Origin of the sequence: Streptomyces sp. NPDC057136, from assembly GCF_042670885.1 — a bacterium.
GTDB lineage: Bacteria > Actinomycetota > Actinomycetes > Streptomycetales > Streptomycetaceae > Streptomyces.
Map to the genome: position 1 here is coordinate 1 of NZ_JBHUUV010000015.1, position 114493 is coordinate 114493.

The 114493-nt window shown below is 69.8% G+C and carries 98 protein-coding genes and 9 pseudogenes; 59 read left to right on the top strand and 48 right to left on the bottom strand.

Annotated features, from left to right (window positions below):
• The first annotated feature begins 237 nt into the window (after positions 1-237).
• Both ACFT7S_RS19260 and ACFT7S_RS19265 read left to right on the top strand, forming a co-directional pair.
• On the top strand, positions 238-606 hold the full coding sequence (locus ACFT7S_RS19260) for a BlaI/MecI/CopY family transcriptional regulator (protein WP_382733255.1): 369 nt from the start codon (positions 238-240) through the stop codon (positions 604-606).
• Positions 603-1514, top strand: coding sequence for a M56 family metallopeptidase (locus ACFT7S_RS19265; RefSeq protein ID WP_382733258.1), 912 nt, complete (start codon positions 603-605; stop codon positions 1512-1514). Before ACFT7S_RS19260 ends, ACFT7S_RS19265 begins: the two co-directional genes overlap by 4 nt.
• On the opposite strand, the gene ACFT7S_RS19270 is transcribed toward ACFT7S_RS19265, so the two are convergent.
• Positions 1446-2984 (bottom strand): MFS transporter, encoded by a 1539-nt coding sequence (locus ACFT7S_RS19270; RefSeq protein WP_382733261.1) that lies wholly within the window; start codon positions 2982-2984, stop codon positions 1446-1448. The genes ACFT7S_RS19265 and ACFT7S_RS19270 overlap by 69 nt on opposite strands.
• Before the next feature lie 158 nt (positions 2985-3142).
• Between ACFT7S_RS19270 and ACFT7S_RS19275 the strand changes: the two are divergent.
• The 10 genes and pseudogenes from ACFT7S_RS19275 to ACFT7S_RS19320 all read left to right on the top strand — a co-directional run.
• A pseudogene (locus tag ACFT7S_RS19275) lies at positions 3143-3900 on the top strand (AraC family transcriptional regulator); the annotation flags it as partial.
• Positions 3901-4658: 758 nt separating this feature from the next.
• The gene (locus ACFT7S_RS19280) at positions 4659-5429 is read left to right on the top strand and encodes a hypothetical protein (RefSeq protein WP_382733263.1); all 771 of its coding nucleotides are present in this window, start codon (positions 4659-4661) and stop codon (positions 5427-5429) included.
• Positions 5430-5649: 220 nt separating this feature from the next.
• Positions 5650-6006, top strand: coding sequence for an NADH-quinone oxidoreductase subunit A (locus tag ACFT7S_RS19285; RefSeq protein WP_382733264.1), 357 nt, complete (start codon positions 5650-5652; stop codon positions 6004-6006).
• Between the two features lie 47 nt (positions 6007-6053).
• Positions 6054-7262 carry a hypothetical protein gene (locus tag ACFT7S_RS19290; protein ID WP_382733267.1) on the top strand — a complete coding sequence of 403 codons (1209 nt, stop codon included), beginning with the start codon at positions 6054-6056 and terminating at the stop codon, positions 7260-7262.
• Positions 7255-8142 carry an NADH-quinone oxidoreductase subunit H gene (locus ACFT7S_RS19295; protein ID WP_382733270.1) on the top strand — a complete coding sequence of 296 codons (888 nt, stop codon included), beginning with the start codon at positions 7255-7257 and terminating at the stop codon, positions 8140-8142. The genes ACFT7S_RS19290 and ACFT7S_RS19295 overlap by 8 nt, the downstream gene beginning before the upstream one ends.
• A 7-nt stretch (positions 8143-8149) precedes the next feature.
• Entirely contained in the window at positions 8150-8710 is a 561-nt protein-coding gene (locus tag ACFT7S_RS19300) for an NADH-quinone oxidoreductase subunit J (RefSeq protein ID WP_382733272.1), read from the top strand.
• On the top strand, positions 8707-9012 hold the full coding sequence (locus tag ACFT7S_RS19305; protein ID WP_382733275.1) for an NADH-quinone oxidoreductase subunit NuoK: 306 nt from the start codon (positions 8707-8709) through the stop codon (positions 9010-9012). The genes ACFT7S_RS19300 and ACFT7S_RS19305 overlap by 4 nt, the downstream gene beginning before the upstream one ends.
• Positions 9009-10856 (top strand): NADH-quinone oxidoreductase subunit L, encoded by a 1848-nt coding sequence (locus ACFT7S_RS19310; RefSeq protein ID WP_382733277.1) that lies wholly within the window; start codon positions 9009-9011, stop codon positions 10854-10856. The genes ACFT7S_RS19305 and ACFT7S_RS19310 overlap by 4 nt, the downstream gene beginning before the upstream one ends.
• A gap of 3 nt (positions 10857-10859) precedes the next feature.
• Complete coding sequence (locus ACFT7S_RS19315) at positions 10860-12365, top strand: NuoM family protein (RefSeq protein ID WP_382733279.1); 1506 nt, start codon at positions 10860-10862, stop codon at positions 12363-12365.
• Between the two features lie 5 nt (positions 12366-12370).
• Positions 12371-13789, top strand: a complete 1419-nt coding sequence (locus ACFT7S_RS19320) for an NADH-quinone oxidoreductase subunit N (protein ID WP_382733572.1) — start codon at positions 12371-12373, stop codon at positions 13787-13789.
• A gap of 547 nt (positions 13790-14336) precedes the next feature.
• Here ACFT7S_RS19320 and ACFT7S_RS19325 read toward each other — a convergent pair.
• The 4 genes from ACFT7S_RS19325 to ACFT7S_RS19340 form a co-directional block, all read right to left on the bottom strand.
• Positions 14337-15611 carry an MFS transporter gene (locus ACFT7S_RS19325; protein WP_382733282.1) on the bottom strand — a complete coding sequence of 425 codons (1275 nt, stop codon included), beginning with the start codon at positions 15609-15611 and terminating at the stop codon, positions 14337-14339.
• Between the two features lie 81 nt (positions 15612-15692).
• Positions 15693-16223, bottom strand: a complete 531-nt coding sequence (locus ACFT7S_RS19330) for a carboxymuconolactone decarboxylase family protein (protein WP_382733285.1) — start codon at positions 16221-16223, stop codon at positions 15693-15695.
• 108 nt (positions 16224-16331) lie between these two features.
• Positions 16332-17192 carry a hypothetical protein gene (locus tag ACFT7S_RS19335; RefSeq protein ID WP_382733288.1) on the bottom strand — a complete coding sequence of 287 codons (861 nt, stop codon included), beginning with the start codon at positions 17190-17192 and terminating at the stop codon, positions 16332-16334.
• A 984-nt stretch (positions 17193-18176) separates the two neighbouring features.
• Complete coding sequence (locus ACFT7S_RS19340; protein WP_382733290.1) at positions 18177-18842, bottom strand: TetR/AcrR family transcriptional regulator; 666 nt, start codon at positions 18840-18842, stop codon at positions 18177-18179.
• Positions 18843-18954: 112 nt separating this feature from the next.
• Here ACFT7S_RS19340 and ACFT7S_RS19345 point away from each other — a divergent pair, with 112 nt between their 5' ends.
• The 3 genes and pseudogenes from ACFT7S_RS19345 to ACFT7S_RS19355 form a co-directional block, all read left to right on the top strand.
• Positions 18955-19107, top strand: coding sequence for a hypothetical protein (locus ACFT7S_RS19345; RefSeq protein WP_267080643.1), 153 nt, complete (start codon positions 18955-18957; stop codon positions 19105-19107).
• Positions 19107-19649 carry a hypothetical protein gene (locus ACFT7S_RS19350; RefSeq protein WP_382733293.1) on the top strand — a complete coding sequence of 181 codons (543 nt, stop codon included), beginning with the start codon at positions 19107-19109 and terminating at the stop codon, positions 19647-19649. Before ACFT7S_RS19345 ends, ACFT7S_RS19350 begins: the two co-directional genes overlap by 1 nt.
• A 66-nt stretch (positions 19650-19715) precedes the next feature.
• Positions 19716-19829, top strand: a pseudogene (locus ACFT7S_RS19355) (MerR family DNA-binding protein); the annotation flags it as partial.
• Between the two features lie 167 nt (positions 19830-19996).
• On the opposite strand, the gene ACFT7S_RS19360 reads toward ACFT7S_RS19355, so the two are convergent.
• The 7 genes from ACFT7S_RS19360 to ACFT7S_RS19390 all read right to left on the bottom strand — a co-directional run bounded on the left by ACFT7S_RS19360 (position 19997) and on the right by ACFT7S_RS19390 (position 29722).
• Positions 19997-20662, bottom strand: a complete 666-nt coding sequence (locus tag ACFT7S_RS19360) for a TVP38/TMEM64 family protein (RefSeq protein WP_382733295.1) — start codon at positions 20660-20662, stop codon at positions 19997-19999.
• 112 nt (positions 20663-20774) lie between these two features.
• Positions 20775-21722, bottom strand: coding sequence for an IS110 family transposase (locus tag ACFT7S_RS19365; protein ID WP_382733297.1), 948 nt, complete (start codon positions 21720-21722; stop codon positions 20775-20777).
• A 1947-nt stretch (positions 21723-23669) separates the two neighbouring features.
• Positions 23670-24944, bottom strand: a complete 1275-nt coding sequence (locus ACFT7S_RS19370) for a glycerophosphodiester phosphodiesterase family protein (protein ID WP_382733299.1) — start codon at positions 24942-24944, stop codon at positions 23670-23672.
• A 417-nt stretch (positions 24945-25361) separates the two neighbouring features.
• Positions 25362-26198: a carbohydrate ABC transporter permease gene (locus ACFT7S_RS19375; RefSeq protein ID WP_382733302.1), complete on the bottom strand. Its 837-nt coding sequence runs from the start codon at positions 26196-26198 to the stop codon at positions 25362-25364.
• Positions 26195-27169 (bottom strand): carbohydrate ABC transporter permease, encoded by a 975-nt coding sequence (locus ACFT7S_RS19380; protein ID WP_382733304.1) that lies wholly within the window; start codon positions 27167-27169, stop codon positions 26195-26197. The genes ACFT7S_RS19375 and ACFT7S_RS19380 overlap by 4 nt, the downstream gene beginning before the upstream one ends.
• A gap of 13 nt (positions 27170-27182) precedes the next feature.
• Positions 27183-28487, bottom strand: coding sequence for an ABC transporter substrate-binding protein (locus ACFT7S_RS19385; protein WP_382733306.1), 1305 nt, complete (start codon positions 28485-28487; stop codon positions 27183-27185).
• Entirely contained in the window at positions 28484-29722 is a 1239-nt protein-coding gene (locus ACFT7S_RS19390) for an aminotransferase class V-fold PLP-dependent enzyme (RefSeq protein ID WP_382733308.1), read from the bottom strand. The genes ACFT7S_RS19385 and ACFT7S_RS19390 overlap by 4 nt, the downstream gene beginning before the upstream one ends.
• A 204-nt stretch (positions 29723-29926) precedes the next feature.
• Between ACFT7S_RS19390 and ACFT7S_RS19395 the strand changes: the two genes are divergently transcribed.
• The 6 genes and pseudogenes from ACFT7S_RS19395 (at position 29927) to ACFT7S_RS19420 (ending at position 34132) form a co-directional block, all read left to right on the top strand.
• Entirely contained in the window at positions 29927-30646 is a 720-nt protein-coding gene (locus ACFT7S_RS19395; RefSeq protein WP_382733310.1) for a FadR/GntR family transcriptional regulator, read from the top strand.
• Between the two features lie 146 nt (positions 30647-30792).
• Positions 30793-31251 (top strand): annotated as a pseudogene (locus ACFT7S_RS19400) (ATP-binding cassette domain-containing protein); the annotation flags it as partial.
• Positions 31252-31308: 57 nt separating this feature from the next.
• Positions 31309-31605, top strand: coding sequence for an FAD-dependent oxidoreductase (locus ACFT7S_RS19405; RefSeq protein WP_382733312.1), 297 nt, complete (start codon positions 31309-31311; stop codon positions 31603-31605).
• Positions 31581-32981: a glycerophosphodiester phosphodiesterase family protein gene (locus ACFT7S_RS19410; RefSeq protein ID WP_382733315.1), complete on the top strand. Its 1401-nt coding sequence runs from the start codon at positions 31581-31583 to the stop codon at positions 32979-32981. Before ACFT7S_RS19405 ends, ACFT7S_RS19410 begins: the two co-directional genes overlap by 25 nt.
• Positions 32982-33070: 89 nt before the next feature.
• A complete protein-coding gene (locus ACFT7S_RS19415) occupies positions 33071-33316 on the top strand; it encodes a hypothetical protein (protein ID WP_382733318.1) in 246 nt (81 codons plus the stop codon).
• 396 nt (positions 33317-33712) lie between these two features.
• On the top strand, positions 33713-34132 hold the full coding sequence (locus ACFT7S_RS19420; RefSeq protein ID WP_382733321.1) for a hypothetical protein: 420 nt from the start codon (positions 33713-33715) through the stop codon (positions 34130-34132).
• A gap of 105 nt (positions 34133-34237) precedes the next feature.
• Here ACFT7S_RS19420 and ACFT7S_RS19425 read toward each other — a convergent pair whose 3' ends face one another.
• The 4 genes and pseudogenes from ACFT7S_RS19425 to ACFT7S_RS19440 form a co-directional block, all read right to left on the bottom strand.
• Positions 34238-34498, bottom strand: coding sequence for a hypothetical protein (locus ACFT7S_RS19425; protein ID WP_382733324.1), 261 nt, complete (start codon positions 34496-34498; stop codon positions 34238-34240).
• A gap of 131 nt (positions 34499-34629) precedes the next feature.
• A complete protein-coding gene (locus ACFT7S_RS19430; RefSeq protein ID WP_382733327.1) occupies positions 34630-36246 on the bottom strand; it encodes a phosphodiester glycosidase family protein in 1617 nt (538 codons plus the stop codon).
• A 261-nt stretch (positions 36247-36507) separates the two neighbouring features.
• Complete coding sequence (locus ACFT7S_RS19435) at positions 36508-37134, bottom strand: class I SAM-dependent methyltransferase (RefSeq protein WP_382733329.1); 627 nt, start codon at positions 37132-37134, stop codon at positions 36508-36510.
• A gap of 2 nt (positions 37135-37136) precedes the next feature.
• Positions 37137-37456: pseudogene (locus tag ACFT7S_RS19440) on the bottom strand (beta-galactosidase).
• Between the two features lie 43 nt (positions 37457-37499).
• On the opposite strand from ACFT7S_RS19440, the gene ACFT7S_RS19445 reads away from it, so the two are divergent.
• Positions 37500-37859, top strand: a complete 360-nt coding sequence (locus ACFT7S_RS19445; protein WP_382733332.1) for an HAD family hydrolase — start codon at positions 37500-37502, stop codon at positions 37857-37859.
• Positions 37860-39102: 1243 nt separating this feature from the next.
• On the opposite strand, the gene ACFT7S_RS19450 is transcribed toward ACFT7S_RS19445, so the two are convergent.
• Both ACFT7S_RS19450 and ACFT7S_RS19455 read right to left on the bottom strand, forming a co-directional pair.
• A complete protein-coding gene (locus ACFT7S_RS19450; protein WP_079403197.1) occupies positions 39103-39492 on the bottom strand; it encodes a hypothetical protein in 390 nt (129 codons plus the stop codon).
• Between the two features lie 181 nt (positions 39493-39673).
• On the bottom strand, positions 39674-39895 hold the full coding sequence (locus ACFT7S_RS19455; RefSeq protein ID WP_283454507.1) for a hypothetical protein: 222 nt from the start codon (positions 39893-39895) through the stop codon (positions 39674-39676).
• Between the two features lie 208 nt (positions 39896-40103).
• Here ACFT7S_RS19455 and ACFT7S_RS19460 point away from each other — a divergent pair.
• Both ACFT7S_RS19460 and ACFT7S_RS19465 read left to right on the top strand, forming a co-directional pair.
• Positions 40104-40307, top strand: a pseudogene (locus ACFT7S_RS19460) (transposase); the annotation flags it as partial.
• Between the two features lie 49 nt (positions 40308-40356).
• A complete protein-coding gene (locus ACFT7S_RS19465) occupies positions 40357-41016 on the top strand; it encodes a hypothetical protein (RefSeq protein ID WP_382733336.1) in 660 nt (219 codons plus the stop codon).
• Between the two features lie 9 nt (positions 41017-41025).
• On the opposite strand, the gene ACFT7S_RS19470 is transcribed toward ACFT7S_RS19465, so the two are convergent.
• Positions 41026-42600 (bottom strand): hypothetical protein, encoded by a 1575-nt coding sequence (locus ACFT7S_RS19470; RefSeq protein ID WP_382733339.1) that lies wholly within the window; start codon positions 42598-42600, stop codon positions 41026-41028.
• A gap of 467 nt (positions 42601-43067) precedes the next feature.
• Positions 43068-43334, bottom strand: a complete 267-nt coding sequence (locus ACFT7S_RS19475; RefSeq protein WP_382733342.1) for a helix-turn-helix domain-containing protein — start codon at positions 43332-43334, stop codon at positions 43068-43070.
• Positions 43335-43434: 100 nt separating this feature from the next.
• On the opposite strand from ACFT7S_RS19475, the pseudogene ACFT7S_RS19480 reads away from it, so the two are divergent.
• Positions 43435-44331, top strand: a pseudogene (locus tag ACFT7S_RS19480) (penicillin acylase family protein); the annotation flags it as partial.
• A gap of 118 nt (positions 44332-44449) precedes the next feature.
• Positions 44450-45667 carry a GDSL-type esterase/lipase family protein gene (locus ACFT7S_RS19485; RefSeq protein WP_382733344.1) on the top strand — a complete coding sequence of 406 codons (1218 nt, stop codon included), beginning with the start codon at positions 44450-44452 and terminating at the stop codon, positions 45665-45667.
• Between the two features lie 26 nt (positions 45668-45693).
• On the opposite strand, the gene ACFT7S_RS19490 is transcribed toward ACFT7S_RS19485, so the two are convergent.
• Both ACFT7S_RS19490 and ACFT7S_RS19495 read right to left on the bottom strand, forming a co-directional pair.
• Complete coding sequence (locus ACFT7S_RS19490) at positions 45694-47244, bottom strand: acyl-CoA synthetase (RefSeq protein ID WP_382733347.1); 1551 nt, start codon at positions 47242-47244, stop codon at positions 45694-45696.
• Positions 47241-48350 carry a nitronate monooxygenase gene (locus ACFT7S_RS19495; RefSeq protein WP_382733350.1) on the bottom strand — a complete coding sequence of 370 codons (1110 nt, stop codon included), beginning with the start codon at positions 48348-48350 and terminating at the stop codon, positions 47241-47243. Before ACFT7S_RS19495 ends, ACFT7S_RS19490 begins: the two co-directional genes overlap by 4 nt.
• A gap of 197 nt (positions 48351-48547) precedes the next feature.
• Between ACFT7S_RS19495 and ACFT7S_RS19500 the strand changes: the two genes are divergently transcribed.
• The gene (locus ACFT7S_RS19500; RefSeq protein ID WP_382733352.1) at positions 48548-50440 is read left to right on the top strand and encodes a serine hydrolase; all 1893 of its coding nucleotides are present in this window, start codon (positions 48548-48550) and stop codon (positions 50438-50440) included.
• Between the two features lie 227 nt (positions 50441-50667).
• On the opposite strand, the gene ACFT7S_RS19505 is transcribed toward ACFT7S_RS19500, so the two are convergent.
• Entirely contained in the window at positions 50668-51735 is a 1068-nt protein-coding gene (locus tag ACFT7S_RS19505) for a LacI family DNA-binding transcriptional regulator (protein ID WP_382733355.1), read from the bottom strand.
• 223 nt (positions 51736-51958) lie between these two features.
• Between ACFT7S_RS19505 and ACFT7S_RS19510 the strand changes: the two genes are divergently transcribed.
• From ACFT7S_RS19510 to ACFT7S_RS19565, 12 genes are all read left to right on the top strand, one after another.
• A complete protein-coding gene (locus tag ACFT7S_RS19510) occupies positions 51959-53224 on the top strand; it encodes an ABC transporter substrate-binding protein (protein WP_382733358.1) in 1266 nt (421 codons plus the stop codon).
• Positions 53225-53365: 141 nt separating this feature from the next.
• Positions 53366-54202 carry a carbohydrate ABC transporter permease gene (locus ACFT7S_RS19515; protein WP_382733360.1) on the top strand — a complete coding sequence of 279 codons (837 nt, stop codon included), beginning with the start codon at positions 53366-53368 and terminating at the stop codon, positions 54200-54202.
• Positions 54189-55106 carry a carbohydrate ABC transporter permease gene (locus ACFT7S_RS19520; protein WP_382733362.1) on the top strand — a complete coding sequence of 306 codons (918 nt, stop codon included), beginning with the start codon at positions 54189-54191 and terminating at the stop codon, positions 55104-55106. Before ACFT7S_RS19515 ends, ACFT7S_RS19520 begins: the two co-directional genes overlap by 14 nt.
• A 53-nt stretch (positions 55107-55159) precedes the next feature.
• On the top strand, positions 55160-55924 hold the full coding sequence (locus ACFT7S_RS19525) for an SDR family NAD(P)-dependent oxidoreductase (RefSeq protein WP_382733364.1): 765 nt from the start codon (positions 55160-55162) through the stop codon (positions 55922-55924).
• On the top strand, positions 55912-57699 hold the full coding sequence (locus ACFT7S_RS19530; RefSeq protein WP_382733367.1) for a heparinase II/III family protein: 1788 nt from the start codon (positions 55912-55914) through the stop codon (positions 57697-57699). The genes ACFT7S_RS19525 and ACFT7S_RS19530 overlap by 13 nt, the downstream gene beginning before the upstream one ends.
• 3 nt (positions 57700-57702) lie before the next feature.
• Positions 57703-59688 (top strand): hypothetical protein, encoded by a 1986-nt coding sequence (locus ACFT7S_RS19535; RefSeq protein WP_382733369.1) that lies wholly within the window; start codon positions 57703-57705, stop codon positions 59686-59688.
• Positions 59689-59692: 4 nt separating this feature from the next.
• Positions 59693-60295: a DUF624 domain-containing protein gene (locus ACFT7S_RS19540; protein ID WP_382733372.1), complete on the top strand. Its 603-nt coding sequence runs from the start codon at positions 59693-59695 to the stop codon at positions 60293-60295.
• Positions 60292-61374, top strand: coding sequence for a DUF1565 domain-containing protein (locus ACFT7S_RS19545; RefSeq protein WP_382733374.1), 1083 nt, complete (start codon positions 60292-60294; stop codon positions 61372-61374). The genes ACFT7S_RS19540 and ACFT7S_RS19545 overlap by 4 nt, the downstream gene beginning before the upstream one ends.
• 47 nt (positions 61375-61421) lie before the next feature.
• A complete protein-coding gene (locus ACFT7S_RS19550) occupies positions 61422-62525 on the top strand; it encodes an SGNH/GDSL hydrolase family protein (protein WP_382733376.1) in 1104 nt (367 codons plus the stop codon).
• An 11-nt stretch (positions 62526-62536) separates the two neighbouring features.
• A complete protein-coding gene (locus ACFT7S_RS19555) occupies positions 62537-64933 on the top strand; it encodes a polysaccharide lyase 8 family protein (protein ID WP_382733378.1) in 2397 nt (798 codons plus the stop codon).
• A 4-nt stretch (positions 64934-64937) separates the two neighbouring features.
• Positions 64938-65912, top strand: coding sequence for an acetylxylan esterase (locus ACFT7S_RS19560; protein WP_382733380.1), 975 nt, complete (start codon positions 64938-64940; stop codon positions 65910-65912).
• 96 nt (positions 65913-66008) lie between these two features.
• On the top strand, positions 66009-66452 hold the full coding sequence (locus ACFT7S_RS19565; RefSeq protein WP_382733381.1) for a hypothetical protein: 444 nt from the start codon (positions 66009-66011) through the stop codon (positions 66450-66452).
• Positions 66453-66478: 26 nt separating this feature from the next.
• On the opposite strand, the gene ACFT7S_RS19570 is transcribed toward ACFT7S_RS19565, so the two are convergent.
• From ACFT7S_RS19570 to ACFT7S_RS19580, 3 genes are all read right to left on the bottom strand, one after another.
• Positions 66479-68038: a phytoene desaturase family protein gene (locus tag ACFT7S_RS19570; protein ID WP_382733384.1), complete on the bottom strand. Its 1560-nt coding sequence runs from the start codon at positions 68036-68038 to the stop codon at positions 66479-66481.
• 117 nt (positions 68039-68155) lie between these two features.
• The gene (locus tag ACFT7S_RS19575; protein ID WP_382733387.1) at positions 68156-70408 is read right to left on the bottom strand and encodes a tetratricopeptide repeat protein; all 2253 of its coding nucleotides are present in this window, start codon (positions 70406-70408) and stop codon (positions 68156-68158) included.
• A gap of 27 nt (positions 70409-70435) precedes the next feature.
• The gene (locus ACFT7S_RS19580; RefSeq protein ID WP_382733388.1) at positions 70436-71323 is read right to left on the bottom strand and encodes an oxygenase MpaB family protein; all 888 of its coding nucleotides are present in this window, start codon (positions 71321-71323) and stop codon (positions 70436-70438) included.
• A gap of 1303 nt (positions 71324-72626) precedes the next feature.
• Between ACFT7S_RS19580 and ACFT7S_RS19585 the strand changes: the two genes are divergently transcribed.
• From ACFT7S_RS19585 to ACFT7S_RS19605, 5 genes are all read left to right on the top strand, one after another.
• Positions 72627-73148, top strand: a complete 522-nt coding sequence (locus tag ACFT7S_RS19585; protein WP_382733391.1) for a hypothetical protein — start codon at positions 72627-72629, stop codon at positions 73146-73148.
• Positions 73149-73169: 21 nt separating this feature from the next.
• Entirely contained in the window at positions 73170-74150 is a 981-nt protein-coding gene (locus ACFT7S_RS19590; RefSeq protein ID WP_382733394.1) for a hypothetical protein, read from the top strand.
• Between the two features lie 533 nt (positions 74151-74683).
• Entirely contained in the window at positions 74684-75193 is a 510-nt protein-coding gene (locus ACFT7S_RS19595) for a flavodoxin domain-containing protein (RefSeq protein ID WP_382733396.1), read from the top strand.
• Positions 75194-75199: 6 nt separating this feature from the next.
• The gene (locus ACFT7S_RS19600; RefSeq protein ID WP_382733399.1) at positions 75200-75787 is read left to right on the top strand and encodes a hypothetical protein; all 588 of its coding nucleotides are present in this window, start codon (positions 75200-75202) and stop codon (positions 75785-75787) included.
• A gap of 713 nt (positions 75788-76500) precedes the next feature.
• Positions 76501-76770: a hypothetical protein gene (locus ACFT7S_RS19605; RefSeq protein ID WP_382733403.1), complete on the top strand. Its 270-nt coding sequence runs from the start codon at positions 76501-76503 to the stop codon at positions 76768-76770.
• Positions 76771-77150: 380 nt separating this feature from the next.
• Here ACFT7S_RS19605 and ACFT7S_RS19610 read toward each other — a convergent pair whose 3' ends face one another.
• The 3 genes from ACFT7S_RS19610 to ACFT7S_RS19620 form a co-directional block, all read right to left on the bottom strand.
• The gene (locus ACFT7S_RS19610) at positions 77151-78329 is read right to left on the bottom strand and encodes an acyl-CoA dehydrogenase family protein (protein ID WP_382733405.1); all 1179 of its coding nucleotides are present in this window, start codon (positions 78327-78329) and stop codon (positions 77151-77153) included.
• A 100-nt stretch (positions 78330-78429) separates the two neighbouring features.
• Entirely contained in the window at positions 78430-79587 is a 1158-nt protein-coding gene (locus ACFT7S_RS19615; RefSeq protein ID WP_382733408.1) for a methyltransferase, read from the bottom strand.
• Positions 79588-79706: 119 nt separating this feature from the next.
• A complete protein-coding gene (locus ACFT7S_RS19620) occupies positions 79707-79919 on the bottom strand; it encodes a hypothetical protein (protein ID WP_382733411.1) in 213 nt (70 codons plus the stop codon).
• 292 nt (positions 79920-80211) lie between these two features.
• Between ACFT7S_RS19620 and ACFT7S_RS19625 the strand changes: the two genes are divergently transcribed.
• Positions 80212-81018 carry an endonuclease I family protein gene (locus ACFT7S_RS19625; protein WP_382733413.1) on the top strand — a complete coding sequence of 269 codons (807 nt, stop codon included), beginning with the start codon at positions 80212-80214 and terminating at the stop codon, positions 81016-81018.
• A 51-nt stretch (positions 81019-81069) separates the two neighbouring features.
• Here ACFT7S_RS19625 and glsA read toward each other — a convergent pair whose 3' ends face one another.
• From glsA to ACFT7S_RS19640, 3 genes are read right to left on the bottom strand one after another with little or no spacing between them, the layout of a single operon-like run.
• The gene (gene glsA, locus ACFT7S_RS19630) at positions 81070-82422 is read right to left on the bottom strand and encodes a glutaminase A (RefSeq protein WP_382733416.1); all 1353 of its coding nucleotides are present in this window, start codon (positions 82420-82422) and stop codon (positions 81070-81072) included.
• 12 nt (positions 82423-82434) lie between these two features.
• Positions 82435-82977 carry a hypothetical protein gene (locus ACFT7S_RS19635; protein ID WP_382733419.1) on the bottom strand — a complete coding sequence of 181 codons (543 nt, stop codon included), beginning with the start codon at positions 82975-82977 and terminating at the stop codon, positions 82435-82437.
• Positions 82978-83018: 41 nt separating this feature from the next.
• Complete coding sequence (locus ACFT7S_RS19640; RefSeq protein ID WP_382733421.1) at positions 83019-83513, bottom strand: DUF1269 domain-containing protein; 495 nt, start codon at positions 83511-83513, stop codon at positions 83019-83021.
• Positions 83514-83617: 104 nt separating this feature from the next.
• On the opposite strand from ACFT7S_RS19640, the gene ACFT7S_RS19645 reads away from it, so the two are divergent.
• Positions 83618-84733, top strand: coding sequence for a chemotaxis protein (locus tag ACFT7S_RS19645; RefSeq protein WP_382733424.1), 1116 nt, complete (start codon positions 83618-83620; stop codon positions 84731-84733).
• A 133-nt stretch (positions 84734-84866) separates the two neighbouring features.
• Here ACFT7S_RS19645 and ACFT7S_RS19650 read toward each other — a convergent pair.
• The 7 genes and pseudogenes from ACFT7S_RS19650 to ACFT7S_RS19680 form a co-directional block, all read right to left on the bottom strand.
• Positions 84867-87234, bottom strand: a pseudogene (locus tag ACFT7S_RS19650) (phosphoketolase).
• A gap of 46 nt (positions 87235-87280) precedes the next feature.
• Positions 87281-88684 carry an NADP-dependent succinic semialdehyde dehydrogenase gene (locus ACFT7S_RS19655; RefSeq protein ID WP_382733427.1) on the bottom strand — a complete coding sequence of 468 codons (1404 nt, stop codon included), beginning with the start codon at positions 88682-88684 and terminating at the stop codon, positions 87281-87283.
• Between the two features lie 152 nt (positions 88685-88836).
• On the bottom strand, positions 88837-89298 hold the full coding sequence (locus ACFT7S_RS19660; RefSeq protein WP_382733430.1) for an ATP-binding protein: 462 nt from the start codon (positions 89296-89298) through the stop codon (positions 88837-88839).
• A 195-nt stretch (positions 89299-89493) separates the two neighbouring features.
• Complete coding sequence (locus ACFT7S_RS19665; protein ID WP_382733432.1) at positions 89494-91590, bottom strand: xanthine dehydrogenase family protein molybdopterin-binding subunit; 2097 nt, start codon at positions 91588-91590, stop codon at positions 89494-89496.
• An 18-nt stretch (positions 91591-91608) separates the two neighbouring features.
• Positions 91609-92619, bottom strand: coding sequence for an FAD binding domain-containing protein (locus ACFT7S_RS19670; protein ID WP_382733435.1), 1011 nt, complete (start codon positions 92617-92619; stop codon positions 91609-91611).
• Positions 92616-93206 (bottom strand): 2Fe-2S iron-sulfur cluster-binding protein, encoded by a 591-nt coding sequence (locus ACFT7S_RS19675; RefSeq protein WP_382733437.1) that lies wholly within the window; start codon positions 93204-93206, stop codon positions 92616-92618. Before ACFT7S_RS19675 ends, ACFT7S_RS19670 begins: the two co-directional genes overlap by 4 nt.
• Positions 93207-93311: 105 nt before the next feature.
• Positions 93312-93698 (bottom strand): hypothetical protein, encoded by a 387-nt coding sequence (locus ACFT7S_RS19680; protein ID WP_382733439.1) that lies wholly within the window; start codon positions 93696-93698, stop codon positions 93312-93314.
• A 174-nt stretch (positions 93699-93872) separates the two neighbouring features.
• Between ACFT7S_RS19680 and ACFT7S_RS19685 the strand changes: the two genes are divergently transcribed.
• Complete coding sequence (locus ACFT7S_RS19685) at positions 93873-94211, top strand: DUF6479 family protein (protein ID WP_382733441.1); 339 nt, start codon at positions 93873-93875, stop codon at positions 94209-94211.
• A 147-nt stretch (positions 94212-94358) separates the two neighbouring features.
• On the top strand, positions 94359-95183 hold the full coding sequence (locus ACFT7S_RS19690) for a VOC family protein (protein ID WP_382733444.1): 825 nt from the start codon (positions 94359-94361) through the stop codon (positions 95181-95183).
• Between the two features lie 2 nt (positions 95184-95185).
• Here the strand turns inward: ACFT7S_RS19690 and ACFT7S_RS19695 are convergent, their stop codons facing one another.
• Positions 95186-95758: a DUF6328 family protein gene (locus ACFT7S_RS19695; protein ID WP_382733446.1), complete on the bottom strand. Its 573-nt coding sequence runs from the start codon at positions 95756-95758 to the stop codon at positions 95186-95188.
• A 195-nt stretch (positions 95759-95953) separates the two neighbouring features.
• Here ACFT7S_RS19695 and ACFT7S_RS19700 point away from each other — a divergent pair, with 195 nt between their 5' ends.
• On the top strand, positions 95954-96340 hold the full coding sequence (locus tag ACFT7S_RS19700) for a VOC family protein (protein ID WP_382733449.1): 387 nt from the start codon (positions 95954-95956) through the stop codon (positions 96338-96340).
• 72 nt (positions 96341-96412) lie between these two features.
• Here ACFT7S_RS19700 and ACFT7S_RS19705 read toward each other — a convergent pair whose 3' ends face one another.
• From ACFT7S_RS19705 to ACFT7S_RS19715, 3 genes and pseudogenes are all read right to left on the bottom strand, one after another.
• Complete coding sequence (locus ACFT7S_RS19705; protein WP_382733452.1) at positions 96413-96889, bottom strand: GNAT family N-acetyltransferase; 477 nt, start codon at positions 96887-96889, stop codon at positions 96413-96415.
• A gap of 56 nt (positions 96890-96945) precedes the next feature.
• Positions 96946-97766: pseudogene (locus ACFT7S_RS19710) on the bottom strand (hypothetical protein).
• A 105-nt stretch (positions 97767-97871) separates the two neighbouring features.
• A complete protein-coding gene (locus ACFT7S_RS19715) occupies positions 97872-98669 on the bottom strand; it encodes a tyrosine-protein phosphatase (protein ID WP_382733455.1) in 798 nt (265 codons plus the stop codon).
• A gap of 310 nt (positions 98670-98979) precedes the next feature.
• On the opposite strand from ACFT7S_RS19715, the gene mutA reads away from it, so the two are divergent.
• From mutA to rho, 6 genes are all read left to right on the top strand, one after another.
• Complete coding sequence (gene mutA, locus ACFT7S_RS19720) at positions 98980-100833, top strand: methylmalonyl-CoA mutase small subunit (RefSeq protein ID WP_382733458.1); 1854 nt, start codon at positions 98980-98982, stop codon at positions 100831-100833.
• Entirely contained in the window at positions 100833-103073 is a 2241-nt protein-coding gene (gene scpA, locus ACFT7S_RS19725; protein ID WP_382733460.1) for a methylmalonyl-CoA mutase, read from the top strand. The genes mutA and scpA overlap by 1 nt, the downstream gene beginning before the upstream one ends.
• A gap of 12 nt (positions 103074-103085) precedes the next feature.
• A complete protein-coding gene (meaB, locus tag ACFT7S_RS19730) occupies positions 103086-104108 on the top strand; it encodes a methylmalonyl Co-A mutase-associated GTPase MeaB (protein ID WP_382733463.1) in 1023 nt (340 codons plus the stop codon).
• Positions 104109-104471: 363 nt separating this feature from the next.
• Entirely contained in the window at positions 104472-106133 is a 1662-nt protein-coding gene (locus ACFT7S_RS19735) for an ABC-F family ATP-binding cassette domain-containing protein (RefSeq protein ID WP_382733465.1), read from the top strand.
• Positions 106134-106253: 120 nt separating this feature from the next.
• Positions 106254-106385, top strand: coding sequence for a hypothetical protein (locus ACFT7S_RS19740; protein ID WP_382733469.1), 132 nt, complete (start codon positions 106254-106256; stop codon positions 106383-106385).
• Between the two features lie 255 nt (positions 106386-106640).
• Positions 106641-107780, top strand: a complete 1140-nt coding sequence (rho, locus tag ACFT7S_RS19745) for a transcription termination factor Rho (protein WP_382733472.1) — start codon at positions 106641-106643, stop codon at positions 107778-107780.
• Positions 107781-107835: 55 nt separating this feature from the next.
• On the opposite strand, the gene pgm is transcribed toward rho, so the two are convergent.
• A complete protein-coding gene (pgm, locus tag ACFT7S_RS19750) occupies positions 107836-109482 on the bottom strand; it encodes a phosphoglucomutase (alpha-D-glucose-1,6-bisphosphate-dependent) (RefSeq protein ID WP_382733475.1) in 1647 nt (548 codons plus the stop codon).
• 214 nt (positions 109483-109696) lie between these two features.
• Between pgm and ACFT7S_RS19755 the strand changes: the two genes are divergently transcribed.
• Complete coding sequence (locus tag ACFT7S_RS19755) at positions 109697-110401, top strand: hypothetical protein (RefSeq protein WP_382733478.1); 705 nt, start codon at positions 109697-109699, stop codon at positions 110399-110401.
• Positions 110402-110653: 252 nt separating this feature from the next.
• Here ACFT7S_RS19755 and ACFT7S_RS19760 read toward each other — a convergent pair whose 3' ends face one another.
• Positions 110654-110977, bottom strand: coding sequence for a hypothetical protein (locus ACFT7S_RS19760; protein ID WP_382733480.1), 324 nt, complete (start codon positions 110975-110977; stop codon positions 110654-110656).
• Between the two features lie 341 nt (positions 110978-111318).
• Here ACFT7S_RS19760 and ACFT7S_RS19765 point away from each other — a divergent pair, with 341 nt between their 5' ends.
• Positions 111319-111645 (top strand): plasmid stabilization protein, encoded by a 327-nt coding sequence (locus ACFT7S_RS19765; protein ID WP_382733483.1) that lies wholly within the window; start codon positions 111319-111321, stop codon positions 111643-111645.
• Positions 111646-111783: 138 nt separating this feature from the next.
• Here ACFT7S_RS19765 and ACFT7S_RS19770 read toward each other — a convergent pair whose 3' ends face one another.
• Positions 111784-112062 carry a hypothetical protein gene (locus ACFT7S_RS19770; protein WP_382733485.1) on the bottom strand — a complete coding sequence of 93 codons (279 nt, stop codon included), beginning with the start codon at positions 112060-112062 and terminating at the stop codon, positions 111784-111786.
• A gap of 264 nt (positions 112063-112326) precedes the next feature.
• Here ACFT7S_RS19770 and ACFT7S_RS19775 point away from each other — a divergent pair, with 264 nt between their 5' ends.
• Together ACFT7S_RS19775 and ACFT7S_RS19780 are read left to right on the top strand one after the other, a co-directional pair.
• Positions 112327-112530, top strand: a complete 204-nt coding sequence (locus ACFT7S_RS19775; protein WP_382733488.1) for a DUF6766 family protein — start codon at positions 112327-112329, stop codon at positions 112528-112530.
• A 793-nt stretch (positions 112531-113323) separates the two neighbouring features.
• Positions 113324-113479, top strand: coding sequence for a DUF6131 family protein (locus ACFT7S_RS19780; RefSeq protein ID WP_382733490.1), 156 nt, complete (start codon positions 113324-113326; stop codon positions 113477-113479).
• A 92-nt stretch (positions 113480-113571) separates the two neighbouring features.
• Here ACFT7S_RS19780 and ACFT7S_RS19785 read toward each other — a convergent pair whose 3' ends face one another.
• Positions 113572-113988, bottom strand: a complete 417-nt coding sequence (locus ACFT7S_RS19785) for a CBS domain-containing protein (protein WP_382733491.1) — start codon at positions 113986-113988, stop codon at positions 113572-113574.
• Between the two features lie 152 nt (positions 113989-114140).
• Positions 114141-114303, bottom strand: a pseudogene (gene fecE / locus ACFT7S_RS19790) (Fe(3+) dicitrate ABC transporter ATP-binding protein FecE); the annotation flags it as partial.
• Between the last annotated feature and the right edge of the window lie 190 nt (positions 114304-114493).

A 114493-nucleotide genomic window follows, 5' to 3' on the forward strand; every position in this document is an offset into this window, starting at 1 on the left:
GTTGGTTTTTTTTTTTTTTACACCCCCCCCCCTTGGGGTTGTCTCCCCCGCCCCCCAACACCCCGCCAAAAAAAATCTCGGGGTGGTTCCCCCGGCGCGGGGGGCGAACCCAGGGACTTCTTGACGACGGTCATGAGCCCATCCTAGGCACAGCGCCACAGCCCAGTACTGAGGCGGGTGCGAGCTGCGCGTCTACTATGAAACCGATCAAGCGATCAGCGGAGAGGACACGGGCCCATGCGGCGGCTGGGGGAGCTCGAGGCGGAGATCATGGACCGCTTCTGGAGATGGAACCGGCCCGCCACCGTGCGTGAGGTCGTCGACGACATCAACCTGCACCGGGATCTCGCCTACACGACCGTGACCACCGTCACCAGCATCCTCTTTCAAAAGGGCTACCTCACACGCACCAGGGATCGCCGGATCTGGACGTACAAGGCGGCCTCGACCCGCGAGGCTTACTCGGCTGCCCTGATGGAGGACGGACTGGAAGCCAGCGCCGACCGGCCCGCCGCCCTCATCCAGTTCGTGGAGAACCTGGACGACGACGAGCTCGCGGCCCTCCGCAGAGCCTTGCGCACCGTCGGGCGACGGGCGAAACAGTGAACGCGGCCCCGTCCCTCCTGGGGTACGCGGCCATGATGGGGGTCGCCGCGCCACCCCTGATCCTCCGCAGCGCCTGGCCGCACCGGGCGCCCGGTCTCGCCGCAGCCGTGTGGCTCGCCCTCACGGTCTCGTTCACGCTCGCGGTGGCGCTCGCCGCCTCCCAGCTGGCCGCACCCACCGAGCACCTGCACGCCGGTCTCATAGGACTGCTGCACGCCTGCGGCATCGGCGGCACCGGGACACCCGCGCCCAACCCCACAACTGCCGACCGGCTGGCCCTGGCCATGCCCCTCGCCGTCTTCGGCGCCGTCGTCGGCGCCTTCCTCTGGCAGCTCGCCCGCGCCGCGCTGGTGCGGGCCCGACACCGTGACCGCCTCGACAAGGTGGCGGTGCGCTGCGACCGGCTTCGCGCCACCGTGCTGACGCACGAAACTCCCGCGGCGTACTGCCTGCCGGGCTTCCGCTCCCGCGTCGTCGTCAGCGACGCGGCGGTGCGCCTGCTCACGGAAGAGCAGCTCGGCGCCGTCCTGGAGCACGAGCGGGCCCATGTCGTCGGTCGGCACCATCTGCTGATCGCAGCCGTCGAAGCCTTCGCCACCGTCTTCCCCTGGCTACCGCTCGCGCGTCGCGCACGAGAGCAGATGGCAGTCCTCATGGAGATGGTCGCGGACGACCGCGCGCTTCGGAGGCACTCGCGCAAGGTCCTTGCGACGGCGATGTACGAGATGGCCGCGGGCCGGGCGCCGAAAGGCGCATTCGGTGCGGGTGGGTCGACTGCTCTCATCCGCATGAAGCGCATTTTGGGTCCCCGCCGGGACCCACACCCCGCTCTTCGGGGGTCAGTGGCGTCCGTCGCCCTCGTCGTTCCGCTGTTGCCGCTGCTCGTCGCCTGCCCTCCCGGCGTCTGAACGGCTCGCCTCGTACTGTTCTGCTGGTGCTTCGTAAGTGTCGGCCGCGGCCCCCGAGCGGCGTCCTGTGAGCAACGTGGCGATGAGGGCGGCCCCGAGCGCGAGGAGGGTGGCGGCGACGGTGAGCGCGAGCGAGAAGCCTTCCGTCGCGACGTGCAGCGGGCCGGTGGAGTCGGCCAGGGCGTCGCTGCGGCGTGCGGCCAGGGTGACCAGTACCGCTACGCCGACGGCTCCACCCACTTGTTGAACGGTGCTGAGGACGGCTGAGCCGAGACCGGCGTCCTCTTCTGTGGTGCCCGTGAGCGCGGCGACTGTCAGGGCGGGCAGGCTCAGGCCGCATCCGAGGCTCGTGACGAGCATGCCCGGCAGCACGCCGGATGCGTAACTGTCGCTCGGCGCCACGCCGGCCAGCAGAAGCAGTCCGGCTGAGCTGATCAGGAAGGACAGGACGAGGGTCCGGCGCATCCCGAGCCTGATCACCGCGCGGGAGGACAGCCACATGCCTGCGAGCATTCCGGCGCAGTAGGGCAGGTAGGAGACACCGGCCTTGAGCGGGCCGTAACCGAGCACGGTTTGCACGTGGATCATCAGCAGGAAGGCCATCGCGTACATGGCGGCGGAGAACAGCAGGGTCGCGCCGTTGGCGACGGCTCGGATCCGGAAGGCCAGGAACGCGGGCGGCACCAGTGGCCACGCTGTGCGTGACTCGGCCACGAGGAATGAGATGGCCAGGACGCCGGCAAGGAGCAGTGGCCCGACAACGGACGCGTCCCCCCACCCCGACTCCCCGGCCTGGAGCAGGCCGTAGACCAGGGACACGACGGCGCCGGTGCCCAATACCGCACCGGGTACGTCCAGCCGTGCCCGGCGGGTGGCCCGGCTCTCGGCGACGAGACGCGGGAGCAGCGCAAGGGCCAGAACGACCACAGGCAGGTTGATCAGAAAGATCCAGCGCCACGAGGTGAACCCGGTCAGCGCACCGGAGATCACCAGGCCCATCGTGCCGCCCAGCCCGGCGATGCCGCCCCACACACCGAGTGCCTTGGCACGCTCCTGCGTACCGGGGAACAGGAGTGTGATCAGTGACAACGAGGCCGGGCCTGCCATGGCCGCGCCCGCTCCCTGGACGAACCGCCCGGTCACGAGTTGCCAGGGCTCCTGGGCAAGGCCGCAGGCGAGGCTCGCCGCACCGAAAAGTGCCACGCCGCTGAGGAAGACCCGTCGGCGGCCCAGCAGGTCGGCCACGCGGCCGAACAGCAACAACAGCCCGCCGAATGCGAGGAAGTACGCGTTGACGACCCAGGCGAGGGTTGCGGTACTGAAGCCGAGATCGTCCCGGATGCTGGGGAGAGCGACGCTCACCACGTTGTCGTCCAGGACGAGCATGAACTGCACGAAGCACAGCACGATCAGCGCCGACCGGTGGCGGCCGGTGCTTGCGGCAGGGGTCGATGCCGATGCTGAGGTCATGATGGGCGTCCCGTCAGCGTGGTCGGCATGTCCGTGCTGCGGCAGCGCACTTGGAGCGAGTGACTGATCGGCATGCCACGACGCTATGCATCGGCCGAGTTGGCCACAATCCGCTATGAGGCCATGTCATATCGCGTTGAGGACATAGGTTGGGACGCATGACCGAGGCCGTGGAAAGCGCCGTCCCATCCGGGGTGGGGGCGATCGTCGTGGGGAACTTCCCCCTGTCGTCGGGGCAGTGGATACCCGCGCACAGCCACCCGCAGCACCAGCTGGCCTGGACGCCACGGGTGTGCTCGGCGTCGCCGTCGACGACACCTACTGGGTCCTGCCGCCCACCCGGGCGCTGTGGCTGCCAGCGGGGGTTGTGCACCGGACGGGTGCGACCCGCGACGCGGTGCTGCGCAGCCTCTACCTCGAACCGGACCGGTGCTCTCTGGCCTGGACAGCACCCACGCCGGTACGCGTCGACGGGCTGCTGGCCCACCTGATCCACCACCTCAACCGGCAGGACCTCACCGACGACGTACGACTGCGGGCAGAGGCGGTCGTCCTGGATCTGCTGCACCCTTTGCCGACCATGCCCATCGATGTGCCACGCCCCGTCGACGAACGCGTATGCGCCGTGGCCGACACGCTGCTTACCAATCCCGCGGACCCGCGAAGCCTTGAAGCCCACGCCCGGGCCATCGGAGTGAGCCGACGCACCCTCACACGGCTGTTCGTCCACGACACGGGCATGAGTTTCGATCGCTGGCGCACCCATGTGCGGCTGCGGGCCGCCCTGCCGCTCCTCGCCGAGGGCCGACCCGTGTCCCAGGTCGCACACGCCGTGGGCTACGCGACACCAAGCGCGTTTCTCGCGGCGTTCCGCCGAACCGTAGGCACCTCCCCGAAGCGCTACCTCAACGGCGACGTCGGCTTCGACGCGTCCGATACGAGCACGTCGGCTCCGTCGAGGACTGAGCCCGCGCCCCTCCTGCCGGTCCTGAGCCCCGCACCGTCCAACGCGTCACACAGCCTGGCTATGATCGCGCCGTGGTGACGGAACGGATGGCAGTGAGCAAGCGGCGCACGCGTGCCTTGTCTCCGTCGTGGGCGCGTCTGTTGTGGCTGGGGGCGCTGCTCTTCGCTCTGCTGTACGCGCACGCGCTTCACGCCGACAGCAGTGCGGGGCATCTCTCGCCGGGCAGCGTCCTGACCGGTACGACCGCCGACCACCTTCACGAGCGGCTCCCCTCCTCCGTCGAAGAGCACGACGAAGACCGAGAGTCGAGCCACCTCGGGCCGGACTGCGCAACCGGGCAGCCCACCGGGGGGTTCGACGTCGCTCCCCCCGCCGTGTCACCACTCAACCCTGAACCCGGGCTCCCTGAGGCCGGCCGAGCGGGTTTCCCCGCCGCTGCGTCGCAGCCTTCCCTTCCTCCCTGCTCCGCCTCGGTCGTGCTGCGCATCTAGCAGGCGAGTGCGACGCACGGCACCGCGGTTCTCTCGATCCGCGGGCCATGGTCGCACCCGCGGCAGCCGCTCAGCGGCCTGCCATCACCTCACGTCCGAACGCGGTCCGGCCACCGGCCACGCCTCGGGCGCTCCCTCGTGCGGTCCGACCGCCCCCACCGCCACGCCGGCCGCGGGGCCATTGGCTCATGCCCCGCTCGTCCCTGGAAGGCTGCCTTGTCCCTTCTCACCGACCGACCCGCACCCCACCACTCCGCACCGGAGTCCGTCGTCCCCGGAGGGCGTGCCGCCGCCCGCCGCTCCGCACGATCACGTCGTCGCAAGCGCACGGCACCGCTGGCCGGCCGCTACATCGGTTACGTGCTGTACTTCGTGGGCGCGGGTCTGATCAGCGGTGCCGTCGTCCACCATCCCCTCGACCCCGACCGTTACACCGTGGTCGCGATCATCGGCGTCCTCGTCTTCCTCGTCGCCACGCTGATCAACGAGTTTCTGCTGGCCCATGACCGGCCGCCACTGGCCCGCGCCCTGGTGGTGATCGGTGCCTCGCTCTTGCTGTCTTTCGGCATCGGCATGCTCAGCGGTGGCCTCCAGCACTTCGAGGACTTCCCCGAGCGAGGCGCGGTCCTCGTGCCCCTGGGCATAGTGGTCTCGTTCGTCGCCTTCGTGCTCAAGGACGCCGAGACTCCTGCCCGCCGGGTCTTCAGCCCCCTCGGGCTGGTCATCCTGCTCCTTGCCGGGGGCGGTCACTTCGGCCTGAGCACGCTCGCGTCCGGTATGAGCGCCGAGACCTCGGAGGGTGGCGGGCACAGCCACGGTGGCGGCACACCTGAAGGTGACGACCACGGGACGAAGCCCGAACCGTCGTCGCCGCCCGGCAGCGAGCCGACCACACCTGGTGGAGCCGCCACGCCGAGCGAGGTCGCGACCGACAACGGTACAGAGAGCGCCGAATCGGGCCACGCCGACGATGGTCACGGTCAATGATCTTCCCGCTCGCCGGCTACCTCCTCTGCAACAAGCTCGTTGTGCCCGCCACGTCCTGATCACCCCGGCGGCCACAGCCACGCGCGCCAGCAGCAGACGCGCACCAATGGAGAGAAAGTTACGTTCTGCCCCGTGTTGCACCTCTTCTCGCGGTGCGAGCGCTGAGATGCTGCCTGCCGATGGCAGCCGGTAGCGGTCAGCCCGCCGGGAAGGGGATCACGTGGAAGCCGCGGCCTGGGAGCCGGTCGCGCTCCTGCTCGCGCTCGTCGTGGTGGGGGTCTTCCTGCTCCACTGTCTCGGGGCCACCATCCGTTCCGTCCGCGAGCCGCTGCACACGGGCCCGTTCAGCGGCGGACTCGAGCCGCGGGAGCACCCGGCCTCCCGGTTCCACGTGCGCTGGTATCCCGTCACGATGATCTTCCTCGCGTTCGACATGGAAATGCTCTTCATGTACCCGTGGACAAAGGTCGTCCCGGACGTGGGTACCCCGGCGGTCGTCGAGATGTTCCTCTTCCTCGGCGTGCTGCTCGCCGGCGTCGGTTACGCGTGGCGCGAGGGGGCGTTCCGGTGGAGCTGAGGACGCGCTTCACAAGGGCGGCCTTGGCGCGGCCGGGGGTTCTGCTGGTGACGGCTGCCGGTGCGACGCGTGAGCGGCTGGCCGTCGAGGCCGAGCTCGCACGCAGGGGCTGGCCGTGGGTCCCAGGACCCGCTTCGGCGGACCTCGTCGTCTTCGCCGGCACCCCCGTTCCCGTACGGGGGGACGACTGGGCGGAACGCGTGTGGCTCGGCGTTCCGGCGCCCAAAGCACGGGTGGCGGTAACGGATGCCCGGCACGCGGCGCATGACCTGGACCACGGGCATGCCGCGCTCCTGAAGCCGGCCACGGACCAGAGGGCTCACGAGACAGGGAATGTTGAGGCCGGGCGCGATTACGACCGTGGCGCTCACGAGCCGGGTACTCACGGGCACGACGAGGGCCATGAGGACCGCAGCACCCACGGCGGAATGGACGGCCATCACGCCCACCACATGGGGGCCGTAGCCGGATTGCCGATGGCGGAACGAGCTGACGACCGGGACGGGTTGAGGCTCGACCGGCTTCACGTACCGCTCGGGCCGGCGCTTCCAAACTGGCCGGCAGGGCTCATGCTGCGCGTGGAGCTTCAGGGTGACGTCGTCCAGCGCGCCGAGATCGAGCCGGTCTCCGCACCTTCTTCGTCCCAGCCTGTCTTCTGGAGCGAGCCGTGGCTCAGGGCCATGGCCGGTGAGCCGGTGACAGTCGGCGAGGCCGCCCGGCGGCGGTGCGCGGCGCATCTCGACAGTGTCGGCAGATTCCTCGGGGTGGCCGGCTGGGGTGCCACGACGGCCAAGGCACGCCACATCCGCGACAGGGCCCTCGATGACGCCCCGACCACCGAACTCCGTCCGACCGTACGGTCGTTGGTCCGGTGTGTCCGCAGATCGTGGACTCTGCGCTGGCTCACGGCGGGCGTGGGTGAGCTGTCCGTCGAGCACGCGCATGACCACCAGGTCACGGGACCCGCGTTACTGGCCGACGGCGACGTGCACAGCCGATTGACCGCCTGGCTGGACGAGATCGAACGCGCCCTCGACGAGATCGACGAGCGCGCCCCGCTCGCCAACCACCCTCCGGTTGGGCCCCGAGGTCGTGTCGACGCGGATGTCCCACCGTCGCAAGCGCTCCTGGACGTGCTGCCCGGTCTCCTCGAAGGCGCCGAGTTCGCCTGCGCTCGGCTCATCGTCGCGAGCCTCGACCCCGATCTCGACGAGCTGGCCGCGCAACACACACCGAGGGGCCATACACATGGCTGAACCGGCTCCGCTGTGGGCGGTACTCGTCCTGCCTGTCGCACTGGCGCTGGTCGCGATGGGCGTGGCGACCGTCGATGCGAGGTCGGCCGGGCCGGGCCGTGAGGTGCTGCGGCTGCTGGTGCAGCAGCGGCGGGTCACCAGGGCGGCCGATGTCCCTCTCGTACGGCTGGGGACGACGCTCCTCCCGGTCGCCGCCGTGCTCGCCGCCGTCGTCCTCCCCTTCGGTTTCCGGTCGGTCTCCGACCTGCCGGACGGGATCGTGTGGTTCAACGCCATGGAAGCGCTGGCGTGGGCGGCCGTGTGGCTGGCGGGCTGGGGGCCGAACTCGGCCCTGTCGCTGATCGGCGGATACCGTTTCCTCGCCCAGGGGCTGGCGTACGAGCTGCCGCACATGCTGGCGATCACGACCGCGGCGCTCGGAGCGGAGTCGTTGCGGGTGGGCGCGGTGGTGAATGCCCAGGCCGGGCTGTGGTTCGCGGTGTGGATGCCGGCGGCGTTCGGGATCTATCTGCTGAGCGCGCTCGCCATGGCCTTCTGGGGTCCGTTCGACCAGCCGGCGGGCGCGGACGCGGCGGGCGGCGCGGCGGCCGAACTGTCCGGGGTGGACCGGCTGGTGTTCCTCGGCGGCCGGTGGCTGATGCTCGTGGTCGCCGCCGCCTTCTCCGTACCACTGTTCCTGGGCGGTGGGCACGGTCCGCTCCTGCCCGACTGGGCGTGGACGGTGGTCAAGACGGCCGCTGTGCTCGCGTTCCTCGTATGGGTCCGGCGCCGGATCCCGACCGTACGAATGGAGCGCTACGTGGAGCTGGCCTGGGTGGTCCTGACGCCTCTGGCGGTGGCACAGGCGTTGGTGGTGGCCGTGGTGGTGCTGGGACGGTGAGGGAGCGATGACGACGGCGGCGTTCTGGGTGCTGGCGGTTCTCGCCGTGGCGAGCGGCATCATGGTGTTCCGTTTCGACTCGATGGCGCGCGCCACGTTCTCGCTGCTCACGGCCCTGCTGTGCGTGGGCGGGGAGCTGATCGTGCTCGGGCTCGACTACCTCGGCATCGTCACCGTGCTGATGATGACGATCGAGATGGCCATCATGGCCGTCTTCATGATCATGTTCATGATGAACCCGGCCGGTCTCATGCCGATGACGATGATCCACAACAAGCGGGGAGCGGCCGTCATCTGCGCCCTGGCGTTCGCCCTGCTCGTCGCCGGCGTCCTCCTCGCGCCATGGCCGCCTCGGCGCGGGCAGGCTCCCCCCGACCCGACCATGGATCTCGGCATGTCCCTGATGGGGCCGCAGATGCTGACCATGATGACGCTGGGCATGGCGCTGTTCGCGACGATCGTCGCGACCGTAGTGCTGTCCACCCGGCGCGGCAGATACGACCGCCTCGGCGACGATCTCCGGGCGGCCCGGCCCGATGACCCGGTGCGCGGCGGGGTGGGCCGATGAGTCTGGAGCTGTTCCTGATCGTCGCCGCCGCACTCTTCTGCGTCGGGCTGTTCGGGGCGCTGACCCAGCAGTCGATCGTGATGCTGATGATGGGCCTGGAACTGATGCTGGGCGGGGTGATGCTCGCGGCCGGCGCCGCCTGGCACTACGTCGCTCCGGACACGGCCGACGGGCAGGTCCTGATCGTGGTCGCCATCACGGCCATGGCGGTGGAGATGGCGATCGGATTCGCCGTCGTGACGGCCCTCTTCAGGTCCCGTGAGATTGACATGACGGACATGGCGGCGGAGCTGAGGGAGTGAGCCTCGTGCTGTGGGCGCTGGTCGCTCTGCCGCTGACCGCCGGGGTCGCGCTCGCTCTGGCCGGACGGGCCGCCGACCGCTGGGCGCCTGGCATCGCCGTGGTGGTCGCGGTCGCGTCTCTGGCGCTGGCGGTGACCGCCGCCGTCCGGCATCCGGCCGTCGAGGCGCCGCTCCTGGAGGGGCTCCCGCTACGACTGGCGGTGGACGGTCTCTCCGGCGCCCTCGTCGTCACCGTCACCGCCATCACCCTCGCGGTACTGCTGTTCAGCCTGGCGGAGTTCGGCGCGGACGCGGCACGGGCCCGGTTCTTCGGGCTGATGCTGCTCTTCGCGGGGAGCATGCTCGTCACCGTCACGGCGACCACCCTGCCCGTCCTGCTCATGGCCTGGGAGGCGATGGGCGCCACCTCCTGGGCGCTCATCGGCTACTGGTGGCGTGAGCCGGAACGCACCGCAGCCGCCGACACCGCCTTCCTGACCACCCGCACCGCCGACCTGGGGCTCTACCTCGCCGCGGGCGCGGCCCTCGCGGCAGTGCCCGGTCCGCTCGCCCTCGATGGGCTCGCGCGCACGGCCGAGCCGTGGCTGTCGTTCGTGACGGCGGGCCTTCTGGTCGCGGCGCTCGGCAAGTCCGCGCAGCTCCCCTTCAGTTTCTGGCTGTCGCGGGCCATGCAGGGCCCGAGTCCGGTGTCGGCGCTGCTGCACTCGGCGGCGATGGTGGTCGCGGGTGCGTATCTGCTGCTGCGGATGAGACCGCTGCTGGACGCCTCTGGCTGGGGCGCGAGCGCGGCCTCATGGGTGGGTGCCGCGACTGCCGTCGCCCTGGGCCTGGTCGCCGTGGCGCAGAGCGACTTCAAGCAGCTGCTCGCCGCATCGACCTGCGCCCAGATCGGGTTCATGGTCCTCGCCGCCGGCGCCGGAGCGACCACCGGCGGGGCATTGCAGTTGATGGCGCACGCCGTCGCGAAGAGCCTGCTGTTCCTCGTAGCGGGCGCGTGGCTCACGGCGTGGGGAACGCAGCAGCTTCCCGCGTTGCGCGGGGCCGCTCGCTCCCACCGGGCGGTCGGTGTGCTCTGCACGGTGGGCGCGCTGTCGCTCGCCGGGCTTCCGCCGCTCTCCCTGTGGGCAGCAAAGGATGTGCTGCTCGCGGGGGCGCTGGAGGACAGCCCGTGGCTGTACGCGGCCGGGCTCGCCGCCGCCGTCCTCTCCGCGGTCTACAGCGTCAAGATCCTCCGCTTCGTGTGGGGCCGCCCGGAGCAGCGGGCGACGGGCGGACGTCGGATTCCGGGCGGGGCCGTGGTCCCGCTCGCTCTGCTCGCCGCCGCGTGCGTCGCGCTGACACCCGTGGCCTTTCCGCCCGTACGCGATGCACTCACCCGATATCTCGACACAGGTCCTCAACCAAGTCCGCACGTATGGGAGTTCGCCCTGTCCAGCGCCCTCGCACTCGCGGCAGCCGCCGCGGCCTGGACCTGGGGCACCCGCCCGCTTCCGCTGCCGTTCCGCGTGAAGCGGCTGGGCCGTGAGTGGCTGGGCCTGGAACACGCCGCCCATGTCCTTCTCGTCTCCCCCGCTCTGGCGGCGGCTCGCGCCGCCGCCACGTTCGACGACCGCGTCCTCGACCGCGCAGCGGAAGCCGCGGCCCAGGGCGCAGTCGGCTTCGCCCGATGGACGAACCAGTTCGTCGAGCGAGCGATCGACGGAGCGGTCCAGGGCGTCGCCACCGCCGCCCGGCGGCTCGGTGGATGGGCCCGCCGCCCACAGACCGGCCAGCTCCACCAGTACCTCGCCCAGGCCGTTGCGGCCTTCTCCGTCCTCGCCGTCGTGCTCGTCCTCGTGAGGTAACTGTTGCTCACCGCCCTCGTCTTCGTCCCGACCGCAGTCGCCCTGCTGCTCCTCGCCCTGCCCTCCCGCACCCCCGTCCAGGCGCTGCGCACCGTGTGGGTGGCCACTACTGCGGTCGAACTCGGCCTGGTCGTCGCCGTGTGGGCCGGATACCGGACCGGCGGCGGCATGCAGTACGAGGTACGGGCCCGCTGGATCCCCAACGCGGGCGTCGGGTACCACATCGGCGTCGACGGCCTGTCCCTGCCTCTGCTCGCCCTCACCTGCGTCCTGTTCCTCGCCTGCGCGCTGTACTCGCTCCGCGAGAACCGCCGCTTCCGCGAGTTCGCCGCGCTCTTCCTCTTCCTCCAGACCACGTGCCTCGGGCTGTTCGTCTCGCTCGACCTGATCCTCTTCTTCGTCTTCTTCGACCTGTCGATCGTGGCGATGTACTTCGTCATCGCCGGATGGGGCCACCGCGATGCCAAGCGGGCCGCACTGAAGTTCTTCCTCTACACCTTCACAGGATCGCTCGCGCTGCTGCTCGGCTTCATCGGCCTCTACCTGGCCGCCACCCCGCACACCTTCGACATGGTCGACCTCACACGACAGAACCCACTTGCCGGGCGATCGGCCTACGCCGCGCTGGTCCTGCTGGCCATCGTCGTCGGCCTGGCCGTGAAGACACCAACGATCCCGTTCCACACCTGGCTGCCGCCCGCCCACACCGAGGCACCCGCCGCCGGCTCCGCGATCCTGGCCGGGGTCCTCCTGAAGATGGGGACGTACGGGTTCCTCCGCATCGCCATGCCCATGCTGCCGGACGCCTGGCGGCGCTACGCACTAATCCTCGTCGTCGTCGGAGTCCTGTCCGTCCTCCACGGCGCGCTGGTGGCGCTCGCCCAGACCGACTTCAAGCGCATGATCGCGTACACCTCGGTCAATCACATGGGGTACATCGTCCTGGCCGTCGGCGCCGCCGCCGCCACCGCCGACACCTCCGCCCAGGCCCGCTCCCTCGCGATCACGGGATCGGTCACCCAAATGGTCAGCCACGGCCTGATCACCGGCGCACTCTTCCTCCTCGCCGGTGCGCTGTACGAGCGGGGGCGGACACACGACATGGGCGCGTACGGCGGTGTGGTCGCCGTCGCACCCGTCTTCGCCGCCCTGACCGGCATGGCGGCCTTCGCGTCCCTCGGCCTGCCCGGGTTCTCCGGCTTCATCGCCGAGTTCCAGATCTTCACCGGCACGCTCGGGCCACGACCGCTGGCCACCTCCCTCTCCGTCGTCGGCATCCTGCTCACGGCCGGCCTGTTCCTGCGCGCGCTGCGGAACATCCTGATGGGGCCCCTACGACTGCCGGACGCTCCCGCCACGCCCCGCCCGTTCACGGACATGCGTTTCCATGAGAACGCGGCCGTCGTTCCGCTCCTCGTGCTCGCCGTACTCCTCGGCATCGCGCCGCGCTTCCTGCTCGACGTCATCGAACCGGCATCGCGTACGGTCCTTGAGCAGCTCGCCCGATGACCGGCATGGACGGCACGAACGAGAACCCGCTCGACATCCTCCCCGAAGTGTTCCTCGCCGCCTCGGCCGTCCTCGGGCTCCTGCTCGGCGCCTGGCTGCCGCGCAACCGCCAGTGGCTCGTGGGGCTCCTCGCGGCGGTGGCAGCGTGCGGAGGGATCGTGGCGGCGGCCGTCACCGCTGCCCGGCCCGATGTGACCGCGTTCGGCGAAGCGTTCACCATCGACCCCGTCACGAACACCTCCCGCGTCGTAGTGCTCGGCGCTCTCCTGCTCGTCCTCGCCCTCTCCGCCGGACCGTTCCACGCCCACCCGCGCGAGAGCGAGTTCTACGTCCTGCTCCAGCTCTCCGCCCTCGGCGCGCTCGTCATGGCCGGCACCCAGGACCTTCTGCTGCTCGCCGCCGGATACCTTCTCGCGAGCATCCCCGCCTACACGCTCGCCGGCTTCCGCAAGGACGGCCCGGGAACCGAGGCCGCGCTCAAGTACTACGTGATCGGCGCCCTGTTCGGCATCCTCATACTGGCCGGCATCACCGTGCTGTACGCGGCGGGACGGGCCACCGGCTACCCAATCCTCGGTCCCGCGCTGCCGGAAGCACCGGAGGCGCTCGTCGCAGCCGGGGCCGTCGGCCTACTCGCCGGCGTGCTATTCAAGGCCGGCGCCGTCCCGGCCCACTTCTGGGTACCTGACACGGTCCAGGGCAGCACCGCTCCGGTCGCCGCGTTCCTGACCACCATCCCGAAGATCGGCGCGCTCGCGGCGCTGCTACGACTCGGTGAGGCAGTCCTAGCCGACAGCGGAATGCCGTGGGCAGCGGTGATCTCCGTGGTGGCAGCGGCCTCGATGACGCTGGGCAACCTGGCCGCCTTCTTCCAGAACGACGTCAAACGGCTCCTCGCTTACTCGACCATCAGCCAGGTCGGCTACCTCCTGCTGCCCGTCGCGGTGGCCGGCCGGTCGGACTTTGCCCAGGAAGCGTTGCTCTACTACGTGGCCGCGTACGCCGTAACGAATCTGGGCGCCTTCGCCGTAGTCTGCGCCCTCCCCCGGGCCGGCCGGATCGGCGACTACCGCGGCCTCGCCCGCAAGCGCCCGCTCCTGGCCGCGAGCCTCGTCATCTGCCTCCTCGGACTCGTCGGCACACCGCCCACGGCCGTCTTCGTCGGCAAACTGGAGGCATTCAGCGCCGCGTTCGACGGCGGATACGCCTGGCTGGCAGTCCTGGCTGCCGTCAACACCGTCGCCTCGCTCTTCTACTACCTGCGCTGGATCGTGCCCGCGGTGTCTCGGGGCGGCAATGACGATCTCGTCGACGGCGACCGCCCGGCGCGAGCCGTCGCCTACGCGGCCACCGCCATCTCCGTGGGGCTCGGCCTCGCCGCAGGACCCGTACTCCCCGCCCTGAGCAGCTCCCTCCCCACGTAGAGGCCACCTCGCAGGACAATGGAGTGGAGGAACTTCCGGTTTCGTACCGCAGCGGTGAGGACCGTGGTGGTGGCACTGTTGGCTGCGCTCGTGGGGGTTCTGATCGCGGCTGCCCTCTGGTATGACATCGCTCGCCTGATCAGCACGGACGAGAGCCGCTTCCCTCCCCTCGCCCGGCTTCGGGGGCCCGGTGCCGGCCTTGCGGCCACGGAGCGCTGGTGCACCGGGCTCCTGCTGCACGGGCGGATCGACGGCGACGAGTACCGGCGCCGGATGAGCGGCATCGCGCGCGGCAGTAGGAGATTACGGAGCCCGGGCACCTCACGCACGGGTGAGCGTCCGGAGCGAACGGCGCAGCGGACGATGACGTGCCGCCTTGCCGTAGCGACGCCGGACGTGGGCCACGGTCCCTGCCCGGCTCCCCAAAAGCGGCGGCGCGGACCGTTCTCGCGCACCTCCACCTCACCAGGGGATCCCCATTCCGTCTCTCCATAGCCACCGCGACCGCATAGGCCAGGATCATCATTCGTGGGCTGTACTCGGCGCTTCACGCGGCCTTGGACAGGGTGGACCGGTCCGTGGTGAGGGCGTGCCGGGTGGTTGTCATGGGGCTGGTCATGGCTCCTCGTCCGTCGTGGCGCGGCCACAGGAGCAGCGCGCCGGCCGCTCCCGCTGCGGCGAGGACCACGAGGACGGACCAGGTAAGGGCGAAGCCTGCGTTCGTGCCGAGCCATCCCGCGACGGGATAGGTGATCAGCCAGGGCAGGTGCGACAGGGAGAACTGGGCCGCGAATGCCTCGGGGATCGCGTTCCGTCCGACGGAGGCGCGCAGGACCTTGCCGGTCGGCGTGATGATCAGTGCCATGCCGATGCCGATCACGGTCCAGATGATCGCCGTACCGGTCCAGGTGGTGAGGCCGGCCGCGATGAGCGTCACCGCGGCGGTCGTGCCGCCGACGAGGACCCCGGCGCCGGTCATCATGACGGTGCGGGCGGCGATCCGGTCGAGAACGCGGGGCAGCGCGAGGGCGGCCAGGAGGGTTCCGGTGCCGGAGGCGGCGAGCATCCAGGCGACGTCCCGCTGGGAGCCGCCGAGCTCGTCACGGACGTAGTTGACGGTGTTGACGACGACGATCGACCCTGCCGCCGCGACCACGAGGTTGAGCGCCATGATGCCGCGCAGCCGCGGCGTCCTGAGGAAGATCCTGATTCCCGCTGACGCCTTGTCCCATGCCTTGGTGTGGGTGCTGGGCCTGGCCTCGGGGATGCGCGTCGACAGGACGAGCAGGGCGGAGATGAGGAATCCCGCGGAGGTGCCGAGGAACAGCCGGTCGAAGCTCATGAACGTCAGGGCGACGGCTGCCAGCACGGGGCTGAGCAGGCTCTCCATGGTGGAGGCGACCTGGGAGGCGGACAGGGCACGCGTGTAGTCGGACTCGTCGGTGACGATGTCGGGGATGACGGCCTGGAACGTCGGGGTGAACGCCGCGGAGCCGGCCTGGAGCAGGCCGATCAGGACGTAGATGTGCCAGACCTCGCTGACGAGCGGCAGTGCCAGGACCACCGCACCGCGGACCACGTCGAGGAGGACCAGGAGAGTTCTCCTGGGGAGCCGGTCGACGTACGCGGCAGCCAACGGGGCTATGACCACGTACATGACCATCTTGATCGTCAGGGCGGTGCCGAGAACCATGCCGGCGCGCGGGCCCGTGAGGTCGTAGGCGAGCAGCCCGAGGGCCACTGTGGTCAGCCCGGTACCGAACAGGGCGATGACCTGGGCACCGAACAGGTGGCGGTAGTCGCGGATGGCGAACAGACGCATGGCGGGTTCCTTCCGTGTCCATGCCTCGGGGCACGGCCCCGGTGGGGAGGCCGTGTCCCGCGAGTACAGGCAGGGGTGTCTCTACGCACCGGTCTCGCTCCCCGGTGTGAGGCCGGCGAGCAGGTTGAAGGCGCCGGTGAGGATGTTGAGTGCGACGACGCCGACGACATCGGCTATCACGCGGTCGCTGTAGCCGTACTCACGCAGCGCGCCGACCTGTTCGTCGGTGATGGAGGTCGGCTCGCGATAGACCTGGAGAGCGAGGGTGATGATCGCCGCGATCGCGGGATCGGCCGAGGTTCCCGCGTGCGCTCGCTCGATCTCCTCCTCGTCCACTCCCATGGCGCGGGCGGCAGTGACGTGCGCGTGGAGGCACAGCCCGCATCCCTGCAGGGCCTGGATGGCGATCGAGATCCGTTCGCTGATCCTGCGGTCGAGTTTGGCGCGTCCCATGGCCCGGCTGAGCTGGAGATAGCCGCCCAGTACAGCCGGCGAGTGCGCCATCGTGGCGACCATGTCACCGATCTGGCCGTGGCGGGAGACCAGGTCGGCGAGGAGATCACGGGAGGCACCGACGGCCGTGTCGGGGGTGAGTCGGGTCAGGCGGGGCATGATGCTCCTTCCGGCGTGGGGATGTGCTGGGCGCGGTGAGGCTCGACGAGCCGAGCGCCCCTTGTTCGCGTCGTGTGCCGCGGCAGGTGATCGGTGGCGTTCATGCGGTCAGTGGTGTGCGTGGTCGCCGTGGTGGCGGCCATCGTGCTCGGGGGCGGCCTGGGATCCCGCGTCCGGGCGAGGGGTGGTCGCGCTGGCCCGCACCGTGAACTCGGCCGTCCGGACGACGTCGTCGTGCTGGAAGTCCAGGTACAGACGGTAGGTACCGGCCGAAGGCGCGGACGCCATGAAGGCGATCCGGGGTCCCGGTGCGGTGGCGCCGTCACCGGGTTCGCCCTCCGGGTGGACGTGGAGGTAGCCCAGGTCGCCGACCCGCAGTGCCACCAGGTGCCCATACGCGGCCAGGTAGGGCTGCAGGTCGGTGACGGGGCGGCCGTTCCGGCTGACGGTGAGGGTGAGCTCGCTCGTCTCGCCGGCCAGGAGTTCGCCGTCGAGCGCGATGGCGTACTCGCCGATCTGTGCGATCCCGGTGACCTCGGGGAGCGGCTGCGGGTCATAGGGCCCGGCGACCGCGGCGTCGATCCCCAGCGTCATGGTCCCGTCGTGGCCGACCGGGTGGATGTCGGCGAAGAACCTCCAGTCCCCCGGTTGCAGGGCCAGCTCGACGCTCCAGGTGCCCTTCTCGTCCCTCACCTGGTGCACGTGCTGGAACCCGGCCGTGTCGCGCCGGACGGCGATGAAGTGCAGCTCCTTTTTGTGCTCGGGCGTGAACTCGGCCACCGCCTGCCCGTCGGGGCCGATCACCCGGAAGCCGACCGGCTGCACGCCGGCGGTGAGGAGCGTCGAGTCGAGCTCGAGGGAGTATCCGTTCTCGGAGACCGACAGCCCACCGGGCTGAGCTCCGCCGTGGCCGCCATGGCTCCCGTGACCGCCGCGGTTGGTCTGGTCGTCGCCGGAGTGATTCCTCATGACATCTCCATCGGTGTGATGCGCCTTCTGGCGTCGCCCGTTCAGGACGACGATCGCAACCATATACCCCCCAGGGGTATATGGCGCCTCAATGGTTGAAGTCTCGCGAAGGACCACTCCCCTCCTGGCTGGCCTTGCCACCGCTCCGGTCCCGTGCGATCGACGCTGCCCGTCAAGCTGATCACCGTGGCCTCCGGCTCGCCGGTGGCCGGAGCGAACTTCGTCCTCGGAACGGCACCGCCGTTTGCCACTCTCGGCCACCTTCTCCGACGCACCGGCAGGGCGCTGCCGGGTCAGCCGGCCGCACTCAGCGGGCGTGGCCGCCCTGGCCGTCGCGGTCTGGACCGTGACGGCTGACCTCCAGTCGGGCGGCTGGGCCAGCCTCAACCACGAGGTACGAGCACGCCGGCGGCAGTGCCCGTCTTCTCACCCGAGCCCGGCGCCTCGGCAAGCGCCGAGGGCGCGGGCGGCGCTCAGGAGCCCGCCCCGAACGACGCGCCCGTGCGCGTCGATGCCTGCGGACGGCAGGTGATCACCCTGACGGTGACGGACTTCTGCGCCCCGAACCGCGAAGGCCGGACTCCCCATCGCACCTATCGCGCGGCAAGGACTCCGGTGGCTGCGCACGGGCCTTCACCATCCCCGAGCTCGGCGTCCAGGAGACCGTCGAGCTCAGCGGCGACTCCAAGATCGACCTAGGTACCTGCGGCCCGGCACGCTCCGGTTTCCTGCGACATGGGCGGCGGGCGCAGCACTGTCCGGTTCGACGAGGATGCCGAAGTACACACGGACGCACTGGTAGCCGCCGCACGGCGGACCGGTGAGCACGAGGCCCGCCCAGTCGGCTGACGTGGTGTGAGCCGAGACGAAGGCGGCCCGGCCGGGCAATCCGGTCGGGCCGCTTCCACTTGGTGGCAGGACTTGCATCCGCTCACCCAGGGGCCCGCCGGCACGCCTTGAATGGCCGCGCCCATGCCCGACCGATCAGTGGCGTCCTTGGTGCCCGTGATGGTGAGGATGGCCCGTTTGATCGACCACGGTCTCGTCGACGGGAACTTCTTCGATGGGGCCGGATGCGGGCCGCAGGCCGGCCATCGTGACCCCGACCAGCCTGCGTACGGCCGCCTTCGAGGGAAGGCCGCCGGCCGCGCCGAGAGCATGCAGGGTGTAGCCGGCGAGTTCGTCCGGTGAGACGTCGGTCCGCAGGGCGCCGCTCTCGGCGCACTCGGCGAGCAGGTCCCGGACCAGCCCGAAGAGCTGCTGGTGAGCCTGCGCGATGTGCTCGCCCTGGTGCAGAAGCGCGGCGACATCGGCGCCGTGGTGTCCGCCGCGCCGCTCGTACGAGATGAGCGCGTACGTCTCCAGGACGCCCTGCAACCGCTGCCACGGGCCTCCGGCCTGATCCCGCACCGCCAGGAGGCGTGCGAGATGCTCGCTGACCTGTCGCTCATGCCAGGCCGCGAGGATCGACTCGACGTCCGGGAAGTACTTGTACAGCGTCGCGCGCCCGATGCCGGTCTCCTGAGCGATGCGCGACATCGTCACCGACAGCAGCCCATGCTCGGCGACCAACGTCGCCGTGGCGTCCAGCGTCGCCTCCCGCACCGCGTGGCGATGCGCCTCGATCGTCTCGTTCCACAGCTTCGGCATTCCCTCAATGTACGGGACGACGATGACGTGACACCATGACTTGACAGAGACACATTGTCTCGCAAAAGGTGGCTACCGCAGCAACTCCCCAGTCACCGAGCCGGAGGACCCCATGTCGAACCAGCCCCCCGCCCCGCACGTCGGCGGCGAACCGGAGCACCGAAGGCCGCGCTGGGTGACCGCGTTCCTGATCGTCGCGGTGGCCGTTGTCATCACGTTCCTGGCCATCCACCTCTCCGGTGGCGGCATGCGAGGCCACGGCTGATGGCGCTGTCCCCTCGGGCGCGCAAGCTCGCCCTGACCGCTCACGTCACGGCCTCCGTCGGCTGGCTCGGCGCCGTAGCGGTCTTCCTCGCCCTGGCCATCACCGGGCTGACCAGCCAGGACGCGCAGACTGCGAGGTCGGCGTACGTCGCGATGGACGTGACCGGCTGGAGCGTGATCGTTCCGCTGTCTATCGCCTCGCTGGTGACCGGTGTCGTCTCGTCCCTCGGCACGAGCTGGGGCCTCCTGCGCTACTACTGGGTCACCGTGAAGCTCACGCTCAACGTCCTGGCCACCGGCGCCCTGATCCTGCACATGCCCCCGATCAGCCACATCGCCCGCGCGGCGACCGACACGGGATGGTCCCAGGGCGAGTTCGACGCGCTCAGGACCCAGCTCGTCATCCAGTCCGGCGCCGCGCTCCTCGTCCTTCTCGTGGCGACCGCCCTGTCCGTTTACAAACCGCAGGGCAGGACCCGCTACGGAGCGCGCAGGCAGCGCCAGGAACGCGCCCTGGCGAGGAGCGCGGCCACCCAGCCGTAGCGGCGGGGCTCACAGGTCTACGGTCAGCGCGTCTACGGTCCGGAGACCGCTGACCGGCTGTGCTTCATCCGCCGCTGCCAGGCCGCGGGCATGACCTTGCAGGAGTTACGGCAGATCCTGACCGTCCACGACAACGGCGAAAGCCCCTGCACCCACGTCGGGCGCCTCCTGAGCAACCGTCGCGACCACGTACGTGCCCAGATCGCCGAACTCGTCACGCTCGAAGCGCATTTCCAGACGCTGCTCGCCCACGCTGCGGAGGGCCGAGCGACCATGACGACGCGAGGGTCTGCTGGATCCTCGAAGCCGACCCCGCGGAATACGCGGAGCCCCGCTGACGCTCCTCTTCAGGCCACGCTGTGGACGGTCGTCGGTGCAGTGGCTGACCGCCTGGATCGCCACATCGAGACGAGGGTGAGCGCCGTCAGCGCGACCATGACGCCGACGGAGATCAAGAACGCCGGCGAGGTCGGCGACGAGGCGGAAGCCCCAGCGACCACGTAGGCGGCCGTCCCGGGCAGCACGCCGAGTGCCGTCGCGCCGGCGAACGAGCGCAGCGGGACACCGGAGAACGCCGCGGCGAAGTTGACGGCCGGGAAGGGGACGCCCGGCACGACCCGGAGCAGGAACACGGTGCGGAAGCCCCGACGCGTGAGCCTTCGGTCCAGCGCCGCCAGCATCTTCCCCTTGAGGAACGGCCGAAGCGCCTCACGACCGAGCCCCCTCCCGAGCGCGAAGGCCAGGACCGCGCCGAGCGTCGTTCCCGCGACGGCCAGGATGACCTCCTCGGGAGCGCCGAAGAGCACTCCGGCAGCGACGTTGAGCACCGGCTTCGGGAAGAACGCCAGGGTGCCGGCCGCAAAGACGAGCACGAAGCCGAGGCCCGCCCAGACGGGGGAATTGTCGGACGTAAATCCTTCAGAGAGCACTCGCTGGGGGCTCCAGAGGAACAGGGAACCGGCCGCAGCTGCCAGGACCACGACGAGCAGACCCAGCCGAACGGACGGTGTCATACGCACACGCCGAGTGTACCGAGGGTGCATCGGCTCCGGCCGGCCGCTGGCCCGCTCCTCACGCCTGAGCCGCGCTCCGACGTGTCAGGGCCCCCTTCGAGCTGGGCCCTGGTTACAGCTGTCCGACCAGGTGGAAGACCTCGCGGGCCGCGTAGCGTTTGAGGCAGCGGACGATTTCGCGCCGGGTCTTGCCTTCCTTGATCCGGCGCTCGTAGTAGTCCTGCGTGCGCGGGTCGACCCGCAGGCGGGTGAACACGATCCGGTGGAGCGTGGCATTTGCCTGCCGGTCGCCACCGCGGTTGAGGCGACGGTACTGCCGGCGTCCCGAGGAACGCTCGACAGGACTGACCCCGCACAGCGCAGCGAAGGACGCCTCACTGTCCAGGCGTTCCGGGTTGTCCCCCACCGTGATCAGCAAAGTGACGGCCGTGTCCGGACCGATCCCCACCACATCGAGCAGCTGCGGGGCATACCGGTTCACGAGTCGGGACAGACGAGCCAGCAAACCCAGCGTGATCCGAGTGGCCTGCAACACCCCGTTCTCGCCGACCTCTTCCTGAGCGCTCGCGTCGGCGAACCGTGCACAGGTCCGGAAGAGTTCGGCATTGCCCAGTCCCGCCAGTTCCTCCCGCAAGGCGGGGTCGGCGGTAATCAGGACGGCTTTGAGCTGGTTGATGGCCTGCGTGCGGGCTTTTACGGCGGACACCTTGGTGAGTTTGTACATTCTCGCGATCTGTACCGGCTCGTCGCCCGATTTGGCCCGGGCGCGGGCCCGCCCGCTCAATACGGCTCGCGCCGCGTTCTGGGCATCGAGCGGATCCGATTTACCGCGCCGACGGCGATCTGCCCTGTCCATCCGATTCACGTCAAACACGTCCACGCCCTGGGCCAGCAGATAGCGCGACAGTGACGCCCCGTAGGAGCCGGTCCCCTCCACCCCGGCCCGCCCCACCACGCCGACCTTCCTGGCCCACTTCAGCAGATCGCGGTATCCCGCTGCGGTGGCCGGGAATTCGTCGGTGGCCAGGACTGTCCCCATGACGGAAAGCACCGCAGCCATATGAGCATCCCGGTGCGTGTCCACTCCCAAAATCACCTCCCCCGCAGGGCGGCGACGGCGAGTCTTCGGAGCAGGCGACGCACTTGACACGGTCGAACTGGACATGCCCGTTCCCCTTCCAGCCCGATGGCATATCGCGTTGCCGATACCGGGCCGGATCGGGCGGTCAGAGTCGTGAGGACGCCACAACAATCGGCAGGCCCCTATCGGGACACACCCCGCCGGCCCGGCACCGACAACGCACCGTCCCCGGCCAACGGCCGACACTGTGAAACCAAGACACTTCAGTCACACTTCGGTCAGAGATGTCATGAGTCAGACCCCAGACCCGGAACAGCACCCGCCCATGCTCCCGCCCCCCACAACACATCGGCCTCTGCGTTCAAACCTGACCGTCAATCGAGAACATTCGACAGCCGGCGCCCAGTACCGACAACACATGCGCGAAGAAGAACAGCGGACAAGCGCATCTGCTTAACAACGCGGCCATGGTGCTTACGATGCCTCCGAAGGCAAGAAGTACTCGGCCTCGCCCTCGTAGCGGCAGTGCAGCCGGCGGCGTCCACTAAGCACGGCCATCGGCGTACTGGTGCAGCGATCGACGAAGCCGGCGGAAAGGAGATCCGCTACGAAATCCCGATCTCACCGATCGCGAGCAGTTCCATGGACACGAGGACGCGCATCGCCGTCAACGACGGCCCTTCACCGGCATGCTGTCGCGAACAGTCCCGGCTCTCTCTGAACCTCGGCCGCAGCAGAACCGGACACTCCGCAGCTGGACCACACTCGTCAGCCCAGAACAGTCCGGCACGCATCGCGATCTCCTACGTTGGTGTCACACGCCTGTCACCAACCTCCTGGACGCTCTCCCACCGCAGGACCCTGAACTACACATACGCGATCATCCTGGACCAGCTGAACCCTCATGGACGGTTTCTACGACATGTGCCATGTGGTACCGATGCAGCCGCCCACACTGCGAAGGCACCACGGAAAGCACCCCAGCAGAAGGCCAGCGACCTCTTCGCCAGCGGATCAAGATCCGGGCCATCCCCGGACCATCGCCGCACCACATGGCTCAGAAGCCGCCGTTTTGGCTGGCCAGCAGGGCAATGCCCCCGGTACCACCAGCAGACGAAGAACCTTCTTTGTTCTTACAGCCCTCAGAAACTTGGCTTCTTCTAGAGCCTGAAGTCGGTTGCCTGGAGGCATCGTTGTGCTCCAGGCAACCCGACACGGCAACCACGCTCCGCATCACCCAGACGGCTTGCGTCAGCCGGTGGACCTCTCCCACCGCCGGACCGCTCGGAGCGGGCCGCCGCACGCTACCCGCTGCGTCGCGCGCCACCAGTTGGTGCACGCGGTCGCCGTGGGTAGCGACCCAATGATCTGAACAGGTCGGCCTCGGGGCAGGATTGGCGCGTGATACCTCCCCGATTGCTGTGGTGTGACCCGCGGCCATCCCCCGGTTCAACCAGCAGGAGCCGGTGACCACGATCGTTCGCGATCCCAGCTTCTACGAGCCGACTGAAGAAGATGACTGCTGGAGACTCGGGTACTACTGCCAGGCGCACGACCGCCCCTATTGGCACGAGTCCTTCGGGGAGGGACCGCATCTCATCGCGCTGCACTGCGACGAGCACGGGCCGGAGAACATGTGGCCGCAACCGAAGTTGCTATGTTCCCGGCAGGGTTCGCCCCCTCACTGAACGACGTGCAGCCAGCCTGGGTGCAGGCAGAGTGGGACGCCGCCGATTAGGCAAGATCCGGAAGAGACGGCCTCACTCGTCTTTCACCACGCCTCTGTGTCACACGATACGCGAAAGCCCGCCCAACGGGGGCGGGCCTTCGGCCGCTCTGCGGTTCGCCTGAGTGCGCGACGCGTTCAACCGACACCGGGCGCGCGGTGGTCCAGAGGCTGCGCCTGTAGCAGCGCACGCGGGATGGTCACGGCAGGACGTAGGAGTAGACGTCCTCGAGGTTCATGTTCTCGTCCATCAGGTAGACGGTGTCGCCTCCGGTGTTGTTGAACATGCCGACCGAGTAGCCGTTGTAGTAGGCGTCGGCCCTATTGGTGCCGGTGTTGACGTAGACCAGGAACAGGCCGCCCGGCTGGATGACGGCCTTGTCGCCGGTGCTCAGCCAGATATTGGCGGCGTGGTCGGTCAGCGTGTGGCTGGAGATGTCGATCGGCTGGTCGGTGGTGTTGCGCAGGGCGACGTACTCGCCGTTCTCGGGCTGATTGTCCTCGCCGCTCGGGTTCGCCATGACGTGTTCGATCTCGACGCCGTCGAGGCCGAGGCGCGGGTCCTTACCGGCCACGACGCGCTTCGCGACAGCCGGCACGTTGGTGACCAGGTAGTCATAGCGCTGGTTCCGCGCCATCGCGATCGACTTGGGGCTGTCGACCGGGTCGGAGTACACCTTGAGGCCCACCTCGTGCGCGCGGTCGATGTCCGCGGCCGTGGTCGCGGTCGGCGTGGCGTACACGGCGTCCGTCCACGTCGCGAGTTCGGCCAACCGGCTGTCGTCAAGCATCGGGCCTCCCGACAACCAGGAGATGCGCACATGGGGCAGCAGCGCGGCGAACTCGCGCAGCACAGCCTCGTCTCGGGAGTGGACCGCGATCTCGAGCATGCCGGTGCGCGGGTTCACGCGATCGTCGGTGTAGCCGCACTCCGCCAGGAGTGCGGCGAGCTTGGTGGCCACGCCGGGGCTGCTCTGCGGCGACTTCATCTCGAGGTTGAAGCCCGTCTTCCCGCGTGCCAGGACAAGCACCTCCTCGAGGGTGGGGACGCGCTCCGCCGCGAACTTCTCATGCACCCACGAGCCCGCGTCGAGCTGCTTGATCTCGGCGAGCGTGAAGTCGCCGACGCGCCACGGCCCACGGTCGGGGAAGATCTGCTCGGCGTCGGTGGTGGTGTCGAGGGTGTCGTCGTGGACCAGCACCAACTCGCCTTCCCGCGTGAGCTGGACGTCGCCCTCCAGCACCGCCGCGCCCTCAGCGATCGCGGCCCGGTAGGCCGCCAACGTCTCCTCCGGTGCAACGCGCGGCGAACCGCGATGGGCGACGATCGGATTCTTGAGCCGCTTCGCCGTCTGCTGGGCGGTGCTCCCGGTCGCCTCGGCGGTCACGGTGCTGACTGCTCCCTGGGCCGGAGTCGCGAGGGAGACGGTGGCGGCCAGGGCAGCGCCGACAGCGAGAACACGGACAACTCTCATGGGGTCAGGCATCGGAAACCTTCGGTAGAAGTCCGGATCGTCGCGGGGAGCGTATGGGCCGTGCTTGTCCCGCTGGGGTTCGGCGGGTGAAATTGCCCCCAACTCCCGCGGGCAGTTCGGCATTCACGTGACCACGCAGCACCGGCCTTGCCTGACGCGGTTGGACTGACCTTGTTCGACGGGGGCGGGTCTAGACGGTCCCTTCACCTTGACGGGTGCAGCAGGCTTCTCTCCACCGGCTCTCCGGTCCCCAGGGCGACCAGCCCACCGCCGTGCAGTACGCACCATGCTCTGCGCGACTAACAAGTCCGCACCTGGCAGATCGACTCAGCGCCGAAACAGGAGCGTTCGCCAGAAGCGCGAGGGCCAGGACCTGCAAGAACGCGGTCCGGGCCCTCGCACGTGGGTGGCCCGCGGTCACCCCTTGACGGCGCCGGCGGTGAGCCCCTGGACGATGTGCCTGCTGGCGAAGGCGAAGAGCACCATGGTGGGCAGGATCGTCAGGACGGCCGCGGCAGACATCGAACCCCAGTCGATGTTGAAGCTGGAGATGAAGCCGTTCAGCGCCGTGGGGACGGTTTTGTTGTCGTCACTGTTCATCAGCGTGACTGAAAGGAAGAGCTCGTTCCAGCAGTTCACGAAGTTGAAGATGAAGGCAGCGATGATGCCCGGCTTCATCACCGGCAGCAGCACCCGGAACAGCGCACCGAACCGTGAGCAGCCGTCGATCATGGCGGCCTCTTCGAGGGTGTCCGGGATGTTCTCGAAGAAGCCGCGGAGCATCACCGTGCAGAACGGGATGCAGACCGCGATGTAGACGAGTATCAGCCCGAAGCGGTTGTCGACGAGCTGCAGATCGGTCATCAGCAGATACAACGGTCCCAGCGCGATGAAGGCGGGGATCATCTGGGTGACCAGGGCGGCCATCAACAGGGCCGTCTTGCTGCGGAATTCGAACCGGGCCAGCACATAGGCCGACAGCATCGAGATGACGGTGGCGACCGTGCCGGCGACCGTTGCCACGATCAGGCTGTTGACGAGGTAGGCGCCGAACTGGGACTTGTCGAACAGCCCGGCGTAGTTCTCCAGGGAGAAGTCCTCGGGCCAGTACGCGAGGGGGAAGGTGAAGATGGCGCCGGCGGGTTTGAACGAGGTGATGGCGATCCAGTACAGCGGGAACACGGTGAAGATCAGCCAGAGCGTGAGAAAGCTGATCTTGACGGCCTTTCCGACCGGGGACTCCTTGGTGTTCACGACTTCGCTCCCTTCTCGCGGGTGGCCGTGAGGTAGAAGACCGAGAACAGCAGGAGGCCGGCGACCACCAGCAGGCCGAGGGCGGACGCCTTTCCGTAGTCGCCCTGCTGAGTGATGTTGATCATCCAAGTCGTCACGATGTGCGTCTCGTTGTTCGGGCCGCCGCCCGTCGTCCCGAAGATGATGTCCGGGAAGTTGAAGATCCAGATGATGCGCAGCAGCACCGTCAGGGCCAGCGTCGCCCGGATGTACGGGATCGTGATCTGGAACAGTGTGCGCACCTTGCCCGCCCCGTCCAGCGCGGCGGCCTCGTAGATCTCGTCGGGGATCGACTGCAGGGCAGCGAGGATCATGATGGCGAAGAAGGTCACGCCGTACCAGATGTTGGCGACGAGGATGGCGACCATGGCCGTCTTCGGGTCGGCCAGCCATGCCACCGGCTCGTCGATCAGATGTGCCTTCATCAGCAGGTCGTTGACGACCCCGAACTCGCTGTTGAACATCCAGCGGAAAAGGATGCCGATCAGGAAGCCAGAGATGGCCCACGGGAAGAAGATCAGCGCCTGATAGAGCCCGCGGAAGCGGAAACGGCGTCGCAGCCACAGGGCTAGCGCGAACCCGATGACGAGTTGGGGCACGATCGAGGCGACCACCCATAGGGCGGTGTTGCTCAGCACGGTGCCCCAGAGCGGGTCGCCGAAGATCTCCCGGAAGTTGCCAAGACCAACGAACGACTTGTCCGTGAGGTCCGCCAGGTTCCAGTGGCGGAAGGCCATTTGGCTGCCGGCCACCATCGGGTAGTACGTGAACACTGCCACGAAGATCGCGGCCGGTGCCATGAAGGCGGCGATCACCAGGCCCCGGCGGGTGGTGAACTCGCGCTTGCGCCGGCCGCCGCCTGCCGTCCTGACGGGACGGGCGCCCTCCTTGCGGGAGGGGCGCCGTGTCTCTTCTTGCACTGGGGAAGCCATGCCCGCCCGCATGTCAGCTCTTCTCGTTCTTCCACTTGGCGGTCCAGTACGCGTCCCAGTCGGCGAGCAGCTGCTCCTGCGTCATCTTGCCGAGCAGCACCTTCTGGACGTCCGCATCGGCCTTCTGCGTCCACTCGGTGAACCAGGGCACATCACGGGGCTGGGTGACGGTGACGTACGTGTCCGGGTTCTGGTTCATTGTCACGTAGCTGGCCCACGGCCCGGTCTTGTAGAACGGGTCCTCGTCGGCCTGCTTCTGGATCGGGATCAGACTGTTCTTCTTGGCGAACGTGGTCGACGCCTCGCCTTCCGACAGGAATTCGACGAGCTTGACGGCCTGTGCCTTGTGCTTACTGCCCTTGGCCACACCCCAGCCGGCGGTCGCCAGCGGCTGGACAGCCTTTCCTCCCGGGCCGGCGAGCAGGGGCGCGGTGGTCCACTGGTCCTCCTTGATCGCCTTGGACTCCCGCAGGGGCGCGATCACTTCCGGGTCCTGGAGCAGGAAGGCCGTGGATCCGTTGGAGAAACCCTCGACCATCTCCGGGTAGCCCCAGGCGATGGAGGACGGCGGCGAGCCCTTCTTGAACAGTTCGAAGTACGTCTTCAGTGCCTCGCGTGCCTCCGGCGCGGAGAAGATCGTGCTGCCGTCGTCCAGCTTGTAGCCGTTGGCCGGGTCGATCCTGTCGGCGACGTACGCCTCGATGACCGCCGTGACGTTGCTGCTGGCGTTGGGGCCGCCCCGGAAGGCGTAACCGTAGCGGCGCTTGTCCTTGTCCTGGATCGCGCTCGCCTGCTCGAGCAGGTCCTCCCAGGTGCTGGGCGGTTTGTCGTACCCGGCCTGGCTGATGAGGTCGGTCCGGTAGAACAGACTCAGCCCGTAGAAGCCGTAGGGCACGAAATACGTCCTGCCCTCCGGACCCTTGGCGGCCTTGGCGGCGTTGTCGGTCAGCCCCTGCCAGCCCGACCAGTCCTTGAGGTCCGTGCTCATGTCGTGGATCCAGCCGTTGTTCGACCACGGGCCCACGGTGATGTCCCGGACCTCGAGCGTGTCGACGCCGCTGCCGGACTGCAGCATCTGCTGGATCTTCTGGTCCGCCTGGCCGGTCGGCGGCGAGACCAGATTGACCTTGATCTTCGGGTTCTGCTTCTCGAAGTCCGCGATGAGCTGCTTCAGCACCTCCGTGCGGGCGGGGTTGGTCAGGCTCTCGACCATCTGCAGTGTGACGGTCCCATCACTGGAGCCGCCCATGGCGGAGCAACCGGTCACGGTCATGGTGAGGGCGAGGCCGAGAGCGGCGACTGCGTTCCTGCGTTTCATCGCTGTCCTCCGTGGGACTGGTTACGGGACCATGCGCCGAGCACGGGGACGCATCGCTCGGCGAAGTACTCGAAATCGGCTGCCGTGTTGTACACATGCGTCGACAGGCGCAGATAGCCGACGCCGCCGAAGCTGGTGAACGCCGTCGCGACCCCCAGCTCCTGCGCCACCCGGTCGCGCAGCGCGTCAGCCTCGGCGTGGGTGGCGGCCAACGGGGCGGGGATCCTCACCAGCCGCAGGGCGTTGACCGGCATGCCCACGTCCACGCGGCAGTCCTCGCCGGTCAGTTCGGAGAAGGCCGTCGCGATGATCCGTTCCGCGTAGTCGGCCAGCTCGCGCATGTAGGTGCGGGCCGTCGCCCACCCCCAGGTGTCCTCGACGAAGCCGAGGGCGGTGGGCGCGGCGAGATAGCTCGTGGCGTCCACGGTCCCCTGAGTGTCGAAGCGGTCGGGGAAGGGTTCGGGAGCGCCCCAGGAGTCGATCAGGGGGTAGAGGCTGTCGCGCAGATCCGTCCGTGCCACCAGCGCCGCTGTGCCCCGCGGGGCACAGCCGAACTTGTGGAGGTTGCCGACCCAGACGTCGCAGTCGAGTCCGGCGAGGGGGTCCTCGGCCAGTCCGGGCACATGAGCGCCGTCCACGAGGATCGGGATGCCGCGTCTGCGGGCTTCTGCGGTGATCCGATCCACCGGCATCCACCGCGCGGTCGCCGAGGTGATGTGGTCGAGGACGATGAGGCCGGTCGCTTCGCTCAGCTCCGCCACCACGGATTCGCAGGCGGTGTCGGCGTCGGCGTCGAGCGGCACGTGGACCGTGCGGAGCCTGCCGCCCCAGCGGCGGGCGAGGCGTTCGGCGCCCATGGTCACGGCGCCGTAGCCGTGATCGGTGACCAGGACCTCGCCGCCGGGTCGTGCCGGCACGTTCGTGTAGGCCACGCTCGCGCCGCCGCTGGCGTTGGGGACGAGGGCGAGGTCGTCGACCGATACCCGGAGGAAGCCGGCGATCGCCCTTCGTGCGGCCGCGACCTTCCCCGGCAGCGCGGGGAACCACTCGACAGGCGAGGCGTCCATCTGCCGGCGCAGCCGGTTCTGCTCCTCCTGTGCCAGGTGTGGAACCGCCCCGAACGACCCGTGGTTCAGGTGCCTGATCGCGGGATCGAGCGACCAGGCAGCGGCGGCAGGGCGGCCGTCGGCGAGCGCGAGGGGTCGCGGGGCAGTGGTGAGATCTGTCGTGCTCACGAGACTCCAAGCGGGCTGGACATCAGACAGGTACCGGAAGAGGTGTGATGACTAGGCGAGATACTGCCCCTGATGGGCCATACAGACAAGAGTTCAGGCCATAGTTATCTGATGACTTTGGTTTTCACCGGAGCAATGTATGACGACTGGCTTAGACTGCCTCCTGCCCGGCGCTGCCGCACGGGCCTGAACGGGGAGGAAGCGATGTCCGCAGTCGACAAGGCGTTCCACGGCTTGCGCCGCATGATCTCCAGCGGCCGTCTCGGCGCCGGCCAGCGGTTTCCGCCGGAGAGCGATCTGTGCGAAGAGCTGGGAGTCTCACGGGGTTCGCTGCGTGAGGCGGTGCGCATGCTCGCCGCCCTCGGCGCGGTCGAGGCGCGGCACGGCTCCGGAACCTTCGTCTCACAGCTGCGACCGGAGGACCTTCTCGGCAGGCTGTCCCTGACGGTCGAACTGCTGCCGCTCGACGGTCTGCTGGAGCTGTTCGAGATCCGGCGCGTACTGGAATCGCATGTGATGGCGCAGGCCGCCGCCAGGATCACCCCCGAGTCGCTGGAGATCCTCTACGGCTTCCTCGAGACGATCGAGGGCAGCGACGACCCGGCGGAGTTCGCCGATTACGACCATCGCTTCCACGCGGAGATCGCCCGGATCGGCGGCAGCCCTTCCATGGAGGCCCTGCTCACCGTCTTCCGTTCCCGCTCCCGTCACTACCGGGTGTTCGCGCTGCCCGAAGGTCCGGAGTTCAAGCGCGCGGGCGACGAGGATCACCGTGCGATCGTCACGGCACTGGCCAACCGCGACCCTGCGGCTGCCGCGAGCGCCGCAGCCGCGCACATCGCCCGCAGCGAACGCTGGCTCGGCGCCTGCCGCCCGCCCGTGACCGAGGACGCCGTGGCCGAGCCGGCGAACATGCCCGGCTGACGGCGGTGAGCCGACCTGCGCGGCCCGTCGGGGCGCCCCGGTCCCGCCGGCTTCGCCGATCGCCGGCCCCCGGTGAGTTGGTGCACCACTCGGATACCGGGTCGCGAACAGCTCGTTTCGCCTAGTTCTTCGCCAACGACGCGGTCGTACGCGACGAGCTCATCGGCTACAAGGAGCGCGGCGGCCTCGTGCACGAGCTCACGGACGAGCCGGTCGCACGGCAGCGGCGCGGCATCGGCATGGTCTTCCAGCGCTTCAACCTCTTCCCGCACATGACCGCGCTGGAGAACATCATGGGCACCGGTCCTGGTCAGGAAGGAGTCCAAGGCCGAGGTCCGGGAGCGCGCGCAGCCCCTGCTGGCACGGGTCGGACTGACCGCCCGTGCCGACTCCTGTCCGTCCCAGCTGTCGGGCGGCCAGTAGCAACGGGTGGCGATCGCCAGGGCTCTGGCGATGCGTCCGGAGCTGATGCTGTTCGACGAGCCCACCTCCGCGCGCTCGTGTTCATGGACGACGGTGTCGTCGTCGAGTCCGGCGCCCCCGCCGATGTGCTCGGCTCTCCCCGCCACGCGCGCACCCAGGCATTCCTCGGCAAGGTCAGCTGACCGGTCCCCCCTCCCCCACCGCAACCCTTCGTTCTCGTCCCGCAAAGGGAAAGACCCATGCCTCGTGTCGTCGTCGGAGCCGGCGTGCTCGGTGCCTCCGTGGCGCACCGTCTGGCCCAGGCCGGTGCCCGCGTCACCGTGATCGAAGCCGGCGGCCCGGCCGCCGGCACATCAAGTGCCACCTTCTCCATCGACGTCTCCCACCTCAAGACGCCACAGCACCCGCCTGCCGAAGCACGACTGCCTCGGCGCGATCCTGGCCACCCCCGGTGTCGATCTGCGGCCGACGCCCGACGGGCGGGTCGTCTCGATCTCGTGGCCGGTGCGCCATGCTGCCGTCGGATGCGGCGGTAACGGCGGACGCGGCGCGACAGCCCGCCCCCGCCCTGAAACGGGAACTGCACCGCCCGGGCCGCGAGGTGTTCACGCCGCTGCGCGCCGCCGAGATGGCGGGTGTACGCCTGGGAGTGCGTCCCGTACCGGCGGACGGACTGCCCCTGGTCGGCCGCGCCCAGTGGCGCGAAGCCCCCGAGAACAGCCTTCCGGCCTTCGAAGCCGCGCTGGACGACGGAGCCGAGATCGTCGAGACCGACATACGCAAGACCAAGGACGGCCACCTCGTCCTCATGCACGACGAGACGGTGGACCGCACCACCAACGGGACCGGCCGGGTCACCGAGCTCACACTGGCCCAGATCAAGTCCCTCCGCCTGAAGAAGGGCCTGGGCGGCGCCCAGGCGGCGCTGACGGACGAGCGCGTGCCCACGCTGACCGAGGCGATGGCGGTCGTCAAGGAGCGCGGTCTGGTCAACCTGGACAAGGGGTGGAACGTCCGCGAGGAGATGTACGAGGTCCTGACCGAGACCGGCACGGTGCGCAACGGCCTGTTCAAGAGCAGCGCGCCTGTCGCCGAGGTGCAGGAATTCCGCGAGAAGCACCCTGACGCCGTCTACATGCACGTCATCTCCGACAGCAACATCGGCGCCCTCGACGGATTCGGGGCGGACCAGCCTGTCGCGTACGAGGTCGTCTTCAAGAACACTGAGGACGCGATCGTCCGCGAGCCGGTCCTCGACCGGATGCGGTCGACCGGCAGGGTCTGGATCAACTCCATGTGGTTCGGGCTGGCCGATCACTACACCGACGAGCGGTCCCTGACCGACCCCGCCAAGGGCTGGGGCGCCCTGGTCGACACGTTCGGCGCCTCCATGCTCCAGACGGACAACATCGAGACGCTCGAGTCCTGGCTGAAGACGGGCTGGGCAGAGAAGGTCGCCCCACACACCATCCGCATCCAGGGCGAGGACTTCGCGCGGGGCGGCGAAGGCATCGCCTACCACGACAACGACCCGCAGAACCGTGGCGGGAACGTCGCTCGGCCCGACGAGGGTGTCGACGTCTGCGATCATCAAGGCGCCGTGTCCATGTGCTGGATCCGTGGCGGGGAATGGATCGACTACGACTTCACCGTCGAGAAGTCCGGGTACTACGACCTCTCCGCTCGCGTTTCGTCCCCGTACGACCCGGCCGGCACCTACCGCCTCGCCTTCGACGACGGCAGCCCGAGCGAAAGCGTCGCTGTGCGGAACACCACGAGCCACTCGGCGTTCTTCCTGCAGCCCACCGGTTGGGCAGCATCTCGAGGCTGGCCGGCACCAGGTGCGCATCAGCATGGACGCCGACGTGTACCAGAACTTCAACCTCGATCTCCTTCAGCTGGACCTGGCTAAGAAGGGCTCCCACTGATGGGGCTCGGCCGACACGTCATGCTCACCCGCGCCCTCACCGCTCGCCCCTGCGCTGCGCCCGGCTCGGGCTCGTGGCCTCCACGCTCGTCGGCCTCTCGGCCATCGGCGCGGTGGCTCCGGCAGGCTCGGCGGCAGCCGCCGAAAGCGACCGGCAGAGCCGACGTCACCAGTTCGGTCTGGAAGCGGGTCTGCTCAGCTACCGCCGTCTGGTGACACAGCGGCAGGGCGCCAGCCAGGCGCACTTCGACTACGCGGACGTCGTCGAGGACTTCGACCGCCCTACGGCGAGCACGAACGCCCCCACTGCCAGACCGTAGTGACCGAGCGGGACGGCCTGCGGACCCGTCACCTGTTCAACCGGCAGGTCAACCTGCTGATGCGGGAGGAGACCGGCCGGGTCGGCGGTCTGCCCGTTCGGCTCGTCACGCACTGCCGGTACAACCGCGGCGGCAACCTGGTCGGCGTGCTGAGTCCGCTCGGCTCCCTCGCACAGGCGCTGTACGGCCGCGATGCGCACGAGCGTCGGTCGACGTGCCGGAGGATCTGCGGCCCGAGCGGCCAGCTGTTGACCTCCTCCAACCCCCGGGTCACCCGGTCCGGCGATCCGGGCGCCGCCGAAGACGCCGAGTACGAGCGACGGCTGACCCGCTACAGCTACGACCCGGCCCCGGTCGGCTGGACGAGATCGATCTGCCGACCCCGACACTGCCGGTGTGCGGGCGGGCTTCCCGGTGGGCCGCACGATCGACCCCGGTGGCTTCGACCTGCACCAGGACATCGAGCCTGACGCCCTCGGCCGTACCGTGAGCGTCGGCCGACCGTCGTCGCAGGATGCCGGGGACGGGCGGTTCGTCTCCACGGTGGCCTACGACGAGGCGCAGCTGGTGCGCCAGCGGATCGGAGACCCCGCAGGATCCATGAAGACCAGACGCGTCCGGTACGACAGTGCCTCCCGCCCGGCTTTGATGCTGTCGCCGGCGGGCCGGATCCAGAAACTCAGGTACGACGAGCGGTCCCTGGTGGCGGCGGTCATCGACGACCTGGCGGGCGTCCGCGCGGTCACCCGGCGTACCTACGAACGCCGCCGAATGCCTCGCGCGGTCATCGACCCGCGCGGCGCCACAACCCGCTGAACGTGGTCGGCGGCGCGGCTCCGGCCCGCTTCCGTATTTCCTGCTCGCTGTCGGAGTGACCGGGCGCCGGCGCCTCACCGTCGTGCCCTCCTTCGACGTGCTCGATCACTTCTGGCTGAGCTTGATGTGCTCGGTCAGGTTGCCGATCTCGCTGCCGAGTTTCCGCACGGGGTCGGCGAAGGAGGCCAGGGCGGACTCGATGTCGACCGCAGCGACTGAGTGACGCTCGATGACGGCTGCGTGCTCCAGACGTGCCCACACGGCGGCTTCGGCTACCAGCGCGTCGCGCTGAGGACTGGCAACCGGGTGCTGGGATGCCTGGGTAAGCAGTTCGCGGGCCTTCTGGCCAGAGGTGTTGTCGTTCACGGACCGAATCTTTCCAGCGGAGGTGGGTGACGGGCGGATTCCGCGCCGGTACACGGCCGTTGACCGCGACCACCTCGGCCCCCGGAACGAGCGGCCGAGCCCTGGCTCGGGCGTTCTCGGACCGGGCCGGGTCAGCCCCGGTCGGGCAGGATCAGCAGTGCGTCCCCGACAGGGCGTTCACCGGCCGCGTCGGACGGGTCGTTGATCACTTCGCCGTCGACCACCATCGTGGTCGACCCGCCGCCGTCAAAATTGACCGCGCCGCGCAGGCCCAGCGCTCGGGCGACGGCAGCGCTCTCGGGGATGCTCAGCCCCAGCGCGCCCGTGCCGCGTCCGTCGGCGGTGATGAGCACGGTCCTGCCTGCGGCGTCCACCCCGGCCAGCGTGCGTGGATTGCGCTTGTGCACCCAGCCGTAGTAGAAGCTCGCGTTGCCGGGCTGCGCCATCCCGTCGGTGGCGGCCGTGACGTGCAGCCGTCCGTCGCGGACCAGTTCGGGACCGCCATTGAGGATACTGGTCGCCGGTGACGGGGAGACCTTGCGGCCGCTGTCGTCCCGCAACGTCCCCTCGACGCGCAGGGGCCGGCCGACCTGCGCCAGGGCGGCCAGCTCGGCGACGCGGCTGCCGGTCGCCTGCACGGAGGTGCCGCCGGCCGGCAGCGGTCCGCCGCGCGGTGAGCGCCGCTCCAGGACCCGCCCTCGGGCGTCCAGCACGACCTCGAGGCCCTCGCCCTGCGGCGTCTGCCGACCGTATTCAGGCGTGAAGGCGACGAGCTCGTCGCGGTCGGTGCAGGTCACGTCGTGCAGGGGCAGCGAGGTCGGAGTGTCGTCGGCGGTACCGCCGCAGTTCCTGATCAGGCCCGGTACGCGGTCGATGCCGTCCAGGGGTTGCGACGCATCCCGGCCGGCGACCCGCCCCTTCCAGGTGAGCCGGGCGACCCTGCTGTGCCGGCCGGAGTCGCGCATCACCAGGCCGGGACGCCCGTTCACCGGCTCGCTCAGCAGCCGGCCGTCGTAGACGCCGACGCCGGCCGGATCGCCCGGTGCTCCGGCTCGCGGGTCGAGGACGAAGAACCCGACGTTGACCGCTGCGGTTGCGCGGGAAGCAGCCGCCAGCTCACTGGTCTTCTCACGGTTCTCCAGATCGGGACCGTACGACGCCTTGAGCGTACCGCGGAACCGGGCCGGGTCGATGGTGAGCACGTCGATCCGCCACGGGCCACGGTCCGCGGGGTCGCCGTCCCAGCCGGTGTATACGGCGGACCCTGCGTACCCGGCACCCCTCAGCCGGGTGAGCTCGGCCGTCGCGGCGGACTGCGAGTCGAACTGCCCGACCCGGACCCGCCACCCTAGCGTTCCACCGGCGTAGTCGGCGACCGCTGGAGTCGTGACCTCCTCGACCCGGGCGTCGAAGCCGTCCCTGTGCGCGTCGGCAGCCAGCTCGTCGGCGCTCGACCGGTCCTTCAGCGCCGTCGGCGGCGCATCGGGGTCCGGCGAGGTGGCACCCCCGGGTATGGCAACCTCGACCGTCCACGCAAGCGCCGGAGCGTCGTCACCGCGCACAATCCGCGTGAGGGTGACACCGGGCTGCAGCGTCCGCGTGCTGCGGGTCTCGGTCAGGTCGACGGCGCCCAGCGGCAGGACACGCGTCGGCCCCGGACGCGGTTCGGAAGAGGCCGGCACCGGCAAGGCGACCACCACAGCCAAGAGGAGCAGGACCGTGGACGCGCCGAGCAACTTGCTTTTCACGTACTCCCCCTGGCCGGATCGACTGAGCAACGGTGCGTGCGGTAACGACCACCAGTCAAGACGTGTGCACGCCAAACTCCCTGCGCCCTTTCGGGCGGGAGAGCGGGCCGCCAAGTGCCCGTAGCGCCGAATGAGCGTCCGCTCGATGCCGCACGGCGCCGCGGATTGTTGTGACCGGCCGCTGCAAGGGTGGGACGTCGAGCCCAGCCACCGCGTCGCGCACCAGTTCCGCGTCGGCGACCTGACGCAGAAGGCGCGGACTCACGTGGCGAGCCGGGAGTGCACGCTGACGGCGTAACCACAGCGCTGGTAGTAGGGATCGCCGCTCCAGGTGGCGTAGCGCTGCCGCAAGGTCAGTCCGGCCTGAGCACACCAGTGGTCGAAGTCCGTAATGGTCACCGGCGGCTCCGCCAGCGGCAGATGTGCTGCGTCCAGTCCCATACCCGTGACCAGCAGACCGCCGGAGCGCAGTGCGGCGGCCAACTGCCGGACAACAACTGATTCGGTGCCGGGGGCCAGCAGGGGGATGACGTTTCCGGCGGCGAGCACCAGGTCGAAGCCGGGATTCAGGCCGAGAGTGTCCAGACGGGCCAGGTCACCGAGGACCCATTCTTGAGTGGGGGCGTCTCGGCGGGCTACCGCGAGCATCGAGGAGTCGACGTCCACGCCCGTGCAGTGGTGGCCCAGTACCGCGAGTCGGATCGCGATCCGACCGGTGCCACAGCCGGCGTCGAGTACCCGGGCGGCGGGCTTCAGCAACGCGGCGCAGAAGGTGGCCTCGCCGTGGATGTCATGACCCGATTCGGCAAGCCGCGCGAAACGCTGAGCGTACTCGTCGCCACCTTGCCCGCCGGTCAGTTCCGCCCAACGGTCACGTTGCCCAGTCATGTTCAGAGTGCCTTCCGGTCAGCCTCGCCCAGCGGGAGCGAAGACGGTGCCGTCACACTAGTCGCGGCCGTAGGTGTACACCTCGCGGGCTGGCTGCTCGGGCACCAGCCGACCCGGGAGCCGGGCCAGCGCGGCCGCATGTCGTGGTCGAGGGGGTAGATCTCGGGGTGTGCCGCAAGGAGCCAGCTCGGGGGCGCGGCCGTCGGTGTGGCGAGATCGATGGCGATGCCGTTGTCCGCCAGTCGAACTCGCCGTCCGCCACCTCGATAAGGCCCCAGGAGAAGATGCCGAGCGAGACAAGATTGACTCCGGCCTGCGTCATCAGGCGCACGTCTTCCTTCCACACCTCCTTGTCCCACTGAAATATGGGCGTCGAGCTCGCTCCTGGTGCGGGCGTGGGGGTGAGGGCAAGGGTCGGACGCGGCAGTCCGGTGCGGCGGCGTCAGCTCACCGTGCTGCCGGTGACGGCGGTGCCGTTCCTGGTAACCTCCGCCTCGGACGCCTCCGGCACCACGGCCGGTTTCACCGTGCCGATAGAGGTCGTCGCCCTGCTCAAGCGCGCCCGCAAGGCCGTCACCGTCGCCCTGGTCTCCAACGCGACCACGCGGCTGGATTCGGATCTCGCTCGGCAGGGGCTGGACGTCCTCGCCGACGCCGTGGTGAACACCGCCCACATCGGTGTCGCGAAGCCAGACCCGCGTGTCTACCTCATCGCCGCCGAATGAGTCGGGGCGCCAGTCCACCGCTGCCTGTTCATCGACGACACCGCCGCCAACGTCACCGCCGCCCGCGAAGTGGGGATGACTGCCCTTCACTACCGAGGGCCCGAAGAATCTCCGAGACGCCTTCTCTCCGCTCCTCGATCCCCAGGCTCCCCAGAACGTTCAACCCCCAACCAGCTGAGGGGAAGAGCGACCCTGGGGATTTTCACGGCTCTGACCGGACTTCCGTGATGTCCCGGTTCGCTCAGCCCTGGCCACAGCAGACCCCCGGTTTGGATCACCGGTGCGCCTATACGGGTCACTTCCGGGCGTCCCCCGAGCGAAAGACGCTCGGTGGGGGTAGGTCGCTTCGCGCAAGGTGACCTTGGGATCCGTGAGGAGATCAGCTGTGTACGCAGTAATTCGGCGTTACGAAGGAGTGACTGACTCTGCCGAGGCGGGACGTCGAGTGGATGAGGGATTCGTGCCTCTCCTCCGCCGAGTCCCCGGCTTCGTGGCCTACTACTGGGTGGACGCAGGGGACGGAGTGATGGTCTCTACCAGCGTCTTTGAGGACCAGTCCGGGGCCGAAGAGTCGATCGAGCGGGCGGCGGACTTCGTAAGGGACAACCTCGCGTCGCTGCTCCCCAACCGTCCTCAGGTCACGGCCGGCATGGTTGTGGCTGCTGGGTAGCGACCTACGAAGGGGGCCGCTGGATCCCCGCCACCTCCACTCCGACGACCTGGCCCTTCACGAAACTCCGGGCAGAGCCATTTTCACGAATCCTCATCAGCACCCCGTTGCCGTGTTCGCCCGCCGCTCTCGACGCCGAGCTGCACGCCGCCCTGGCCGCTTTCGACGCTGCGGCCGCTCCGTGGCGTGAGGCCCTCGAGGACCTGGACGAAGACGTCCTCGCCGAGGCCGCCGCCGAAGCGCGGGCCTTCGGCGCCGGCCCGGCGGCCGCCGTCGACGAGCTGGTGCGCGGCCTGCTCGGGCAGTTGGCCGACTGGCAGCAGTCGATCGGCGAGCTGGGCCGCGCGCTCACCACGGCAACTGAAGGCCGACCGCTACCCGGCTGGTCCACCGACGCCGGCCGCACCGAGGACATCGGGTGGCGCCAGGCCCGCACCACGCTGCTCGAGGCCGTCGCACGCCACCACCACGCTCACCTGCTCGCCGCCACCGTCGAGCTCGGCGGTGAGCTGGAGCTCCCAGCTACCCGTAACGGGCGCTTCAGGGGCGCGGTCATCCCAGAAGGCTGCGCGGTCAGCGCCGGCCGCCGCCGATGCGGCGGTCGTCGGCCAGTGCGGTCAGCGGGCCGAACTCGCGGGCAAGCTGGTTCCACGTCAGAACCTCGCCACAGCGGGCCGGGAACTCCTTCGGGTTGAACTCGGGCATGGTCCAGGTGCCAGTGCCCCGGTCCCGCAGCCACAGGTCCCCGTCACCGTCGACCACAGTCGGCGGGACCGGTACGGGCTCGGCCTGATCGGTGGGCTCCCAGGTGACCCGGCCCGGGTGGGAAACGCGGCGCAGCTCGGTGGTGGCCAGCCGCGCGGCCAAGTCACGGGTGGACTCTTCGGCGTCCTTGACCGACGCGAGTCGGAATGCGTCGTCAAGTACGGGCAGGGCTGGATTCTTGCTGCGCTTTGAACTCATACGCTGACTACCTCCGGTGGGGGGCGTCACATCCGTTATGGCACCCCGTAGAGGAACACGGTATCCGAGGCGGGAGCCGGGCCGGCTACGACCACTGTCCAGGTGGAGGCGCTGGCACACAGGGCGGTGGGGCTAGGTGGTGAGCTGGTCCTGGACGTGGCGCAACCCGTGGTGGTAGCGCTCAGATATGGCGGTCCGGGTCTGAGAAGGTGAGGCCGCCGGGGGCGAGCGGACGTCGAGCCGGGGCGGGTGCGGGCTCGGGCTCGGTCTCGCCGGGCGGCTGGCGGAAGTCGGCGCCCTGCTCGACCGGCATCAGCCGGCGCCCACCCGCCTGGGCGGGTACGGGAGCGTCGGAAGCGGGCTCGGAGAAGGCGGGCAGCGAGAGCGGTCGACGGTCGGTCATGATCCCTAGTCTCCCAGGTCCGGCCCTGCGGGTAGGGCCAGGCCGCTATCAGCGGTGATAGTGCTCTGGCCCTGGCCAGCAGGGCCAGGCTGGTTGTTTCAGCTCACCAGAACAGAGCGGTTAAGCCACTGCTACCGCCGGTGAACCGGCCCGGACCGCCGAGGCCGGGCGGCACACTGCGCGGGTGACCACGACCCCCGCCTGAACCGGGTTCAGAAACCTCCACGCTCAGACCCCGACGCCAGCGCGTGCGCCCAAACCCTCCCGACCTGGCCCCGGCCGCCCACTCGGTTCAAGAAACAGCCGTTCGGCAACCCGCCACGACGTGGGACGGGTCCTCGCAACCGGCGAGGCGTACACCAGACCCGCCCATCACAAGAAGGGCACCAAGCCCCGCCGACTGGATAAATGACAAGCTAATCGGGAGGCGCTTTGGGTGGGCGATGCGGGACACTTCGCAAGTGATCGTGATCCAGCCCGTCTTGGAAATAGCCACCCCTGATGGCTTTGATCTCTGGCCTGTCGTCAAGGTCGAGCGATTCAGCTTCCTGCCTCTCAGCGGAGAGCTCTCGCCCACCGAGGTCGGGACAGCGGTGATGGGCATGGTGAGCTGGAATGACACCGCCCCCGACGGCGACCGTCCGCCACGGCCGGCCGACCCGCTCAGCTCCTTTCTCCACGGACTCCTGACCTTCGAGAACCTCTACGCAGCCGGCGGCCTGCGAGTGACGGACTCAACAGGCGTCACCTTCCTGCCTGGCTGCTGTGACGGGCTGGAGGACTGGCGCGATTGGCACCAGCTCATCGACGACGGAGGTGCGCTCTGGTTCGGCCACGACCCCGTGTCACCGGTTGCCGAGCGCTTCGACGAGACCGTCCGGCTCACCGTCGACGCCGAGCGGACCGACAGTCCGGTGATCGAGCTGTCCGTCACCGAGTTCCGGCACCTGCTCGCCGATGCCGAGCGCGATCTGACCAACTTCCTCGCGCTGGCAGCCGACTGGATTTCTCAGTACCTGCCTGACCACGCCACGCCCGTCACCGCTGCCCTCGCCCGCCTTCTCGACCTGCCCATGCCGGCCGTACTCCAAGGCCGCAAAAAGGCGGGCAGGCTCCGCTGAAGTGTGGCGTCATTCCGCGTCCGGAATCAGCGGGCGCAGTTCCGCGGGCAGGTCGGGCGAGTCCCGCCACACAGCCGCGATCGTGAGAATCACTTCCCGTGCAGCCTCAGCCGAGGGCCCTGGCTGCCCCTCTTCGAGCTCCGCATACAGCTGCCTGCTCAAGCGGCGCACCACGTCATAGACGGCCTGAGAAACCCGGGGCACCTCCGCCATAGCGGAGCCCGCAGGATGAGCAGGTTCCCCGCGGAACCGGATGGCGACGGAAGCGGCGTGGTAGGTCCGGCCATGGACGAAGTCCCTCAGAGCACACAGCTGGTCAATGGTCGGGAGGGACGGCTGGGCAGCGTCATGAGCAGTCACGACATGCGGTTCCCGGTAGAAGAGGGCGTCGACCCCGGGGTGCTCGGTCAGCTCCAGCACGAACAGGGCCAGCAGCGCCGGGTCCCCCTCCGCGCTGGCGAGGATCTCGGCGAGTTCCTCGACATGCAGGGAGGCGGTGTCACGGATCAGCTCCGGCCCCAGCACCGCTGGCCCGGCATAGACCACGAGCCGTCCCCGGCCCGGCTCGCCGGCAGCGAGAGCGGCGCGCCCCTCCTCGACCCGCCCCGACAGGCCCTCGGAGAGCGCGCTGACGATCGCAATGTCGTACCGGTGGGTGGGCGAGGAGATCACACACATCGGCCCCGGCCGAACCGGGACCTGCCGCAGACCCAGCAGGTTCGCAACGCGTTCCACCGCAAGCTCCTGCAGCCGCTGCTCCACAACCATACGGTCCGGTACCTCGGCGATCAGCTCCCGCAGCGCGGCGGACACGGGCACCAGCCGACGCCGGCCGTGCGCGACGACGGCGAGCACCGGACCCAGCAGCGGTGCCGCCGGCTGATAGCGCAGCGACAGATCGGCCAGATCCGCGGTCAGCCAGTCCAGCGCCCGGGCCGCCCTCTCCGGATGCCGGCACAACCCGACGAGCACAGCCGGATCCAGATCCGCCCACGGGCGTGCGGCCTCCACCTCACCAGGGCTGATCCCGCACGCGAACTCCCCCGGATCCCGGTCCTCGTACACCTCCGGCCAGCTGGGCGCGAGCACGGTCATCGCGCGGTCCGTGTACCGCAGAACCAGCTCCAGGACATCGGTGAGGGTGAACCCGCGCACCGCGAGCAACGCCTCGTCGACGGCCAGAGCCGTCATCTGCGCACCACGCAGGAACAACAGCGGATGATCGAGCTGCCCGGGATGGACCAGCAACCGCTCCCCCGCCACCTCCAGCTTCACCAGCGCCCGCGCGTCATTCGGCTCCGCCTCGGTGACCGTGCCCCGACCCGGAGCAGCCCCGACGACGGCCACGACCAGGCCAGGCAGGTCACCTGCCCCCGCCTCCCGGCCCGACCTGGGCGGCGTACGCAGGCCCCGGGTCCACAACAAGAGGAGGTGGTCGTGGAATCGGGAACACCCCGGGGAGGCGAGCGCAGCATGGAGAAGCACCAGCAGGGACTCGGTCGAGTACCGGGCCATGGCCCGGTCGATAACCTTCCACTGCACCCGCCGGTGTTGCGCGGAGGTGGGCTGCTGCACCATTGCCATCTTCGGTCTGTCTCCCTTGCCGGATTGATCCCCAAAGCCTGGCAGGAACTCCCCTTCCACCGCTGGGTATTTGCCAACGGGTACCACCCGCCTCTTCGTCCAGAGCACAGTCACCCCGGTGGCCAGCAGCCCGCTGGTGCCGTAGCTGTCCGGGCCGCCTGGTCTGGTGAGGGCGGCACTGAGGTCGTCGGGCATCGGCGACCTCCGAAAACGCAAGGTAGATCCGCACGACTCCGCAGCCCGCTGTGCAGAAAGACTCTTCACCTCGCCGGTCAGCATCTCGGCGTATGCAACCTTCGGCGGCATACGACACCTGGAGACTGGGACCTGAGGTTCCAGAGGAAGTCGACCACGTAGCGCACCGCGTCGAGTTTCCCGGTGGCAGAACCTCTCCGGGCGCCCGCCCTGGCCCTCCAGCTATGCCGGTTCCGACATCGGAGCCTGGAGCCCGGCCCACTCCGCGTCCGTCATGTCGGTGGGATAGCGCTCGGCGCTCCGTCCCGCAGCTTGCTCAGCCTCGGGAGCGACGCCGGCCCCTGTGACCGCAGAGCCCGCGGACCGCCCTCGTCCCACATCTGCCGCCACCGCTGCACCGAGCGGACGCTGACCCGCAGATCCTTTGCGATGACCGAACCCGCCTCGCCCTGGGCGAACTTCTCGGCCGCCTTCAGCCGTAACTCCTCGCGGAACTGCTGCCGTTCGGCGGTCAGCCCGCCCCCTTGCGGATACCGCATGCCCCGGTGCTACCGCACGGACGACGAGCCGTCAGCCCCTACGACTCCACGAGTTCAACCTCAGTAACACCCCGCCAACAAGTTCAGAGAAGCGGTGATCTCCCAGAACTCCAACGACAGCGCCTGGCTGACCCACGCCGGGCAGCCGCTGACCGGCTACGAGCGGGTCTTCGGCACGATCGGCACGACGCGGTCCATGCGGACGCGCGGGGCGGTCGAGGACGTGGCCGCCATGGCGGAGATGGGGCGGCTGACCGTCGCGGACCTCCAGCACCAGCAGTTCGCCAACCGGGCGCCCGCCGGTGATCTGGTCTCCACCGACCTCGCGGACGCCTGTGCGGCGCTGCCTGGCGGGGTGGCGACGGGCAGCGACGGCATCTCCGTCGATGTCTCGGCCGCCTGCCCCGTCCTGCGGGACTGGGGCCGGAGCGTGGACACCGACAGCCGGGGCGCGTTGCTCTTCGACCGCTTCTGGCGCAAGGCGACGGCCGTGCCCGCGGCCCAGCTCTGGAAGGTGCCCTTCTCCGCCGGTGACCCGGTCCGTACACCGAACACCCTGAACACTTCGGCTCCGGGCGTCACCGCGGCGCTCGCCGACACGGTGAAGGAGCTGCGGACCGCGGGAATCGCGCTGGACGCACCGCTGGGCGGGCATCAGTTCGTCGTACGGAACGGGAAGCGCATCCCGGTCGGGGGCGGTACGGAGTTGCTGGGCATCTGGAACAAGACCGAGCCCGTGTGGAACGCGGCAACCGGCGGATACACCGAGGTGTCGGCCGGTTCCAGCTATATCCAGGCGGTCGGCTGGGACGGCAGTGCGTGCCCGGTGGCACGCACCCTGCTCACGTACTCCCAGTCCTCGAACACCCGGTCGCCGCACTACAGCGACCAGACGGAGCTGTACTCGGGTGAGCGCTGGGTGACGTCCCGCTTCTGCGAGAAGGACATCGCCCGCTCGCCCGACCTGCGGGTGCTGCGGGTACGCGAGGGCCGGTAGCCGTACGTGTGGAGCCTGCCCGGCACCGGACCGCCGGGCGGGCCCGCGCGTCCCGTCTCTTTCGCCGGACGCCGTGAAATCATTTGCGGATCAGATGCCCGGTCGTCAGCCTGAATTCATGAGCTCACCGCACGACCCCGCCCCCGGCTCCACCTCGCCCGGGACGACAGAGTGGATCACCACGCCCGTCACCGCCGGCCTCCTGCGCGGCGTACTCGACCTGGAGCAGACCGAGCTCGGTGTGCTGCCGCACCGGCTGCCCGCCCGGGCCCGCGCGCAGTTCCCCGACGGTCAGCTGGCCATGGCGGAGGCCCAGCCCTCCGGCGTACGGGTGGTGTTCCGCACTCGGGCCACCGTCGTGGAACTGGACACGCTGCGCACCAAGATGGCCTACCGGGGCGCCCCGCCCCGTCCGGACGGGGTGTACGACCTGCTCGTCGACGGCCGTCCGGCCGGGCAGACCGAGGCGACCGGCGGCAACGTCCTGCTGGTGGACATGGCCACCGGTGCCACGGAGGCCCAGGCCGGACCGGTCGGCACAATCCGCTTCGCCGGTCTGCCCGACCGGCTGAAGGACGTCGAGATCTGGCTGCCCTGGAACGAGATCACCCAGCTGATCACGCTGCGCACCGACGCCCCCGTCGAGGACGTGCCGGAAAGCGGCCGCACGGTGTGGCTCCACCACGGCAGTTCGATCAGCCACGGCTCCGATGCCGCGAGCCCCACCACGACCTGGCCGGCGCTGGCCGCCTCGCTCGGCGGCGTGGAGCTGATCAACCTCGGCCTGAGCGGCAACGCCCTGCTCGACCCGTTCACCGCCCGCGCCCTGCGGGACACCCCAGCGGACCTGATCAGCGTGAAGATCGGCATCAACCTGGTCAACAGGGATCTGATGCGGCTGCGTGCCTTCACTCCGGCGGTGCACGGCTTCCTCGACACCGTCCGCGAGGGGCATCCCACCGCGCCGCTGCTGGTCGTCTCGCCCATCCTGTGCCCCATCCACGAGGACACCCCGGGCCCCAGCGCCCCGGACTTGAGCAACATCGGCGAAGGGAAGCTCCGGTTCGTGGCCGCGGGCGACCCCGCGGAACGGTCCGCCGGGAAGCTGACGCTCAACGTCGTCCGGGACGAGCTGGCCCGCATTGTGAAGCAGCGGGCGGCAGACGACCCGAACCTGCACTACCTCGACGGCCGCGACCTCTACGGGGACACGGATTTCGCCGAACTGCCGCTGCCGGACCAGCTCCACCCGGACGCCGCCACCCATCTCCGCATCGGCGAACGCTTCGCGGCGCTGGCTTTCGGCAGTGGAGGACCGCTGAGCGACCGGGTGTGAGTGCACTGCCGGGGCCCGGCCGGGGTTCACATCGCGCGTGTATGTCCCTCCCAGTACGGCTCACGCAGGCGGCGTTTGTAGAGCTTGCCGTTGGGGTCGCGGGGCATCGCCGTGATGAAGTCGACGCTCTTGGGACACTTGTAGCCGGCGAGCCGCTCTTCGCAGTGGCTGAGGATCTCGGCGGCGAGTGCCTCGCCGGGCTCCTGGCCCTCGGCCGGTTCGACGACGGCCTTGACCTCCTCGCCCCAGTCGGCGTGCGGGATGCCGAAGGCCGCCGCGTCGGCGACCGCCGGGTGGGTGAGGAGGGCGGCCTCGATCTCGGCCGGGTAGATGTTGACACCACCCGAGATGATCATGTCGATCTTGCGGTCGCGGAGGAAGAGGTAACCGTCCTCGTCGAGGATGCCGAGGTCGCCGACGGTGAAGAAGTCACCGATGCGGTTCTTCGCCGTCTTGGTCTCGTCCTTGTGGTAGCTGAAGCCGCCCGTGCTCATCTTCATGTACACGGTGCCGAGTTCACCGGCCGCGAGGCGGTTGCCCTCGTCGTCGAAGACGGCGAGCTCGCTGATGGGCCAGGCCCTTCCCACGGTGCCCGGCTTCTTCAGCCACTCCTCCGCCGTGGCGAACGCGCCACCGCCCTCACTCGCCGCGTAGTACTCCTCGACACACCGGCCCCACCAGTCGATCATGGCGCGCTTGACGTGGTCCGGGCAGGGGGCCGCCCCGTGGATGGCGTGTCGCATGGCCGACACGTCGTACCGCTCCCTCACCTCGGCGGGGAGCGCGAGCAGACGGTGGAACTGGGTCGGGACCATGTGGGTGTGCGTGCAGCGGTGTACGTCGATGGCCCGCAGCATCTCTTCCGGGGCCCACTTGTCCATCAGGACGAGTGGGTGGCCGATGTGCAGGGAAGCGCCTGCGAATTGGAGCACGGCCGTGTGGTAGAGCGGTGAGCAGACCAGGTGGACGTTGTCGTCGAAGGGCCTGATGCCGAAGATGGCGAGGAAGCCGCCGAGGTGGCTCTCCTCGGGGAGTCTGCCGGAGAGCGGCCTGCGAATGCCGCGCGGACGGCCCGTGGTGCCCGAGGTGTAGTTCATGACCCAGCCCAGGGTGCGGTCATCGGGCGGGGTGTCCGGCTGTCCGTCGAGCAGTTCCTCGTACGGGCAAAATCCGTCGGGCCCGCCGACGGCGAAGCGGTGGCTCGCGGGGAGTCCGGCCTCGTCGGCGGCGGCGGTCGCGGCGGCGGCAAAGCGCTCGTGGGCGATCAGGACCTTCGCGCCGGAGTCGGAGACGATCCAGGCGATCTCCGCGCCGACGAGGTGGTGGTTGACGGGCACGAGGTAGAAACCGGCCTGGGTGGCGGCCAGGTAGGCGGTGAAGAACTCGGCGCCGTTGGGCAGGACGACGGCGAACGCGTCGCCCCGGTGGAGTCCCGCCGCACGCAGCCCGTGGACCATGCGGTTGGCGGCGGCGTGCAGGCGGCCCGCGGTCCATCGCTCTCCGTCGGGTGCGATGAGGATCGTACGGTCGGGGTCGGAGGTGGCCTGGGCCCAGAAGCCGTTGGGGGGCTGGTTCACGGGGCGCTCCGTCCGGCGATGCGGTTGATGCGGTCCACGGCACGTTCGAAACCGCGGGTCAGGTCGTCGAAGACGGCCTGCACGCTCCGCTCGGTGTTCATCGATCCGACGATCTGGCCGACCGGTGTGCCGAGCAGTGACCCGACCTCGTACTTCTGGATTCTCGATACGGCGTCGGCGACCAGCAGGCCCTGGAGCGGCATGGGCAGGGTGCCGGGTCCTGCCTGGTCGTCCCAGGCATCGGTCCATTCGGTACGCAACTGGCGTGCGGGCTTTCCGGTGAGGGCGCGGGAGCGGACGGTGTCGCCGGAGCCCGCTTCGAGGAGTTTCCGCGTCAGTGCGCGGGAGTGGAGGTCGGCCTCCTCGGTGGTGAGCCAGAGAGAGCCGAGCCAGACGCCCTGGGCGCCCAGGGCCAGTCCGGCGGCCATCTGCTCACCGCTGCCGATGCCTCCGGCGGCGAGTACGGGGAGGGGGCCGACGGCGTCGACGACCTCCGGGACCAGCACCATCGAGGCGATCTCGCCGGTGTGGCCGCCCGCCTCGTATCCCTGGGCGACGACGATGTCGATACCCGCCTCGGCGTGCCGGCGGGCGTGTTTGGCGCTGCCGGCGAGTGCGGCGACCAGGACGTCGTGGGCGTGGGCGCGTGCGATGACGTCGGCGGGCGGGGAACCGAGGGCGTTGGCGAGGAGTTTGATCGGGTAGTCGAAGGCCACGTCGAGCTGGTTGCGGGCCACTTCTTCCATCCAGCCGGTGATGCGCCAGCCGGATGCCTCGCCCTCCGCCAGTTCAGGGACTCCGTGCTTGGCCAGGGTCTCCTGGACGAAGCGGCGGTGTCCCTCCGGGATCATCGCTTCGACATCGGCCTCCGTCACCCCCTCCACCTTCTTGGCCGGCATGACGACGTCGAGGCCGTACGGCTTGCCGTCCACATGGGCCGACATCCAGTCGAGGTCGCGCGCCAGGTCGTCGGGGGCGGTGTAGCGCACCGCTCCGAGTACGCCGAGTCCGCCCGCTCTGCTGATGGCCGCGGCCACTGCGGGGAACGGCGTGAAGCCGAAGATGGCGTGCTCGATCCCCAGGTTCCTGCTCAGCTCCGTCTCCATGGGCGGCAGGATGCCGCAGCCGGGCGGGCGAGGGAAGAGGTTTTCTGACGCCTTGTCAGATTCTTTGTTCCGTCAGGGGCGTACGGGGCGCAGGCGGTGACAGTAATCTCGGCGGCGGCAGGAAGTTTCATTGCCGGACGAAATTTCGAAAGTTACTTTCGCGCACGTGCTTCTACAGGGTGGGAGAGGGGTTCCGGATGACCGAGGACGCGAGGTACGCGAAGAGCGCGACGGACGCGACGGACGCGGGAATCAGCCGTCGGAGGCTGAGCAGCGGGATACTGGCACTGGGCGGCGCGCTCGCCCTCGCACCGATCCCCTTCGCGGGGACGGCGGTCGGCGCGCAGCGGAACGCGGGAGCGTCCGGCGCGCAGGTGTCGGACACAGGGTCGGAGGCCGGTACGGGCATGGCACCAGGGTCGGGGCGGCCGACGCTGCATCGCGGTTCCGCCGAGCGCGCCGGGCTTCTCCAGGAGCCACTGGATCAACTCGTCGCCGAGGCCGAGAAGTATCTCGCCGACTCCCCCAAGCACCCCTGGTACGCGGGCGCGGTGCTGCTCGCGGGGCGGGGCGGCACGGTGGCGCTGCACCGGCCGATCGGCAAGGCGGTGCGCTATGCGGCGTACGACGAGAAGACCGACAGCGGGGTGGAGTTCCCGGCGGACCAGCAGATCGCGATGGCCGAGGACACGGTCTTCGACCTGGCGTCGGTCTCGAAGCTGTTCACCTCGATCCTGGCGGTGCAGCAGATCGAGCGGGGTGAACTGGAGCTGGAAGCGACCGTCGCCTCGTATCTTCCCGACTTCGCGGGCGGCGGCAAGCAGGACATCACGATCCGTCAGCTGCTCACGCACACCTCCGGCTTCCGTGCCTGGATTCCGCTCTACAAGGAGCCGACCCGGGAAGGCAAGCTGGGGCTGCTGTGGAAGGAGGTGCCGGCCAGTGCGCCCGGTACCGCGTACCTGTACTCCGACCTCAATCTGATCTCGCTGCAACTGGTCCTGGAGAAGATCACCGGTCGCGCTCTGGATGCCCTGCTCCGCGACGAGATCACCGCTCCGCTCGGGATGCACCGCACCCGGTACAACCCGCCCGCCGCCTGGAAGCCGAAGATCGCCGCCACCGAGGACGCCCGGCTGCCCTGGTCGGGCCTGGAGCGTGGCCTCGTCTGGGGCGAGGTCCACGACGAGAACGCGTTCAGCCTCGACGGGATCGCGGGCCACGCCGGTGTCTTCTCGTGCGCCTGGGACCTCGCGATCCTCGCCCGTACGCTGCTCAACGGCGGCATCTACGGCAGGTCCCGCATCCTCTCCGAGGACTCGGTGGAGCTGCTGTTCAGCGACTTCAACACCGCGTTCCCGGGCGATGAGCACGGTCTCGGCTTCGAGCTCTACCAGCACTGGTACATGGGCGCGATGGCCACGCCGCGCAGCGCCGGGCACACCGGCTTCACGGGAACCAGCCTGGTCCTGGACCCGACGACGGACTCCTTCCTGATCGTCCTCGGCAACTCGGTGCACCCGGTACGCAGTTGGAGGTCCGGCAGTGCGCCCCGGGTGGCCACGGCGAACCAGATGGCGAGGGCCGTCGCCGTCTCTCCGGCAGCGGGGCGCACGGCCTGGTTCTCGGGGATGGCGAGCACCACGACCGCCACCTTGTCGCTGCCGCCTCTACGCCCCGCCTCCGAACGGGCCCGGCTGAGCTGCGCGCTGTGGTGGGATACGGAGCCCGGTTCCGACGGGCTGTATCTGGAGGCTTCGGCGGACGCGGGGACGAGCTGGCAGCCGGTGCCGTTCACGACGCTGCGCACGGGTGGGGCCCCCGGCTCGGCTCCCGAACCGCACCCGACGGGCGCGGTATCCGGCTGGTCGGGCCGGGTCTGGCACCGTCTCGACGCCGACCTGACGTCCTGGCGCGGAACGGACGTACGGCTGCGCTGGCGCTACAGCACCGACCGGTTGTACGTGGGACGCGGTGTGTACGTGGACTCCATCCGAGTCGAGGACGGCGACCGCACGGTGTTCAACGAGGCGCGGCCGAGCGATGCGCGGCGCATCGAGGCGGTGGGCTGGACAATGTCGGCGGACTGAGAGCGGGGCGGGGCCGGTCCGAGTTGATTGCGCGACCTCCGGCCCCGATTTGTCCTCAATCGCCGGACACAGGCCTAAGTGCCCCTCAAACGCCGGGGTGGGCTTGATTTTCCCCCTGGCCGGCCACTTCCAGCCCGGGCCGGCCAGGGGCAATCAAGCCGGTCCCGGCACACTCAAGCCCGTCCGGCGATTGAGGACAAAGCGATCACGCGGTCGGGCCCGCACCCTCACGCAACCGGCTCAGGCACCGGCACCGGCACCCGTGCCGTCGACTCCCGTACCACCAGGCGGGGACGGATCAGCAGCGAACGCCCTGCCACCGGCGCCGAGTCGATCCGCGCGCGCAGCTGCTGGAACGTCTCCGCCGCCATCTCCGGCAGTGGCTGACGGACGGTGGTGAGCGGCGGTTCGAAGAGGTCCGCGAGCAGGATGTCGTCGAAGCCCACCACCGAGACGTCCTGCCCCGCGGTGCGCCCGGCGTCCTTGGCGCCCCGGCAGATACCGATCGCGCACATGTCGTTGATCGCGACGAACGCGGTGGGCGGACGCGGCCCGGACAACAGCTCCCGGGCCGCGTTGCGCCCCAGCTCGGCGGCGTCCTTGTCGCCGAACTCGGTCGTTTCGGCGCCCGGCCAGACCACGGCGTCGGCCGGGTCGAGACCCGCCGACTCCAGGGCCGCCCTGAAGCCGCGCAGCCGCTCCCGGCGGTTGACGCTGTTGACCGAACCCGAGACGAACGCCAGCCTGCGGTGGCCGAGTTCGATCAGATGACGCGTGGCGAGCTCGGCACCCATCGCGTTGTCCACGCTGATGCTGGCCAGCGACGGCGGGTCCCCCGCCTGCGCTGTGCGGTCGAAGGCGACCATCTTCAGACCTCGGCTGAGCAGCGGCGTCATATGGTCCAGCGAGGGCAGCGAGGAGCAGAGCACCACTCCGCTCACCCCGTCCGCGAGCAGCTCCTCGCCGTACTTGAGCTCACGGGCCGGATCGCGCTCACTGTTGCAGAGCAGTACGTGATAGCCCTCGGTGAGCGCGATCGCCTCCAACTCGCGGGCGAGGGAGCCCCAGAAGGGGTTCGCGACGGACGGCACGATGAGGCCGATGACCTTGATCCGGCCGGTGCGCAGCATCCGCGCCGCCCGGTTCGGACGGTAGCTGAGCTGTTCAATGGCCTGTTCGACACGGGCCAGGGTGGCCGCTTGCATACGGTCGGTACGCCCGTTGAGGACGTTGGAGACCGTGCTGGCGGATACCCCTGCCGCCGCCGCGACCTGATGAATCGTTACCCCGCTCATGCCACCTCCGGTTCGGAATGCACTACCACTCTAGTGTACCGATTTACTGAACGCACTTCACCGGTACACCCGTTAACATCCCTGAAAATTCTTGTGCATCAGCTGTTGACGTCGCTCTCACGACGTTCCTAGTCTCAGTGCATCGATTTACCAGCACTTCCCAGCCATACCTGGGATGCCATGACTGGATCGATCCACAGCTCCACCTCAAAAGGGGTGTTCCATGGAACTCAACAGACGGTCGCTGCTCGCTGTCATCGGCGCGGGTACCGCTGCCGCCCTCACGGGCTGCAGCACCGGCTCCTCGGCGTCCGGCTCGGCCGACGGCCCGGCCGAGGGTGAGATCACGCTGCTCACCCCGATCTTCGAAGGCGCCGACGGCAAGACCTTGTTGGAGCAGAAGATCCTCGGCGGGTTCCGGAAGAAGTATCCGGACGTCAAGGTAAACGTGGACTACACCACGTACGACCAGCTCAACGAGAAGATCACCACCGGCCTCGCGGGCGGGCTGCTGCCCGATGTGCTGATGATGGGCGTCGGCTGGATCCCTCCGTTCGCCGCCAGGAAGGCGATCGCCGAGCTGCCGGAGAAGCTGGCCGCCGCGCACGACTACGAGGAGCGGGTGCTGGACCCGTCGCGTTACGACGGCAAGCTGTACGCGCTGCCGGTCGTCCTCGACACCCGCATCGTCGTCTACCGCAAGGACCACTTCGCGGAGGCCGGGATCAAGAAGACCCCGGCCAACTGGGCCGAACTGCGCGCGATGGCAAAGCAGTTGACGAAGGACGGCCGAGTCGGTTTCGACCCGTTCTCCATCCATCTGCGCCAGTGCTGGGAGACCTTCCTCTTCGCCAACGGCGGCCGGCTGTTCAGCGCCGACGGCAAGAAGGTGCTGTTCAACGACGCCCGCGGGGTCGAGGCGCTGCAGTTCTTCAAGGATCTCGTCAAGGACGGCTCCGCCGTCTACGCCAAGAAGACGGACCTCGGGGCCCCGACCAACGTACAGACCGGCAAGGCGTCGATGATGATGACGAGCAGTGCCCTGTGGAAGCAGGTCGGGGACCAGGCTCCGGACCTCCTCAAGGACGACAAGCTCGGTGCGTTCATCCTCGCCAACCGCAAGCCCGCGATGCTCCAGGGCGGCACGCTCGTATCGCAGTCCGCGAGCTCCAAGCACCCGGCGGCGGCCCTCGCGCTCGTCGAGTATCTCGCGACGCCCGAGTCGATCCTCGGCGCGGCCGAGCAGCGCGGTTCGGTGCCAGGTCTGCGCGACCTGAACGACACCAGTTATGTGAAGGAGAACCAGTTCGTCGATCTCTCGCTGCAGAACCTGGAGCACGCCGTCTCCGAGGGCGGCACCGCGGCCTGGATGGAGATCCGCGAAAAGATCAAGCCGACGCTGGAGCCCGCGATCGTGGGGAACCAGTCGGCGAAGGACGCCATCGCGGAGCTCGGCCGGCTCGCCGAGGCCGCCATCGGCCGGATGTGAGGACCCGTCACTGTGGGAGCGACATCCGTAGTGAAGGCACGGCCCGCACGGCCTCCTTCACTCCCTGAGAAAGTAGCGCCGAAGCGCACCGGCCGGGCCCCCACGGGCCCGGGCCGGCGCCGGCGCCGGGCAGGCATGCTCATGGTGGCGCCCGCGCTGCTGCATGCCTCGCTGTGGATCGGTCTGCCGGTCGTGGCCTCGGTGGCCCTGGCCTTCACGAAGTACGACGTGCTGACGGCGCCGCAGTTCGTGGGCCTGGACAACTTCCGGGACATGCTGGAGGACGCGGTCTTCCGCAAGTCCATCGTCAACACCATCATCTACACCTTCTTCACCGTGCCGTTCGGCATGCTGCTGGGTCTGCTGCTGGCACTGGCCCTGCACACCGGTCTGAAGGCCCGTGGCATCTTCCGTACCGCGGTGTTCCTGCCGCAGGTCACGGCGACCGTCGCGATCGCCCTCGTCTGGCTGTGGATCTACAACCCGGGCAACGGGCTGCTCAACGCGTTGCTGTCGTTCCTCGGCATCGACGGTCCCGCGTGGCTCTCCTCGACGACCTGGGCAATGCCCTCGGTGATCCTGGTCGGCATCTGGCAGGGCATCGGCATGAAGATGCTCATCTACTTGGCCGCGCTGCAGTCCCTGCCGAAGGAGCTGTACGAGGCGGCGGCGGTCGACGGCGCGTCCAAGGTGCGGCAGTTCTTCTCGATCACGCTGCCGCTGCTGAAGCCCGCCACGTTCTTCGTGCTCATCACGTCGATGATCACCGCGTTCCAGTCGTTCGACCAGATCTACATCCTCACCGACGGCGGCCCCGCCAACAGCACCACGATGATGACGTACGAGATCTACAAGTCCGCCTTCCGGGAGTTCCGCGTCGGCTATGCCTGCGCGCAGTCACTGGTGCTGTTCGCACTGCTGATGGGCTTCACTCTGGTGAACCGGCGGATCATGGGAGGCACCCGTGGCCACAGCTGAGCTGCAGAAGCCGGCACCCGCGACGCAACCGCGGCGGCAGCGCGCACCCGTCTCCGTCGGCCGGATCGCGCTCTATGTAACGCTCTCCATGATCTCCCTGCTGATGGTGGTGCCGTTCGTCTGGATGGTGCTGACCTCGCTCAAGACGCCGGTGGAGATCGCCTCGCAGGATGCCGGACTGCTTCCGGAGCACTGGGAGTTCGGGAACTACCTGGACGCGCTGAAGGCGGCTCCGTTCGCCACGTACGCCCGCAACAGCTTCATCATCGCGATCAGCCACACGGTGCTCAATGTGCTGGTGGCGTCGATGGCGGGATACGCGCTGGCGCGGATCAAGTTCCGCGGCAGCGAGGTGATCTTCTACCTGTTCATCGCGGCGCTGATGATCCCGACGTACACGAAGGTGCTGCCGGAGTTCCTGATCGTCCGCTTCATGCCGCTGGCCGGTGGCAACGACATCCTCGGCCAGGGCGGCAGCGGGTGGCTGGACACCTGGTGGGCGCTCATCATCCCGGGCGCCGTCACCCCGTTCGCCGTCTTCCTCTTCCGGCAGTTCTATCTGGATCTGCCGGTGGAGCTGGAGGAAGCGGCGCGGCTCGACGGGCTCGGCGAGTTCCGGATCTACGCCCAAATCATGACGCCGCAGGTCAAGCCCGCGCTCACCACGGTGGCGCTGCTGACCTTCGAGTCCTCGTGGAACAACTTCCTGTGGCCGTTGCTGGTGACCCGCACCGACAGTCTGCGGGTGATCCAGGTGGGGCTCTCCGTCTTCAAGACGGAGAACGGCACCCAATGGCACTTCCTGATGGCCGGCACCACGCTGGCCACCCTCCCCATGGTCGTGCTCTTCCTCATCGGCCAGCGCTATTTCGTGCAGGGCTTCGCAACCGCCGGTCTCAAGTGACCGGTGCCGGTCCCTCTGCGACCGGCTGTCGAATGATCGAAAGGGCTTCACCCATGTCTGCTGATCTCAACGGTTCCCGCGCACTGGTGACGGGGGCGGGCCACGGCATCGGCCGGGCCATCGCCGTCGCCCTTGCCGAGGCCGGCGCCGATGTCGCCGTCCACTACCACTCCTCCGCCGACGAGGCCGCGCAGACGGTCTCCGCGATCGAGGCTCTGGGCCGCAGGGCGAAGGCGTTCAAGGCCGATGTGACGGTGACCTCGGACGTGGACCGTCTCGTCGAGGAGGCGGCCGGCTTCCTCGGCGGCCTGGACGTCCTCGTCTGCAACGCGGGTCATCTGATCGGCCGCGCGAAGATCGCCGAGATGACCGACGACCACTTCGAGCAGGTCGTCTCCGTCAACCTGACGTCGGCGTTCCGTACGGTACGGGCCGCCCTCCCTCATCTCACGAAGTCGTCCGCAGGCCGCATCATCACGATGTCCTCGCTGGCCGCGCACAACGGCGGCGGCCCCGGCTCGGTGGCGTACGCCGCCGCCAAGGCAGGCATTCGCGGCTTCACCAAGGGCCTCGCCAAGGAGCTGGCCGGTACGGGCATCACGGTCAACGCCGTCGCGCCCGGCTTCATCAAGGGAACCGCCTTCCACGACACGTTCACGGCACCCGAGGCCCAGCAGTCCATGGAGGTCGGCATCCCGGTCGGCCGGGCAGGGACCCCCGAGGACGTCGCTTCGGCGGTCGTCCATCTGGCCTCCCCCGCGTCCGGCTTCCTGACGGCCACCACGGTCGACATCGACGGTGGCGTATGGCCGCGTTGAGGCGGATCGCGCGCGAGCGGGGCGGCTGGTGGCACGCGTACGTCTGCCCCGCGCACGGTGTGGAGCTCGACCACGGCGATCTGCTCGCCGGGGTCTTCCCGGACGGCGGTGCGCGGTGCGCGCACGGCTGTCGGGTGGACGACGAGGCTGTGCGCGGTGCCTGGCTGGTGCTGTCGCACCAGGCGTGGGCGCGGCACCTGCGGGTGCTCGCCCACCGGGGCGAGCGCGCGGAGACGGTCGCGCGGCTCGTGGAGTACGCCGGTCTGTACGCGGAACTCGCCACCGAACGGCACGGCGAGGCGCAGACCTGGATGCTGCGTGGCCGGCTCTTCCACCAGGCGCTGACCGACGCCATCTGGGCGGTGAACATCGCGCACACGGTGATCACGCTCGCCGAGAAGGGCACGGACGAACTGCACGCGGTCCTTCCGCTGCTGGACGACCTGGAAGGGGCGGCGCTGGACGCCCGTGACGTGCTGACCGGGAAGGGACAGCTCGCGTCGAACTACACCGCGTGGCTCAACGCGGCCGGTGTCGCGGCGAGTCGGGCGGCCTCGGCCGTGCGCGGCCGGGACTGGGACGGCGGCGAGCGGTGGCTGGAAGGCGACCACGGGCTGTACGCGCATCTGCGGGTCGCGGTGGCCGACGACGGCTGGGAGTGGGAAGGCAGCACGTACTACCACGGGTTCGTGCTGCGGGCCGCGCTGCTGGCGCTGCGCTCCACCGACCCCTCGGACATCCCGTCCGACGTGGTGGATGTGCTGGCCGGGATGACGGACGTACTGGCGACGATCGCGACGCCGGGCGGCATCCTGCCCGCGCTCCACGACGGTCCGTATCTGCGCGGCCCACTCGCCCTTGAGTGGCTCGAACTCGTAGCACTCGCCCAGCAGTTGGTGCCCTCGACCGCATTGGAAGCGGTGGCTGCGCGGGCCCGTACCGAGCTCGGTACAGCGGACGACGGGCTCGACGGCGAGCTGGGCGGCTGGTTCGCGGGTCCACCGCTTCTTGAGCGTTCGTCGCCGGGTCCGGTCACGGTGTTCGCGTCCGCCGGATACGGGGTGCTGCGCGGCGCGGGTATCCACGCCCTGCTGGACTTCGGTCCGCACGGCGGCTCGCACGGGCATCGCGACAAGCTGTCGCTGTATCTGTACGGGGACAGCACCCCGTGGCAGCCCGACCCCGGCCAAGTGCCCTACGCCCACGACGAGTTCCGTGAGCTGTACGCCTCGGCCGCCGCCCATCCGGCGTTCCGCGTGGACGGCGGCGAACAGGCCGAGTGCACGGGCACGCTGCTCGGCTCGGACGCCGGCTCGGTGACCGCCGAGGTGACAGCGGCGTACGAAGGGGTACGCGCGGTCCGGCGCATCGCGCTCGGTTCCTGCTATCTGGTGGACCTGCTGACGGTGACGGGCCAGGAGCCCCGCCGCATCACGGCGCAGCTGCGCCCGGACACCGCGCTGGATGTCCAGGTGCAGGCCGCGGGTCCGTTGCGCACCACCTGGTACGGCGAGGAGACCCTGCACGGCTGGCACACGCACACGGACGGGGTGCCGGTGCGTCCGGTGACGACACCGGGCCCGGGTCCGGCCGGCGACCCCCAGCTGACGCGGACCCGGGTCGACTTCACCGCCGACGCCGATCGGGTCGTCTTCGCCTCGGTCTACCAGGCGACGTCCGCCGGTCCGGCGGTGAGCGCTGTACGGCTGGACGGCGAGGAGCTGACGGTGGAACTGGCCGACGGCTCCACGGCACGATTCCGGACGGAGGGCTGATCCTTGCTGCTGTCGGCGACCCCGCCGCCCGGACCGCGCCCCGCGCAGGAGACCCGGCTGTACGAGGAGGCGGCCCGTCACCGCGGGCTGACCCCTCCCCGTACCCATCCCCTGGCCAGCATCACCTGGCTGGGTCCCGCGGCCTCCAACCCGGCGCTGGCCTACCGGGTCGGCGGCGACCGGGCCCATCTGGCGGAGAGCATCCGCTGGATCGAGGCGGCGGTCCGGCTGCCGCACTGGGGCAAGGCCCATATGCCGGACCACGACCTGGACGCGGGCTGGCTGCTGCACCATCTGTCGCTCGTCCACCGGTGGATCGGCGACGATCTGCCGGACGGGCTGAGGGCGCTGCTGCGGTACAAGCTGCTGCTCCAGGGGCGGCGGATGTACGAGTTCGCGGTGGCGAGCGAGGGCCGCTGGTGGTCGTCCTCGTACTGGCAGAACCACAACTGGATCTGCTACGCGGGTCTGGCGACGGCCGGCTACGTGCTGGGCAAGGAGGAGTGGACCGAGCGCGCCAAGGACAATCTGGGCCGGGTCCTGGACCTGATGCCCGAGGACGGCTCGCACGCCGAGGGCGTCGTGTACTGGCGCTACGGGGTCCCGTTCCTGGCCGCCCATCTGGATCTCCTCCAGGAGGCCGAGGGCATCGACTGGTGGGGGCGGGGCGGGTTCCTCTCCCGCACCTTCCGCTACCGGCTGCACCAGACGGCTCCGGGTTTCGCGTTCAACATCGATCACGGCGACTGCCACGACCGGCGCAGCGGTCACAGCGCCGGGCTCTACTACCGTCTGGCCGCGCAGTACGGCATCGCGGAGGCCCAGTGGATGGGCAATCTGGCCTCGGGCGAACTGCTGTGGCAGGAGGCGGCCGAGAGCGGTGTGCGGCCGGGAATCCTGCCGGAGGCGTATCTGGAGTACCTCTGGTACGACCCGGCGGTGCCGGCCGCGCGTCCCACCGAGACCCGGGCGTTCTTCCCGGATCTGGGACTGCTGGCAGCCAGGACCGGCTGGGACGACGACGCCACGCTGGTGTCGTTCAAGGCGAGTCCCGGCGGCGGTCACAAGGCGTGGGAGACAGCGGAGAAGCACCGGGCGGAGCTGGGCTGGGAGACCCTGAACCAGGGGCACCACCACCCGGATTCGGGCTCCTTCGTCCTTGTCTCGCAGGGCGCGTTCCTCGCGGTCGACGAGGGGTACAGCAACCGCAAGCGGGCCGCCCACCACAATCTGCTCCTGGTGGACGGCCAGGGGTACGCCGACGAGGACCGCTACCACGTCTACAAGGACATCCCGTTCGAGCGGCAGGCCCGGCAGCGCGATGTACTGGTGGACGCCGAGGGCGGGTGGGCGCACTCCACCGCCGAGATCGCCGCGATGTACGACGCCGGTCTGGGCGTCCGTCGTCTCGACCGGACCCTGGTGTTCACCCCGGCCGGGCGGCTGGTGCTGCTCGATCTCGCCGAGGCGGACGAGGGACGGGAGTGGACGTTCCTGCTCCAGACCGACCGGCCGACCGAGGCACGGCCGGACGGCACCCGGCTGATCCGTACGGGCACGGCCGTAGCCCGGGTCCGGCAGTTCGCTCCGGCCGGCGGGACGGTCGCCTCCGGGGTCACGGAGGTGGAGGCCAATCCGACGTCCAGCACGCCGGAACTGCGCCTCACCCGCACGCTGCACACCCTGCGCTCGACGACCGCCCGGTCGTCGGACGGTCACTTCCTCACCACGATCACGCCCGGTGCGTCGTGCCGGTCCGAACAGGTCGGCTGCACGGAGGGTCACGGTGTCGCCTTCGAGGACGGGGAGGAGACCGTGCTGCTGTCCCCCGTCGCACGCCGTATCCGCACCGGAACCGTCGACGCCGACGCTGCGGCCGTGCTCCTCTCCGCGACCGGCGCCCCCTACGTCGTACGGGCCACGCGGCTGGAGCTTAACGGCCGGGTGCTCCTCGACTCCCCGGAGCCGTACACAGGAAAGGTGGGCTGAAACCATGCAGGCAACCCTCTCGTCGGGCTGGCCCACGCTGCTGCGGCGGCTGGAGTTCGTGGCCTACCCGGCAGCCGCCGGGGCCGCGTTCACCGTGCTGTCGCTGGGCGTGGTGACGTGGCTGCCCGCGCTCGCCGCCATGGGCCACGCCCTCCAGCGGTGGCGTGCGGAGGGGGACAGCCGCTGCTTCACCAACGCGTTCGCCGCGTTCCCGCGGTACTGGCGGGGGCTGTGGCGGCACGGTCTGCTGTCCACCGTCGCGGCGGCCGTCCTCGCGGCCAACATCGTTCATCTGCTGGGGCGTTCCGAGCCCTGGACGTTCGTGGTGCTCGCCGCTCAGCTCGGCATCGCGGCCGCGCTCGTCATCCATCATGTGGCGCTCGCCGCCGAGGCCGGCCGGACGCCGGACGGTTCGGTCCGCTCCTGGTCCCTCGGCGCACTGGCGCTGGGCTTCGGGTCCGCGGCCCGTGGCACCGCTCTGCTCGGCGCGGTGATCTCCGCCGTGCTGCTCTCGCTCGTCGTACCGCTGGGGCCTCTGCTTCTCGGCCCCAGCATCCCCGTACTGCTCGCTCTGTCCTTCGCAGATCCCAGGAGGCACACCCCATGAGGCATCACTCGTTTACCGTTCTCACCGCCGCGCTGGCCGCGGGCGTCGCGCCGCTCGTCTTCCCCGTCTCCTCGGTCGCGGCCGAGGCGGCGACCGCGTACTACGTCGCGCCGGCCGGCAGCGACGCCAACGCGGGTACGTCGGCGGGCGCCCCGTTCGCCACGATCCAGAAGGCCATGGACGTGGCCCCGACGGGTGCGGTGGTGAACCTCGCGTCGGGTACGTACCGGCAGGACGTGGTGACCAAGCGCGCCGGGGTCACGCTCACCGGCCCGTCGAACGCGGTCGTCAAGGGCGCGGGCAACGCGCGGATCATCCAGGTCCAGCACGACTCGACGACGCTGAGCGGCTTCACGGTGGACGGGCTGCACGGCTCGTCCACCGATGTGGCCGGCTACCGCCTCAAGCTCATTTATGTCATGAGCACGACTCCGAGTAACGGGGTGGGGGCGCTGCACATTACCGGCATGACGCTCAAGAACGCCGCCGACGAATGCCTTCGGCTCCGCTACCTCGTCACGGGGGCGGAGGTGAACGACAACACCGTCACCAACTGCGGGGTCGCCGACTTCAAGTTCGGCGGGGGCGGCAAGAACGGTGAGGGTATCTACCTCGGTACGGCTCCCGAACAGCAGGGCGCGAACGGGGCCCCGGACGCGGCGGCCGACATCAGCCGGGACAACCGCATCCACCACAACACGATCGACACCCAGGGCAACGAGTGTGTCGACGTCAAGGAGAACTCGACCAACAACTACGTCGAGTACAACGACTGCGGCGGCCAGAAGGACGCCAGCTCGGGCGGGCTCGACGCGCGCGGCAGCGGCAACATCTTCCGCTACAACACCGTGCACGACAACGTCGGAGCGGGCATCCGGCTCGGCGGCGACACCGCCACCGACGGCATCGACACCAGCGTGTACGGCAACACCATCACCGGAAACGCGGGCGGTGGCATCAAGTTCATGCGCACCCCGCAGGGCCCGGTGTGCACCAACACGATGAGCGGCAACACCGGAGGCAACGCGGTGGGGACGTACGCGAGCGAGTACAACCCGACCGGCGTGTGCCCGCAGTGAGCGGCCGGAGCCCCGCGAGACGCGGGATTCTGACGGCGGCGGCAGGGATGGCCGGCGTGGCGGCGGTGGCAGTGGCCGCTCCCGGCGCCCGGGCGGCGGAGCGCACCGGCGCGGCCGGCTCGCGCTGGACCACATCCTGGGCGACGGCGCAGACCGCGCCGACGGCGAGCGACCTGGTGGCGAGCGCGGGTCTGACCGACGGCGTCCACACGGCGGTGCTCCGGTTGTCCGCGGGCGGGCAGGTGCGGCTGCGGTACGGGAACGCGTTCGGCGCCGTGCCGATTCTTGTCGGTCCGGTGACGGCGGGCGGGCGCCCTGTGACCTTCGACGGCCGGCCGCAGGCCTGGCTGGCCGCGGGCGCCTCACTGACCAGCGACACCGTCGAGGGGCTGCGTGTCTCCGAAGGAGCGCGGCTGTCGGTGGAGACGCGGCTGCCGGGCCCCACCGGGCCGCTGTCCTTCCACCGCAACACGCATGCCTCGCACACGGTCGACGGGGTGCGCACGACGTCCGTGTTCCTCCTGACGGGCGTCGAGACGACGGGCGCCGAAGGGCCGGTCCTCGCCGTGCTCGGCGACTCCATCGCCGAGGGCGTCGGCACGCCGGACGACTCCGATCTGCGCTGGCCCGACCAGTTGGCCCGGCGGTTTCCCGGTTCGGCCGTCGCCAACCTCGGGATCAGCGGCAACCGGCTGCTGCTGAACGACGCCCGGTTCGGGCCGGGCGGACAGGCCCGCTTCGACCGGGACGTCCTCTCGCTGCCGGGACTGCGGACCGTCCTCGTCCACCTCGGCGTCAACGACCTCCAGCAGCCGCCCAGCCAGACCGACCCGGCGCTCTTCCTGGCCGGCTACCGGCAACTGGTGCTGCGTGCCCACAACGCCGGGCTGCGGATCGTCGGCTCCACCATCGCCCCGTTCGAGGGGTGGGTCCGCTGGACGCCGGAGCTCGACACGGTCCGGCAGCAGATCAACCGTACGGTGCGCACCGGCCGGGTCTTCGACGCCTTCGCGGACTTCGACAACGCGCTGCGTGATCCCGACCGGCCCTCGCGCATGCTGCCCGCGTTCGACAGCGGTGACGGCCTGCACCCCAACCCTTCCGGTCATACCGCGCTCGCCGCGGCCGTCGACCGCCGACACCTCCTGTGAGGGCCACCATCATGAATCCAGGCACCACCCGGCGTACCGTCCTGGCCACGGCGGCCGCGCTCGGCGCGGCTGTCGCCCTGCCCGTCTCCCTCGCCGCGGGCACCGCGCACGCCGCCGCCGGGGACGCCGCCGCGCTGCGTGGCCGCTGGCACACCCTGCTCACCGGCGGTCCCGGGCTCGATATGACCGACGCCCGGATCGCCGCGGCCGTCGCCCGGATCGGCAGGGCCGCGACCACCGCCGCGAAGGGCCTCGACCCGGCCGCCACCGACGGACTGTTCCCCGACCTGACCAGCACCACGCTCTCCAATCACGTCACGACGTCGTTCAAGCGGCTCGCCACGATCGCGACCGCGTGGGCCGTCCCCGGCACTCCCCAGTACGGCGACACGGCCCTGCGCGATCTCCTGCTCGGCGGCATCGACTGGATGCTGACGAACCGTTACGGCCCCGGGCACACCCGCTTCGACAACGACTGGGACTGGGAGATCGGCTCGGCGCTCGCGCTCAACGACGCCACGGTGCTCCTGTACGACACGCTCGGCGCGGAACGGCTGACCCGGATCACAACGGCCGTGTTCCACTACACGCCCGACCCCAATCTGTGGCGCGCCGACCGGCAGATCGCGACGGGCGCCAACCGGGTGTGGATCTCCACCGTCGTCGCCGTCAACGCGGTACTGCGCGACGACGGGGACGCCCTGGCCCGGGTCCGCGACGCTCTTTCGGACGTCGAGGGTTCGGGTGCCAACAGCGTTCTGGCCTTCAACGACGCGAGCGCGGCCGCGCAGGGCACGGGCGAGGGTTTCTACTCCGACGGCTCGTTCCTCCAGCACTACAAGCACCCGTACACCGGCGGATACGGCAAGGAGCTGCTGAACAACCTCTCCCGGCTGTTGAATCTGCTGGCCGGTACGGCGTGGACGGTCACCGACCCCGATCTCGACAACGTACGCGTCTGGGTGGACGAGGGCTTCGACCCGCTGCTCGCCCGGGGCGATGTGCTGGCATCGGTGTGCGGACGCGAGATCGCCCGCCCCAGCAAGCAGGGCCACGCGTCGGCGCAGACGGTCATCGAGGCGGTGCTGCGGCTGATCCCGGGCTTCCCCGGGGAGACCGCCGAGCGCTTCACCGCCCTGGTCAAGCAGTGGATCGCCGAGGACACCTACCGGGACTTCCTCGCAGTCACCGACCTCGCCTCGCTGGTCGCCGCCCGGCAGATCACGGGTTCCGCCGTCCCCGCGCGCGGCCCGCTGGTCGCGCACAAGCAGCACCCCCGGATGGACAAGGCGGCGCACCACCGGCCCTCGTTCGCCCTCGGTATCTCCGCGTACTCCACCCGGATCTACAACTACGAGTCGATCCAGAACGAGAATCTGCACGGCTGGCATCTCTCCGACGGCATGGTGCTGCTCCACACGGACGACCTCGGGCACTACAGCGAGGACTACTGGCCGACCGTCGACCCGACGCGGCTGCCCGGCACCACCGTCATCTCGGGCCGGCCCGCGGACGCGGCCGGACAGCGCACCACCAGCACGGCGGACTGGGCGGGCGGCACGGCACTGCCCGGGACGACACTCGGCGTGTACGGCATGGAGCTGCGGGCGTACGGAAGTTCGCTGCGGGCCCTGAAGAGCTGGTTCTGCCTGGACGACGTGATCGCGTGCGTGGGCTCCGGCATCACCGCGGAGGCGGGCACGGCCGAGACGGTCGTCGAGAACCGCAAGCTGCGCGACCCCGCGGCGGAGCTCCTCGTCAACGGGGCGGCGGCGCCCACCGGTGCGGGCTGGTCGGCGCAGCTCGACCAGGTCCGCTGGCTGCATGTCGCCGGGACCGGCGGCTACGTCTTCCCCGAACCCGCCACGCTCAAGGGGGTCCGCGAGGACCGCACGGCGACCTGGCGGGAGATCAACCTCAAGTACGGCACGGACACCGCGGTCACCCGCCCGTATCTGACGCTGTGGCAGGACCACGGTTCGGCGCCGGCCGACGCGGGCTACTTCTGGCTCCAGGCACCGGCCGCGTCCGCCGAACGCACCCGGCGGTGGTCGGTGGCCCCGCCGGTGCGGCTGGTGGCGCGGTCCACCGCCGTGCACGCGGTACGCCGCTCCGCGGACGGCCTCCTCGCCGCCAACTTCTGGGCCGCTGCTTCGGCGCAGGAGCTGAAGGCCGACGGCCCGGCCTCGGTCCTGGTGCGCCGGGACGGGAAGACGGTGACGGTGTCCCTGTCCGATCCGACGCAGCTGCGGACCTCCGTCTCCGTCGAGCTGGCCGTCCGCGGTCTCACCCTTGTTTCCGCGGACCCCGGTGTGAGCACGGTGCGCGTCGCGGACGGCATCCGCATCAACGCCGACACCGCCGGCCGGCACGGTGCGACACTCAACCTCACCCTGAAGAGGAGCTAGACACTTGCTGTTCGACATGCCCCTGGACCGGCTGCGCGACTACCGGCCGGAGCCCGAGGAACCGGCCGACTTCGACGCCTTCTGGGAGAAGACCCTCACCGAGACGGCCCGGCACGACCTGGACGCCGAGTTCGTCCCGTACGACGCGGGATTCGCGACCGTCGAAGTCTTCGACGTGACGTTCCGAGGCTGGGGCGGCCAGCCGGTGAAGGCCTGGCTGATGCTGCCGCGCACGCGCTCGGGCCCGCTGCCCGCCGTCGTGCAGTACATCGGCTACAACGGTGGCCGTGGCATCCCGTACTCGTGGCTGACGTGGAGCGCGCTGGGGTACGCCCACCTGGTCATGGACAACCGGGGCCAGGGCGGCGGCGGAAAGAACACCGCGGACACCCCCGACATCCATCCCGAAGGACACGGTTCGTCCTCCCCCGGCTTCCTCACCCGGGGAATCGAGGACCCGTACCAGCACTACTACCGTCGGCTCATCACCGACGCGGTACGGGCCGTGGACGCGGCGAAGGCCCATGAGGCCGTCGACGCCTCACGGGTCGCGGTCCTCGGCGGTAGCCAGGGCGGCGGGCTGGTGCTCGCCGTCGCCGGGCTCCGGGACGACGTGGCGGCGGCCGTTGCCGACGTGCCGTTCCTCTGCCACTTCCGGCGCGGCTCGCAGATCACGGACGCGGGACCGTACTGGGAAGTCGCCCGCTGGCTCTCGGGGCACCGCTTCCGGGTCGAGGAGGCGATGGAGACCCTGTCGTATTTCGACGGCGTCAACTTCGCGGCGCGGGCGACCGCCCCGGCGTGGTTCTCGGTGGGGCTGATGGACAAGATCTGCCCGTCCTCGACCGTGTTCGCCGCCTACCACCGCTATGCGGGGCCCGCCGAGATCGAGGTGTTCGCGTACAACGGGCACGAGGGCGGCGCGGAGTACGACCTGCCGCGCAAGATGGCGGCGCTGCGCGGCGTGTTCGGCCGCTAGGGCTGTGACCGGAAGGGTCCACCGGGTCGTCCGGTCACCGCCTCAAGCAGGAGAAAGCACAAGCTCAGCGGGGTGTTGCCCTGTCATGATGGGGAGATGACACCGACCGGTCCCGATCAAGAGATGGCTGCGGCAGTGGAGGATGCGGACTCGCCTTCGTGGTCCGTGAGAGCCGCTGCCGGCCGGCGGCTTGCAGCTTCGGTGGAACTCGCGGTGGTGGCGGAAGTCCTCCACCGGCTGCTGCTGGACGCTCACGACTCGGCGGTGACGCAGGAGACCGCTGAAGCATTGTTGGCGCGAGGGGATGCCCCAGGACTGCGTACCGTGCTGGCAGCCCTCTCCTGTGCGGCAGAGATGTGGACCTTGGACCAACTCAGCGCGGCAGTGGATTGTGACCCGCACTGGATGACCGAGGAAGGGGAGCGCCGACTCGTCCGGCAACTGCGGGAACTGACGGCCGATGACGACGCCGGTGTCCGTAGCGAAGCTGTGAGAATCCTTGAGCCCGTCCTCCTGCACAGGCAGAGCCGCCGACCGTGACCTGGTTCCTGTCCGGTGGGCGGCGGTCACCGGCCCAGCGCCGCCATCGCGGCGTTGTGGCCGGGGACCCCACTGACCCCGCCGCCGCGCACCGCGCCCGCCCCGCAGAGCAGCACATTGGCGTGCGCGGTCTCCACTCCCCAGCGGCCGGTTGATTCCGTCGCGTAGGGGAAGGCCAGGTCCCGGTGGAAGATGTGACCGCCGGGCAGCCGCAGGTCCCGTTCGAGGTCGAGCGGGGTCTTCGCCTCGATGCAGGGCGCCCCGTTCTCGTCGAGGGCAAGGCAGTCGGCGATCGGCTCGTCCAGGTGGGCGTCGAGTTCGGCGAGGGTGGCCTTGAGGAGCTCGGCCCGTGCCGCGTCGTTGTCGGCGGTGAAGAGCCGGGCGGGGGTGTGCAGGCCGAAGAGCGTGAGGGTCTGGTAGCCGCGGGCCGCCAGGTCCGGGGCGAGGATCGACGGGTCGGTCAGCGAGTGGCAGTAGATCTCGGAGGGCGGCGCGGCGGGCAGCCGCCCCTGCTCGGCGTCCCGGTAGGCGTCCGCGAGCTGCCCGTACCCCTCGGCGATGTGGAACGTTCCGGCGAACGCGCGCCTCGGGTCGACGGTGCGGTCGCGCAGGCGCGGCAGCCGGGTGAGCAGCATGTTGACCTTCAGCTGCGCACCCTCGGCCGGGGCGGGCGGCTCCTCGCCGAGGAGCGCGGCGAGTGCCTGCGGTGAGGCGTTGACGAGGACCCGCTGGGCCCCGATCACCTGCTGCGTGCCGGACGAGCGGACGGTGACCTCGGCCTGCGTCCCGTCGGTCTCGATGCGGGTCACCTCGTGCAGCGGCCGGATCTCGGCGCCCGCCTCCCGGGCGGCGCGGGCGAGGGCTTCGGTCAGCGCGCCCATGCCGCCCACCGGCACGTCCCAGTCGCCCGTGCCGCCACCGATCACGTGGTAGAGGAAGCACCGGTTCTGCACCAGGGACGGGTCGTGCGCGTCGGCGAACGTGCCGATCAGCGCGTCCGTCAGCACCACTCCGCGTACGAGGTCATCGGTGAAGTTCTCCTCCACCGCGACGCCGATGGGGTCCTCGAACAGCATCCGCCAGGCGTCCGGATCGTCGATACGGGCCCGCAGCGCGTCCCGGGATGGCAGCGGTTCGGTGAGCGTCGGGAACACCCGCTCGGCGAGCCGGCCCGTCATGGCGTAGAAGCGCTGCCACGCCTCGTACTCCCGGTCCCCGCCGGTGAGCGCGGCGAAGGAGTCCCGGGTGCCGTCACCGCCGACGAGCAGCCCGGTGGGCCGGCCGTCCCGCACGGCCGGCGTGTACGAGGAGACGGTCCGTTTGCGTACGGCGAATTCGAGGCCCAGATCCTGGACGATCTTCCGGGGCAGCAGCGAGACCAGGTACGAGTACCGGGACAGGCGGGCGTCGACCCCTGCGAAGGGGCGCGTCGAGACGGCCGCTCCCCCGGTGGTCCCGAGGCGTTCCAGTACGAGGACGGACTGTCCGGCGCGGGCGAGATAGGCGGCGGCGACCAGACCGTTGTGGCCGCCGCCCACGATCACGGCGTCGTAGCGGTGCTGCGCGGGCGCGTCTTGTTCGGGCATGCACCTTCGTAACACGGGACGATCGGCCCTGACCAGAGGTGGTGGGGGCCGTTAGGGCCTTTCGTTTGGATCAGGCCGGATCACCCCGCGAGCCCGGCATGATCCAAACGAGAGGCCCTAGTGGGGCGGCGCTCCCCGCTGCCGGCGCAGGGCGGCGACCTGCCGGTACAGCTCGACGGCCTCGGTGCCCCGGCCCAGCTGCTCCAGGCAGTGCGCCTCGTCGTTGCGGCTGGCCAGCGCGTCAGGGTGGTCGGCGCCGAGCATCCGTGTCCGGGCCTCTGCGACCTGGCGGTAGACGGTGAGGGCGTCGGCCCAGCGGCCGAGCCAGCCGAGGCCGACAGCGACCTCGCGCCGGCTGACGAGCGTGTCGGGGTGCTCGGGGCCGAGGGTCCGCTCACGGATCGCGCACACGTCGCGTGATTCGACGAGGGCCTCCTCCCAGCGGGCCATCCTTCCCAGATTGACGCCGAGCCCGTGGCGGGCGCGCAGGGTTTCGGCGTCGGCCGGGCCGCTGACCCTGGTGCGGTCGTCGACGAGCTCGCGGTACAGCTCCAGCGCCTCCGCGCTGCGCCCCAGCCGGCCGAGGCTGATGCCGACCTCGTAACGGGCCGTGAGCGTGTCCGGATGGTCGGGGCCCAGCGACAGCGCGCGGGCCTGCGCGACCTCGCTGTACGTGTGCAGGGCCTCCTCCCAGCGCCCCAGCCGGCCCAAGGTGTACGCCACTTCGTACAGGGTGACGAGCGTGTCGGGGTGGGTCGCGCCGAGCAGCCGGGTACGGGCGGTCGCCACCTCGCGTGCCATGCCGTACGAGTCCTCCAGGCGCCCGAGCCTGCTCAGGTTGAACGCGAGGTTGTGGCGGCAGCGCAGGGTGTCCGGGTGGTCGCGCCCCATGGTGCGTTCGCGGGACGCGAGCACGGCGGCGTACACCTGGTGGGCCTCGAAGTGCCGGCCGAGCTGGCCCAGGACGTACGCCGTCTCCTGCCGGGCGGCCAGGGTCTCCGGGTGGTCGGGGCCGAGGGTGCGTTCGCGGCCGTCGGCGACCCGGCCGAACTCGCGCAGGGAGTCGGCGGCGCGACCGGTGCGGCTGAGGGTGAATCCGACCTCGTAACGGCTGGAGAGCGTGTCGGGGTGGTCGGGGCCCAGCGCGTGTCCGCGTTCGGCAGCGACCGCGCGGTGCACCTCACCGGCCTCCTCCCAGTGGCCGAGGCGGCCCAGATTGAGGCCGGCGCTGTGGCGGTTGGCGAGGGTGGAGAGCAGTTCCGGCGAGGGGGTTGGCCGTTCGCCGCGTACGGCGGGGAAGCCGCCGGGGAGGGGGCGCAGGTCGGTGCCGGTCGTCCACTCGCCGGTCAGGCCCGCCGAGTGGTCGGGCAGCGGGAAGCCGGCCCCCACCGTGCCGGTCGCCTTGTGACCCGTCGTCATGTCGCGGGTCCAGGAGGGGAGCCTCGGCGGGCGGGTGGAGGGGTGCTCGACGAGGGCGGGCGGTGCGAGGCGGACGTGACCGGGTGCCTGGGGCTGTTCGCCGGTCCGTCCATGGATGATGCGGCGGCGCAGGTCGCCCGCGTCGGTGGGGCGTTCCCCCGGAGCCTTGGCCAGCAGGTCGAGGACCACCCGGTCGAAGAAGCCGGGGAGCTCCGCGCGATGGGTGCGCAGCGACTCGGGCTGGGTGTCCCGGTGTCCGACGAGGACGGCCCAGGCATCGTCCAGGTCGAACGGAGGTACGCCGGTGGCGATCTCGTACAGCACACAGCCCAGCGAGTACAGGTCGCTGCGGTGGTCGACGTCGCCGCCGCTGATCTGCTCGGGCGACATGTAGTGCGGGGTGCCCATGGCGATGCCGGTGCCGGTGAGGCGTGAGGTGAAGCCGATGTCGTGGCCGAGCCGCGCTATGCCGAAGTCGCAGATCTTCACCGTGCCGTCGGCGAGACGCATGATGTTGGCGGGCTTGAGGTCCCGGTGCACGATGCCCTGCTGATGGGTGTAGCCGAGGGCGTCGGCGACCTGCTCCGCGATGTCGACGACGTCCGGCACAGGCAGCGGGTGCTGTTTGTTGTCCTCCAGGAGCTGGCTGAGGTTACGCCCGTCGAGGAGCTCCATCACGAGGTACAGGACGCCTTCGTGCTCACCGAAGTCATGGACGACGGTGACGCCGCGGTGCTGGAGCGCGGCGGCCACCCGGGCCTCGCGGCGGAAGCGTTCCCGCAGAATCCGGGTGAAGGACTGGTCGTGCTGGGGGCCAAGGGGTTTGAGGCATTTGACGGCCACCTGGCGGCCGAGCGATTCGTCGCGGGCCCGCCACACCTCGCCCATGCCCCCGCGCCCGATGACATCGAGCAGCCGGTACCGGCTCTGGATCAGCCTGGTCTCCGCCATCGTGTGCTGTCGCCCCCGTCGCTTCGCCTACCCCTGTGCCCTCCCCGGCCCGTCCAGTATGGCGGCCTGTCTGCGGAGTTTGTACGGGGCGGGGCGGCTGTCCGGACCGAGCCGGGCCATGGCTTTCAGAATGTGCTGGGGCGGCAGTTGCCAGCGCAGCCGGGCGGGAACGCAGCGCAGCAGGGTTCCGGTGGCCCGCAGGCGGCGGTCGACGGTGTGCGGGGAGGGCGCCGGTCTGCCGTACAACTCGTGGGCGTACGGGGGCAGTGACTGGTAGGCGAGTGCCGCCACGCGCCGCCACAGCAGTGCGCGCGCCGGGACCAGCAGGGCATGGACCGGCGGACTGCGCAGGAAGTCGTCGACCTCGGAAGCCTCGGCTCCGGCGGCGAGTTCGGGCCTTGCCCGTTCGAAGTAGGCGGCGAGCTGCGCGGTGGTGGCAGGGACGTCGGCGGGGTCGAGCCCGACGAGGCGTGCGCCCTCGCACTGTTCGGCGACGTAGCGGTCGGCCTGGGCGTCGGTGAGCGGGAAGCCGGACCGGCGCTGGACCTGGACGTAGGAGTCGACCTCGGCGCAGTGCACCCACAGGAGCAGTCCGGGTTCGTCGACGCCGTAGACCTCGCCGGTCGCCGGGTCCGTCGCCTTGAGCATGCGGTGAATCCTGCGGACCCGGGCGCCTGCCTTCTCGGCGGCCTCGGTGGTGCCGTAGGTGATGGTGCCGACGAAGCTTGCCGTGCGCATGAGCCGGCCCCAGGCGTCCTTGCGGAAGTCCGAATTCTGGATGACTCCGCGCACGGCGCGCGGATGGAGTGCCTGGAGGTAGAGGGCGCGCACTCCGGCGACCCACATCATCGGGTCGCCGTGCATCTGCCAGGTGACCGATTCGGGGCCGAAGAGCCCCGGGTCCGCGTCCTTCATCGGCTCGCACCTTCCGCTCGGCGGATGGGCCATGGTACGGCGCATCGCGCGTACCGGGGAGACGGAATCACAGCGTCCGGGTCATTGACACCCGTCCATAGTGACCCGGCACTCACGCCGGCCGCCATGTTTTCCCGGCCCGGCGGCTCAGTAGGCCCGATAGAAGGGCGTCTCGATCGCCGCCGCGACACCGAATCCGGAGAAGTCGGCTTCCTTGAGCACGCGGTAAATGAATTCCGATGCGGTCATGTCGAAACGCTGGAAAGGCTCCAGCAGATTTCCTCGCGCCATCACAGGCCAGGTCGACGTGTCCTGCGAGGTGTCGTCCAGCCAGTAGCACTCCTCCTCGATGAAGGAAAACCCCCCTTGACGAGGCCCTTGCCCTTGCCCTTTCCCTCGCCCTCGCCCTCGCCATTCGCTCCGAGGAGCCCGAATGGTCCGAATGTCCGACCGCCCCAGCCTGTAACGCGGTCGACGGTCCCCGTCACTTGCAATCCCACAGGAAATTGCCGTTCGGCAGCGGCCCATCCATCGTCGCCTGTCACTTGCACCAGTTCCTCTCATACGAGTCGAGGTGGCCGCCGAGGAGCCCCTGCCGGGCGCGCTGAATACCGACCCGACCGGGCTCGACTCCGGACATGCCGACCGGACCACCTCCTGCACATGGCAATGGTGACCTCGCCGGAGACGTGTCGAACAACGTCGGACGCTTCCTAACGGATTGTTCGAACCCCAGTCAAGGGAATTCACAATTCGGATATTTGACTCCCTCGACGTGAAACCCGAAGGCCAACCCGAAGACAATGGGTGCCCCAATTCACCCACTTCTTCCACACCCTGGCATGCGCCGATTCGGATGGTGTATAACCCAGGCGAACTCGCTTCGACCGAAAGCGCGGCCATGCCCACCACGCCTGAACCAACCGACCCGGAACAGCCGGAAGAGTCCGAAACCCACGGACGCAGCACCTGCACCAGCGATCACCCCACGCCGCAGCCATCGGCACCCGCGGAGGGAACCGGCTGACTCCCGGCCCATCAGGGCAACGGCACACACCCCATCGGTCTGTACGTCTGCATCTCGGCCATGGCATCCGCCTCCTTCACGTCATCACAAGACGACAAGACGGCCCAGGCATGCATGGTTCACCGCACTCCCGTAACTCGAGCGGCACTTGCCGCCCAGCACGGGCAACTACCGCCAAGTCAGCCGGCTCGGACGGCTTTCGAAGGGCCGCCCGCGGCCTCCCTCAGCGGTAGGAAAGATCCCGGTCCAGTCATGATCACAAGATGGAGGAAGGGTATGCGCAGCATGAAGAACACCTCGGTGCGCACCAGGATCAGCGCGGCCGCTACCGCGATCGCCGCCAGTGTCGCGCTGCTGATCAGCGCCACGCCGGCTCACGCCGCCACCTACACGACCACGAGCAACTGCAGTGTTCCGTGGATCACCTGCTCCTCGGGCGACCTGTGGCTGCTGTACAACTCCAAGGAGTACGCCATCCAGGATGGCTACTACGTCACCAGTTGGTCCATGTTCTACGGGAACGTCTCCGACTACTACGGGACCAGCCAGTACCAGGGCTCGACCCTGACGACGTACCGCTACGTCTTCAACGGCAACGGCAACGGTGCGTGGGAGTACATGAAGAACAACGCCGCCTCCGTGCAGAACTGCGGCGTCGACAACTACCGCGTGTACTACAACTCCGGCTACGGCGGCACCTCCCAGTACTTCGCCCATCGGGAGCCCTACGGCGACTGCGTCCTGACCAACCTCATCTCGGCGCTGAAGAACAACAACGCCTCCCAGCACTTCGCCTGACCGAATCCCAAGGAGCTACCGATGAACTGGACCAAGCGATCCGCCGCCGCCGCTGTCACGGCCGCGGCAGTCAGCCTGATCACCGCCTGCGGAGCAAGCAGTGGCGACGCCCAGAGCGGCGCGGCCGAGCCGGTCGCGGAGAACAAGCCGATCGTGGACAAGGCCAACTGGCCCAAAGCCACTCCCGAGCGCGGCCTGGCCAAGGGGCTCTCGCTCCCCCTGGAGGACTACATGCAGTCCTACGAGGACACCGTCACCCTCGACACGGCAACCCGCAGGCTCCAGGAAAAGTGCATGGCCGACTACGGCTTTGACATACAGCTTCCGGTGGCCGGTGGCACGCCCCCGCCGAACGACAACGACGCCAACATGGAGCGCCGGTACGGCCTCACCGACCGCGACGCCGCTGCCCAGTACGGCTACGGGCTGTCCGATGCCCTGACCCATCAGATCCGGCAGAGGATGCCCGACCTGACCGAAGAACAGGTCGGGGTGCTGACCGGGCACGGCAAGCCGAACAAGACCGGCGGTGGCGACGTGCCTGTCGCGAAACCCGCCCCTGACACCTACAAGGGCAAGGCCATCCACAGGGGCGGCTGTGTGGGCTGGAGCGACGACCGGATCGGCCAGTCCACCATCGACTTCCAGCTCGTCTCCGAGCTGAACGGCCAGAGCCTCACGCAGTCGATGGAAACTCCCGCGGTGAAACAGGCGACCTCTGCCTGGTCGCAGTGCATGAAGACCAAGGGCTACGACGTCGCCACTCCGTACGAGGCCGCCAACATCGTTCCGCACGCCGAGGGCGGGGCGTCGAAGGAGGAGATCACCGTCGCCGTCGCGGAGATCGACTGCAAGGAGGAGACCGGCCTCGTGGCGATCTGGTTCAAGGAGGACTCCGCCATCCAGAACAAGCAGCTCGCCGAGCACAGGAACGAGCTGACCGGCGCGCGGGACCGGCACGGCAAGGCGCTGGCTGCGGCGAACAAGTCGCTGCAGGGCTGAGGCCGGGTACGGGGCGCCTGGCGCGCACGCCGGTCAGGCGAGCGGGAGACCGGACGGGCCGGGGTCGGTGTGGAGGGTCGTGGTCATGAGTACGAGAAGTGCTCGGCCCTCCATACGCGGCTGCTCGGCGTCCGACGGTCAGGTCCCGCTCCGCGTCCGGCAGGTCGTGCACACCGCGCCGCACCATTTCGTGATCGTCGAGGAGAAGGACCCTGACCGGCGTCTTCTCCGTGGAGCCCTCGATGCTTTCCGACATCACACACTCCGTCTCCGCCGGGATCGTCCGCCGGACCGGCCCCTCTTCATGGTGCCCGTCACGCGGGTCCAACGACCGGGGCCGGACGGCCCTATTCCGAAGCGCCCGGACGAGGAGGTGGGCCATTCAGCCCGCGTTCCTGGGCTCACCGGCCCTGGAGCCGCTCGTACCCGGGATGCAGCCTGAGTGCCCGGGATGCAGCCTGGTGAGAGAAGCCCGCACCGGTCGGACGGATCCCGCGGTGGGCTCACGGCAATCGCGGAAGGCGGTGGGAACGGTGTCCCGCACCGTGCTGGTCGCGTATGGGACCAGGAATGGCTCCACAGCGGAAATAGCCCGCGTTATCGCGTCGGTCCTGCGCGACTCGGGCCTGGAGACCGATGTCCGGCCTGCTGCCGAGGTCGGGGACGTCGCTCCCTACGACGCCGTTGTGCTCGGCGGCGCCCTCTACACGGGGCGCTGGCACCGGGATGCGTCACGCTTCACCCGACAGCACCGACAAGCCCTTGCCGAGCGGCCGGTCTGGCTCTTCAGCAGCGGCCCCCTCGACCCATCGGCATCCGAAAGAGACCTCCCGCCGGTCCCCGGCGCCCGCCGTGCGCAGCGTCGGACACAGGCGCGCGAGCATGTCACCTTCGGTGGAAGGCTCGAAGCCGGCGCTCGGGGCCGCATCGCCCGGATGATCCTTGAGCAGGGGCGAGGCGGTGACTACCGCGACATGGACAGAATCTCCGCGTGGGCCACTGAGATCGCCGACGGGCTGGCTGTCGGGGCGCAGAGGCCGTGAGCCGCCGTGCTTGCGCCCGTCTGGAAGCGGCAGTGGCGTGACCACCCGTTGCGCCGACGTGTCGACATACTCGAAGCGTGGGCGCTCCTGGCTCTCGCCGCCGTGCTGAGCCTGGGCGCTCCGACGGCCGGTGCGTACGCGGCCCGGTCCGCCTACGCACACGACCTGGTTGTCGCCACCGACCAGGAATCCTCTCGGCGGCAGGTCCCTGCCGTGGTCGTACGCCGATCTCCCCCGGCCGATATCTCAGTGGGGGAAACGGGGCGCGGTGACACCGTACGAGCGCTGGTCCGCTGGACCGCACCGGAGGGAACCCCCGCCCGAGGCGTCGCACAGGTCCCCGCGGGCCTGGAACGCGGGGAGCGCACCCACGTGTGGCTGGACAGCCGAGGCCGTGTCACGGAACCTCCGCTCAGTCATGAGCAGATCGTGGCGGGAGCAGTGGCCATCGGTGCTTACACCACGGCCGCAGGGGTGGGAGCGGCTGCTGCCGCCGGTCTTACCGTGCGGCGAGTGGCCGGTCGCCGTCGAATGGCGGAGTGGGAGCGCGAGTGGCAGTGGGTGGGACCCAGCTGGAGACGTCACGACGCGTGACACGAAAAGGCACTCGCTCTCGGCACGGAGTCCTCCGATTCTCTGCCTCGCCGCACACCGTGAAGGGCCGTTCGGGTCGGCGTGGCCGGCTCGCAGCTCGTGTACGCATCCGTCGACGCGGCTCTGGTGATCGTCGGGCGCCGCGTCGGACGGGTTCCGGTGGGTCCGCATATTCCTCATGGCTGATCACCCCCGGATACCCCGCAAGCGCAGGGAGGTTCTCGTGACCGCTCAGACACTTGACCCGGCAGCCGTGGCGGCTCTCGTCGCGGGCGCCACCGCCGCCCCCTAGATGCACAACGCCCAGCCGTGGCGGTTCCACTACGTGCGAAGCGATGGCGTCCTGCGCCTGCGTATGGACCTCACTCGCCTTCTGCCTGCGGCCGACCCGCACAACCGGGGCCTGCATCTCGGTTGTGGCGCCGCCTTGTTCAACCTTCGCGTCGCCGCCGCACACGGCGGTTGGGAGGCGCGTATCTCCGTGCTGCCCGACGCGGCCGATCCCGAGCTGCTCGCCGGGGTCGCTTTCGTGCGACCGCCCACTGGTGGCAAGGACCTGGACGGCCTGTACACAGCGATACCCAGGCGGCACACGAACAGGAACCCGTTCACCGACGAGGCCGTCCCACCGGAGGTGCTCGACGGGCTCAAGGGCGCCGCTGTGGCCGAGGGAAGCCGCCTGGCCTTCTTGAGCCCCTGGCAGGTGGGGGCCCGTGCTCGAGCTGGTGGAGGACGCCGAGCACGAGGAAGCGGCGGCCCCGGACGTACAGGAGGAAATCACCCGCTGGACCCGGGCCGACGCCGGGCGCACGACAGCAGAAGGTATCCCGGACTACGCGTTCGGTCCCCGCCGCCACGGGGGCCAGGGTGTCGTACGTGACTTCGCGGGCACATCGAGGGGCGTTCCCGACACCGTTGTCCGCCACCGTGAGAACGACCTCTTTGGCGCAGGCCCCGGTCGAAACACAGACGTTCTCAACTAGCCGCAGCTGCCGTCCTGTTACTGGCGGCCGAGGCGGTGCTGATGTCAGGTCAGGCCGGCGCCGGACAAGCCGGTTGTCTCCGCTGCCGATGCGCAGCCGAGATCTTCGAAGCAGTCCCGGGACTCAGCCATCAGCCTGATCATCTCCCCCAGATCCTTCCAGCGGACTGCGGTGACCTCGTTGCCCTCACGTCCAGTGCTCGGGATCCTCATCACCCTGCTCGTTGAACTCTTCGAGCATCTCCTTCATGTACTCCGCCCACCTTGAGCACGTCGACGTCGTACGGGACGAAGCCGCCCGGCCAGATGGGGGCGACTGGACGGCCACTTCGGAGGCAGGGGGTGCAGCTCGGAGAGAGCACGTGCTGCGAACCCACCCGTTCACCGCCTGACCCGTGGCATCCCCAAACCGATCCAGGAGATGGTCTCTCGCTGGATCTCGTTGTTGCCGCCGCCGAAGGTGAAGATGACGGCCGACCGGTAGCCGCGTTCGAGTTCCCCGTGCAGGACCGCGCCCGCGGAGCCCTCCTTGAGCGGGCCCGCCGAGCCGACGATCTCCATGAGCCAGGCGTAGGCGTCCCGGCGCGCCTCGGAGCCGTAGACCTTGACGGCCGATGCGTCGTGCGGGGTGAGGGTGGAGTGCTGGAGTGCCGACACCATCTGCCAGTTGAGGAGCTTCATGGCGTCGAGGCGGGTGTGCGTGCGGGCCAGCCGGGAGCGGACCCAGCCGAGGTCGATGACCCGGCGGCCGTCCGTCAGCTTCGTCTCCGCGGCCCAGCGCTGGACGTTGTGGAGCGCGCGTACCGCCATAGTGCCGTGGGCGGCCAGCGTCACGCGTTCGTGGTTGAGCTGGTTGGTGATGAGCCGCCAGCCCTTGTTCTCCTCGCCGACGCGGTGGGAAACGGGGACGCGGATGTTCTCGTAGTAGCTGGCGGTGGTGTCGTGCGAGGCCAGGGTGTTGATCACCGTGCAGGAGTAGCCGGGGTCGCTCGTCGGCACGAGCAGCATCGTGATGCCCTTGTGGGGCGGGGCGTCCGGATCGGTGCGCGCGGCGAGCCATACCCAGTCGGCGGTGTCGCCGTTGGTGGTCCAGATCTTCTGCCCGTCGACGACGTACTCGTCCCCGTCGCGCACGGCCCGTGTTCTGAGGGCCGCCAAGTCGGTGCCCGCCTCGGGTTCGCTGTAGCCGATCGCGAAGTCGATCTCGCCCGCGAGGATCTTCGGCAGGAAGTCCGTCTTCTGTTCGTCGGTGCCGAACTGCATGATCGTGGGGCCGACTGTGTTGAGGGCCATCAGCGGCAGGGGTATGCCCGCCTGGGCCGCCTCGTCGAAGAAGATGAACTGTTCCATCGGGGAGAGCCCGCGTCCGCCGTACTCCTTGGGCCAGCCGACACCGAGCCACCCGTCGGTGCCCAGTCGGCGGACCGTCTCACGGTAGAAGCGCTTCTGGGCGGCGGGCTCGGCGTAGCGCGCGTACGCGTCGTCGGGCACCAGCGCGGCGAAGTAGGTGCGCAGCTCGGCGCGCAACCGCTGCTGCTCAGGCGTGTATTCGAGGTGCACGGCCCCTCCAGGTGTCTCGCGGTCGCGTCGCCCGTGTGCGGCGGCGCACACAGTAGAACGTGTTGCAAGAATCCGGAAGGGCCGTGGAGCCCGACGGCTGTCAGCGCTTGACGGCGCGCAGGACGACGAACTTCGGGTCCCCCGCGATGGTGGTGCAGTTGCCGAAGATCCGGCGCAGCAGGACGTGGTAGCTGAGGTGCCGGTTGCCGACGACCCACAGCTCGCCGCCCTGCCGCAGCGCGGTACGGGCTCCGACGAACATGTTGCGGGCGGTGGCGTCGGTGGTCGCCTGGTGGGAGTGGAACGGCGGATTGTTGAGGACGAGGTCCGCGCTCCCCCGCTCCACGTCGGTCAGTCCGTCGCCGACGACGAAGTCCGCCTTGGCGTCCGGACCGGCGTTGTCCCGGAAGGTCGCCGCGGCGGAGGCGACCGCCAGATACGACTCGTCGACGAAGGTGACCATGGCCTCCGGGTTGGCCAGGGCGGCCGCCGTGCCGAGGACACCGTTTCCGCAGCCCAGGTCGACGACCCGGTCCGGGCCCGTCCGCGTGGGCAGGTGGTTCAGCAGGAAGCGGGTGCCGACGTCGAGCCGCTCGGCGCAGAAGATGCCGGCGTGGTTGGTGACGGTGCGGCCGGAGGTGATCCCGACGTCGCCGGGCAGGTCGTAACGGTACGGCCAGGGGCTGGGCGTACGGGTCAGTTCCGGGTCCGGGGTGCAGAAGATCAGCCGGGCCTTCTTCACCGCGAGGGAGGTACGGGTCGGCCCGATGATCCGCTCGAAGAGCTTGAGGGTTGAGGTGTGGATCTCCTTGACCATGCCGGTCGCCATGACGACGGTGCCGGCATGGACGGCGGGCGCCAGGCGGTGCAGCTGGTCCTCCAGGAGCGCGAGGCTCTTGGGCACCCGCACCAGCAGGACATCGATCCGCTCGGGCGGCGCGTCGAGGGCCGACAGCAGCCGTACGGAGTCCGCATCGGCGCCGTTCCGGGCGAGGTTCGCCAGGGTGGCCCGCTGCGCGAGGTACGAGTCGGTGATCTGTACGGGGGCGTGGTCCGCGAGCACGGTGGTCAGGGCGCCCCAGCGGTCGCCCACCACCACAACGGTGCCGGACAGATCGACCGGCGCGGCGTCATCGATCCCCTCCAGCTGCCGCAGCAGGTACTCATCGGCGGCGTCCCACGCACGGAACGGGTCGCGGGGATTCTCGGGGAAGCGGGCGAGGTCGAATCCGCCCTGTGACGTCGTCAAACGATTCATTGTGCACTCAGGCTAACCGAGTGACCGGGGAGTGCCCCACACAATCCCCGCCCACGGCGGCCTCTCCGTCCGCCGGGACCCGGCACGCATCCCGTCCGCCGGGCCCCGCGGGACGCCGTCTACGGAAGCCGCTTGTCCATCGCCGACCGGCCCTCCGCGGCGATCCTGCCTTCCGCCCACTTCAGATTCGCGGGAGTGAGGTCCCGCCCGGAGGCGAGGACCAGATCCTCGGCGCTCGGATGGTCGCTCCCCCCGCTGTGCAGCAGACGGTCGGGAGTCACCCCCCGCACCTCCGGCACGGTCACAGATACGGATTCGGGCTCTTCGCTCATGCCGCCTCCTCGTCCTTGCGGCAATTCTCGCGCCGCAAGGGCGTCACCGCATCCGAAGCCCTGGAGCCCGCCCGTACGGGGCCTTCCGGGCCCGGGAAGGGGCGTCCGGGACGGGTTGCTGGGCCGCACCCCGGATCGCCACTTGACCTGCACATGATGGGTACGCAGCGTTCACACATGGGTCACGGTGCGTGTGGAAGGCTCCCGCCTGAACAGCCTTCGCACGACCACCGCGACCGCGCCCCACAGAAGCGGATTCGCGGTGCCCCCGTTTCCGGAGAGGACACCCCACATGTCCGTTCGTCCCCGTATCTACGCGCGTCCGCTACTGGCCGCCATAGCCTCGGTCGCGGTGCTCGCCGGTACCGCGGCCGCCGCGCCGGCTCCGACGGCCCCCACAGCCTCCGCCGCCCTCGACGACACGTACTACCAGGCCGCCCTCGGCAAGACCGGCGCCGCACTCGAGTCCGCCCTGCACACCATCATCAGCGACCAGACCAGGCTCAGCTACAGCCAGGTCTGGGACGCGCTCAAGGACACCGACGAGGACCCCGCCAACTCCTCGAACGTGATCCTCCTCTACACCGGCCGCTCGCAGTCGAAGAACGAGAACGGCGGCGACGCCGACCAGTGGAACCGTGAGCACGTCTGGGCCAAGTCGCACGGTGACTTCGGCACCGCGACCGGCCCCGGCACCGACATCCACCATCTGCGCCCGGAGGACGTCTCGGTCAACTCCACCCGCGGCAACAAGGACTTCGACAACGGCGGCAGCCAACTGGGCGAGGCGCCGGGCAACTACACCGACAGCGACTCCTTCGAGCCGCGTGACGCCGTCAAGGGCGATGTCGCCCGCATGATCCTCTACATGGCGGTGCGCTACGAGGGCGACGACTCCTTCGCGGACCTCGAACCGAACGAGAACGTGAACAACGGCTCGGCCCCGTACATCGGCAGGCTCTCCGTACTGAAGCAGTGGAGTCAGGAAGACCCGCCGGACAGCTTCGAGCAGCGCCGCAACGACGTCATCTTCGACCGGTACCAGCACAACCGGAACCCGTTCATAGACCACCCCGAGTGGGTCGAGGCCATCTGGTAGCCGAGCACGGCCGCCGGTTCCGGTACGGGGCCGGCGGCCCGCCGCGGCGGCTCAGTCGCGTTCCGCGAGGACGCGCGCGCACCGTTCGACGGCCTCCTCGCGGGAGGCGAAGCGCGGCAGGTCCTGGCCGGTGCGCTCCCGGGTGAGACCGGGCGGTCCGAGGCGGCCCACCGGGTCGACGACGGCCGCGCGGCGGCCGTCGTGCGCCAGCCGGGCCAGGCCCGCGTGCAGCATGGCGAGGGCCACGCTGTCGATGTTGGTCACCTCGCGCAGGTCGAGCACGACCGATCCGGTCCGGTCCGGGCCCGGCTCGTCCAGCGCGAACAGCACCCGTTCCGCGGCGGTGAAGTCGAGTGCGCCCTGCGCGGCGACGACGCCGACCCGTTCACGCAGGGCGCGCTCGGGTCCCCGGGCGGGTGCGGTGGGCAGGTCGTCGGCGGTGGTGGCGAGCGTGACGGTCGATCCGGGGAGCGCCGGATTGTTCATGAGGTGGAGCCCGAACCGCTGCGAGAGTGCGACGAGCGCCGCGTGTCCGCGCACGGAGGTGCCGGTCGCGTCCAGCGGCGGACTGTACGCGGCGAGTCCGAAACGCGCCGGTCCGGCGGCGATCAAACCGCCCGACACGCCGCTCTTGGCCGGCAGTCCGACGCGGAGCAGCCAGTCACCGGACGCGTTGTACATCCCGCAGGTGGCCATCACCGCGAGGACCTGGGCCGCGACGGCCGCCGTGACAACGCTCTCGCCGGTGACCGGGTTGACGCCGCCGTGGGCGAGGGTCGCCGCCATCGTGGCGAGATCGACGGCGGTGGCCCGTACCGCGCACTGTCTGAAGTACGTCTCCACCGCCGTCACCGGGTCGAAGGGCAGCGTTCCGGCGCTGCGGATCAGATAGGCGAGGGCCCGGTTCCGGTCCCCGGTCGCGGCCTCGGAGACGTACACCTCCTCGTCCACCTCCAACTCCCGTCCGGCGAACCGGCCGAGGAACGCCAGGATTCGTTCGAACGCCGCGGCGCCCGGGGTGCCGGGAATCAGCGCGGTGGTGACGATGGCGCCCGCGTTGACCATGGCATTGGCGGGCCGGCCGGTGCCCCGCTCCAGGCTGATGGCGTTGAACGCCTCTCCGCTGGGTTCGGCGTTCACCCAGCGGCCCACCTCGTCCAGGCCGAGGTCGGACAGGGCCAGCGCGTAGACGAAGGGTTTGGATACGGACTGCAGGCTGAAGGGGACGTCCGCTTCACCGGCGCTGTAGCGATGACCGTCCATGCTGACGAGGGCGAGCCCGAAGGCGTCCGGGTCGGCCTGGGCGAGTTGGGGGATGTAGTCGGCGGGACGGCCCTCCCGGACCCCGGCGAACCGGCTGTGCAGTTCTCCCAGTACGTCGGTCACCGCGTCGGCGGCACTCACCCGGGCCGGCCCTCAGCCGCGCTCGGCCTGGGCGATCCGGGGGAACGTCGTGACGCCCGCGGCCTTGCGGCTGTTGGCCTGCTTGTTGACGGTGCGGCCGGGCGGTGCGTCCTCGAAGCCGAGGACGACGGAGTCGAGGACCTCACCGTCGGCGTCGACGAACTCGACGCGCACGGCGTAGAAGGCTTTCTTCTCGGTGGAGTTGGTGACCCGGACCAGAGCGCTGCGGAAGTCCTCGCCCTCGGTGACTGGCCGGCCGGTCACCGACACGTCCTTGACGGCGTTGCCCCGGCCGTCGGCGCCTTCGAGGACCTTGGTCGCCTCGGCCTTGACCCGTTCGAGGTCGGCGGAGACTGACGCCTCATGACTGCGCTGGGTACGCGGGGTCGCCGAGGCGGAGGGGGAAGCGGACGGCTCGGGGGTGAGCGTCCGGACGTTGCTGGACGTGCCCTCGGAGGTGGTGTCGCTGTCGCAGGCGGCGGTCCCGGCGACGATCACCCCGGTGAGTACGGCGGGGATCAGGAGGCGGGTGGCTCGGGTTCGGTTCGGTTTCACGGATGCTCCGTCTTCGGTACAGGGGGTGAGCGGGGAGGGATTCATTCCGCGTCGTCACCGAAGATGTCGCGGAGCTTGGCCTCGCGCACGGTGTCCAGGTTGCTGTGGAGCAGTTCGGCGCCGCCCCCGGGGAGCGAGTCGCTGATCCGGTCGGGCACCTCGTCCCTGGTGAGCAGGAAGAGCGCCGAAGTACCGGGGGTCACCTGCTGTTTGACCTCCGCGATGAACTCGTCGTCGATGCCGATATCGGCGAGCTTGCCGCCCAGCGCACCGGCCGCGGCACCGATGGCCGCGCCGAGGAGGGGCATCAGGAAGATCAGCCCGAAGAGCATTCCCCAGAACGTCCCGCTCAGCGCACCGGCACCCACGAGGTTGTGCAACTGCTTCGTCCTGGGCTTCGGCCGGTCCGTCGGCCAGCTCACCACGGCGGCGTCCAGGATCTTGATCAGCCCCTCCTTCTGGAGTGACTTCAGCGTCGTCTCGACGTTCTCCGCGGCGTCCGCCGACTGGAACTTCCACACGGTCAGCGTGGACATCTCATCTACCTCCGAGTCATCAAACGACCAACTCGCCCATATTAGGATCAACCGATATGAATTGACTCGTTGAATCACCCGCCACAAAGCCCTGGGAGGGAACGATGGACACGGACGCCCTGACCGCCGGCCTGTTGCAGGACCTGCGGGCGACGAGGCCCTATCCGGCCCTGTCCCTGACAATGCCGACGCACCGCCGCGCGCCCCACAACGCCCAGGACGCCGTACGGCTGCGCAACCTGGTGGCGGAGGCGTCGAACCGACTGGAGGCGGACCCGGACGTGACGCGCGAGGTCCGGACCGCCGTCAGGGAGCAGCTGGACCGGGCGGTCGCCGAGGTGGACCCGCGCCGGGCCCTGGACGCACTCGTCGTCCTCGCCACGGCCGACGAGTACCAGATCTGGCAGCTGCCCCGTACCGCGCCCGAGCGTGTGGTCCTCAGCGACACCTTCCTCACCCGGAACCTGGTCGCCGCCAAGGCCCGGGCGACGCCGTTCTGGGCGCTGACCGTGTCCGCCGAGAACGCCACGCTCTGGAGCGGCACGACGGACGCCGTACACCAGGAGAAGCAGTCCGGATTCCCGCTGACCGCTCCGCACGAGGCGCCGAACCCGCAGCGCGAGGAGCGGATCGGCGATACGCCCAGCACGTTCAGCAACGAGGACACCCGCCAGTTCCTGCGCACCGTGAACGAGCATCTGCGCACGTTGCTGGCCACTGATCCCCGCCCGCTGTATCTGGTCGGGCTCGCCCCCGCACTCGCCCTGCTGGACGAAGCGGGCGAGGCGTCCAGGTCCGCGGTCGGCCGGGTCGCCAAGGGCGCGCCCGCCGACACCACACCGGCCGAACTCCTCAAGGAGCTGCGCCCGGCACTCGACAGCCACCGGAAGCGGACCGCGGAGGAGATCGAGAGCAGGCTCGACACCGCTCGCGGCAGCCACTCCTTCACGGGGGGTCTCGACGAGGTCTGGACCGCGGTACGGGAGGGCAGGGCCGGGCTGGTAGCGGTGGAGGAGCATTTCCAGCAGACCGTCGAGGTCACCGACGGGCACCTTGAGCCGGTGAGCCCCGGTGCCACCCGGACGGCGGACGGCCAGGTCCGCGAGGACATCGTCGACGAGCTCATCGAGGCGGCCCTGGACAGCGGTGCCGAAGTGGTGTTCCTCGCCGATGACTCCCTCTCCGCGTACGGCCGGATCGCGGCGGCGCTGCGGTACTGAGCGCGAGGAACGAGGGAGCGCGGAGTGAGGGGAGCAAGAAGCAGGCCCCACTTCTCGCCCGTCGTGCATGTGACCGTGCACTGACCGGCCGGCCCGCCCCGAAAGAAGCACCGGCCACAGACCCGGGACGATGTCAGCCGTCCCAGGTCCAGTCCGCGACCTCCGGCAGGTCCGTGCCGTGTTCGCGAATCCAGGCGTGGTGGCGGGTGCGCGCATCCGCCATCGCCTGGCGTACGGCGACGGCACGGACCCCGAGGCCGGGCACCCGGTCGATGACGTCCATGACCAGCCGGAAGCGGTCGAGGCCATTGCGGACCACCATGTCGAACGGCGTGGTGGTCGTGCCCTCCTCCTTGTAACCCCGTACATGCAGATGGGCATGGCCGGTGCGGCGGTACGCCAGCCGGTGGATCAGCCACGGATAGCCGTGGTACGCGAAGATCACGGGCTTGTCGGTGGTGAACAGGGCGTCGTACTCGGAGTCGGGCATCCCGTGCGGATGCTCCCCATGCGGCAGCAGCCGCGTCATGTCGACGACGTTGACCACCCGCACGGCCAGTTCCGGCAGGTGCCTGCGGAGCAGGCTCGCCGCGGCCAGTGTTTCCAGGGTGGGTACGTCACCGGCGCAGGCGAGCACCGCATCGGGTTCCCGGCTGCCGTCCTCCGTACCGGCCCACGCCCAGGCCCCGGCCCCGCGTGCGCAGTGGGCGCGGGCCTCGTCGAGGGTCAGCCAGTCGAAGCCCGGCTGCTTGCCCGCCACGATCACGTTGACGTAGTCCCTGCTGCGCAGGACGTGGTCGGCGATGGACAGCAGGGTGTTGGTGTCCGGCGGCAGATAGACGCGGACGACCTCGGGGCTCTTGTTGAGGATGTGGTCGACGAAGCCGGGGTCCTGGTGGGAGAAACCGTTGTGGTCCTGCCGCCATACGTGTGAGGTGAGCAGATAGTTCAGTGAGGCGATGGGCCGGCGCCAGGCAAGCCGCCGCGAGGTGCGCAGCCATTTGATGTGCTGGTTGACCATCGAGTCGACGATGTGGGCGAACGCCTCGTAACACGAGAACAGTCCGTGGCGTCCGGTCAGGAGGTAGCCCTCCAGCCAGCCCTGGCAGAGGTGTTCGGAGAGCACTTCCATGACGCGGCCGTCGCGGGCCAGGTGTTCGTCGACCGGGAGGACCTGCGCCTGCCACGCCTTGCCGGTGGCTTCGTAGAGGGCGTCGATCCGGTTGGACGCGGTCTCGTCGGGGCCGACGACCCGGAAGTCCCGGCGCCCGGCCGTGGCCGCCATGACGCCTTCGAGCAGTCCGCCCAGGACGTTGGTGGGCTCGTGGACGGTGGCGCCGGGCCTTTCGACCGGCACGGCGTAGTCGTCGAGGGCCGGGACCGGCAGGGCTCGCAGGAGCAGACCGCCGTTCGCGTACGGGGTCGCTCCGAGCCGGATGTCGCCCTCGGGCACGCAGTCGAGGACCTGCGCGCTCGGGCGCCCCGAGGTTGCCGAAGAGCTCTTCGGGCCCGTAGGAACGCATCCACGCCTCCAGCTGGCGCAGGTGCTCCGGGTTGTCACGGACTCCGGGCAGCGGGACCTGGTGGGCGCGCCAGGTTCCCTCAACGGGCAGCCCGTCGACCTCCGCCGGCCCGGTCCAGCCCTTGGGGGTACGCAGGACGATCATCGGCCAACGGGGGCGCTCGGTCGCGCCCTCGGTGCGCGCGGCCCGCTGGAAGGCGTGGATACGGTCCAGGGCGAGGTCCATCGCGGCGGCGAGCTCGCGGTGGACGGCGGCGGGTTCGTCGCCGCTGACGTACAGCGGGTCGTAGCCGCAGCCACGCATCAGCGCGTCGAGTTCGCTCTCCGGGATGCGGGCGAGGACCGTCGGGTTGGCGATCTTGTACCCGTTGAGGTGCAGGATCGGCAGGACCGCCCCGTCGTGCACCGGGTCGAGGAACTTGTTGGAGTGCCAGGACGCGGCGAGCGGCCCGGTCTCCGCCTCGCCGTCGCCGATGACGCAGGCGACGAGCAGCTCCGGGTGGTCGAAGGCGGCGCCGTAGGCGTGGGCGAGGGCGTAGCCGAGCTCGCCACCCTCGTGGATGGATCCCGGGGTCTCCGGGGCGACATGGCTGGGCACACCGCCGGGGAAGGAGAACTGCTTGAACAGGATTCCCATGCCCGCGGCGTCACGGGTCACATCGGGATATGTCTCCGAGTAGCTGCCGTCCAGCCAGGAGTTGGCGAGGATCGCGGGTCCGCCGTGGCCGGGGCCCCAGACGCAGAGCGCCTGCTGCTCGCGGGCCTTGATGATCCGGTTGAGGTGGGTGTACACGAGGTTCAGTCCGGGCGAGGTGCCCCAGTGGCCGAGGAGGCGCGGTTTGATGTGCTCCGGTGCGAGTGGCTGTTCCAGCAGCGGGTTGGCCATCAGGTAGATCTGGCCGACCGCTAGGTAGTTGGCGGCGCGCCAGTGCGCGTCGAGTGCCGCGAGTTCGTGGTCGGACAGCGGGGCATCGCTCATGGGGGGACTCCTCGGCAGGGTGCGGGCGGGGATCGTCAGCACCCCGTCAGGCGCCGTACCAGACCGTGGTGACGTTGCAGAACTCGTGGATGCCGTGGCCTGAGAGCTCACGCCCGTAGCCGGAGCGCTTGGTGCCGCCGAAGGGCAGCGCGGGATGCGAGGCCGTCATTCCGTTGAAGAAGACGCCGCCCGCCTCCAGATCACGTACACAGCGGCCCATCTCTTCGGCGTCCTGCGTCCACACGTTGGAACTCAGCCCGAACGGCGTGTCGTTGGCGAGTGCCACGGCCTCGTCCAGGTCGGCGGCGCGGTAGAGCGTGGCCACCGGGCCGAAGGTCTCCTCCTGGTGGATGCGCATCTCGGGCGTGATGCCGGACAGGACGGTCGGGGTGTAGAACCAGCCGCCGTCCAGGCCACCGCCCAGCCCCTCGGGCCGGGCGCCGCCGCACAGCGCGGTGGCTCCCCGCCGTACCGCGTCGTCGACGAGCTCCTCCAGGTCGGCGCGGCCCCGCTCGCTGGCGAGCGGTCCGACGTCGGTGCTCTCCTGCGCCGGGTCCCCGACGGTCAGCGCGCGCATGCCCTCGGTGAAACGCTCGGCGAACGCGTCGTACACCTCGGTGTGCACGATGAAGCGCTTGGCCGCGATGCAGGACTGCCCGTTGTTCTGCACCCGGGCGGTGACCGCGGTCGCCGCCGCCTTCCCGATGTCCGCGGAGGGCAGCACCACGTACGGATCGCTGCCGCCCAGTTCCATGACCGTCTTCTTCACCTCGTCGCCCGCGATCGACGCGACGGAGCGGCCGGCAGGCTCACTGCCGGTGAGCGTCGCGGCGGCGACACGGGGGTCGCGCAGGATCGCCTCGACCGCACCCGAGCCCACGAGCAGGGTCTGGAAGCAGCCCTCGGGGAATCCGGCCCTGCGGAACAGGTCCTCGAGGTAGAGCGCGGTCTGCGGGACATTCGACGCGTGCTTGAGCAGGCCGACGTTGCCCGCCATGAGGGCGGGCGCCGCGAAGCGCACGACCTGCCAGAGCGGGAAGTTCCACGGCATGACGGCGAGAACGACGCCGAGCGGACGGTAGCGGACGTACGCCCTGGAGGCGCCGGCGTCGCGTACATCGGCGTCCGCCGGGTGTTCGTCGGCGAGCAGCCGCTCGGCGTTGGCCGCGTACCAGCGCATCGCCTTGGCACACTTGGCGGCCTCCGCGCGGGCGGCCTTGACCGGCTTGCCCATTTCGGTGGTCATGGTGCGGGCGATCTCCTGCTGGTCCTCGTCCAGGAGGTCGGCGGCGCGGTTCAGCAGCAGGGCCCGCATGTCGAAGCCGGTGGTGCGGTACTCGCGGAACGCGCTGTCGGCCGTGGTGAGCCGTCGCTCGGTCTCCTCCGGCCCCAGCGCGTCGAATGACTTGAGGGTCTCGCCGTTCGCGGGGTTGACCGTCGCGATGGGCATGGCAGTGGCTCCTTGCGTGAGTTTCTTCGACCGTGCCGCGCCGCGCTCCGCCGCGCAAACGCGGCCCCCCGGGCACACGTACCCGGCCGGCGCGGATCATGCGTGCGATGTGCACGCGGTCCGCGCCGGCCGGGTCGTTACCGACAGCGCTGTCATACGAGGACGGGAACCGGCAGTTCCCGCGCTTCGCGTACGCCGGGCAGCGGCGGATGCGGCACCAGTTCAGTGCTCCGCGGCGCCTGGGCGTAGCGGGTGAACCAGACAACCTTGCCCTCGGTGGTGCGGCAGGTGCCCCAGCTGTCGCTCAGAGCCATGACGCGGCTGAGGCCGCCGCCACCACCGCTGAGCAGCTTCGGCATCTCGCTGCCGTTGTCGGCAACGGACACCGTGAGGTGCCGGCCCGTCCAGCGGAGTTCGACGACGGCCTTGTTGTCGTCGCCGACATGACGGTGGACGTTTGTCAGGAGCTCCTCGGCAGCCCGGCACACCGGCCGGACGTGCAGATCAAGACTCCAGTGACGAAGGTGCGCGGCAACTATGCGCCGCAGCTGGGAAACGCGCTCTGCCGATACGTGCAGTTCGACCTGATAGCGCCGGTCGAGTGGAACGGTCATCGTCGAGGCTCCTCACCGCGAGGCCCACATGCTTCACCTTGTTGAACCAACGACCCCCGAATACGAAGCGTGAGCAGTCATCACTTCTGGGTCACTCATTAGGGTGACCCGGAGGAGCCATTATCGCAACAAATGAGCGCTTCCAGCAGGTCAGCGAGTCCGAGGCCGCCCCGGATCGGGGCCGAACGGGCGCGCTCACGGCAGGTAGGGCAACAGCTTGTCGGGGGTGAGCGGCAGTGCGCGCAGCCGGGCGCCGGTGGCGTGGCGCACCGCGTTCCCGATGGCGGCGGCGGTACCGACGATGCCGATCTCCCCGATGCCCTTGCTGCCCATGGGGTTGAGGTGCGGGTCGTCCTCCTCGATCCAGTGGACGCGGATATCGGGGACGTCGGCGCAGACCGGCACATGGTAGGAGGCCAGGTCGCTCTCGGTGAAGTCGCCGAAGACCGGGTCCATGGTGCTGCCCTCGGTCAGAGCCATGCCCAGGCCCATGACCATGCCGCCGATGAACTGGGAGCGTGCGGTGCGGGCGTTGAGGATGCGCCCGGCGGCGTAGACACCGAGCAGGCGCCGTACGCGCACCTCGCCGGTGAGGGAGTCGACCGCGACTTCGGCGAACTGCGCGCCGAACGCGTGCCGGGCGTACGGCGGCTCCTTCGCCGCCTCCTGCTCGGTGTCGGCGGTGACGGTGATCCCGTCGTCCGGGACCGGTCCGGTGTGCGCGCGCAGCCGGCCGGCCAGGGCCGTGGCCGCCTTGTGCACCGCCCACCCCCAGGAGGCCGTACCGGAGGAGCCCCCGGCCAGTGGGGCGTTGGGCAGGTCGCTGCTGCCGATCTCGACGGCCACGTTCTCCACGGGGGTGTCCAGCGCCGCGGCGGCGATCTGGGCGAGGACGGTACGGGCGCCGGTCCCGATGTCGGTGGCGTTGGTCCGGATGCGGTACGAGCCGTCGGGCGCGGCGTGGGCCGATGCGGTGGAAGGGACGACGAGTACGGGGTACGTCGCCGAGGCCACCCCGGTGCCGATCAGCAGCGGCCCCTCCTGCCGGACGGCGGGCTGCCGGTCGCGGCCGTGCCAGCCGAACCGTTCGGCACCGTCCCGCAGACAGGCCGCGAGGTTGCGGCTGCTGAACGGAAGTCCGCTGTCCGGCTCGGCCGCCGGTTCGTTGCGCAGGCGCAGCTCGATGGGGTCGACGCCCAGGGCGCAGGCCAGTTCGTCCATGGCCGACTCCAGGGCGTACATCCCCGACGCCTCCCCCGGTGCGCGCATCCAGGACGGGCTGGGCACGTCGAGGGCGGTCACCCGGTGCACGGTACGGCTGTGGGGCGAGGTGTACATGGTGCGCGCGGGCACGGCGGCCTGCTCGACGAATTCCTTGACGGTGGAGGTGTGCGTGACGATCTCGTGGGCCAGCGCGCTGATCACACCGTCGTCGTCGGCGCCGAGCCGTACCCGCTGCACAGTGGGCGCCCTGTGGCCCACCACGGCGGCCAACTGCTGCCGCGGCATGGCGAGTTCGACCGGCTGCCCGGTGTGCCGTGCGGCCATGGCCGCCAGCACGACCTGGGGACGCGGGGTGCCCTTGGAGCCGAATCCTCCGCCGACGTGCTCGGAGACGACGGTGATCTGCCCGGTGCGGAGCCCGAACGCCTGGGCGAGGCTGTCGCGCACCTTGGTGGCGCCCTGACTGGAGTCGTGGACGGTCAGGTGGTCGTCGGCCCACCGCGCGGTGGAGGCGTGCGGCTCCATGGGGTGGTTGTGGAGGGCCTCAAGGGTGTACGTGGCGTCGATGCGGACCGGGGCCACGGCGTACGCCCCGTCGAAGTCGCCGCGTTCGCGGACGGCGGGGTAGCCGCCGTTCGCCTGCTCGGGTGTGTAGAGCCCCGGATGGTCGTCGGTGAGGACGACATCGTGCTCGCTGGTCTCGTACTCGATCCGCACCGCGCGCGCCCCGGCGCGGGCGGCTTCGAGCGTGTCGGCGACCACGAGCGCGGCGGGCCACCCGCGGTGCGGGACACGGTCGTTCTGGAGGACCGCGAGGATCGGGTCGTCCGGCTCCTTCAGTCGCGGGGCGTTGTCGTGGGTGAGGACGGTGTGCACGCCCGGGACAGCGAGGGCGTCGGCGGTCCGGATCGCGGTGATCCGTCCGCGGGCGACGGTGGCGGGGACGGGCCACGCCCGCAGACAGCCGGGCGGGGCGTGCTCCGCTGCGTAGCGCGCGGCGCCGGTGACCTTGTCCCGGCCCTCGCGACGGACGACGGGCGCGCCCGTGGACTGGTGGGCGTGGCTCATACGGGAGTCCTCGGTTCCTCAGGTGCGGGGTGTGCCGGGCGATGCGACTCGGGCGGTGAGCTCGGTGAGCGCGCCGACGGCCAGATTGCGGGCGAGGTCCACCTTGAAGGCGTTGCCGCGCAGGGGACGTGCCGCGTCGAGTTCGGCGTGTACCGCCCGCACGAAGGTGTCGTGCGTGGCGGGGGCGCCCCGCAGCACCTCTTCGGCCGCGCGGGCGCGCCAGGCCTGGTGGGCGAGGCCCCCGAAAGCGAGGGCAACGTGCTCGACGCGGCCGTCGCGCACGTCCAGCACCACGGCGACGGAGGCCAGGGCGAAGGCGTAGGAGGCGCGGTCGCGGGCCTTGCGGTAGAGGGAGACGGCGTTGTCGGGGCCGGGCGGCAGCACCACTTCGGTGATCAGCTCGCCCGGCCGGATCGTGGTGTCCTGGTCGGGGCTCTCGCCCGGCAGCCGGTGGAAGTCGGTGACGGATACGGTCCGTTCGCCTTCGGGGCCGTGCAGCCGGACCGTGGCGTCGAGGGCGGCGAAGGCGACGGCCATGTCCGAGGGGCCGACGGCGACGCACCGGTCGGAGTACCCGAGGACGGCGAGGTCGCGATGGGAACTCTCCCGGGCCGGACACCCGGCGCCCGGCGTCCGCTTGTTGCACGGCTTGGAGATGTCCTGGAAGTACGGGCAGCGGGTGCGCTGGAGCAGGTTTCCGCCGGTGGTGGCGGCGTTCCGCAGCTGCCCGGACGCGCCGGCGAGCAGGGCCTGCGACAGTGCGGGGTAGCGGGTGCGTACGGCGGGGTGCGCGGCGAGGTCACTGTTGCGTACCGTCGCGCCGATCCGTACGCCGCCTTCGGGGGTGGTGGTCACATGGTCCAGGGGCAGTCGGCTGACGTCGATGAGCAGACCAGGTGTCTCGACACCGAGTTTCATGAGGTCGACGAGGTTGGTGCCGCCGCCCAGGAACCGGGCCCCGGGGTGGCCCGCACCCGCACGGACGGCCTCCGCCACGGAGGCAGGGCGCAGATAGCCGAACGGTTTCACGGCGCCACGTCCTCGATGGCCTCGACGATCCGGGGGTAGGCGCCGCAGCGGCAGAGATTGCCGCTCATCCGTTCCCGGATCTCTTCCCGCCCGAGGGAGGCCGGCGGGACGGGGGCGCCGTCGTACGGCGCGGCCAGGTCGTCGTGCGGCGTGGCATGGGAGGGGAACCCGTCGGCCGCCTCACCGAGCATGCCGACGGCCGAGCAGATCTGGCCCGGGGTGCAGTAGCCGCACTGGAGGGCGTCCCGGTCCAGAAACGCCTGCTGGACGGGGTGCAGGCGGTCCCTGTCGGCCAGCCCTTCGACGGTGGTGACGTGGGCACCGTCGTGGGCCACGGCGAACAGGAGACAGCTGTTGACCCGCCGCCCGTCGACGATCACGGTGCACGCACCGCACTGGCCGTGGTCGCAGCCCTTCTTGGCACCGGTGAGACCGAGGTACTGGCGCAGCGCGTCCAGGACGGTGGTGCGGTGATCGAGCGTCAGGGTCCGTGCGGTCCCGTTGATATGCAGGGTGAGCGTCGACCGGTCGTAGGCGGCGGCCAGGACGTGGCCGGTACCGCCTTCCCCGGGACTGGTGGGGTCCATGCGCGAGCACCTTCCGGATCCGAGGCTTTTGCCCTGGTTCCTACCAGATGCACGGGAGTCTGCGCGGGACCGTGGCGGACCGGTCGGCACCTGACGCCGATCGGGCTACCGGTTGCCCAGCTTCAGCCGTACCTCCTCCTCCTGGTCGCCGGCGGCCATTCCGACCATCTGTACGGCGAACGACTCGGCGAGGTGCCGACGGAAGCGGTCGACCGCCCAGTAACCGCCCTGCACGTCCACGATCACCGGCGCGGTCAGCTGCGCGGGCGCGTCCGAGGCCCTGGTCTCGCTCACATCGACGGTCGCGAACCACACGGTCGGGCGCGTCTGCGACGCCTCCTGGGGTTCGTCCTCCGCCGCACGGTCGGAGACGAAGGAGCGGCGCAGTACGTCGAACACGGTCCGCGCATCCTCCTTCGCACATCCCGTGACCGCCACTACTACGTCCCGGCTCTCCTGATGACCGGGTGCCTGCTCTGCCGTGCTGTTCACCGTGATTCCTTCCGGTCGGGCCTGACGGCTCTCCCCTCCAGGCTCACCCCGCAGCCGGACGACTGCGACACGAACGGGACGCGCAAGCGAAACGCATTTCTTCTCAGATCGTCACAAAACATGAATTAACGCCGATACCCGACTGTAAATGGGCCTCCGGGGTATTCGGCAAGCATGGACGTAACGAACGGAGCGCACAGCTCCCTCGCCGCCGCCCTCGCCGAGGGCGGTGGCCCCGTCGGCATTGTCATGCCCATCGCCGGGATCGCCGTGGTGGCCCTGCTCATCGGCGCCTTCTGGTGGGGCAAGCGCCGCCGGGACGAGGAGCCGCCGCCGCCGAGCCCAGAGGAACAGCCGCACAAGCCGGAACACCGCACCCATATCGAGGAGAGCGGGAAGCACGGCTCGGACCACTTCCCCGAGGACAGGCGCGGGCTCTCCCCGTACCAGCTCGGCGACCACGGCAACCAGGTGATCCCGCCCGACACGGAACCGCCGCGCGAAACCCGGTGACCGCCCGCCCGGCAGGCCGTCGCGGCTGACGGTCCTGCCGGGCCGCCCCGGTCGCGTGTTGCGGGAGTGCCCACGTGCGATGAGGCTGGTTCTGGCCCCGCGGCACCGAGTACGTCATGCCGCAGAACCGACGAAGGCAGTGGGACCATGACCGGAAGCGAACCGCGGACGAGCCGGACGGCGGCGCCATTGACCGGGCCCGCCGCGCCCTGCTGGGTCAATCTGCTGACCAGCGACCTGGACGCCGCGCAGTATTTCTACGGCGCGGTGCTGGGCTGGACGTTCCGGCCCAGCCGGATGAGCCGGGAATTCTCCGTGGCGCGCCGCGACAACGTGCCGGTCGCCGGTATCGCGGCGGGGGCGTCCGCCTTTCAGGTGGCCGTGGCGTGGATTCCGTACTTCGCCGTCGCGGACGCCGATACGACCACCGCCCGCATCCGCGAGCGCAGCGGAACGGTCGCCGTCGGCCCGCTGGCGTTCGGCAAGGGACGCGCGGCCCTGGCGTCCGACCGGGACGGCGCCGTGTTCGGAGTCTGGGAGCGGACCGAGCCCAGCACCGCTCCCCCCGCCCCCGCCGACCACTCCCACGCCTGGCTCCGGCTGCGGACGAGGAACGCCTTCGACGCCGCGATCTTCTACGGCGAGGTTCTCGACTGGGCCAGCGGGAATCCCGGCAGCTGCGAGGTGGCCTACGTGAAGGACGAGGTCATCGTGCGGTGCGAGGGACGGCCGCTCGCCCGCATCAGCTCCGGCGCGGTCGAATCCGCACCGGACCCCATGGTGCGCCCGCACTGGCAGGTCCAGTTCCCTGTGGCGGACGTGGAGGGGACCGTGACGTCCGCGCTGGAGCACGGCGGGGGTCTCGTCGAGCGGCGCCCGGTCCACCACGGGAGCGAGGCGACCCTGCGGGACCCCGCCGGCGGGCTCTTCACCGTCACGGACGTCCGGACCCCGGATATCTCCGAGGACTGAGCTCAGAGGTCCGGACCGGACCGCTCGGCGGGCCCCGAGCCGTCCTCCAACCGCGGATCGGCGCTCCGCGCCCGGGCCCGGAGCGGGATGACGAACCAGCATGCGAGGAACCACAGCGCCATGGCTCCCACGAGCCACAGGGCCAGGGAATTGTGCAGCGTCACCCTCATGATGAGAAGCAGGGCGGAGCACATCGTGCAGAACAGCAGCACGAGCCCCACGACGGTCACCCGCGAGGCCCAGGTGACGGTCTGCGGTTTCACCCGCCGACCGGTCAGCAGCCGGTGGTACGACACCGGCCCGATCAGCGCGGCCACCGTCGCCGATCCCAGCAGTACGGTCACCACGTAGATGCCGCGGTCGATGTCCGAAAGGGTGGTGAACCGGGGCTGGAAAACCACGGCGAGCAGAAAACCGAACAGGATCTGTACGCCGGTCTGAACGACCCGCAGTTCCTGAAGCAGGTCGTTCCACCGCCGGTCGGCCCGCTCCTCCTCGGTCTCCTCGCGGCCGTCGTTCCGCCGCCGGCCGCTGTCGCGGTGCGTGCCTTCCCCGCCGCTCGATGCCGATGCCACGGAATGCCTCCGTCCCTGGGGGCCATGCCTTCCAATGGTGTCACTCAGCCGTCCCCGCACCATACGGCGAAGCGGCAAGTGCCTCGACGGCGCGGGATCATTCGCCTAGGATCGTCCGCAAGGCATCGCGCGTCGGTCACCGGCCGGGTGAGGCGTGGAGGTAGCCCGTGAGATGCCCGTTGGAGGCATTCCACAGTGTCGGTCAAGCTGAATCACACCATCGTTCATTGCCGGAACAATCGGGAGTCCGCCGAGTTCCTGGCGCACATTCTGGGTCTGGAAGCCGGCGAGCAATGGGGCCCCTTCGTCCCGCTCCCGCTCGCGAACGACATCACTCTGGATTTCGCGACCATTCCCGCCGAGTCGATCACCCCGCAGCACTACGCCTTCCTCATTTCGGAGGCGGAGTTCGACGTGGCTTTCGCCCGTATCCAGGAGCTGGGAATCCCGTACTTCGCGGACCCTCAACAGAAGCTTCCTGGCGAGATCAACCGCAATGACGGCGGACGGGGTGTGTACTTCCCCGATCCGAGTGGTCACTTCATGGAGATCCTGACGGTCCCCTACGGCGGCTGGTCGTAACAGACCCGAAGGGGCCCGGCCGGGCCTGCTCCAGGACCCGGCCCGGCCCCTTCGCGTACCGGCGGGAGCAGGTCAGTCGATGCCGAGCATCAGCTCGGGCCGGTCCCACATCACCGCGGGCGGGTTGGCCAGGACGGTTCCGACCGGTTCGGCACCCATGCTGCGGTAGAAACCCTCGGCCGGCGGGTGCGAGACGATGCGTACGGCGGTCACACCGGCACACCGCGCCTCCTCCTTCAGATGGCCGATGAACCTGCGCCCGATGCCGCGCCCCTGGGCCTCGTCGCCGACGAACATCAGGTCGAGCTCGGGGGGCGAGATGATCAGCGCGTAGAAGCCCAGCACCTGGCCGGTGGCGGTGTCGGCGGCCACGAACACCTGGTGGGTCTCGATGTAGTCGGGACCGATCCGGTAGCCCTCGACCATGGGCGCGTAGGGACCTTCGTAGGCGCGCGAGGTCCTGACCAGCCGGGTCAGCCGCTTGGCGTCCCGGGCGGTCGCCCGCCTGATCGCCACGGTCCCGCCCGGCTCCGTAACAGTTGATCTCATAGAGCGAGTATTACGCATGTGTTCGTTCACGATACCCGGAGGCAGCACCCGGGCCGTCAGTGGTCCGCTGCGGCCGCATCGACGGTGAACGAGGCGGTGCGGGACCTTGCCCTCGTGCTGGAAGTCGAGGAAGAGCCGATAGGTGGCGGCGCTGGGCCCTGTCGCGGTGAAAGAGACCTCCGGGCCGGGCCCGCCCTCGTTCGGGTGGACGTGCAGGTAGGCCAGGTCGCCGGAGCGCAGGGCCACCAGATGCCCGTACGCACCGAGGTCGGACTGGAGGTCGGTGACCGGCCTGCCGTCCTTGCTGACGGTCAGGGCGAGTTCACCGGGCTTGCCTGCGCGCAGCCCGCCGTCGAGTGCGACCCGGCAGCCGTCGGCCCCTGCGACGGTGCGGACGGGCGGCATCTTCGCGGGGCTGAAGGCCCCGGCCACGGCGAGATCGACGCCGAGCGTGTGGTTCGCGCTCCGCTCACCGGCGGGGGTGAAGTCGGCGAACGCGCGGTAGCCACCGGCGGCGGGAAGTTCGACAGGGACCGACCAGGTGCCGTCCGCCGCCCGCACCGGATGCAGATGGCGGAAGGTGGTGAGGTCGCGCGAGGCCAGGATGAAGTGGAGTTCCTTGCCGTGTTCGCGGCGGTAGTCGGTGACGTTGTCGCCGTGGTCGTCCGTGATGGCGAACCGGATCTCGCTGCGGTCACCGGCCGCGACCGTCGGCGTGCTTCCCCTGCTTCCCCTGCTTCTCCTGTGCGGCGTGCTGACCGGCGTGCTGCGGCGCAGTGTCGAACACGGGGTCGGCGCCCTGGCCTACGCCGTACGCGGTACCGAACGTCGCGGCGAGCGCGGCAGCGTACGCGGTGATCTTCAGTCCGGTGTTCATGGCGGTCTCCCCAGCAGGTGACGGGTCTGCTTCCGACACTCATCAGCATACCCCCTGGGGGTATCAAGTCAAGCTGGTTGTGCCGCCTATTGCGCCCGTGCGGGATCAGGCGGGGACGGTGAGTTCGCCGCGCAGCCGCTCCACCACCGGCTGAGGCAGCCGCAGTCCGTCCCGCAAGTAGCCGTCGAGCCCGCCCCACCGCTCGTCCACGGCATCCAGGGCCGCATCCAGATAGCGGGGACGGACCTCGGCGACCGCGGAGGCGATGTCCGGGCAGCCGCCCGCATCGAGGAAGTCCTGGACGTACGGTGCGAAGGCGGCCCGTACGGCCGGGTTGACGGCCAGGAACTCCGCCCGCACCGCCTCCCTCGAGGCACCGGCGATCAGCAGGAGGAGTGCGGCGGCCCAGCCGGTGCGGTCCTTGCCCGCCGTACAGTGGAAGAGGACGGGCCTGGCCCGCCGATCGGCCGCCGTCTCCAGAAAGGCCCGGCAGGCGGCCGCGGCACCGGGCGAGAGCACCATCTGCCGGTACGTCTCCACGAACAGCCCCTCGGCCCTGCCGCCGCCGAGCACCTTCTCTGCCCGCTCCGGATCGGACAGCAGCGCCTTGAGCCGGGCAGGGGTGACGCCCGGCTTGTCCCTGAGTACATCGGCGACGAACAGCCGCGCACCCGAAGGCAGCCGGTCCGGGGCCCACTGCCGCTCGTCGGCGGTACGCAGGTCGACGACGGTACGGATACCGAGCGCGGCCACCGCGATGTCGCGCTCGGTGTCGAGGTCGCTCAGTTGCCCCGAGCGCAGCAGGATTCCCTGCCGCATCCTGCGGTCGCGCGCGAGGGTGATGCCACCCAGGTCGCGGAGATTGAAGACGGTGGCGGCCGGGACGGCCCGGGCGGTCTGCATGATTATCTGCCTCTTTCCCGACGAACTGCACAGGCCAGGATCAACGTCGCATGCAGTGCGAACTTCGACAAAGGAGAACGCCGGGACCCGTCTCCGAAAACCAGCATTCATGATCATTCAGTGACACAGCGGGAGACTTCCACATAATAGGCACCGCACGGCCGATTCTCCCCGCCGAGTGGGGCGCCCGGGTCACACCCCGGCCGCCCCGGATACGCCACGGTCCGTAAAGGATCAAGTACGACCCGGAGAGGGCAAGGTCACAGCCGGTCCAACGCTGCGGCCCAAGTGGCTGCCCTAGCATCTGAGCATGACGGTCCTGCCTGCTGACGGGCTTCCTCTGGCCGCCGAGTTCCCTGACCCTTCCCACGAACAGTGGCAGCACCTTGTCGAAGGCGTGCTCCGCAAGTCGGGCAAGGAAGTCACGGGCACGGCCGCCGAGGAAGTGCTGTCCACCGCGCTGGAGGACGGGCTCACCACCCGGCCCCTCTACACCTCGAACGACACCTCGCCCGGTACCGGTTTGCCCGGCTTCGCACCCTTCACCAGGGGTGGCAGGGCCGAGGGGAACACCGCGGGCGGCTGGGACGTGCGCCAGCGCCACACCCTGACGGATCCCGCGCGCCTCAACGAGGCCGTACTCGCCGATCTGGAGAACGGCGCCACGTCCCTGTGGCTGGCCGTGGGCGGGCCCGCCGGGATTCCGGCCTCCGGCCTCGCCCGGGCCCTGGACGGCGTCCTTCTCGACCTGGCCCCCGTCTCACTCGACGCGGGCGGTGAATTCGAGCCCGCCGTACGGGAGTTGCTACGGCTCAACGAGGAGCGGGGCGTACCGAAGGAAGCCGTGCGCGGCAGTCTCGGCGCGGACCCGCTGGGCCACGCGGCCCGCACCGGCACGGAGCCGGACTTCGACGCCGCCGTCCGCTGGGCGCAGGTCTGCGACCGCGAGTACCCCGGTCTGCGCGCGCTGACCGTGGACGCGTTGCCGTACCACGAGGCCGGCGGTTCGGCCGCCGAGGAGCTGGGCTTCTCGCTGGCGACCGGAGTTGCTTACCTGCGGGCGCTGACGGGCGCCGGCCTCTCCGTCGAAGCGGCATGTGCCCAACTGGAGTTCCGGTTCGCGGCCACCGCCGACCAGTTCCTGACGATCGCCAAACTGCGCGCCGCGCGTCTGCTCTGGGCGCGGGTCGCCGAGGTGTGCGGATCCGTGGACGCCGGGGCGCAGCGGCAGCACGCGGTGACCTCGTCGGTCATGATGACGCGCCGCGATCCCTGGGTGAACATGCTGCGGACCACGCTGGCGTGTCTCGGGGCGGGTGTCGGCGGGGCGGATTCCGTGACCGTGCTGCCGTTCGACCACGCTCTGGGCCTGCCCGACGCGTTCGCGCGGCGCATCGCACGCAACACCTCGACGATCCTGATGGAGGAGTCGCATCTGGCGCGGGTCATCGACCCGGCGGGCGGCTCCTGGTACGTGGAGCGGCTCACCGCCGAACTGGCCGCCGCCGCCTGGGAGTTCTTCCAGGAGATCGAGCGAGCTGGTGGCCAGGCCGCCGCCCTGCGCTCCGGAATGGCCGGTGAACGGCTCGCCGCCACCTGGGCTGCCCGCAGCAGGAATCTGGCGCGCCGCAAGGAGCCGGTGACCGGGGTCAGCGAGTTCCCGAATCTGGCGGAGCCCCCCGTGGAGCGCGAACCGGCGCCCACCGCCTCGGGCGGCGGTCTGCCGAAGGTCCGCCGGGACGAGGCGTTCGAGGCGCTGCGGACCCGGTCCGATGCCCATGTGACGGCCTCGGGCGCCCGCCCCACGGTGTTCCTCGCCGCGCTGGGTCCGGCCGCGACGCACACGGCGCGGGCGTCGTTCGCGTCGAATCTCTTCCGGGCCGGTGGCATCGAGCCCGTCCATGATCCCGATTCGGTGGACGCCTCCACGGTCGCCGACGCCTTCGCCGCCAGTGGTGCGACGGTCGCCTGTCTCTGTTCCAGTGACGCGCTCTACGCCGAGCAGGCCGACTCGGTCGCCGCCGCCCTGAAGGCAGCGGGCGCCGAGCAGGTGTTCCTCGCGGGCCGGCCCGGCGAGTACACCGGTGTCGACGGTTATGTCTTCGCCGGCTGCGATGTGGTCGCCGTCCTCTCCTCCGTACTCGACCGCATGGGAGTGGCGTGATGCAGAACCCCGGAACCGCCCCCGGAACCGCTGCGGGTAACCCGGTCCCCGACTTCTCCGAGGTCCCGCTCGGTACGGCCGTCGCCCCCGAGGCGTCCGCCGACCGCTGGCGCGGCGCGGTGAAGGAGGCGACCGGCCTGTCCGACGAGGGTCTTCTCTGGGAGACGCCGGAGGGCATCGCGGTCAAGCCGCTGTACACGGACGAGGACGTGGAGGGTCTCGACTTCCTCGGGACGTATCCGGGCATCGCCCCGTATCTGCGCGGCCCCTACCCGACGATGTACGTCAATCAGCCGTGGACCATCCGGCAGTACGCGGGCTTCTCCACGGCCGAGGAGTCCAACGCCTTCTACCGGCGTAACCTCGCGGCCGGGCAGAAGGGACTCTCGGTCGCCTTCGACCTCCCCACCCACCGCGGCTACGACAGCGATCACCCCCGGGTGACGGGTGATGTGGGCATGGCGGGCGTGGCCATCGACTCGATCTACGACATGCGTCAGCTCTTCGACGGCATCCCGCTGGACAAGATGTCGGTGTCGATGACGATGAACGGTGCGGTGCTCCCCGTGCTGGCGCTGTACATCGTGGCCGCCGAGGAGCAGGGCGTGCCGCCGGAGAAGCTCGCCGGCACCATTCAGAACGACATCCTCAAGGAGTTCATGGTCCGCAACACCTATATCTACCCGCCGGGTCCCTCGATGCGGATCATCTCCGACATCTTCGCGTTCACCTCGCAGAAGATGCCCCGGTACAACTCGATCTCCATCTCCGGCTATCACATCCAGGAGGCCGGTGCGACGGCCGATCTGGAGCTGGCTTACACGCTGGCCGACGGGGTGGAGTATCTGCGGGCCGGTCGTGACGCGGGTCTGGACGTCGACGCGTTCGCGCCGCGCCTGTCGTTCTTCTGGGCGATCGGCATGAACTTCTTCATGGAGATCGCGAAGCTGAGGGCAGCACGGCTGCTGTGGGCGAAGCTGGTCAAGGAGTTCGAGCCGAAGAACGCCAAGTCGCTCTCGCTGCGCACCCATTCGCAGACCTCGGGGTGGTCGCTGACCGCGCAGGACGTGTTCAACAACGTCACCAGGACCTGTGTGGAGGCGATGGCCGCCACCCAGGGGCACACCCAGTCGCTGCACACCAACGCGCTGGACGAGGCGCTGGCCCTGCCGACGGACTTCTCGGCGCGGATCGCCCGTAACACGCAGTTGCTGCTCCAGCAGGAGTCGGGCACCTGCCGGGTCATCGACCCGTGGGGCGGCAGTGCGTACGTGGAGAAGCTCACGCACGATCTGGCGCAGCGGGCCTGGCAGCACATCGAGGAGGTCGAGGCCGCGGGCGGTATGGCCAAGGCCATCGACGCCGGTATCCCCAAGCTCCGGATCGAGGAGGCCGCGGCCCGTACCCAGGCGCGGATCGACGCCGGGCGCCAGCCGGTCATCGGGGTCAACAAGTACCGGGTGGAGACCGACGAGAAGATCGACGTACTCAAGGTCGACAACTCCTCGGTCCGCACCCAGCAGATCGAGAAGCTGCGGCGGCTGCGCGAGGAGCGCGACGAGGCGGCATGCCAGGAGGCGCTGCGGGCGCTGACGGCCGCCGCCGGACGGGAGCCCGGTCCGGATCTGGACGGGAATCTGCTGGCGCTGGCGGTCGACGCGGCCCGGGCGATGGCCACGGTCGGCGAGATCTCGGACGCACTGGAGAAGGTGTACGGCCGGCACGCGGGCCAGATCCGTACGATCTCCGGGGTGTACCGCAAAGAGGCAGGAGAGTCCCCCGCAGTGGACCGCACCCGCACGCTTGTCGACGCGTTCGAGGAGGCGGAGGGCCGTCGTCCGCGCATTCTCGTCGCGAAGATGGGCCAGGACGGACACGACCGCGGCCAGAAGGTGATCGCCACGGCCTTCGCCGACCTGGGCTTCGACGTCGACGTCGGCCCGCTCTTCCAGACGCCGGGCGAGGTCGCACGTCAGGCGGTCGAGGCGGACGTGCACATCGTGGGCGTCTCCTCGCTGGCCGCCGGTCATCTCACCCTCGTACCGGCGCTCCGCGAGGAGCTGGCGGCGGAGGGCCGCGAGGACATCATGATCGTGGTCGGCGGGGTGATTCCGCCGCAGGACATCGAGGCGCTGCACACGGCGGGCGCCACCGCCGTGTTCCCGCCGGGCACGGTGATCCCGGACGCGGCCCACGACCTGGTCACGCGGCTCGGTGCCGCGCTCGGCCACGAACTGTGAGCCGCTGACCGTATGCCTCCGATCATCGACATCGACAGGTACGCGGAAGGGGTGCTCGACGGGAAGCGTGCGTACATCGCGCGCGCCATCACTCTCGTCGAGTCGACCCGCGCCGAACACCGGGTACTGGCCCAGCAGTTGCTGAGCCGACTGCTGCCGCATGCGGGCCGGGCCCGGCGCATCGGTATCAGCGGGGTGCCGGGCGTGGGGAAGTCCACGTTCATCGACGCACTGGGCACCATGCTCACGGGCCTCGGACACCGGGTCGCGGTGCTGGCCGTCGACCCGTCGTCCACCAGGACCGGCGGTTCCATTCTGGGCGACAAGACCAGGATGGAACGGCTGGCCGTGGACAGCCGGGCCTTCGTACGGCCCTCCCCCAGCGCAGGGACGCTCGGCGGGGTGGCCAAGGCCACCCGCGAATCCATCGTGGTGATGGAGGCCGCGGGCTTCGACGTCGTGCTCGTGGAGACGGTCGGGGTCGGGCAGTCGGAGACGGCGGTCGCCAACATGGTCGACACGTTCCTGCTGCTGACCCTCGCCCGGACGGGCGACCAGCTCCAGGGCATCAAGAAGGGCGTCCTGGAGCTGGCGGACGTCATCGCGGTCAACAAGGCCGACGGCCCGCACGAGCGCGACGCCAGGTCGGCGGCGCGTGAACTGGCGGGCGCACTGCGGCTGATGCACCCGGTGGACGCCGCATGGACTCCCCCGGTACTCACGTGCAGCGCCCGCGAGTCGAGCGGCCTCGACACTCTGTGGGAGCGGCTGGAACAGCACCGCACCCTGCTCGACTCCACGGGCCGGCTGACGGTGAAGCGCCGGGAGCAGCAGGTCGACTGGACGTGGGCGATGGTCCGCGACGAGCTGCTGGACAGCCTGCGCAACCACCCGGCGGTGCGGGAGCTCTCTCCGGCGCTCGAACACCGCGTACGCGAAGGGGAGTTGACGGCCACGCTCGCCGCCGAACGGATTCTCGGCGCGTTCCGCGGCGCCCCGTCGGGGTCCGGGAACGGTGTGGGTCCGGCCAACTGACGTGCCGTGGCCGGCCTCCCCGGAGGCCGACCGCGGGTCGCTCGGAGGCCGACCGCGGGTCGTTAAATCTCCGTGCACGGACTCCGGAGCCTCAGGTACAGTCTTCACGTCCTGTTGTCTCCGATAGAGGTGGACGTTGCGCATCTGAGGTTCGCGATCATCGCGCCGTACGGCAGTCGCCGTACGCCCGTCACGCTGTAGCCGGCTTCCTGCCGCCCGTGACCCTGCGCGGATGCGACCTCGGTGCCTGGGCCGTCCTCTCGTTGTCCGGAGGCCCACACCCCGTTCTTTTCCCGGTTCGGTCGCCGCGTGGTGCTCGCATACGACGCCCCCATCCCTGCGTTTGCGACTGCGAGAATCCTCATGACCCACCCCATCGCGCCCAGCGCCGCCGTGACCTCCTCAGCCCTGTCGTTCCGCTGGCCGGACGGCACACCGGTCTTCGACAGGCTCTCCCTCACCATCGGCCGCGGCAGCACCGGTCTGGTCGGTGCCAACGGTTCGGGCAAATCCACTCTGCTGCGGCTGCTGGCCGGCCGGCTGCACCCCTCCCAGGGGTCGGTGAGCGTCACCGGCAGCGTCGCCTACCTTCCGCAGAACATCACCCTCGGCACGTCACTGCGCGTCGACCAGGCCCTGGGCGTCGCCGAGCGGCGCGCCGCGCTGCGTGCCATCGAGGCGGGAGACGTCGGCGAAAAGCACTTCGACACGGTCGGTGACGACTGGGACGTCGAGGAACGGGCCCTGGCGACCCTGGGCTCGCTGGGCCTCGCCGAGGTCGGGCTCGACCGCACCGTGGGCGAGCTGTCGGGCGGGGAGAGCGTGCTGCTGCGCCTGGCCGCCCTGCTGCTGGAGCGCCCCGAGGTCCTGCTCCTCGACGAGCCGACCAACAACCTCGACGTGTTCGCGCGCCGCCGCCTGTACGACGCCGTCGGCTCCTGGCGCTCCGGTGTGCTGGTCGTGGTCAGCCACGACCGCGAACTGCTGGAACGCGTGGACCGGATCGCCGAGCTGCGGTCCGGTGCGGTGAGCTGGTACGGGGGCGGCTGGTCCGTCTACGAGGACACCCTCGCCACCCAGCAGGAAGCGGCCGGGCGCATGCTGCGGGCCGCCGAGGCCGATGTGCGCCGGCAGAAGCGCGAACTGGAGGAGACCCGGATCAAGGTGGCCCGCCGCGAGCGCCACAGCAAGAAGATGGACGCCCAGCGCAGGGCTCCGCGTATCGTCGCGGGCGAGCGCAAACGGTCCGCGCAGGAGTCGGCGGACAAGCTCCGCGGCGTACAGGAGGACCGGCTCGGCGAGGCGCGCGAGCGGCGCGAGGAGGCCGCGGACGCGATCCGCGCCGATGCCGAGATCCGGGTGAACCTTCCGCACACCGCCGTACCCGCGGGCCGTACCGTCCTGAGCCTGCACGAGCTGCGCCCCGGGTACGGCAGGCTGCGCGAGGGCAACCTGCACGTGCAGGGTCCCGAACGCATCGCGCTGGTCGGCCGCAACGGCGCCGGCAAGACGACGCTCCTGCGCATCCTCACCGGGGAGCTCGCCCCGCTGTCCGGCGAGGCCACGACGTACGTACCCCTGCGGTTCCTCCCGCAGCGGCTGGACATCCTGGACGAGAAGCTGAGCGTCGCGGCGAACGTGGCCCGGATGGCTCCCGGCGTCACCGACAACCACATCCGCGCACAGCTCGCCCGCTTCCTGTTCAAGGGGGCGCGCGCGGAACAGCCGACGGGCACGCTCTCGGGCGGCGAGCGCTTCCGCGCCGCGCTCGCGGCGACGATGCTCGCCGCACCGGCCCCGCAACTGCTGATGCTGGACGAGCCGACCAACAACCTGGACCTGGCCAGTGTCCGGCAGCTGACGAGCGCGCTCGGTTCCTACGAGGGCGCGCTCCTGATCGCCAGTCACGATCTGTCGTTCCTCGATTCGGTCGGCATCACCCGCTGGCTGCTCCTCGGGGAGGAACTCCGGGAGACCACTGCCGACGAGGTCCGCGAGCTGCTCGAATCACCGGAGTCCGACTGAGACAGCAGGGGAGGCGGGCGGGGACGCGAAATCCAGGAGACCTTCGCGAGCGCGTGGCCGGTCGTCCATCCCGGTCTCGGCGATGCCGAGTCCCGGGCCATCGATCCCGACGGCTGGCGGGTGCGGCTGACCGACTACGAGTTCCTGACGTCCGCCCGGGCCCGCGAACTCCTCGACGAGGAGGGCGCCTTCGTCATCGACTACCGGACCGTGCAGGACGTGTGGTCCCGGACCGGTGACGCGACGCGGTAGGCAGTGTCCTTCCTCACCGGGCACATACAGCCGGACGTGCTACAGTGCAAACGGCACGTGTGTACGCCCCTTCTTTCGGGCGCCGGTGCTTTTCTCGTTCCACTCGCTGTTGCGCCCGTCCTTTCACGACCGGCGATCCAGCTTCTCGTTTCTCTCCGTCCGGCCCGGGCTCTCATTCCCGTGTACGGGGCGTGATTCCACCGCCCCGCCGTTCGCCGGACCTTCATTTCGCCATGTCCGCGAAAGGACCCTCTCATGACCAGCACACTCGAACGCCCCGTCGCCCAGCAGAACCAGCCCGTACGCACCGCCGGTGTCCTCGACACCGCACAGAGCGGACACGGCTCCCTGCGCACCGACGGCGGCCATCCCTCCCCCGGCGACATCCAGGTGTCGTCCTCCCTGATCCGCCGACACGGCCTGCGCAGAGGGGATGTGGTCGAAGGCACCTGCGACAGGCCCCGTGTTCTGAGCCGGGTCGACCGGGTCAACGGCCTTGAACCGCAGGCCCTTCGGGCCCGGCCGCACTTCCGTGACCTCACCCCGCTGCACCCCCGGGAGCGGCTGCGTCTGGAAACGCCGGCAGGCGGCCCCGCGATGCGCCTCGTCGACCTGGTCGCGCCGATCGGGAAGGGCCAGCGCGGGCTGATCGTCGCACCGCCCCGTACCGGCAAGACCGTTCTCCTGCAGCAACTCGCGGCAGCCGTGGCCACGAACCACCCCGAATGCCATCTGATGGTGGTCCTCCTCGACGAACGTCCGGAAGAAGTCACGGACATGCGCCGATCGGTACGGGGCGAGGTGTACGCCTCCACCTTCGACCGCCCCGCGAAGGAGCACATCGCCCTTGCCGAACTCGCCGTGGAGCGCGCCAAGCGCCTCGTCGAGCAGGGCCGGGACGTGGTGATCCTCCTCGACTCCCTCACCCGGCTCTGCCGGGCCCACAACAACGCGGCGGGCGCGGGCGGCCGGACGCTCAGCGGCGGTGTCGACGCGGCGGCGCTCACCGGCCCCAAGCAGATCTTCGGCGCGGCGCGTCTGGCCGAGGAGGGCGGTTCGCTGACCATCCTGGCAACCGCACTCGTGGAGACCGGCTCCCGGGCCGACGACTACTTCTTCGAAGAGCTCAAGAGCACCGGCAACATGGAACTCCGGCTGGACCGCTCGCTCGCGGAGAAGCGGGTCTTCCCTGCCGTCGACATCGCCCCGTCCGGCACCCGCCGCGAGGAACTGCTCCTTCCCGCAACGGAGTTGGCGACCGTACGAGGGCTGCGGCGCGCCCTGCGGTCCAGGGACGGGCAGACCACCCTGGAAGCGCTGCTGGCCAAGATCCGCAGCACTCCGGACAACGCGACGTTTCTCCGGCAGGTGCACCACACCGTTCCCGGCGCCTGAGCGGCACACGGTCGCGGTCGCGCCGCGGCACCGTACGGCACCGCGGCGCGCGGGATCATCCCGCGGCGTTCAGCGCGGCGGAGACCAACGCCCGGGCCTCGTCCTGGACTTCGGCCAGGTGATCCGGTCCCTGGAAGCTCTCCGCGTAGACCTTGTAGACGTCCTCGGTCCCGGAGGGACGGGCGGCGAACCAGGCGCTGTCGGTGCAGACCTTGAGCCCGCCGATGGGCGCACCGTTGCCGGGGGCCTCGGTGAGGACGGCCGTGATGGGTTCACCTGCCAGGGTGTCCGCGGTGACCTGCTCCGGGGAGAGCCCGGCCAGGACCGCCTTCTCCTCACGGGTCGCAGGGGCGTCGACGCGGGCGTACGAGGGGTCGCCGAACCGGGCCGTGAGCTCGTTGTAGTGCTGGGAGGGGGTGGACCCCGTGACGGCGGTGATCTCGGACGCCAGCAGGGCGAGCAGGATGCCGTCCTTGTCCGTGGTCCACACGCGGCCGTCGCGGCGCAGGAACGAGGCACCGGCCGACTCCTCGCCGCCGAAGCCCAGACTGCCGTCGAAGAGACCGTCGACGAACCACTTGAATCCCACCGGCACCTCCGTCAACGGGCGGCCGAGGTCGGCGGCGACCCGGTCGATCATGGACGAGGAGACCAGGGTCTTGCCGATGCCCGTACCCGCCGGCCAGCCGTCGCGGTGGGAGTACAGGTAGCGGATGGCGACGGCGAGATAGTGGTTGGGGTTCATCAGCCCGCCGTCGGGGGTGACGATGCCGTGCCGGTCGGCGTCGGCGTCGTTCCCGGTGGCGATGGTGTAGGCGTCGCGCTGCGCGATCAGCGACGCCATGGCGTACGGGGAGGAACAGTCCATGCGGATCTTCCCGTCCCAGTCCAGCGTCATGAACCGCCAGGTGGGGTCGGCGAGCGGGTTGACCACCGTGAGGTCGATGCGGTGGCGTTCGGCGATGCGGCCCCAGTAGGCGACGGACGCGCCGCCGAGCGGGTCGGCGCCGATGCGGACACCGGCGTCGCGGACGGCGTCCAGGTCGAGGACGGCCGGCAGGTCGTCCACGTACGCTGTCAGGAAGTCATGACGGCCGGTCGTGTCGGCGGCCCGTGCCCGGGCGTACGGGACGCGGCGGACCTCCTTGAGCCCGCCCTCGATCAGGGCGTTGGCCCGGTCCTGAATCCATGACGTGGCGTCCGAGCCTGCCGGGCCGCCGTGCGGCGGGTTGTACTTGAAACCGCCGTCGCCCGGGGGGTTGTGCGACGGAGTCACCACGACTCCGTCGGCCAGGCCGCCGGTGCGGTTCCGGTTGTACGTGAGGATGGCGTGCGAGACGGCCGGGGTGGGGGTGTAGCCGTCGTCCGAATCGATCAGGACCGTGGCGCCGTTGGCGGCCAGGACCTCCAGGGCGGTGACCCGGGCGGGTTCGGACAGCGCGTGGGTGTCGGCGCCGAGGTAGAGCGGTCCGTCGGTGCCCTGGTGTGTCCGGTAGTCGCAGATGGCCTGTGTGGTGGCGGCGATGTGGTCGTCGTTGAAGGCGGCCGACAGGGCGCTGCCCCGGTGACCCGAGGTCCCGAAGGCGACTCGCTGGCCGGCCTCGGCCGGGTCGGGGTGGACGGCGTAATAGGCCGTCACCAGCCGTGCCACATCCACCAGATCTCCTGGCTGTGCCGGCAGTCCGGCCCGTTCGTGCACCATCTGATCTCCTCGGTCTCGGTCGGCCGGCTCCCGCTGCCGGTGCCGCGGTGGCGGTCCGCCGACAGATGTTCTGCCTGATTCTGCCCTCCGGCCCGGCCGCCTCCCGCCGGGCGTGGCCGAAATGGCGGGCTTTCGGGTCTTGACCGGTCCCTGATGCGGCCCGACAGTGAGGTGCGGCCTCGGCCGCCCGGGACAGGGGTGGGGGCGGGGGCTCGTGCAGCTCATCGACGTGTCCGACTACGCGGTGCGCTCGGCCGTGATCATGATGCGGCGGAAGGACACGCCCCTGAAGTTCATGCTCTTCCCGATGATCCATGTGGCTTCTCCGGCGTTCTACGCGCAGGTGAAGGACCGGCTCGCGGAGTGCGACCTGATCGTGCTGGAAGGAATCACGGGGAAGTCGTGGCGGGCGTCCATGCTGCTGCTGGCCTATCGGTTCGCGCCCCTGAGACGCAGCAACGGGCTGGTGGAGCAGACCGCGGCGAACGTGCTGCCGCCCGGAGTTCCCGTACTGTCCCCGGACGTGAGCGCCGTCGAAGCGATGGATGAGCTGCGCAAACTGCCGCGCTGGCTGTACTGGTCGCTGCTCTTCTGGGCCCCGGTCATGGGCCTGGTCTTCGCACTGCGCGGACCGCGGGTCTTCCTGGATCCGGATCTGACGGTGGAGGACCTGCCGTCGACGGCCCGCGCGGAGATGCTGGCGGACAACGACCTGGAACGCGCGCTGCTCGACCGGCGTGACGGCCAACTGCTCACCGCGCTGGCGCGGATTCACACCGAGCGGTGGCAGGAGCCGATCACCGTGGCCGTCGTCTACGGCGCGGGGCACATGCCCGCGGTGGTCCACGGCCTGCTGGACGCGTACGGCTACCGCCCGCGCGACGGCGAGTGGTTCACGGTCTACGTACCCGATCCCTGACCTCCCGGGTCGCCCGGAGGCGCCGGTCGCGATGCCGCGTCGGCCCATGCACGGCCGGTCGCTCCGCCCTCGCAGGACGGGGCGGGCCCGCTGCACCCGTGTCGCGCCGAAGGGTGCGGCCGGTGCGTTGCTTGACGGGCTGGAAGCCGACGCCACCGGTGGGGCCCACCGTGACCCGCAGGGTCTCGTAACCCGGCTCACCCTTGTTCGCGAACTTGCTCCACCACTGGCACGTGTAGCCGGTGTCCGCGTTCAGTTCGACCGTCTTCGCGACGGGATCTCGTCGCAGGCGAGCTTGCTCGCGTCGGTACGGCCCGACCCTGCGCCGTAGCTCTCGTAGAGCGCGTTGTAGACGAACTTCGCGACCAGCACGCCCTTCTGGGCTTCCGTGGTGTGCGAGGTGATCGTGCTGCCCTTGGTATAACTGTCGCTGATCTTGACCTCGTAGGGGATTTCGGCCCCCTCGTACGTCGCGACGCACTGGCTGATCGCGCCGGCCTTCAGGGTCACACCGTCGGGGCATTCGGCGCTGGTCCTACCGGGCACCTTCGTGCCGGCGAGAGTGGTCTCGCGCACCGGTGCTCGACGTGCTTGAGCAGGGAGTCGTTGAGCTCGGGGTACGGCTTGACCCGAAGCTGGTCGCCGCCGCGCAGGAACACGCCCTTCTGCGGCCCGTGATGGCGACCGCCAACGCCTTCTGTCCGGCCCCTCCACCAGTGGAGTCGGCGGAACCGCCGTCGCTACCACAGCCGGCGAGGCGCCGCCACTGACACCCTCACCCGGAGGCCGGGCGTACCCAGGTCGCGGGGCGCGAGTTTCAGACGTCGACTAGTGGTAACCGGGTTCTATGACGGCACCGCTTGGCCGTGCCGCCCGGCCCGCGTACCACCGAGCCGAACCTCTACGAGGAGTACGTCATGCCTGCAGGGTCCAGCCCCAAACGTGAGCGCCAGTACGAGCATGTGAAGGAGAGCGCCGAGAAGCGCGGCGTGCCCGAACGGCGTGCGAAGGAGATCGCCGCGCGCACGGTGAACAAGGAGCGTGCACGCGCGGGCGAGGCAAAGAGCGCCAGTAAGACCTCGATCCGTGACCCGAAGTCCGCGTCGCAGCGCGGCGGTCAGCGCTCGCACAGCGGCGCTCAGGGGCCTACCAAGGACCAGCTGTACGAAGAGGCCAAGAAGAAGAACATCGAGGGCCGTTCGACTATGAACAAGGAACAGCTCCTCAAAGCCGTCGGCCACTGAACCACTCGGAGGCGCGGGGGCGCAGGGGCGCGGGGCATCTCATGGGCCCGCCCCTGCGCCTCCGGCTGCCGTCCGTGCCGGGCGGGAGTCGCGGCGTGTCCTGAAGGTGTCGCCGATACGGGACGGCGGAATGCCTCATCACTGCCGCCTACGTACGAGGACTACGGTGACCGCCCCGCTCCTTCTGCGTTCCAGGACACTGCTGCCGCTGCTCTCGGCACTGATTCTCGTCGGCGGCTGCGGGACCGACAGCCGGTCGTCATCGGCCAGGAGTGCGGCTGCCGCCTTCGAAAGGGAGGTGAGGGACAAGGACGCACCGACGCTGTGCGCGGCGTTCGCTCCCGGGACACGGAGCGAGTTGGAGTCCGACGAACAGTCCCCCTGTTCCGAAGCTGTCGGAAGGGTGTCGCTGCCCACCGGTGGCAGCGTACGAACGGTGGACGTCTACGGACGTCAGGCCCGTGTGGTCCTCGAATCCGACACGCTGTCCTTTCCCGGTTTCCCGGCGGCTGGAAAGTGGTGGCCGCCGGATGCACCCCCCGCCCCGAAAAGCCCTACGCGTGTGTGATCAAGGGGGCCTAGCCGTGTGAAAACCCTCTTCACCATGTGCCTTGCCGTCGTCCTCATCGGCCTCGCGTACTTTCTGGTGGTCGGGCTGATGCGCCGATGAAGGAAACAGCCGTGCGCACATTCCTGCGCGACAACTCCCTGACGCTCGCTTTCGGAGCAGCTTTCCTTCTGGCTCTTTCCGGACAGGCCGTCGTAGGGCACATCGAATTCAATGAACAGCTTGCGGTGGACGATCTGTATCCCGTGCCCTTCGGGTCCTATGTGATGTCGTCCGATTTCGCGGTGGATGTCACGGAGAACTGGCAGTCGGAGTAGACCTCGCATCGCCTCGGGGAAGTCGCGGTCCGGGGTGGATGTCGATCCAGCGGAACCGGATCACCGTCGCCGACAACACCGCCGGGGGCCGGATTGGCCCGTGGTCCTGGTCCACCACAGCCTGCAGTTTCCCACCGCGTCCTGGAAGACCTGAGAACTGCCGGCACCGAGTCGCGCCCGGACGTAAAGCCGCGATCGACCACGCGCGGCGTCACTACCGGGAGTTCCGCGACCATCTGGGGTTCGACGTCGCCGCACGCACCCTCTTCGTCGTGGGCAGCCCCACCGCGTTCCGCGAGCACGGGGCCGCGCTGCGCGGCCTTGTCGACCGGGCCCCTGCCGACCTGCACCACTATCCGGGCGGCGGTCGTTTCCGTGTCGAGCTCGGTTCCGGCCCCTGGCCACCTCAACGGAGCCGCCGGAACGTACCCGACCGCTTGCACATTCAGTACTTCTCAGCTCGTCGCCATGTGGGCCTTGGTCACCCGGTCCGCCCGGTCGCTCGTCCACCTGCAGATCAAGCACCGCTGCGGTCGGCGTACATCGACAGCCAACGACCGTCGTCACGCAACGCCGGCCGCGCCGGAGCCGGTGCGGGCCGAACCACGCGCATCTCCTTGCCTCCCATCCGCACCTTGTGCACGCGCACCCGCCGGTGTGCCGCTGTTGAAACACGCGCACGCCGCCCCCTTCGGTGGGCGCCGAACCGGCGCGGATGCCTTGAAGAGGCGGTTGCCACTGCACCGCGGCAGAGCCAAACTGGGATGAAAGCTACGCGAGAAGGGAGCAGGCCATGATCTTGCTCGGAGTTATTCTTCTCGTCATCGGGCTCGTGGCCGGTATTGCCATTCTGTGGACGATCGGCCTCGTGCTCGCGGTGATCGGAATTGTCCTGTGGATTCTCGGATCGATGGGGCACGCCGTAGCCGGACGAAAGCACTACTGGTAGCGCGTCGCCGGGATACCGGCTAGGTATTCGGCGCATGCGGAATCCGTACGCCGAATTCGTACGCGAACCGCCACCCGGTGAGGAACGGGACGTCAGTCCGACGAGAGGGTTTCGAGCAGGTCCCCCACCACCGGGTCGGGCAGAGAGCGTGCGACGTCTGCCTGGGCAACCATGCCGACGAGGGTGTGGCCGTCGATAACGGGCAGTCGGCGCACTTTGTGCGAGCTCATCGTGCGCAGGATCTCCGATGCGTCGTCGTCCGCGCCGATGGTGACGGCCTTGCCCTGGGCGAGCTCTCCGGCAGTGGTTTTCGCGGGGTCCTTGTCGGCCGCCAGGACCTTGATCACGATGTCGCGGTCGGTCAGCACTCCCTTCAGTCGCTCGTCCGGGCCGCAGATAGGCAGGGCGCCGACGCCCAGTTCTGCCATCCTGTGCGCCGCGACCAGGACGGAATCGTTCGCGCCGACGCATGTGGCGTCGGGCGTCATGATTTCCCGAGCAGTAGTCATGAGCAACACGTCCTTCTCTCTGTCTTCGGATGCCTGCCCCCGGGTGGCCGACCGGCCGCCCGGGGCGTCTTCGGTCGGCGCTCGGTAAGGCGGTTCAGGTGCCCTGGGTACCCCGTTCGTCAGCGCCTATTCGAGATAGGAACCCGGAAATTGGCGACGAGCATGTCCGCGTACCGGGCCGCGGCGGCCAGGTCGCGCTGGACCATGACAACGGTGCGGCCGGCGGCCGCGACCTCCCGTACCAGTTCCAGTACCTCGATGGCATGTCCGGGCGTCCAGAGCACTGGTGGGTTCGGCGGACAGGATGACGGAGGTGCTACCACTGTCACGCGCAGCGGCCCAGAACCCCTCGCTCTCCCCCGGCGCGGGCAGCGTGCACCCGGGTCCCGGTTCCGCGAGCTTCTCCTGCTCCTCGGGGCGAGCGAGCCTCGGGGGGGGCGACGCGGGGAACCGTGCGGCGGAACTGACGTGATCACGAGACGGACTCCGGAGCGGAAGACAGCGA

Bases quoted from the DNA above. Each gene is read 5' to 3' on its own strand.
- rho (WP_382733472.1), top strand. From the start codon at position 106,641: ATGACCAGCACACTCGAACGCCCCGTCGCCCAGCAGAACCAGCCCGTA.
- meaB (WP_382733463.1), top strand. From the start codon at position 103,086: ATGCCTCCGATCATCGACATCGACAGGTACGCGGAAGGGGTGCTCGAC.
- ACFT7S_RS19365 (WP_382733297.1), bottom strand. From the start codon at position 21,722: ATGGCTGCGGTGCTTTCCGTCATGGGGACAGTCCTGGCCACCGACGAA.
- ACFT7S_RS19260 (WP_382733255.1), top strand. From the start codon at position 238: ATGCGGCGGCTGGGGGAGCTCGAGGCGGAGATCATGGACCGCTTCTGG.
- ACFT7S_RS19450 (WP_079403197.1), bottom strand. From the start codon at position 39,492: ATGAGTTCAAAGCGCAGCAAGAATCCAGCCCTGCCCGTACTTGACGAC.
- ACFT7S_RS19765 (WP_382733483.1), top strand. From the start codon at position 111,319: ATGCCTGCAGGGTCCAGCCCCAAACGTGAGCGCCAGTACGAGCATGTG.
- ACFT7S_RS19340 (WP_382733290.1), bottom strand. From the start codon at position 18,842: ATGCCGAAGCTGTGGAACGAGACGATCGAGGCGCATCGCCACGCGGTG.
- ACFT7S_RS19485 (WP_382733344.1), top strand. From the start codon at position 44,450: ATGAGCTCACCGCACGACCCCGCCCCCGGCTCCACCTCGCCCGGGACG.
- ACFT7S_RS19615 (WP_382733408.1), bottom strand. From the start codon at position 79,587: ATGAATCGTTTGACGACGTCACAGGGCGGATTCGACCTCGCCCGCTTC.
- ACFT7S_RS19360 (WP_382733295.1), bottom strand. From the start codon at position 20,662: ATGACACCGTCCGTTCGGCTGGGTCTGCTCGTCGTGGTCCTGGCAGCT.
- ACFT7S_RS19470 (WP_382733339.1), bottom strand. From the start codon at position 42,600: ATGGCAATGGTGCAGCAGCCCACCTCCGCGCAACACCGGCGGGTGCAG.
- ACFT7S_RS19410 (WP_382733315.1), top strand. From the start codon at position 31,581: ATGCTGCCGTCGGATGCGGCGGTAACGGCGGACGCGGCGCGACAGCCC.
- ACFT7S_RS19565 (WP_382733381.1), top strand. From the start codon at position 66,009: ATGACACCGACCGGTCCCGATCAAGAGATGGCTGCGGCAGTGGAGGAT.
- ACFT7S_RS19660 (WP_382733430.1), bottom strand. From the start codon at position 89,298: ATGACCGTTCCACTCGACCGGCGCTATCAGGTCGAACTGCACGTATCG.
- ACFT7S_RS19445 (WP_382733332.1), top strand. From the start codon at position 37,500: ATGGGCGTCGAGCTCGCTCCTGGTGCGGGCGTGGGGGTGAGGGCAAGG.
- ACFT7S_RS19570 (WP_382733384.1), bottom strand. From the start codon at position 68,038: ATGCCCGAACAAGACGCGCCCGCGCAGCACCGCTACGACGCCGTGATC.
- ACFT7S_RS19500 (WP_382733352.1), top strand. From the start codon at position 48,548: ATGACCGAGGACGCGAGGTACGCGAAGAGCGCGACGGACGCGACGGAC.
- ACFT7S_RS19505 (WP_382733355.1), bottom strand. From the start codon at position 51,735: ATGAGCGGGGTAACGATTCATCAGGTCGCGGCGGCGGCAGGGGTATCC.
- ACFT7S_RS19580 (WP_382733388.1), bottom strand. From the start codon at position 71,323: ATGAAGGACGCGGACCCGGGGCTCTTCGGCCCCGAATCGGTCACCTGG.
- ACFT7S_RS19735 (WP_382733465.1), top strand. From the start codon at position 104,472: ATGACCCACCCCATCGCGCCCAGCGCCGCCGTGACCTCCTCAGCCCTG.
- ACFT7S_RS19780 (WP_382733490.1), top strand. From the start codon at position 113,324: ATGATCTTGCTCGGAGTTATTCTTCTCGTCATCGGGCTCGTGGCCGGT.
- ACFT7S_RS19515 (WP_382733360.1), top strand. From the start codon at position 53,366: ATGGTGGCGCCCGCGCTGCTGCATGCCTCGCTGTGGATCGGTCTGCCG.
- ACFT7S_RS19385 (WP_382733306.1), bottom strand. From the start codon at position 28,487: ATGAAACGCAGGAACGCAGTCGCCGCTCTCGGCCTCGCCCTCACCATG.
- ACFT7S_RS19675 (WP_382733437.1), bottom strand. From the start codon at position 93,206: ATGGACCCCACCAGTCCCGGGGAAGGCGGTACCGGCCACGTCCTGGCC.
- ACFT7S_RS19305 (WP_382733275.1), top strand. From the start codon at position 8,707: ATGAGTCTGGAGCTGTTCCTGATCGTCGCCGCCGCACTCTTCTGCGTC.
- ACFT7S_RS19350 (WP_382733293.1), top strand. From the start codon at position 19,107: ATGGCGCTGTCCCCTCGGGCGCGCAAGCTCGCCCTGACCGCTCACGTC.
- ACFT7S_RS19590 (WP_382733394.1), top strand. From the start codon at position 73,170: ATGAACTGGACCAAGCGATCCGCCGCCGCCGCTGTCACGGCCGCGGCA.
- ACFT7S_RS19530 (WP_382733367.1), top strand. From the start codon at position 55,912: ATGGCCGCGTTGAGGCGGATCGCGCGCGAGCGGGGCGGCTGGTGGCAC.
- ACFT7S_RS19575 (WP_382733387.1), bottom strand. From the start codon at position 70,408: ATGGCGGAGACCAGGCTGATCCAGAGCCGGTACCGGCTGCTCGATGTC.
- ACFT7S_RS19380 (WP_382733304.1), bottom strand. From the start codon at position 27,169: ATGGCTTCCCCAGTGCAAGAAGAGACACGGCGCCCCTCCCGCAAGGAG.
- ACFT7S_RS19685 (WP_382733441.1), top strand. From the start codon at position 93,873: ATGGACGTAACGAACGGAGCGCACAGCTCCCTCGCCGCCGCCCTCGCC.
- ACFT7S_RS19665 (WP_382733432.1), bottom strand. From the start codon at position 91,590: ATGAGCCACGCCCACCAGTCCACGGGCGCGCCCGTCGTCCGTCGCGAG.
- ACFT7S_RS19585 (WP_382733391.1), top strand. From the start codon at position 72,627: ATGCGCAGCATGAAGAACACCTCGGTGCGCACCAGGATCAGCGCGGCC.
- ACFT7S_RS19525 (WP_382733364.1), top strand. From the start codon at position 55,160: ATGTCTGCTGATCTCAACGGTTCCCGCGCACTGGTGACGGGGGCGGGC.
- ACFT7S_RS19320 (WP_382733572.1), top strand. From the start codon at position 12,371: ATGGACGGCACGAACGAGAACCCGCTCGACATCCTCCCCGAAGTGTTC.
- ACFT7S_RS19620 (WP_382733411.1), bottom strand. From the start codon at position 79,919: ATGAGCGAAGAGCCCGAATCCGTATCTGTGACCGTGCCGGAGGTGCGG.
- ACFT7S_RS19345 (WP_267080643.1), top strand. From the start codon at position 18,955: ATGTCGAACCAGCCCCCCGCCCCGCACGTCGGCGGCGAACCGGAGCAC.
- ACFT7S_RS19405 (WP_382733312.1), top strand. From the start codon at position 31,309: ATGCCTCGTGTCGTCGTCGGAGCCGGCGTGCTCGGTGCCTCCGTGGCG.
- ACFT7S_RS19510 (WP_382733358.1), top strand. From the start codon at position 51,959: ATGGAACTCAACAGACGGTCGCTGCTCGCTGTCATCGGCGCGGGTACC.
- ACFT7S_RS19705 (WP_382733452.1), bottom strand. From the start codon at position 96,889: ATGAGATCAACTGTTACGGAGCCGGGCGGGACCGTGGCGATCAGGCGG.
- ACFT7S_RS19645 (WP_382733424.1), top strand. From the start codon at position 83,618: ATGGACACGGACGCCCTGACCGCCGGCCTGTTGCAGGACCTGCGGGCG.
- ACFT7S_RS19785 (WP_382733491.1), bottom strand. From the start codon at position 113,988: ATGACTACTGCTCGGGAAATCATGACGCCCGACGCCACATGCGTCGGC.
- ACFT7S_RS19690 (WP_382733444.1), top strand. From the start codon at position 94,359: ATGACCGGAAGCGAACCGCGGACGAGCCGGACGGCGGCGCCATTGACC.
- ACFT7S_RS19330 (WP_382733285.1), bottom strand. From the start codon at position 16,223: ATGCCCCGCCTGACCCGACTCACCCCCGACACGGCCGTCGGTGCCTCC.
- ACFT7S_RS19540 (WP_382733372.1), top strand. From the start codon at position 59,693: ATGCAGGCAACCCTCTCGTCGGGCTGGCCCACGCTGCTGCGGCGGCTG.
- ACFT7S_RS19655 (WP_382733427.1), bottom strand. From the start codon at position 88,684: ATGCCCATCGCGACGGTCAACCCCGCGAACGGCGAGACCCTCAAGTCA.
- ACFT7S_RS19475 (WP_382733342.1), bottom strand. From the start codon at position 43,334: ATGCGGTATCCGCAAGGGGGCGGGCTGACCGCCGAACGGCAGCAGTTC.
- mutA (WP_382733458.1), top strand. From the start codon at position 98,980: ATGACGGTCCTGCCTGCTGACGGGCTTCCTCTGGCCGCCGAGTTCCCT.
- ACFT7S_RS19715 (WP_382733455.1), bottom strand. From the start codon at position 98,669: ATGCAGACCGCCCGGGCCGTCCCGGCCGCCACCGTCTTCAATCTCCGC.
- ACFT7S_RS19295 (WP_382733270.1), top strand. From the start codon at position 7,255: ATGGCTGAACCGGCTCCGCTGTGGGCGGTACTCGTCCTGCCTGTCGCA.
- ACFT7S_RS19555 (WP_382733378.1), top strand. From the start codon at position 62,537: ATGAATCCAGGCACCACCCGGCGTACCGTCCTGGCCACGGCGGCCGCG.
- ACFT7S_RS19640 (WP_382733421.1), bottom strand. From the start codon at position 83,513: ATGTCCACGCTGACCGTGTGGAAGTTCCAGTCGGCGGACGCCGCGGAG.
- pgm (WP_382733475.1), bottom strand. From the start codon at position 109,482: ATGGTGCACGAACGGGCCGGACTGCCGGCACAGCCAGGAGATCTGGTG.
- ACFT7S_RS19455 (WP_283454507.1), bottom strand. From the start codon at position 39,895: ATGACCGACCGTCGACCGCTCTCGCTGCCCGCCTTCTCCGAGCCCGCT.
- ACFT7S_RS19300 (WP_382733272.1), top strand. From the start codon at position 8,150: ATGACGACGGCGGCGTTCTGGGTGCTGGCGGTTCTCGCCGTGGCGAGC.
- ACFT7S_RS19270 (WP_382733261.1), bottom strand. From the start codon at position 2,984: ATGACCTCAGCATCGGCATCGACCCCTGCCGCAAGCACCGGCCGCCAC.
- ACFT7S_RS19325 (WP_382733282.1), bottom strand. From the start codon at position 15,611: ATGCGTCTGTTCGCCATCCGCGACTACCGCCACCTGTTCGGTGCCCAG.
- ACFT7S_RS19370 (WP_382733299.1), bottom strand. From the start codon at position 24,944: ATGAGAGTTGTCCGTGTTCTCGCTGTCGGCGCTGCCCTGGCCGCCACC.
- ACFT7S_RS19395 (WP_382733310.1), top strand. From the start codon at position 29,927: ATGTCCGCAGTCGACAAGGCGTTCCACGGCTTGCGCCGCATGATCTCC.
- ACFT7S_RS19335 (WP_382733288.1), bottom strand. From the start codon at position 17,192: ATGAGGAATCACTCCGGCGACGACCAGACCAACCGCGGCGGTCACGGG.
- ACFT7S_RS19435 (WP_382733329.1), bottom strand. From the start codon at position 37,134: ATGACTGGGCAACGTGACCGTTGGGCGGAACTGACCGGCGGGCAAGGT.
- ACFT7S_RS19545 (WP_382733374.1), top strand. From the start codon at position 60,292: ATGAGGCATCACTCGTTTACCGTTCTCACCGCCGCGCTGGCCGCGGGC.
- ACFT7S_RS19550 (WP_382733376.1), top strand. From the start codon at position 61,422: ATGGCCGGCGTGGCGGCGGTGGCAGTGGCCGCTCCCGGCGCCCGGGCG.
- ACFT7S_RS19495 (WP_382733350.1), bottom strand. From the start codon at position 48,350: ATGGAGACGGAGCTGAGCAGGAACCTGGGGATCGAGCACGCCATCTTC.
- ACFT7S_RS19625 (WP_382733413.1), top strand. From the start codon at position 80,212: ATGTCCGTTCGTCCCCGTATCTACGCGCGTCCGCTACTGGCCGCCATA.
- scpA (WP_382733460.1), top strand. From the start codon at position 100,833: ATGCAGAACCCCGGAACCGCCCCCGGAACCGCTGCGGGTAACCCGGTC.